The organism is Streptomyces sp. NBC_01515, from assembly GCF_045040345.1.
Lineage (GTDB): Bacteria > Actinomycetota > Actinomycetes > Streptomycetales > Streptomycetaceae > Streptomyces.
Genome location: NZ_CP109416.1, coordinates 917618 through 1029660 on the forward strand (window position 1 = coordinate 917618; position 112043 = coordinate 1029660).

Here is a 112043-nt window from a genome sequence, read left to right on the forward strand (position 1 = left end):
TAGTAGGTGGCGCCGCCTCCGACGGTGAGTCCGTCGCGGGCCATCAACTCCAGGGCGAGGCCCGGGTCCCAGGTGTCGGCGAGGTTCACCGGGCTGCCGTCGAGGACGGGGATCAGGAAGGCGTTCACCATGCCGATGAAGTGGCCGACGGGTGCGGAGGTGAGCTGGTCGCCGCGGTCGGGCGGGTAGCGGCCGGCGAGTTGGCGGGTCTCGAAGCCCAGGGTGCGGTGGCTGTGCACAACTCCCTTGGGGTCACGGGTCGTTCCGGAGGTGAAGGCGATCAGCGCGGGTCCGGACGGGTCCGTCGGCACGACGCCGACGAGCGGTTCGTCGGCGAGCAGCTCGTCGAAGTCCCGCCCTACGACGCCGACCACGGGGATCTTCGCGCTCAGCTCGGGGTCGTGGCGCAGGTGCCCGAACCGTTCGGCGGTGACGAAGACCTTGGGCTCGACGGTCTCCAGGATGTAGCCGACTTCCTTGCGTCCGTAGAAGTGGACGATCGGCACCACGACCGCGCCGAGGAAGGCAGAGGCCCAGAAGACCGCCGCCGCCTCCATCCAGTTGGGCAGTTGGAGGGCCACGACGTCACCGGGGCCGACACCGCGTTCACGCAGTCCGGCGGCCAGTCGGCGGGCCGTCGACTCGACCTCGGCGAAGGTCCCCTCCCAGGGGCGTACCGCCGAGTGCACGCGGAACACGGCTCCCGGGGCGGCCGTCAGTCCCCGCGCCAGCAGGTCACCGATCGTCTCACTGGTCCACCAGCCCTCCGCCTCATACCGGTTGACGAGTTCAGCGGGGATCGTTCGCACGACAGGAACTTCCTCTCGCCATTGAGAATTGCACTCTCTCAGAGCGAGAAGGTAAATTCCATACATGGGACGAGACCACGGGTTCCACCCGGTGCGGATCACACGGATCATCCAGGAGACGCCCGACACACGGACGTACGTACTCGACGCGCCCTTCCCGTACCGGGCGGGCCAGTTCGTGACGATCAAGGCCTGTGGCACGCTGCGCAGTTACTCCATGTCCAGTTCGCCGGAGACGGACGCCGAGTTGATGACGACGGTGAAGCGGGTTCCGGGGGGTCTGGTGTCCAACTGGATGCACGACCATCTCGCTCCCGGCGACGTCGTCGAAACCACGCTCCCCGCAGGGGTGTTCTGTCTACGGGAGGGCGAAGGGGCGGGCGGGGAACGGGAGTTGGCCGCTCCGGTGGTGGCGTTCTGCGGGGGCAGCGGAATCACGCCGATCCTGTCGCTCGCCAAGTCTGCGCTGGTCGGCACCGGGCGCCCGGTGCGGGTCCTGGCCGCCGACCGGGACGCTGATTCCGTCATCTTCGCCGCCGCGCTGGGCGAGTTGGCCGAGCGGTACCCGGACCGGTTCGAGGTCCGGCACCACCTCGACGACCGGCAGGGGTTCGTCACCGCGGACCAGGTCCGGGAGTTCGCGGGCGGCGCCCCGGACGCGGATTTCTACCTCTGCGGGCCCGCGCCCTTCATGGACCTGGTGGAGAACGCGCTTCTCGCCCACGGAGTCGCCCCCGAGCGGATCTTCGTCGAGCGGTTCGCGCAGGCCGCCGCCGATCGCCCGCTCCACGAGAACCCCGCGCAGGAATCCGAGGAGCCCACCGAACGGGACAGCACTCTCACGCTCGTGCTCTCCGGCAAGCGGCACACGCTCGCGCAGCGCGCCGGCGAGACGTTTCTGGAGAGCGCGCGTCGGGCCGGTCTGGCCCCGCCGTTCTCCTGCGAGGCGGGCAACTGCGCCACCTGTATCGCCCACGTCACCGAGGGCGAGGCCAAGATGCGCGTCAACAACGCGCTCGACGACGACGAGATCGCCGAGGGCTGGGTCCTGACCTGCCAGGGCGAGCCGACCACACCGCACGTCACTGTCGAATACGAGGACTGAGGCCATGGACGTAGATCTCGAACTCGACGAGGGCCTGGCGGTCGTCACCATCGACCGGCCGCGCGCCCGCAACGCCATCGCCCCGACCACGATGGACGAACTGGACAAGGCGCTCGACGCGGCCGCGGGCGCCAGGGCCCTGGTCGTCACGGGCGCCGGCGACCGGGCGTTCGTCTCCGGCGGGGACCTGAAACAGCTGAGTGCGATCCGTACCGAGGAGGACGCGATGGCCATGGCCCTGCGGATGAGGAGGATCTGCGATCGCATAGCGGCCTTCCCCGGACCGGTGATCGCCGCGTTGAACGGCCACGCGTTCGGCGGCGGCGCCGAGGTAGCAGTGGCTGCGGACATCCGGGTCGCCGCCGACGACATCAGGATCGGCTTCAACCAGGTTGCCCTGGCCATCATGCCCGCGTGGGGCGGCGCCGAGCGCCTGGCCCAACTGGTCGGCAAGGGAAGGGCGTTGATGCTGGCCGGTGCCGGGACGGTGCTCGACGCGGCCGAGGCCCAGCGCGTCGGACTCCTCGAACTGGTGCTGCCGCGCGCCGAGTTCGCCGAGGGCTGGCGCACGCTGGCCAGATCCCTCGCGACCAATCCGGCACGGGAGATCAAACGCGTGATGAGCGGAGCCGTCCCGGAGGAGGAGGCGGCCCGCGCCTTCGCCCGCCTCTGGGTGTCCGACGAGCACTGGCAGGCAGCGGAGAGGGTGATGTCCCGTGGGTGACACACGAGTTGGGGCGACCGGAGCGAGCGCCGACCTGAGCGGCACCGACCTGACCGACGTACGGGCGAACACGGACCGTGCGGCGGCCGGTGACGGGCGGGTGCGGGTCGAGTCGAGCCCGGTGGGGCCGATCGTACGGCCGCCGGACGCGAGCGATCTCGTCGTCCTGTATCTGCACGGGGACCGGCAGTTGTCGGGTTCGCCGGAGTCGGCGGTGGACCTGGCCGAGCGACTCGCCTTGCGGACAGGGGCAGTTGTGGTGTGCCCGCGCTATCGGTCGTCGTTCCCGGGGGCGTTGGACGACGTGCACGCCGTATACAGCTCGTGTCAGGCGCGTGGTCCGGTCGCGTTGGCCGGTGAGCGGTTGGGGGCCGGGCTCGCGGCCTCGCTGCTGGTGCGGCTGCGGGACATGGGGGCGCCGGAGCCGGACTGCGCGGTGCTGATCTCGGCGCTGCTCGATCTGACGCTGGACGCACCGAGTCTGCTGTTCAACGCGGCAGCCGATCCGGGCTTCGACATCGACGAACTCCGGTTGCACGCGGCCCGGTTCGCGGGCGGCGCCGACCGGACCAACCCGCTGCTGAGCCCGCTGCACGCCAATCTGCACGGGCTGCCGCCGATCCAACTCCTGGTCGCCGGTACCGATCCGCTGCTGGACGACTCCCTGTCGTTCGCCGCCCGCGCGGCGCACTCCGGTGTCACGGTGGATCTCCGGGTACGGCCGGACGCGGTGAGTCTGCACCCGGAGAGCGTCACGGCGATGGCCGATTTCATACAGGCGTGGGCCCGAGCAGCACGCCCATGACATCGCGGATGATCTCGGGGTAGTCGGTCCGCTCCTCGTCGAGCATCCACTGCTGCTGGACCCCTTCGAGCATCGCCACCACGGCGGTGGCGGCGGCTCGGGGGGTCAGGCCGCTGGGTACGCGGTCGCCGTAGAGCGCGGTGAGGTGCTCGACGGTGTGGTCCTGGATCGCCCGGTAGTAGTCGTGGCAGAACCGCTGTGCCTCGTCGCTGCCGCTGACGCCCTCGGCCACGAGAACGCTGTGTATCTGGGCGAGACCGGGATTCTTGTGGTCGTAGGTGATGACCTCGGCGAGCAGCCCGGGCAGGTCCTTGCCGGCGTCCGCGTGGAGCGCGGCCAGGTGTTCGCGGGCGAGGTCCTCGCGGAGCTGGACGAGGGCGAGGAGAAGCCGCTTCTTGCTGGGGAAGTAGTGCAGTACGCCCTGCCGGGTCAGGCCTGCGCGCTCGGCCACGGCGTCGATGGATGCCTTCTTGTAGCCCCGCTCGGCGAACACCCCCAGCGCGGCGGCAAGAATCTCCTCGTGTCGGGCCGTCGTCATTGAGCACCCCTTCCACCCCGGCAACACCCATGTGACATTACGGTTGCCGTCGCGATCGGGCGACCCTTCCGGCCAGTGTTCGGGTACCGCGTGGTGGGCGGTGTGCGGCGCGCGGGCCGGGCCGCCGTTCAGGAGCCGAGGCTCTGCGGCAGCCCGGCGGGCAGCTCGGTCTCACGCGCCTCTGGACGGTGGCTCGAAGCCGGAGACGATCACGACGTTCGTGTCGGCCGCGGCCTGCCGCAAGGGCTTCGCCCGCTCGTACGCCTCCGACTCGTACCACGCACGCGCGGCTTCGGCGCTCTCAAATTCGAGAACGACGGTCCGGTCGCCGTGCCACTCGCCTTCGAGGAGTTGCGGCCGGCCGTCGACCGCGAGGACGGTCGCGCCTCCCTCGGCCATCGACGGACCGGCCGCCCGGCTGTAGGCGTCCATCCCGGTCGGGTCCTTGATGGACTCGGTCAGGATGACGTACCCCTTGGGCATCCGGTTCTCCTCAGCTCACTGGCTCACTGTGATCGCGCGCTCGGGGCAGCTCCCCAGCGCCGTGCGGACCTGTTCCTCGTACTCTGCGGGGACCTCGGGGGTCAGCACCTCGGCGTAACCGTCGTCGGTCAGGTTGAACACCTCGGGGCAGATCGACCAGCAGATTCCATGACCGCGGCAACGGTCCGCGTCGACGACGGCCTTCATCGGGCGGCCCCCTCAGAGCCCTCGGCCGTCTCGGACTCCTCGGCGAGCGTGAACTCCAGGTTCAGATGGGTGAGTCCGCGCAGGATGTACGTCGGCAGGTAACGGAAGTTCCGTGCGTCGGCAGGGCCGTGCGCACTTTCCGAGATCCTGATGTCCGTCGTGCGGTCGAGCATGCGCTCGATGCCCACCCGGCCCTCGGCGCGGGCCAACGGGGCGCCGGGGCAGGTGTGGGGACCGCGGCCGAAGGCGAGGTGGTGGCGGGCGTTGGCGCGGGCCGGGTCGAAGACCTCCGGGTCCTCGAAGTGGCGCGGGTCGCGGTTCGCGGCGCCGTTGAGGACCATGACGGTGGTGCCGGCCGGGAGGTCGACGCCGCCGACCGTGGAGGGGACGCGGGACAGCCGGAAGTCGCCCTTGATCGGGCTCTCCGTGCGCAGCACCTCTTCGACGAAGTTCGGGATGCGGTCGCGCTCGGTGCGCAACAGGTGCTGCAGATCGGGGTCTTCGGCGATCATCTTGAGCGCGTTGCTCAGCAGCCGGACGGTGGTCTCCTGGCCGGCCGCGAAGAGGTTGGTGGCGACGCGGGCCACGTCGGCGACGTCGGGGGTCGAGCCGTCGGGGAACTTCGCGGTGGCGAGACCCGTGATCACGTCCTCGCGGGGTTCGCGGCGGCGATCCTCGACGTAGGCCGAGAACTGCCCGTACAGGTACTCCAGCGGCGAGTGCGCCACCTCGCCGTCCGTGCTCCCGATGCCGCCCCGCGGCTGGTGCTCCAGGCCCTCCACGAACGTGTTGCGGTCCTCGTCGGGCACGCCGAGCAGATCGGCGATGACCCGCAGGGTGAAGGGACCGGCGAACCCGCTGATGAAGTCGCCCTCGCCGGCGGCGAGATACGCGTCGAGCTGGGTGTCGGCGAGGTGCCACATCGACGCCTCGTTCTCCTTGAGGCGGCGCGGGGTGATCAGCCGCATCAGCAGTCCGCGGTGGTCCGTGTGCATGGGGGCGTCGAGCGTCGGCAACTGGTCGCTCATCGGGAGCTGGTCGCGGTACTGCTCGATCAGCGCGCTCACGTCGTCGCCGACGAGCGGGACCGGGAACCCGGGGAAGGGGCCGGTCACCGAGATGCAGGACGAGAAGGTGTCGGAGTCGTTGAGGACCTGGATCGCCTCGTCGTACCCGGTCACCATCGTCACGTCGTGGTGGCTCTCGCGTTGCACCGGGCACTTCCCGCGCAGGGCCGCCAAGTAGGGATAGGGGTCCGCGACGACTTCGTCGTCCTGGAAGAAGTCGATCGCCTCGAAGTCCTTCACGGTGTGCACGGTTCCCTTCCGTCACCAGTCTGACGACGAGCGACGATATCAATGTTCTCTAATTGCGAGAAGCTCGCTTTCACTTTTGTGGAGCGGGAGTTGCGGGTGTCGTCAGGCGCCCTTGGCCCATGTGGTCGAGGGCCGCGTCGGCCGCCGTCAGCACGGTTCCCGTCGGGGCGCCGGCCGAGTCGGCGAGGTCGGCCAACAGCCGCACGTCCTTGCACAGCAGCGGTCCGGCGCGCTCGGCGAGACGGTCCAGCGTGCCGCCCGCGGCCTTCACCCGGTCGAGCGCGAAACTCGATCCACTGCCGTGCAGGACGACTTCGGCGAGGGCACCACGGTCGATCCCGAACCCCGGCGCCAGAGCGAGCGTGTCAGCCGCGGTCGCCAAGTTGGCGGTGAACAACAGGTTGTTGAGGAGCTTGGCGATCTGTCCCGAGCCGAGCGACCCCATGTGGACGACCGGATCGCCGAACGTCTCGAACACCTTGCGGCAGTAAGCGAAGGTGCCGGACTCGCCGCCCGCCATCACCAGCAACCGGCCCTCGGCCGCCGCCTTTCCGCCGCCGCTGACGGGTGCGTCGACCACGGAGACGCCGTGCACCTTGGCGCGCTCGGCGAGCCGCCGGCAGGTGTCGGGGTGAACAGTGCTGTGCACGGCGATCACCCCGCCCCGGCGCAGACCTCTCAGCACGCCCTGCTCGCCCGTGACGACCTGTTCGACATCGGCGTCGTCGACGACACAGACGCACACCAGGTCGCTGGCGGCGGCCAGTTCGACGGGGGACGTGGCCCGCTGCGCGGCCGTGTCCGCGAACGCGGCGAGCGTGGCCGGGCGGCGCGCCCAGAGCGTCGTGACGAAACCCGCCTCGACGATCCGCCGCGCCATGGGAGCGCCCTGGCTGCCCAGCCCGATGAATCCGACACGCATCAGCGGGCCTCCTGCTCGACCGACTCGGGGGTGTTCTCGGACTCCGGCGGGGACGGCATCACGTCGGAGTCCGGCTCGGCCACGCTCGGAGGCTCGGCGTCAGCCTTGGGCTCCGCGTCAGCCTTGGGCTCGGCGTCAGCCTTGGGCTCGGCGTCAGCCTTGGGCTCGGCGCACGACTTGGTCTCGGCGTCGCCCTCAGGCTCGGCTCCCACCTCCGCGCCCGTCTCGGACTCGGCGTCCCCCTTCGGCTCCGGTCGCCAGAACGTGCCGAGCAGTCCCCCGGTCGCCGCCACGGCCGCGCCCAGCGCGATGCCGCCGCCGGTCCAGCCGGTGAGGTCGATGCCGGCCGCGTGGTCGAGGGACCAGCGGCCGGGGCCCAGCACCGCGAGGGCCAGGGCGACGACGGCGAGCGTGAGGACGTACTCGTAGCCGTCCTTGAAGACGAAGAAGCCGTTGGGCCGGTGGGCGAGCAGCCCCGCGACCAGCATCACGGAGATCACGGCCGCGCAGGCCAGCGGGGTGAGCAGGCCCAGGACGAGGAGAACGCCCGCGCCGACCTCGGTGAGCACGCTCGCCCAGGCCTGCAACTCGCCCTGTCTCAGGCCGAGTCCGGTGAACCAGCGGGCGGTGCCCTCGATACGGCCGCCGCCGCGCCAGTGGTTCAGCCCGTGCATGATCATGATCAGCCCTACGGCCACGCGTACGAGCAGCAGCACCGCGACGTCGGCGTCACTCATCCGGCCCTCCTCGGCAGACGGTCGATCCCGTCGTTCTCGTATCCGCCGTTCTCGGATGCGAGAACGCACTCCTCGACGAACGAGAGGATCTTCAGGTGGTATCCGGTCGCGGTGTGCCCGATGCTCAAGTTGTGGCCGCTGTCGGCCTGTTCGTCGGCGACGACCCGCGGGGAGTCGGTGAACAGGCTCGCGATGTCGGCCATGGCCTCGGGCCCGGAGCTCCACACGCGTTCGTGGTCACCGAGCGTGTAGTGGACGGGAATCCGTACGCGGGCGGCGGCTTCGGCGAACTCCCGTGGCCAGCGGCGGGCGACGGTGGACTCGTACGGCGGACCCGGTGACTGGATGCGGGGCGCGCCGATGACCTCGTCCGGGTACAGGCACGACGGTTCCCACAGCAGGTCGCGCAGCCCGGGTCCGGATCGTCGTGGCACGGCCGGGTCACGCCGTCGGAAGTCGAGGATCTCGACGGCGCCGGGGGCGTGGTGGCGTCCGGTACCGGCGATCTCCAGGCCGAGAAGGTCGTTCCGGCGTTCGTCGCCGGCCATGTGCACACCCAGGGCGCAGCCGATCGAGTGCGCCCAGAGGAACAGTCCCGCTCCGCGTGGACGCGAGGCGAGCAGCCGGTCCACCGCCGCGTAGGCGAGGTCGACGCGCCACGCGGGAGACGCCATGGTCTCGCTGTGCGGAGCCGAACTGCCGTATCCGGGACGGTCGATGGCGACGACCGTGAAGCCCAGTGCCGCCGCGGTGCGCAGGAGGGACATGCGGGGCTGGTCCGGGTAGTCGAAGTAGCCCGACGTCACCGCTCCCCCGTGCAGGGCGACGACGACCGCACGCGGCACGCGGACCTCGCACAGCAGACCCGACATGGGGATGCCGTCGACGTCGACGACGCGCGAAACGACCTTCGTTGTACGGGAGTTCATCCGTCCGCCCGGAAGAGGATCACGCCGCTCGGGGTGAGTCCGCCGCTGCTCGCCACCGCGACCCGCGCGCCGGGTATCTGGCGTGGCCCGGCCGTGCCGCGCAGTTGGGTGATGGCCTCGTGGACCAGTCCCATGCCGTGGGTGCGGCCGTGGGAGAGCTGTCCGCCGTGGGTGTTCAGGGGCAGTACGCCGTCCCGTGCGATGTTCTTGCCTCCGTCCAGGAAGTCCTTGGCCTCGCCTATGCCGCAGAACCCCAACCCCTCCAGCCAGGAGAGGCAGTTGAAGGTGAAGCCGTCGTACAGCTCGGCCACGTCGACGTCTTCGGGACGCAGCGCGGTGCGGGACCACAAGTGGGCGGACTGGCCAAGGACTTGGGGTTCGTGGGTGAGCGTGCTCTGGTCCCATTCGAGCCGTTCCAGGATCTGGGTCCCAACTGCCTCGACGAAGACGGGCGGTTGGGCGAGGTCCCGGGCCGCGTCCACCGCCGACACGATCACCGCGACCGCCCCGTCACAGGGAACGTCACAGTCGTAGAGGCCGAACGGGGTGGTGATCGGGCGGGCGTTGAGGTAATCGTCCATCGTCATCGGATCGCGGTAGATGGCCGTGGGGTTGAGTGCCGCGTTGGCCCGCTGGTTGAGGGCGATCCAACCGAGGGTCTCGCGGGTGGTGCCGTAGCGGTGGAAGTGGCGTTGGGCGTTCTGGGCGAGGGTGTGGGCGGCCGAGATCGCTCCGAACGGCTTCATCCAGCCGTCCAGTTGGCGCGGTGCGTTCTGCGCGATCCGGCCGCGGCGCACGAGTTCGCCGTACGACGCCTCCCAGACCGTACGGAAACACAGCACATGGCGGGCCAGGCCGCCCGCGACGGCGAGCATCGCTGAGATGAGCGAGCCGCAGGGGCCGAAGGTCTCGCTGCCGCCGTTGTACCAGCTGGGTTCCAGGCCGAGGGCGGACTCCAGGGCGGTCACTCCGCCTTCGCCGAAACCTCCGTAGGCTGCGCCGGCGCCCGGGTAGGTGGCCAGGCCGTCGATGTCGTCGACGGTCAACCCGGCGTCGGCGATGGCACGTTGGCAGGCCTGGACGGTCAGGGACACCGGTGGGACCAGGAGGCGGCGGCCTATCTCCGACATGCCGATGCCGGTGATCGCGACCTTGTCCTCGAACTTCTCCGTGGTCGCCATCGGCCGTACGCGACGGGCGAGTTGACGGGTGTCGACCTCGGCGAGCGGCAGGGGATCCGTCGCCGGGTGTTCGCGGGCCGGGCGGAACAGGGGCAGCCAGGCGTCCTCGACCTGTTCGAAGACGACCTCCATCCGCATGCCCAACTCCAGGTCGTCCGGGGCGCATTGGACGGCGTTGGTCGTGAGCCGGACCCGGGGGTCCTCCTCGATGGCGACCTGGGCCACGACGTAGGGGGCGGGCAGGCCGGGCAGGGCGAACCGGTGGTTGACAGTGAAGCCGATCAGCGTCGCCCGGCCGGAGACGGCCCGGACGCCGATGTCGTGCCCGTGGCAGTACCGGCAGACCGGCTGCGGCGGATGGATGAGGGCCGCGCACGACCCGCACTCCGCCAGCCGCAGCCGGCCGTCGGCGCCGGAGGCCCAGAAGAACGCGTTCTCCTCTGTGACCAACGGCCCCGGGCGGGTTGGGGAGTTCATGTGCCGATCCGTGCCTTCGCCGTGCGGACGGTGACCGGTTCGGCGAGGCGCTGTTCGTCGCAGACCTTCTGGAGTCCGGCGAGGGTCTCGTCGAGTCCGGCGCCGAGCCGCTTGCCCGGGGTGAAGGTCGCGGGGAGGTGGCGCATGCCCTGGATGACACCGATGGTCTCGTAGTGCACGGCACCTTCGGGGTCGCACGCGAAGTCGGGCATCCGGTCGAGGACGGCCGTCATCATCCGCTTGAACACCGTGCGGGCCACGTTGGAGCCGATGCAGCGGTGGATGCCGAGGCCGAAGCTGCTGTGCCGGTTGCCCTTGCGTTCCATGTCGATCGTGTCCGGCTCGGGGAAGACCGAGGGGTCTCGGTTGGCCATCGCCCAGGAGAGCCAGAGGCGTTCGCCCTCCTTGAACTCGGTGCCGGCGATCTCGCAGTCGGCGGAGAAGGTACGTCCGTCGCCGGGGGCCGGGGTGTAGAAGCGCAGGAACTCCTCGGTCGCGGAGTCCAGCAGGGCCTTCCGGTCGCGGCTGAGCCGGTCGCGTTCCCCGGGGTTCTGCGAGAGCCATTCGAGGGCGTGGGCGGTGAGGGCGGTGGTGGTGTCGAAGCCGCCGCCGATCAACAGGGCGAGTACGCCCAGGAGTTCGCCGTCGTCCGGGGTACGGCCGTTCAGGTCGGCGCGGACCAGGGCGTCCACCAGACCCGGGCGGGGCGCCTTGCGGATCTCCATGAGCTGGCCCATGAGGTCCATACCCATCTTACGGCTGAGGTCCAACACCCGTTCCCGGTCAGGCGAGTTGGGAGGTGTGTAGACGGAGGCGTGGGCCGGTTCGTTGTAGATGGTCCAGCGCTCGATCGGGATGCCCATCATCGCCAGGGTGAGTACGGCCGGGACGATGTTGGCGAGGTCGTCGACGAAGTCGATCTGCCCGGACTCGATCTTCTCGTCGATGCTCGCGCGCACGACCTCGTCGACGAACGGGATCCAGCGCTGGATGGCCGCCGGCGACAGATACGGGTTGAGGGTCTGCCGGTAGTAGCGCTGGTCCGGCGGGTCCATCTCCAGGAAGCCGCCCTGGGCCTCCCTGGCGCGCGGCGGCGGGGGGATGGAGATGCCCTTGTAGCCGCGCCGTTCCCCTTTCACGTCATGGTCGTTGGAGAGGAACTCGGCGGACCGAGCGAGTTCGAAGACCTCACGGTTGCCGCTGGCGACCCAGTGGCCGCCGTGGGTCTCCGTCCAGGCGATCGGGCACTGTCCGTGCAGCTCGTGGGTGATGTCCTCGAACCGATCGCGGTAGTCGGGTGTGTGCCGGTCGAAGTGCACCTGCGGGTGCTTGCGGCCGGCGTCGTCGTCGACGGCCGCGTCTTCCGTGGTCATGCGGAGTCCTCTCCTGCTCGGTGGATGAGGTGGGGGTCAGGAGATGAGGGAGATCGCCCGTTCCGGACAGGACAGGACCGCCTCGCGAACGGCCTCCTCCTGGTCGGCGGGGACTTCTTCCTGGACGACCGAGGAGTGCCCGTCGATCTCGCTGAGTTCGAAGGTGTCCGGAGCGCGCATCGCGCAGAGCGTGTGGCCCTGGCAGCGCTCCGGGTCGACTCGTACCTTCACGGTCCTTCCTTCCTGCCGCGGTGAATGCCGTGGTGCCCGCCGTGGTGAACGGGTGGCGTGGCGTGGCTACTTGAGGTCGGCGAGCGACTTGCCGACGTCGGCGAGCGTCGGCGGCTTGCCGTAGTCGCCCTTGTACTTGTAGACGGGCGCGTCGCAGCGGTAGGCGCCGTCGGTGGGCTTGAAGTCGGCGGGGACCCAGCCGCTGGTAGTGGCCTTCTCGACGTTGAAGCACTTCACGGGCTCGTCGGGCTTGGTCAGGATCACCGGGGCCTGGAGCCCTCCCCCGGTCCACTCGGTCTGCTTCTTGGCGTTGGCGAGGACACAACTGCGGGTCAGTTCCGCGCAGTCACGGGCCGAGGTGGCGAACAGCAGCCAGGTGGAGAAGGCGTGCACGGCGGGCAGGGTGATCTGCGCGTCGGGCGCGTACTTCTTGAACAGGGCGACCATCTCCTTGGTCGCCGGGTTGCCGTCCGCCTTCTCCAGCGGGTAAGTCCCGTCGATGCTCGCGAAGTTGGTCTGGGAGCTCAGCGCGGTGTCGGCCAGTTTGAGGAACGCGGGGCCGTAGGCGTTGTTGTTGGCGTCGATCCAGTCGAGCTTGTAGTCGATGTTGGTGAGCGCCTGCTCCAGCTTCGCCAGCTGGGTGAAGTCCCCCAGGAAGACAAGGCCCTTGACCTTCTTCGTCTTGATGGACTGGGCGTACGGCGTCCAGTCGGAGACGCCCTGCGCGGGGTAGAGGTCGGAGTAGGTGACCTTGCCGCCCATCGCGGTGAGGACTTCCTTGTCCTGCGCGGCGATGACCTTGGTGACGGGTATGTCTCCGGTGATGATGCCGACGCCGCTCGCCGACGACGGGTACGCCTCCTTCAACAGCCAGGAGAAATAGCCCGCGTAGGGCGCGTACCCGGACGAGGCGCCTTGGGTCATCACCTGGAGATCGGCCCCGACCTCGGAGGTGACCTGTGCCGGGAACTCGGGGAGCAGGCACTTCAGGCGGGTCTTGACGCCCAGGCCGTCGAGGGCGGCACCGCCGCCCACCTCGAAGAAGTCGGTGCGGCAGGCCTCGATCATCTGCTGGTTGACCTGCATGAGCGCGGAGTCGTGCGTCGCGGGCGTGATCTTGCGTCCGTTGATGCCGCCGGCGGCGTTGCACCAGGAGGTGAAGACCTTCGCCGCGTTCTCGAACTCCGGGTTCTTGGTGAACCCGACGTCGGTGAAGACGCCGACCTTGATGTCGGAGCTGGTGACGCCCTGACTGGTGACGGACTTGGCCGTCCCCTTCCCGCACACGGACTTCAGCGTGCCGAAGTCCGCGGTGGCGGTGTCGGCGGCTCCGGTGGTGGAAGGGCTGCTGGTGTCCGCGGACTTGGTGCGGCCGGAACATCCGGCCGCGGCCGCGAGGGCCAGGACGAGCGCGGGGATGAGCAAGCGTCTCATCGGTTCTCCTCGTTGAGAATGTGAGTCCCGCTGTCGGGTGATCAGGTGACGGCGCCCGCCGCCTTGAGCGCGATGATGCGGTCCCAGTCCAGGCCCAGTTCGAGGAGGATCTCCTCGGTCTGGGCGGCGAACTCGGGTGCGGGCCTGAGGTGTGGGGCGTGCACGTCGAACTGCACGGGGCTGGCGACCAGTTCGAGCTCTCCCGCGCGCAGGAGGTACTCGTTCGCTCTGATCTGCGGGTCGTCGCCCACTTGCAGGGAGTCCTGCACCGGGGCCCACGGCCCGGCCAGTGTGGTGAAGCGCCTGCTCCACTCCGCGAGGGTGCGAGTGGCGATGACCTCGCGCAGGATCTTGACGGCCTCGGCCGTGTGGGAAACAAGGTTCTCGGCCGTGTCGAAGCGGGGGTCGTCGGCTAGTTCGGGGCGGTCGATGTGCCGGCACACATCAGCCCAGAACTTGCCGGGCTGCATCATGACGAACGCCAGATGGTGGCCGTCGGACGTCTCGTACAGCCCGGACAGGGGGTTGGTGACGGAGCCGTGGGTACCGACGGGCGGCGGGATCCAGGGCTTGCCGAGGTGCAGGGAGAGCGCGGTGGCGTGGCCCATCGCCCACAGTCCGCTGCCGAGCAGGGAGACGTCCACGACCGACGGTTCACCGGTGCGTTCGCGTTTCAGGAGTGCTGCCGCGATGCCGCCGGCGAGGTTGGTGCCGGAGATGGTGTCGCCGTAGGCGGGTGCGGGCGGGTTGATGATGCCGTCGGTGCCTTCGGGGGTGATGCTCGCGGCGGTGCCGGCGCGGGCCCAGAACGCCGTCATGTCGTAGCCACCCTTCCCCGCTTCCGCTCCACGCGGGCCGAAGGCGCTGCCCCGGGCGTAGATGATGCGGGGATTGACGCTACGGATGTCGTCGACGTCGATGCCGAACCGCTCCCGGTGACCGGGAAGGAAACTGGTCAGGAACACGTCCGAGCGCCGGGCGAGGTCGTAGAGAACGTCCTTTCCCTCGGGGCGGGAGATGTCGAGGCCGAGGCTGCGCTTGCCGCGGTTGGCGTGCTCGACGTTGGGGTTGGGGTCGCCCTCGACGCGCATCGTGCCGGTCTGGCGGAGACCGCGTTGCGGGTCGCCGGTAACGGCGTGCTCGACCTTGATGACGTCCGCTCCCCAGTCGGAGAGGACAGCTCCCGCCGAGGGCACGAAGCCGTACATGGCGACTTCGAGGACGCGGATGCCTTCGAGCGGCATCATGACCGGACCACGACCGCGAACGCCTTGTACTCCAGGAACTCCTCAAGACCGGCCACACCGCTCTCGCGGCCGATGCCCGACTGCTTGTAGCCGCCGAACGGCACGTCCGCGGCGAAGTAGTTGCCGCCGTTGATGCTGAAGGTGCCGGTGCGGATCCGGCGGGCCAGCGCGATGGCCCGCTCGTCGTCGGCGCTCTGGATGCCGCCGGAGAGGCCGAAGATGGAGTTGTTGGCGATGCGGACCGCGTCGTCATCGTCGTCGTACGGAATCACCACGAGGACCGGGCCGAAGACCTCGTCCTGGGCGATCTCGCTGTCCGGGTCGACGTTGCTGAGGAGGGTCGGCCTGTAGAAGAAGCCGGGATCGATCTTCTCGCCTCCGGTAACGAGGTTCGCACCTGCGGCTACGGCCCTCTCGACCATGCCGTCGACCTTCTCGCGCTGGCGCTCGCTGATGAGCGGGCCCGCGAAGGTCTTGGGGTCGGCGGGGTCGCCGAGCGGGATGCGGCCGAGGCCCGCCGCCACCATGGCGACGATCTCGTCGTGGTGTTCCCTGGGTACGAGCAGTCGTGAGGTGAGCGCGCAACCCTGCCCGGAGTGGGAGCAGATGGTGCCGGCCGCGAACATGGCGGCGGTGGCGAAGTCGGCGTCGTCGAGGATGATCATGGCGGACTTGCCGCCGAGTTCCAGGAAGACCTTCTTCACCGTACGGCTCGCGGCCTCCATGATGCGGCGGCCGGTCGCGGTGGAACCGGTGAACGTGACCATGTCGACGTCGGGGTGCGTGGTGAGCGTCTCGCCGACGTCGGCAGCGGAGGACGTGAGGACGTTGACCACGCCGGGCGGTATGTCCGTGTGCTCGGCGATGAGTTGGCCGAGGAACAGGGTGGTCAGCGGGGCGTCCGGGGCGCCCTTGAGGACGACCGTGCAGCCGGCCGCGAGCGCGGGGGCGAGCTTGGCCAGGGCGAGTTGGTTCGGGTAGTTGTAGGCGATGATCGCCGCTACGACCCCCGCGGCCTCCTTCTCCACCCAGCGCCGGTGACGCCGGCCGCGGCTCTCGGACTCGCCGAGTTCCTCGGTCAGCGGGTACTTGCGCAGCAGGTCCGCGTAGTAGCGCACCAGCTTGACGGGGTCGTCGAGTTGGGGGCCGTAGGTGAGCATGCGGGGCGCGCCGACCTCGGCGATCGTCAGCTCGCGCAGCTCCTCGACGTGGTCGGTGAGCGCCTGGTGCAGCTGGTCCAGACAGCGGATACGCAGCTGGACGTCGGTGGACCAGGCGGTGGTGTCGAAGGCGGTGCGCGCGGCGGCTACGGCGGCCTCGGCCTGGGCGGTGGTGGCGTCGGGCGCGTGGCCGTACACCTCGCCGGTGGCGGGGTTGAGGGAGGGGAACGTCCGCTCCCCGTCGACGAGTTGGCCGTCGATGAGCAGGCGGGTCACAGCCGCACCACCTGTCCGCCGTCGACGCTGATGGTCTGGCCGGTGAGCCAGCCCGCGTCGTCGGAGAGCAGGAACAGCACGGTGGGGGTCAGGTCGCCGGGCGTACCCATCCGTTTGAGGGCCAGGGCCTGGGTCATCCGCTCCTGGAACTCGACCGGTACGACGGTGGCCGTGGCCTCGGTGTCGGTGGGGCCGGGGGCGATGCCGTTGACGCGGATGCCCCGCCCGCCGAGTTCGGCGGCGAGCGACGCGGTGAGGTGGTTGATCCCGATCTTGGCCAGGCCGTAGTAGCCGCTGGCCATGTAGGCGGCGGCGGACGACTGGTTGACGATCGCGGCGCCCTCGGTCAGGTGCGGGACGACGGCCCGCGTGACGTAGAGGGCGCCCATCAGGTTCACCTGGATGAAGCGGTTGAGGTAGTCGAGGTCGACGGTGGTGAGGCCCTCGCGCCGCATGCTGTGGTAGATCGCGGCGTTGTTGATCAGGTAGTCGATGCGGCCGAACTCGGCGACGGTGGCTGCGGCCAGCGCGTCGGCCGAGGCGGGGTCTCCGACGTCGACCTTGACGAAGAGCGCGGAGTCCAGTTCCTTGGCGACCCGCCGTCCCTGCTCCTCGTTGATGTCGGCGACCACGACCCGTGCTCCCTCGGCGGCCAGCGCCCGGGCGTAGTCCTCGCCGATTCCCTGTCCCGCTCCGGTGACGATCGCCACCTTGTCCTGGAACCGCATCCTGTTCTCCTCGCATGGATGGGCGGCTTGCTCCAATGAAGCGGAAACTACATTCTCCTTATACGCGAATCAACCACCCGGCAGCGAGAATGTCATCCTGACGCCTTGCTGACAGACCTGCAGAGCTCGGCGAACAGCCCCCGCCTGCGCGGGACTTCCGGAAGCACCAGGGACGAGAATACGCTTCTCAGATCTGGAAGGGAGATTTTCATGATCGAGACGAAGGGGGTTCCGGCATGAGGACAGCCCTCGTCACAGGCGGCGGCTCCGGCATCGGACAAGCCATCGCACAGCGCCTGGAGGCAGACGGTCTCCAGGTCGCCACCCTCGACCTCAACCCGTCCGACAGGGGCTTCTCCCGGAAGGCCGACGTCTCCGACCGGGCCCAGGTGGACGAGGCGCTGACCGAGATCCGGGAGCAGCTCGGCCCGGTCACCGTGCTGGTCAACGCGGCCGGGACGGAGGGCTACAAGCGCTTCGCCAACCTCACCTTCGAGGCCTGGCAGCGGGTCATCGACGTCAATCTCCACGGCGTCTTCCACTGCGTCCAGGCGGTGTTGCCGGACATGGTGGAGGCCGGCTGGGGCCGGATCGTCAACATCTCCTCGTCCAGCGCGCAGTCCGGCCAACCCTTCATGACGCACTACGTGGCCGCGAAGTCGGCGGTCAACGGGCTGACCAAGGCACTGGCCCTGGAGCTGGGTCCGCAGGGCATCACCGTCAACGCGGTGCCGCCCGGCTTCATCGACACGCCGATGCTGCGCCGCTCGGAGGAGCGCCAACTGCTCGGCGGGACAGTCGAGGAGCACATCCAGCGCACTCCGGTACGGCGGGTCGGACGCCCGGAGGACATCGCCGCGGCCTGCGCCTTCCTCACCTCCGAGGAGGCCGGCTACATCACCGGCCAGATCCTGGGCGTGAACGGCGGGCGGAACACGTGAGCGGGCAGAGCGAACACGACGGATCCGGCGAGACGGGCACCGAGCACAGCGGGCACGGCGGGCACGGCTTGCATCACGACGCCGCCGCCGAGAACACCGTTCGCATCTCCCCCATACCGTACGACGACTGGGACCACGAGCTGTTCTCGGTGATCAACCATCCCCGGAAGCTGCCGCAGGCCAACGTCCTGGGGATCTTCCAGCGACATCCGGCCCTGGCCCGGGCGTTCCTGACGTTCAACATGCACCTCAACACCACGACCCTGCCGGTGCGCGTCCGCGAGCTGGCCGTCCTGCGCGTGGCCTGGCGGCGGGGCAGCAGGTACGAGTGGGCGAGCCATGTCCTGATCGCCCGGAAGGCCGGGGTGACCGAGGCCGAGATCGACGAAGTCCGCACGGGCGCCGACACGTTGCTCAACCGGGCGGTGGACGAACTGGACACCGACTCGGGCCTGTCGGACGCGACCTACGCCACCCTCGCCTCCGACCTGGACGAACACCAGCTCATGGACCTGGTGTTCACGATCGGCGCCTACACGATGCTCACGATGGCCCTCAACACCTTCGGCGTGGAACTCGACCCCGCGATCTCGGAAGAGAACTTCAGTTTCCCAAAACGAGAATGGTATTCTCACAAGCGAGAGGGGTGATCCCATGCCGCACTTCACCAAGCCCGAGGCCGGGAGCTGGACCGAGAACTACCCCGAGCTGGGCACCAGCCCGGTGAACTACGAGGACTCCATCGACCCCGCGTACTACGCGGCCGAGAAGGAAGCGATCTTCAAGAAGACCTGGCTGAACGTCGGCCGGGTCGAGCAACTGCCCAAGGTCGGCAGCTACTTCACGAAGGAGCTGGCGGTCGCCGACACCTCACTGGTGATCGTGCGGGGCAAGGACAAGGAGATCCGCGCCTTCCACAACGTCTGCCGCCACCGCGGCAACAAGCTCGTGTGGAACGACTTCCCGGGCGAGGAGGTCAAGGGCACCTGCCGCCAGTTCACCTGCAAGTACCACGCCTGGCGCTACAGCCTCGAAGGCGATCTGACCTTCGTCCAGCAGGAGAAGGAGTTCTTCGACCTGGACAAGGCGGACTACGGCCTCAAGCTGGTCCGCTGCGAGGTCTGGGAGGGGTTCGTCTTCGTCAACCTCGACCCCGACGCGCAGCCGCTCAAGGAGTACCTGGGCGAGTTCGCGAAGGGCCTGGAGGGCTACCCCTTCCACGAGATGACCGAGGTCTTCACCTACAAGGCCGAGATCGGCAGCAACTGGAAGCTGTTCATCGACGCGTTCGCGGAGTTCTACCACGCGCCCGTCCTGCACATGAAGCAGGCCGTCAAGGACGAGGCCGACAAGCTCTTCAACGTCGGGTACGAGGCGCTGCACTACGAGATCCACCCCCCGCACTCGATGATCTCGTCCTGGGGAGGCATGTCCCCGCCCAAGGACCTGACCATCGTCAAGCCGATCGAACGCGTCCTGCGCAGCGGTCTGTTCGGGCCGTGGGAGGCGCCCGACATCGAGGGCCTGGACAATCTGCCGACGGGCCTCAACCCGGGCCGGCACCGCGCGTGGGGCAACGACTCCTTCGAGTTCTTCCCCAACATGACCCTGCTGATCTGGAAGCCCGGCTGGTACCTGACGTACCACTACTGGCCGACGGCGGTGGACAAGCACCTCTTCGAGGCCAACCTGTACTTCGTGCCCGCCAAGACGGCGCGCGAGCGGCTGAAGCAGGAGCTGGCGGCGGTGACGTTCAAGGAGTACGCGCTCCAGGACGGCAACACCCTCGAAGCCACCCAGACGATGCTCAAGAGCCGGGTCGTCACCGAATTCCCGCTCTGCGACCAGGAGTTGCTGCTCCGCCATCTGCACAAGACGGTCGCCGACCACGTCAAGGAGCACACCGATGCTGCCCAGTGAGTTCGCGGCACTAGAGCCGTTCGACGCGTGGGTCCTGGAGTCCGAGCGCGACCGCTACAGCAAGCGCCTGGCCAGCTCCATGGAGGAGATGCAGGCCTTCTACGACGCCGCGTTCCCGCTGCTGGAACAGGCCTCCGACCACCTCGACAAGTTCCCGCTCTCCGAACTCCCGGAACAGGAGCGCAACTTGCTGCTCCTGATGTTCTCCCTGGTGAACGTGTCGTTCCCGGTCGAGGTCTGGAAGCAGGCCCGGGTGCCGGACAGCGGGGCCGCCTACATGGACCTCGTCGTCGAGCCGAAGGTCTGACCGGTCGTGCTCACGCTCAGAGCGGCGCGTGTACTGCACGTGGAGACGGGCGAGTTCGAGTCGCCGGGCCTGATCACGGTCGAGGGCGACCGCATCACGCACACCGGCGTCGGCACCGGCGAGGGTGGGGATGCCGGTGAGAACGAGGTTCTCGACCTCGGCGACGTGACTCTCCTGCCCGGCCTCATGGACATGGAGGTCAACCTCCTCATGGGCGGCCGGGGAGAGACGCTCGCGTTCTCCCCCGTCCAGGACGATCCCCCGCTGCGGATGCTCCGCGCGGTGGGCAACGCCCGGCGGACCCTGCGCGCGGGGTTCACCACGGTCCGCAACCTCGGCCTGTTCGTGAAGACGGGCGGCTATCTGCTGGACGTCGCGCTGGCCAAGGCCATCGACGCCGGCTGGATCGACGGCCCGCGCATCGTGCCCGCCGGACACGCCATCACACCCACCGGCGGCCATCTCGACCCCACGATGTTCGCCGCGTACGCCCCCGGAATCATGCCTCTCTCCCTGGAGGAGGGCATTGCCAACGGTGTCGACGAGGTGCGCAAGGCCGTCCGCTACCAGATCAAGCACGGGGCACGGCTCATCAAGGTCTGCGCGTCCGGGGGCGTCATGTCCCACACCGGCACCCCCGGCGCCCAGCACTACTCCGACGAGGAACTGCGCGCCATCGTCGACGAGGCCCATCGTCGCGGACTGAAGGTGGCGGCCCACACCCATGGGGCCGATGCCGTCCGGTCCGCGGTGGAGGCGGGCATCGACTGCATCGAGCACGGCTTCCTGCTCGACGACGACACCATCGCGCTGATGGCGGAGAGGGGCACTTTCCTGGTGCCGACCACCGCTCTCATCGACGGGATGGACATGTCCCATGCCGCGCCGGAACTGAAGGAGAAGGCCGCCGAGATCTTCCCCCGGGCGAAGACGGTGGTGGCCAGGGCCGGCAAGGCGGGTGTCCGGATGGCGCTGGGCACGGACGCACCGGCGATCCCGCACGGCCGCGGCGCCCAGGAGCTGATCGCCCTGGTCGACCGCGGGATGACTCCCCTGGAGGCGCTCCGGGCGGCGACCGTCAACGCGGCGGAGCTGATCGACGCCGACGACCGGGGCCGTATCGCGGAAGGACTGCTCGCCGATCTGATCGCGGTGCCGGGCAATCCGCTGGAGGACGTCTCCGTGATGGCGGACGTCCGGTTCGTGATGAAGGGCGGGAAGGTGTTCCGCGACGAACGCCGCTGACGCCAACGCCCAGGCCAGCAGCGGGAGTTGATCACACCGGCCCGTCAAGGGGTCGTAGCATCCGCAGGATCATGTCGACCGTGCGCTCGACGGGGCGGTTGCGGGCCGTGACCGTGGACAGGAGGGTGCGGGTCAGGACGGCGCCGAGGAGCATGTCGAAGACGTCGTCCGGGTCCACGGCGGGGTCGACGGTCCCGGTCGGCGCGGCGCGCAGGATGTCCTGGAACTGCGGTCGCGCCGACACGCGCAGCAGCATCTCCGGCGGCCGGGGCGTGTCCGACGTCCGGGAGTGCGCGAAGAGACCGGCCGCGGCGGCACGGGCCGCGGGCGCGCCGAAGGCCGCCAAGTAGGCGCGGACGAACCGGCGGAGGTCGCGTCGCAGGTCCCCCGTCGGTTGGACGCTCAACGGGCTGAGTCCGGGGAACGTGGCCTCCTCGATCAGCTCGATCCGGGACGGCCAGCGGCGGTAGATGGCGGAGGCGTGCACGCCGGAGTGCTCCGCCACCGCCTGGATCGTCGTCGCGTCGAAGCCGCGCTGGACGAGGAGTTCGCGCGTCGCCGCGAGGGCCCGTTCGTTGATGCTCGTGTCCCGTGGACGGCCCGGGGCGCGGCGCGGTTCTGCCATGCCGTGATTGTAGTGACCGGGCGGTGCTCCGCGTTCTTCGATTATAGGAGACTGTCTTCTGTAATTGCCTCTGTGTGGCTACAGTCCGAAGGGGACGGACTTCGGAGTGCGGAGGAGAGTCTGATGCGTGCTGCTGTGCTGCGGGGCGGGAGTGTCGAGGCGCGGACCGTCGACGATCCGGTCCCCGGACCGGGCCAACTCCTCGTCCGCTCGCTGGCGTGCGGGATCTGTGCGTCGGATCTGCACTTCATGGACCATCCGGAGGCGGGCGCCGACGACGACAGCGGGATGTCGACGTACGACCAGGACGTCGACATCGTGATGGGTCACGAGTACTGCGCCGAGGTCGTGGACTACGGCCCCGGTACCGAGCGCCGGATCCCGGTCGGGACACGGGTGAGTTCGCTGCCCGTGCTGGCCACTCCGGGCGGCCGCCGGATCATCGGCCAGAACCCCGAATCACCCGGCGGATTCGGGGAGTTGTTCCTGCTGACCGAGGCCATCACCCGGGTCGTGGTGTCGGACCTGCCGAGCGAGATCGTGTGTCGCCGACGCGATCTCGGTGGGCTGGTCGACCGCGTCCCGCGCCCAACTCTCCGCGAGTGAGGCACCGTTGGTCATCGGCTGCGGGGCCATCGCCCTCTCGGCGATCGGCCGGCTCAAGAACCTCGGCGTCGGCCCGATCGTGGCGGCCGATCTCGTGGCGTCGCGTCGCGTGACCGCGCTGGCCATGGGCGCCGACGTAGTCGTCGACCCTGCTGTGGTCTCGCCGTACGAGGCGTGGCGCAACGCGGCCGGGAGCCGGTCGAGTTGCGTGGTGTTCGAGTGCGTCGGCGTCCCCGGCGTTCTCGACTCGATCATCAAGGGCTGCGAGCGCGGTACCCGGATCTTCTCCGTCGGCGGCCCGCCGGAGGGCGACCATCTGCACACCCTGACCGCGAAACGGAAGGGCATCAACATCCAGTTCGGGGGCGGCCCGTCGATGGACCACTGGGACGAGGCGTTCCGGGCGGTCTGCTCCGGCAGCCTCGATGTCGGGCCGATGCTCGGCCACACCGTCGGGCTCGACGAGGTGCCGGCCGCGCTCGACGCCGCACGGGCCGCCGACGGGCCGGCCCGCGTCATCGTCGTACCAGGAAGCTGAACACTCATGAGCGAGACCGACGAACTTGCCCAACTCCGCGCCACCGTCGAAGCGTTGACGGCGAAGGTGCGTGTCCTGGAGGACCAGGTCGAGATCACGCAGCTCGTCGCGCAGTACGGGCCCGCTGTCGACAGCGGCTCGGGAGAGGCCGCGGCGGCGCTCTGGACCGAGGACGGTGTCTTCGACGCGATCCCCCATCTGCGGGAAGAAGGTTCTCCGTTCGTCCCGGACGATCTGACTGATCTGACTGATCTTGATTGAGGAGTACGAAGTGACCGAAAACCTCACTACCAAGTACGGGCCGTGGGGTGTCATCGCCGGCGGGTCGGACGGGGTGGGTGCCGCGTTCGCCCACCGGCTGGCGGCCCAGGGGATGAATGTCGTACTCGTGGCCCGGCGCCTGTCCGTGCTGGAGGCGTCCGCCGACGAGATCCGCGCGCGCTACGGCGTCGAGGTCCGCTCCGTCGCGCTCGACCTCAGCTCCTCAAGTGCCCTGGCGGAGTTGGAGGAGACGACCGCCGGTCTGGAGGTCGGTCTGTTCGTGTACAACGCGGGGAGCGACGACCGCAGCGTGCCGTTCCTCGACAAGGACCTCGACATCCATCTCGGGCTGGTGCGGCGCAACTGCACCGCCGTACTCGAAGCGGCCTACCGTTTCGGCGGCCCGATGGTGGCGCGCAAGCGGGGAGCCGTGGTCCTGGTGACCTCGGGCGCGGCCTGGGCGGGTGGCGCCACGCTCGCCGCCTACGGCGCGTCGAAGGCGTTCGACCTCATCCTCGCGGAGAGCCTGTGGGCGGAGTGGCAGGGCAGCGGGGTGGACGTTCTGGGGCTGGTCCTCGGCAGGACCGACACCCCGTCCCTGCGCCGGACCGAAGGCGTCCAAGGGGTTTCCTACGGTGGCGACTTGGCCGATCCGGACGACGTGGCCGCCGAGGCACTCGACCATCTCTCCGACGGTCCGACCTGGATCTGCGGCAGCCCCACCCCGACCGGCGGTTCACCGTTCGGGGCGTTGAGCCGCCGTGACGCGGTCCTGGCGATGAGCCGGGGCGCGACCGCGCACAAGGAGCGGTGACGGTCGCGGTCCGGCCCATCGGCCCGGCGGACTACTGGCCTTTAATGCGTTCCTTCATGGCGTCGAGCTGCGTGAGAATGGGATATCCGCTCACGCTCAGCGCGTTCCCGTGTCCTGTCTCGTGGATGTCGAACACAGACTGGATGGCGGCGTAGAAGCCCTGGACGTCGAGGCTCTGGTTGACGGCCCGCTTCGCCTGACGGAGGCCGAAGGACGGCATCCGGGCGATCCGGTGGGCCAGCTCCAAGGCCTCGGTGACCAGTTGGTCGAGCGGGACGACCTTGCTCACCATGCCGACCTTCTCCGCCTCCTCGGCGGTGACGGCCCGTCCGGTGAAGAGGATCTCCTTCGCCTTGCGCGGGCCCAACTCCCAGGTGTGGCCGTGGTATTCGACTCCCCCGATGCCCATGTGCACGACGGGGTCGGAGAACTCGGCGTTCTCGGCGGCCACGATCAGGTCGCAGGGCCAGCAGAGCATCAGCCCGCCCGCGATGCACTTGCCCTGCACGGCGGCGATCGTCGGCTTGGGCACGTTGCGCCAGCGCAGGGTGTACTCCAGGTACCGGCGGGTCTCGGCGCTGTAGATCCACTCCAGGGTGATCTCCTTCGGCGCCGGCCAGCGGTCCTTCAGGTCGTGTCCCGACGAGAAGTGCTTGCCGTTGGCCTTCAGGAGAATGACCTTCACGTCCTCGTCGGCCGCGGCCCGGCTCCAGGCCGCGTCCAGGGCGTCGAGGAGCGCGCTGTTCTGCGCGTTGGCGACCTCGGGCCGGTTGAGGGTGATGATCCCCACCCTGCCGTCGACCTCGTACAGGATCTCGTCCATGCGTCTTGTCCTCTGTCGGCTCTGGGATGTCGGCCCTCTGGACCGACGGCTCTAGCGGGGCAGGCCGAGGATGCGCTCGGCGATGATGTTGCGCTGGATCTCGGAGGTGCCGCCGGCGATGGTCCCGCCGAAGCTGCGCGCGTACCGCTCGAACCAACTGGCGTTGAACGTATCCAAGTTCATATGGGTGTACGGCCCCGTCCGCACCGGATGCAGCAGCGACTCGGTCCCGTGCTGTTCGAGGGCGTGCAGTTCGGCGCTCTGCGCGGCTTCGGAGCCGAGCAGTTTGAGCACCGAGATCTCGACCGGGTTCCGGTCGGGTCCGAGGAGCCGGTAGCCGAGCAACCGCAGTGCCTGGACGTCCATTTGGAGGGTGGCGTACCACTCCTCGTCGCAGGCCGCGTCCTGGATCAGGGCGTCCATGCGCTCGGCGTAGTGCACCCACAGCAGGGTCCGTTCGTGGCCGAGCGAGCCGTTGGCCACGCGCCAGCCCTCGTTGAGGAGGCCGACGAGGTTCTCCTCGGGGACGTGGACGTCGGTGAAGAACACCTCGTTGAAGTCGAGGTCGTCGGGTGCGGCGATCGACCCGAACGGCCGCCTGACCAGGCCCTCGGAGTCGGTGGGGATGAGCAGGACGCTGATCCCCTTGTGCTTGGGGGCCTCGGGGTCGGTGCGGACGAAGGTGAGCAGGACGTCGGCGTCGTGCGCGCCCGAGGTCCACACCTTCTGCCCGTTGACCACGAAGTGGTCGCCCTCAAGGGCCGCGCGAGTGCGCAGCCCGGCCAGGTCGGAGCCGGCGCCTGGCTCGCTCATCCCGAGCGAGGCGGTGATCTCGGCCCGCAGCAGGGGGACGGCCCAGTCGCGTTTCTGTTGCTCGGTGCCGAAGGTCAGCAGTGAGGCCGCGATGATGTTGAGGCCCTGCGGGTTGAAGCTGTGGTAGATCCGGCGCCGGGACAACTCCTCAAGGTGGGCAACGACTTGGGGCAGCGTGGCATTGCGGCCGCCGTACTCGGGCGGCTGGGCGGGCAGCAGCCAGCCCGCGTCGAAGAGCTTGCGCTGCCAGCGCCGGGCCCAATCCGGTATGTCCGCACTGGACTTGGAGCGAACCGTGGCCTCGTCTGGGGTGGGCAGGTGGGTATCGAGGAAGTCGCTGAAATCGGCGCGGAACTTCTCGACCTCGGGGTCGGGGGCCAGCCTCATACCAGCAGCGCCTTCCTGTGCTCGGACGCCGTACCGAGGAGCAGGTCCCCGGCCTTGGCCCGCTTGAGATGGATCTGCAGCTCGTTCTCCCACGTGTAGCCCATGGCTCCGAACAGCTGGAACCCGTTCTGGAAACACACCCGTTGGCAGTCCCCGGCGGCGGCTTTCGCCATCGCGGCAGCCCGGCCGCGGCGCGGGTCGTCCTCGGCGATGGTGAGCGCGGAGAAGTACACGAGCACTTTGGCGCGTTCGATGGCGACGTACATGTCGGCGGCCTTGTGCTTGACGGCCTGGAACGAGCCGATGGGGACGCCGAATTGGTGCCGTTGCTTCACATGGGCGACGACCAGGTCGAGGATGCGCCGGCAACTGCCGACCGTGCTGACCGCCAGGCCCATCAGAGCCAGGTCCGGTACGCCGGAGACCAGGTTCGGCACGTCCACTCGGGCGATGTGCAGGGTCGGGTCGAACACGGACAGCCGCTCGGCCGCCAGGTCCTTTCCGTCCCGTACGACCACGCCCTCGGCGGTGAGAATCGCGATCTCGTCCGCGCGGTCGGCGTCGAGGACGAACTTCCCCTCCCCGTCGAAGACACCGGTGCCCGAGCCGTTGGGCAGCCGTCCGGCCAGCGGCGCGAACCAGGTGGCCGTGGCGAGGAAGGGCGTCGGATCGGCGACGTACCCCAACTCCTCCAGGACGATGGCCAGTTCCACCGGCGGGGCTTCGAGCCAGCCCAACTCCAGGTAGGTGTCCCAGAGTTGTTTCTCGGGCAGGGACCGTGACTTGGTGACCGTTTCGCGGACCACTCGCTGGAGCAGCCGCTGTTCGTCGTCGAACTCAAACTCCATGCGCGACCTCCAGAAGGACCTTGCCGATGGCGCGGCGCCCCAGACCGAGGGCCTCGGCGACGTCGGCGAGCGGATACACGGCGTGGACGCGGGGCCGGATCTTCCCGGCGGCGAACAGTCCGTGGAGTTCGGTGCGGGCGGCGACCAGATCGTCCCGCCGGTGCCGCGCCCAGCCGCCGAGGTCGAAACCGTGCAGGCTGACGCCTTTGAGCATCGGCAGGTTGAGCGGGATACGCGGGATCTCCCCGCTGGCGAACCCCACGCTCACGAACCGCCCGCCCCAGCGCATGGCCCGCAACGCCTCTTCCGCGTACCGCCCGCCGACCGGGTCGATCACGACATCGGCGCCGCCCGCGTCCCGCAGGCTCCGCTTCAGATCGTCGTACGGCAGGGTCAGCAGCGCGCCCTGCTCGGCGCACACCGCCCGCTTCTCCTCCGTCGAGGCGACGGCGACGACCTCCGCGCCGAGCAGCGCGGCGAGTTCGACGGTCGCGAGGCCGACCCCGCCGGCCGCGCCGAGGACGGCGACCCGCTCCCCCGGCTGTACGTCGGCGACCAGGCGGAGGGCGTCGAAGGCGGTGGCGTGGCTGACGCCGAAGGCCGCCGCGCGCTCGGTGGGAATTCCGTCGGGGATACGGCTCAGGCCGGCCGAGCGGACGGTGACGCGTTCGGCGAAGGCGCCGACGAACATCGAGCCGAAGACCCGCTCGCCCTTCTCGAAGCCGTTCGCGGACGCGGCGACCACGCCGGCGAACTCACTGCCGGGGGTGAAGGGCGGTTCCGCCTTCACCTGGTAGGCGCCGTCGATGACGAGGACATCGGCGAAGTTGACGGCGGCGTAGTGCACGTCGACCGGGATGCCGCCCTCGTTCTCGGTGAACACAGGCCCTGGGAAAGGCGGTTCGGGGATGTCCTCGACGACCACCGGGCCGCCGACGGTGTTGCAGCGGGCGGCTCTCATAGCCGGGTCGTCGCGGCGAGTTCGGCCGCCTGGGTGGCCATCTGCAGGACGACGTCGCCGTAGTGGGCCATCTTCGGGTTGCCGCCCTCGCCCCTGACGTGACGGGCGTAGCCGCCTTCGAGGACGACGGCCATCTTGAACCGGGCGAGGATCACGTAGTAGTCGATCTCGCTGACGTCCCGGCCGCTGACCTTGGCGTAGTGCTCCAGCAGATCGGCGCGGTCGGGCATGCCGGTGTAGTCGACGTAGCCCTTCTGGGTGCGGTCCTCGTCGGCGTCCGGCCAGCCCATGACGACCCAGCCGAGGTCGAGCAACGGGTCGCCCACGGTGGCCATTTCGAAGTCGACCAGGGCCGCGAGCCTGGCGGGCGCGCCGTGCTGGAACATGACGTTGGCGAACTGGTAGTCGCCGTGGATGATGCCGGGTTCCCAGTGGGCGGGACGGTGTTCCCGCAGCCAGGCAGCGGCGTTCTCCAGGCCGGGTATCTCGCGGAACCGGAACTTGGCGAGGTGGGCGAGCCAGCGGTCGACCTGCCGGTCGTGGAAGCCGTCGGGGCGGCCGAAGCCTTCCAGGCCCTGGGCGCGCCAGTCCACGTTGCCCAACTTGGCGATGCCCTCGACGAGTTGGTAGGCGAGGCCGGGCCGCAGCGACAGGTCGCCGAGGAACGGTTCGGGCCAGCCGTCCGAGTTCATCGGGGACCAGCCGTCGACATGTGCCATGAGGTAGAAGCAGGAGCCGAGGACGCTCGTGTCGTCGCACACGGCGATCGCCTCGGGGTGCGGGACGTCCGTGCCGTTGAGCGCGTTGAGAACGCGGTATTCGCGGAGCATGGTCTCGTTGCGCCCCGGCGGAACCTTCTCCGGCGGTTTGCGCAGCACCATGCTCCGGTCGCCGCGCCGGATGCCGTAGATGTCGTTGGAGGTGCCGCCGGAGATGTACGACGTCTCGACGGGTTCGCCGGGGGCGATGCCCTGGTCGTCCAGCCAGCGGGCGAGCGATTCCGTGTTCGCGAGCGTCACTGCAAGTCCTCCAACTGCTTCCGGGCCCATTCGCGGCGGGTGGGCAGATGCTGGGTGGGCCAGAGGCCGGGGGCCGCTTCGTAGCCGCGCAGGACGTCACGGGCGACCGTGATCTTGTGGACCTCGGTGGGGCCGTCGACAACCGCCATGACGGCAGCGCCGTTCCACATGTCCGAGAACGGCATTTCGTTCGACACACCGAGCGCTCCGTGCAGATGCATCGAGCGGTACACGACGTCGTGCAGCACCTTCGGGGTGAGGAACTTGATGGCGGCGATGTCCTTACGGACCCGCTTGTAGTCCTGGTACTTGTCGATCTGCCAGGCGGTGTAGAGCACGAACAGCCGGAACTGGGCGAGTTGGGCGTAGGAGTCGGCGAGGTCGGCGCGCACGAGCTGCTTGTCCGCGAGCCGTTCGCCCTGGGTCTCGCGGGACAGGGCGCGCTCGGCCATCATGTCGAGCGCCTTCTGGCTCTGGCCGACGACGCGCATCGCGTGGTGGACACGGCCACCGCCGAGCCGGGTCTGGGCGATCGCGAAGGCCTGGCCCTCACCGCCGAGCAGGGCGTCGGCGGGGACGCGGACGCCGTCGTAGGCGATGAGTGCGTGCATGCCCTCGTCGGTGGCCTCGCCCATGATGCCGAGGTGGCGTTCGATGCGGACGCCGGGGGTGTCGCTGGGCACGAGGAACATCGACATGCCCTTGTAGGGGCTGACGTCGGGGTTCGTCACGGCCATCACGATGACGAACTTCGAGGTGCGGGCGTTGGAGGAGAAGAACTTGCGGCCGGTGATGACCCAGTCGTCGCCGTCGCGTTCGGCGCGGGTGGTAAACATCGTGGGGTCGGCGCCGGCCTGCGGCTCGGTCATGGAGAAGCAGGAGAAGCACTCTCCTTCCAGCAGTGGCTGGAGGTAGCGCTCCTTCTGTTCGTCGGTGCCGTAGCGGGCGATGATCTCGGCGTTGCCGGTGTCGGGTGCGGCCGTGCCGAAGATGACGGGGGCCCAACTCGACTGGCCCAGGATCTCGTTGATGAGCGCGAGCTTGACCTGGCCGAAGCCGCGCCCGCCGAGTTCGGGTCCGAGGTGCGGTGCCCACAGCCCCTCGTCGCGGACCTGTTGCTTCAACGCCCGGACCATGGGGCCGAGTTCGTCGTCGAGCGGGTGGTATGCCCGGTCCGGATGGAGCAGGTCCAGCGGCTCCACGCGCTCGGAGCGGAATCGCCGGATCCACTCCAGTTTCTCCTCGAACTCCGGCTCGGTGGAAAAGTCCCATGCCATGTCAGACGAACCTCCTGCCAACCCGGACGGATGGTGATGAGAATATCATTCTCATCTCACGCAAGTAAGGGTCTCGAAACTTGCAGTGCGCCCTTCGGTAGGGGAAGCCGGAGTGTTACCGCTGAAGTGGAGTATCGTTCTTCATGTGACAGCTGTCCCCGAAGAACAACCAGCCTGGCGCCAGCGCGCCGTTGAGCGTTCCACCCGTGCCGCAAAGCTCCGCGCCGAACAACGTGTGCAGCGCTTCCTGGACGCGGCGCAGGAACTCATCGCGGAGAAGCGGACGACGGACTTCACGGTCCAGGAGGTCGTGGACCGCTCCAAACAGTCACTGCGCAGCTTTTACCAGCACTTCGACGGCAAACACGAGCTGCTGCTCGCCCTGTTCGAGGACGCGTTGTCCAAGTCGGCGGCGGAGATCCGCGAATCGGCCGGCTCCCTGTCGGATCCGCTCCAGGCTCTACAGCTCGGGGTGACGATGCTGTTCGAGCAGTCGCTGTCCAACCCCGGTGTGGAGCGCCCCCTGTTCAGCGACTTCGCACTCCAACTCCTCGTGAAGCATCCCGCACAGGTGGCGACCGCTCATCTCCCCCTGCACCAGGTCTTCACGGAGTTGGTCGAGCAGGCCGAGGACGCCGGTGTCATCCCCGCCGGGAAGCCCCGCCGTCAGGCCTCGATCCTGATGCAGACGGTCATGTTCGTCGCGCAGGGCAACGGAGTTCCGGCCGGCAGCCATGCGGCTCCGGTCACGGCCGAGGAGGTCTGGCAGTTCTGCCTCGGCGGCCTCTCGGGCGTCCCGGTGCACAACTGACGGACAACTGACGGGTAGCCGACGGGTAGTCGACGGCGTAATTGACGCTCTCCATCGGGGAGAGTACGGTTCTCGCCCACCGGAACGAGGGGTGGGCGATGACCGAGCCGCTACGGCGTGAAATGCAGCGCTACCGGGTCGTGCAGTGGGCCACCGGGAACATCGGCGCCCGCACCATGCGCGCCGTACTGGAGCATCCGAACCTGACCCTGGCCGGGGTGTATGTCCATACCCCGGCCAAAGCAGGCCTGGACGCAGGCGAGTTGAGCGGGGACGGGCTCGGCACCACCGGGGTCCTCGCGACGCACGACATCGACGAGATCCTGGCGCTCGGCGCCGACTGCGTCCTCTACACCCCGCGCACCTGCGACTTCGACGAGGTGTGCGCGCTGCTCTCGTCAGGCGTGAACGTCGTGTCCACGCGGGGCGAGTTCCATCACCCGCCCAGCCTGGACCCGGCCACACGGAAGCGGATCGAGGACGCGTGCGAGCGGGGCGGGACCTCGGTGCACAGCACGGGCAGCAGCCCCGGATTCATCACGGAGGCGCTGCCGCTCGCGCTCACCTCTATCCAGCGGCGGCTCGACGCGCTGACGATCGAGGAGTTCGCGGACCTCTCCCAACGAAACTCCCCCGGGCTGCTGTTCGAGGTGATGGGCTTCGGCCGGCCCCCTGCCGAGTTCGGCGAACAGCGTCTGGCCGGACTGCGCGACAGCTTCGGCCCGTCATTGCGGCTGCTCGCGGAAGCGCTCTCGACTCCGCTCGACTCGGTGGAGGCGGTCGGCGAGGTCGCAACTGCCCGACGCAGCACCCGAATTGCGGCAGGAACGCTACCCGTAGGCACAGTGGCCGCGCAGCGCATCACCGTGTCCGGTCTGCGGAAGGGGCAACCCCTGCTGCGGTTCCGGGCCAACTGGTACTGCACCACCGACCTCGACCCCGCCTGGGATCTCCGCGCGACCGGCTGGCATGTCGCGGTCGAGGGGGACGCGCCGCTCGACGTCGACCTGCGGTTCCCGGTGCCGCTCGACCGGATGGCGGCGATGTCCCCGTCCTACACCGCGAACCGTGCGGTGAACGCCGTGCCGTTCGTCTGCGCCGCAGCCCCCGGAATCCGCACCACGGCCGACCTCCCGCAGATCGTCGCCGACCTGGGGTGACGTCGGCGCGATCCGGGCCCGAAAACCGGACGGCCCTCAAGCGGCACCGAGTCGACCCCGACCCGTGCCTTGAACTCAGACCGTGCCGACCGGTGCCGCGACCTCGGTCTCGCCGTCCTCGTCGATCGAGTGCTTCAGGAAATCGTCGACCATGCGGTGGAACAGCGTTGCCAGTTGCTGCAGTTCGTCCGTCGACCACTCCGAGAGTGCCATTTGCATGCCGCGCGCACCGGCGTCCCGGACACTGCTGACGGCCTTCCGGCCTGCCTCGGTCAGTTCGATCCGCTGGGCGCGGCGGTCGTCGGGGTCGGGCACGCGGGTGACGTAGCCGGACTTCTGGAGTTGCTGCACCGTCCGCGTCACATGGGATGCCTCGACCCCGAGGCGGTGGGCCAGCTCCCCCGGGCGCAGCGGGTCGGAGTCGGCGACCTGCCGCAGCAACGCCACCGCCGCACGGTCCAGAGGCACACCGGCGAGGGCCATCAGCCGGTCGTGCTGGCGGGCACGCGTGCTCAGGTAGGTAATCCGAGTGAGGGCTCGCTCGATCTCGGTCACCTCCGGGGAGGCGGGGGCTTCGGGGACCGGTGGTGTGGACATGGGACCCACTTTACCATATTGTTGCGTAACTCAAGTAATTTACTGCGTTCGTTTGGCGCGTGTACTGCCGAGAGAGTACTTGCCGGGTGTTCCGCCGCTCCGCCACCCCCGCACCCCATCCCGTTCCCGCCTCGCCGAAGCCTCACCAGGGGTTCTGGCTCGCGAAGAAACGCTCGAAGAAGTCCACCTTGGCCGCGTCGGCGAGGGGCCAACTGGCCGAACCGGTCGCCGCGACGCGCACGCCGGTCCAGGATGTCGCCCGCTGCGGCGGACGCCAGCGGTTGGCGCCCGCGGTGGTCGCCGCGTACGACAGGCCCTTGAAGGCGGTGACGCCGGAGATGAGGGAGGCCACGCCGGACACGCGGCCGGTGTCGATGCGGAGCGGGCCGGTGAGGAAGGTCCGACGGTTCATGGCGTTCGAAAGCATGGGGGGCTCTCTGGTCTAGGTACTTGCGAACGTAAATTCCGCCGACCGGGAGTGCCAACATTATTGTCAACTTCAGAGCGGATCCACAGCATGCTCCCGCAGCGGGCCCACGGACAGGCCCCGCAGCGCGCAGGTGTCGAGGATGCGCGGCACGGCGCCGAGGGTGGCGCGCCAACTGCCGGGTGCCGAGGTGCAGTCGGAGTCGTGCAGCAGGACGGTCCCGCCGCCGCGGAGGTCCTCGGTGACCGTCCGGTGCACCGACTCGGGTGTGGCGCGCGCCTTCCAGTCCTCGCCCCAGGCCGTCCACAGCACCGGCGTGAGGTCCAGGCGGCGGGCCGCGAGATGGGCGCCGGTCGACATCACGCCGTAGGGCGGGCGGAAGAGCCGTGGCGCGCGCCCGGTGAGGTCGCCGACCGTGTCGCGGGCGCGGGCGAGGTCGTCGTGGGTGGCGCGGGGGCCGCGCAGCAGCAGCGGGCGGTGCAGCCAGCCGTGAACGGCGATCTCGTGTCCGGCGGCGGCGATCTCGCGGACCAGACCGGGGGCGCGTACGGCTTGGTTGCCGAGGAGGAAGAACGTCGCGTGGACCCGGCGCTCGTCAAGCAGCCGTAGGAACAACGGAGTTGACAGCGGGTCCGGCCCGTCGTCGAAGGTGAGTGCCACGTGGTCCGGCCGGCCGCGGCCGGAGAGGCGGGGCATGACGCGGTTGCGCAGCGGGCCGTAGGTGGAGAGGACGGGGGCGGCGTACGCGGCGGCGAGGATTGGCAGTGCGGGGAGCGCGACGCGGGGGGTCGTGCGGAGGAGACGGATGGCTGTCATGGGAGGCGGCCGTTCGCATGGCCCGCGAGGGGCGCGGTGCGTGCGGCGTCGGGAGTGCGCGGCTCGGCACAGGCGGTCGTAGGGAGAATGCCTGCTGGGGTCATGCGTGGCATCCCTTCACGTAACCCTCGACGGAAGTGGCGCACGGGGACGGGAAGTTACGCGACGTGGCGCAGGCGGTCGTAAGAAGAAGGCGTACGACAGTCATGCACGGCACCCCTTCGTGCGGCGCGCGACGGACGCGGCGCGCGCTGGGTCGAGGATGCGCGGCGCGGCACACGCGGTCATGAGGAGAGGGTCCACGGTCGTCATGCGTGGCGCCCTTTCGCGTAACCCCCGTGGGACACGTGATCCGGGTGGTGTGTGTGACCCAGGTCGTCGAGGTCGAGGCCGTGTCCTATGGCGTGCATGAGGCGCGGGCCGCCCTCGGTCGTGGCGACCGCCGTGCCGACCGCGCCCGCCCATACCGCGCACGCCAGGACGGTGGTGGTCGCGAGCCGCACGGCGGCCGGTCGGCGGCGGACCCGCCGGGCGATGGGCGGCACGGTGAGTGGCACAGCGGGCAGGGTGGCGGGCCGAGGGGTGGGTGAGACGGCGGGCCGTGCGGTGAGTGGCGTGGGAGGCCGAGTGATAGTTGGGGCGGCGGACTCGACGGCCGTCCTGCAGATCCTGGCCGTCTCGGCGGCCGGGCCCTGGTCCGGGCCGGACGGCGCGTCCGCGAACAGGGCGAGGCCCGCCTCCCGTTGCAGCAGTCCGCGTGGGCCGTCGATCAACTCGCTCAGTACATGCTTGAGTTGGACCGGGTCCCGGATCCACGCGGCGACGCCCGCCTCGTCCAGGGCGGCCGCGTTGGTCAGTCCGTGGCCGGGTATGCAGCCATAGCTGGCGACGGGCAGGCCGGTGGCGAAAGCCTCCAGGGAGGTCAGGCCGCCGGCGTTCTGGACCAGGACGTCGGCTGCGTGCATCAGGCCGGGCATGTCGTCGACCCAGCCATGGACGTGTTCGATGCCGTCCGCGCGGAGCTGGTCGGCCAGCGTCTCGTTACGGCCGCAGACCACGAGCGGTACGGCCGCGCCGCAGTCGCGCAGGTCCCGGGCGACCTCCCGGACCGGGCCCACGCCCCAGGAACCGGCAACCAGCAAGGCCAGTGGGGCAGTTGGCGGCAGACCGAAGCGGGCGCGGGCCGCGGCGCGTTCCTGCGCGTCCACGGGGTGGAAGCGCGGGTCGGCGACCGGGCCGCACACGCGGACGTCGCGTGCGCCGGCGGCCCGGGCCTGCGCGGCGGGCACGGCGTGCAGCGCGAGGTGGACGTCGACGCCGTCGGCCACCCACAGCGGGTGCACCGAGAAGTCGGTGAGGTAGGTGAGGACGGGGACGGTCAGCCGGCCGTCGAGCCGGAGGCTGCCCAGGACCCGGCTCGCGCCCGGGTAGGTCGACACGACGGCACCCGTGTCGGCGGGCAGTGCGCGCAGCAGCCGTTGCTCGGCGGAGCGGAGCAGCGCCCTCGCGACGGCGCCGCCGCCCCCTGCGCGCTCGGTGCTGCTGTAGATCCGCTGGTAGGCCCACGGCGCCCGGACGAGCATCCGGTGGTAGCCGTCCCGCACGAGCCGGCCGAGCCGCGCGGGCAGCACGTCCAGCAGGTCGAGCCGGTCGACCGTGAGACCGGCCGCCACCAGCCGCCGCTCCAGTTCGGCGGCGGCGCCGTCGTGACCGGCTCCGACGCTCGCCGAGACGATCACGACACGCTCGGCCGACGACGGGCGGCGCACCGTGTTTCCGAGGTGGGGCATGGGCTTCTTCCTCCGCAGGTGGAGTGGAGCGGCGAAACTCTACAACATGTAGTAGGTAAGCTCGTACATCATGTAGTAGATCCCGTTCGCAAAGCCCTCGATCGACCCGGCGACCGACTGCTCGGCCGATCTCTACGGCCCCTCGGCCCCTCCCTTCGAACCCTTGGCGCACTTCCTACAGGCCGTAGTAGGTGCGCGGGTAGGCTGTGACGCCGAGCGGTGAAAGGCGGTGGGGTGAACAGTGCACGACCGGAAGAACGACGAGCCCGGCGCGACGTCCGGCAGGCGGGCGCGCGGTGAGCTGGAGAACGGGGTTCTCGCCGCCCTCTACGGGGCCGACGAGCCACAGACCGCGCGCCAGGTCAAGGACCGGCTGCCCGGGGACCTCGCGTACACGACCGTGCTGACGATCCTGTCGCGCCTGCACGACAAGGGGATGCTCGTCCGGCAGCGCGCGGGCCGCGGGTACGCGTACGCGCCGGCCCGGGACGAGGCGACCCACACCGCGGAGCGGATGCGCTCGCTGCTGGAGCACGGCACCGACCGCGAGGCGGTACTCACCCGCTTCGTCTCCGAACTCTCCGCGCAGGACGAGCAGTTGCTGCAGCGACTGCTCTCCGGGCACGACGGGCCGCACCCCACCGGCCGCGTCGACGAAGGACCGTGAGCCGGTGCTGATCAGCGTGTACGTCCCCCTTCTGATCACCATGGTCCTCGCGGTGTTCGCACCCCGCGCCGCCCGCCGACTCGCCCCGCGCCCGGCCGCCTGGTCCCTGGCCTCCGCAGCGCTGGTGGCGTCGCTCGGCTGGCTGGGCTCGTTGGCGTTGCTGGCGTTCGCCGGGCTGGTGCAGATCCCGGAGGTCGCCGAGGAGGGCCGGTGGTCGGTCGCGGCGGTGCGCGCCTCCGACCCGGTCTATCTGACGGTCGCCGGGGTCGCCGCCCTCGCCCTTCTCGCGTCCGTCACGGGTCTCACCGTCGCCGCCGCACGTCAGCTACGGCATCTGCGCTGGGCCCGCCGCGAGTGCCGACTCCTGCCCGGCGACACGGAGTTGGCCGTCCTGGACATCGAGTCACCGGAGGCGTTCGCGCTGCCCGGGACACCAGGGCGGATCGTCGTGTCCAGCGGGATGCTGCGCTGCCTCGGCGACCGCGAACGCGAGGCACTTCTCGCCCACGAACGGGCACATCTGCGCGGCCGCCACCATCTCTTCCAGACCCTCTGGCGCCTCTCCGCCGCCGTGAATCCGCTCCTACGACCGCTGTCCAACGCGGGCAGTTTCGTCCTGGAGCGCTGGGCCGACGAGGAGGCCGCCGTGCGCGTCGGCGATCGCACGGTCGTCGCCCATGCCGTGGGCCGGGCCGCGCTCGCCACCTCGGCGAACCGTTCGCGCCCGGCACTCGCCGCGACCGGCGGAGCGGTGCCGCAGCGGGTCCGGGCACTGCTCGCCCCTCCTCCCCCGCGCCGGGCCCTGCCGTTCGTCGCGGGCGCCGCACTGCTCGTGGTGTGCTGCGTGAGCCTCGCCGACGCGGCGACCGACAGCGAGGAGATGATCGAGACGGCGCAGCGGGCGGCGTGCGTGACGACGGAGGCACGGGCCGTTTCGGCGCCGTCGGGCCCGCAGCACGAGGTGCGCTGTGAACACGGACAGCCGGACGGACCTGTCCAACGCCGCTGATCCGCCGGACGGTTCTCCCGCCCCCGGAGGGGGTGTCCCGTGGAAGTGTGACACTTACTCGTGTCAGTGTCACACTTCCACGGGACACCCCAGCCCCCGAGGCCCGCCGCCCCTGAACAGCGTCGATCCCACCATCCACCCGAAATACACCCGTGTTATCGTCGCCCTACTCATTGCCAGGAAACCTGTCGATCGACTCCCGTCGATCGGACTGAGATCCCCCGTCGCGCTCACTCCACGAATGGAGCGGCATGTCTGTTCTGGCCCGGCCGGCGGTGGCCGCCTTCGCCGCCAAGTCCCTGCAGCGTCTTTCCGTGATGGCCGACCGGCGCCCCAGCGGACGTGGTTCCGCCGCCTCCTCGCATCAGCGGCTCCCTGAATTTCCGCGCCTGACAAGGGAGTTGACGATCCCGACGAGCGTCGCCCCGGCGCGGGCCACGGTGTACCTGCCGGCCGGCGAAGGGCCGCCTCCGCCGGTGCACGTGAACTTCCACGGCGGCGGCTACGTCGTCCCGCTGACCGAACTCGACGACCCGCTGTGCCGTTTCCTCGCGGCGCAGGCAGGTGCCGTCGTGGTCAACGTCGACTACGTGGTCGCGCCGCAGCACCCGTTCCCCGCGCCACCCCGGCAGGCGTTCGAGGTGGTCCGGTGGATCGCGGAGCACGGCGGTGAGCAGGGCTGGGACGGGGAGCGGCTCACCGTGGGCGGGCAGAGTGCCGGGGGCGGACTCGCGGCGGCGGTGGCGCGGCAGGCGCTGGAGGAGGGCGGGCCCGCGATCGCGCTCCAGGTGCTGCACTATCCGCCGTTGGACCTGGCGACCAGCGCCAAGGACAAGCGTTCCGCCATCACGAAGCCTGTGTTGAAGCCCTGGATGGCCGAGGTCTTCGACGCGTCGTACGTCCCGGATCCGAAGGTGCGTACCGACCGGCTGGTGTCGCCCGCCCATCCATCGGACACCGCGGACCTGAAGGGCATCGCCCCGGCGCTGGTCATCACGGCGGAGTACGACCTGCTCAAGGCGGAGGGTGTGCGTTACGCCGACCGGCTTCGTACGGCGGGGGCACTGGTCGAGCACGTCGACGTCGCCGGCGCCGACCACGGCTACGACGGCACGGACGACGAACGGGCCCTGCAGACCTATGCCCTGATCGCGCGTCAGGTACAGGAAGCCGTGGGTACCGTCTGAACTCCCCTCCCGGACAACGCACTTCGCCGACCATCCCCCTCGGACGGTCGGCGCAGTGCCGCTGGGTCACGCCGACGGCACCGGCTCCGGCAGTGTGAGGCCGAACTTGCCTGCCGCCTCGGTCAGCTCACGCCAGACCTTGGGCGCGACGGGAATGCCCTTCGCACCGCGCCCCTCGGCGACCGTCGCGCTGCGCTCGCCGGGGTAGAAGACGCCCTCGGCGCCGTCCGCCGGCGGCAACTGCTTGAGGGTGGCCAGCGTTGCGTCGACCGCCTCGGTGAAGGCGGCCGGGTCACCGAAGGCCGCCGGGTCGAGGGCGATGAGGAGGGCGTTCTGGCGGTGCTTGCGACCCTGGGGGTCGTCCGAGTGGAACGCGGCGAAGATCGGCGCACCGACGAGCACGCTGGTGAGCAGCTCGAACGCCAGGGACATGCCTGAGCCCTTGGCGCCGCCCAACGGCAGTGGCATGACGGCCAGTTCGGGATCGGAGGTCGGGGTGCCGTCCGCCGTGGCCGCCGCACCCTCGGGCAGCGGGGTGCCGCTCGCCTTCGCCTGGCGGATCTTGCCGAGGGCGATGGTCGCGGTGGCCATGTCGAGGAGCAGCGGGGCATGCGACTCGGCCGGCACGGCGATGGCGAGCGGGCTGGTCGCCACGGCGGCACCCTTGACGCCGGTGTAGCCCATGTTGGGCATCCCGGCGACGTAGCCGATGCCGACGAGTCCCTGCTCGGCGATCTTCGACACGTAGTAGCCGATGGCGCCGGTGTGGACGGTGCGGCGGACCCCGACGGCAGCGACTCCGCTGATCCTGGCCCGAGTGACCGCCTCGTCGGCGGCGGCGCTGAGGGCCACCGGGCCGGGAGCGCGATCGGCGTCAAGGACGGCCGCACCCGCGGCAGTTGACTCGACCCTGATGTCGGCATCGGCGTTGGCCACGCCCTTGGCCAGCAGCTCCAGGTAGGCGGGGACGCGGGCGATGCCGTGCGAGTCGACACCGCGCAGCGCGGCCCACACGAACACGTCGGCGGTGGTGCGCGCCTGCTCGGCGTTCAGGCCGCCCTTCTCCAGGAGTGCGGCGGAGAAGGTGCGCAGGTCGTCGGCGGCGACAAGTACCTTGCCCGGCTTGGGCGTTGCGGTGTCGGACATGGTGGCGGGTGCCTTCCTGGTTCAGCGGGTGACGAGGACGTCGACGACGGCGGTGGTGCCCTCCGCCACGGCCTTGAGCGCACGCTCCAGCGCGGGCGCGAGGCCCTCGGCTGCGTCGACGGTCTCGGTGTGCATCCCGAACGGCGCGGCGAACGCGGCGAGTCGGGGCAGCCGGTGCAGATCGGTGCCGAGCCACTCACCGGTGTCGGCGGCGGCGCCCTCGGGGTAGAACCTCCGGTGGTTGAGGTTCATCGATTTGTAGACGCGGTTGTTGAACACCACGATCAGCAGCGGGAGTTCGTAAGCGTTGGAGGCGTCGTACGACGGGATCACCGGGTTGTACGTGAACGCGCCGTCGCCGATGGTGAGCACCACCGGGCGTTCCTGGGCGGCGAGTTTGACGCCGAGCGCGACCGCGATGCCCTGGCCGAGGCCGCCCTGGACGTAGAAGTACGAGTCGGGGTCGGCGGTCTGGACATGTCGCTTGACGACACGGCTGTGCGTGATGGTCTCGTCGACCACGATCCCGCCCTGGCCGTCCAGCAACTTGCGCAGATTCGCGGCGACGAGGACCGGGTCAATACCCTCCGCCTGCGCCGCCTTTGCCTCGGCCGCGGCAATGGAGGCCTGCTCGTCGGCGTGCCGCTGCTCCTGTGCCGCACGGCGTACGGCTGCAGCCTCCGCGTCAACATCCTTTGCCCGCTTGGCCAGTTGGCGCAGGGTGTTGGTGATACTCCCTTCCAAGTACGTGTCGGCGAACAGGACTTGGTAGACGACGTGCGGGCGCTGCGGTACCTCGTCAATGACGACGATCGTCGCCTTGGAGGGCCGGCGCGACGGCGGGTAGAAGGGAGCACGGCAGTTGACCAGAAGAATCAGGTCCGCCTCGTCCATCCACGGGCCGATGTCGCTGCCGGCGTGCAGCGGGTGGGTGCGCGGGAAGTTGCCGCAGACCGCCGAGTCGGGCTCGACGACCGGGATGTTCCACGCCTCGGCGAAGGCGACAAGCGCCTCGAAACCGCCCGCCTCACGGCCGGCCGTCTCCGTGACGATGACCGGATTCTCGGCCTCGCGGATCAACTGCGCGACAGGATCGACCTCTTCGGGCGAGCTGTGCGTCGAGCCGGGCGGAACGATCGGCTTGGCCTCGCGCCCGTCCCACCCCTCCAGCAGGATCTCCAGCGGGACGTTGAGGTACGCCGGTCCCGCCGGGGCCCGCCAGGCCAGTTCCGCCGCCCGCGTCACCATCGTAGGAAGGGTGTGGACGCTGGCGGCCTCGTTGGACCACTTGGTGAAGGGCTGCGCGATCTGGTGCGGGCCGCCCACGACGGACAGGTTGCGGTACCACTGGCCGCCGGGGTCCTGGCCGGGGCCGTCGCCGTAGGTGGTCGACTCCGAGGAGCTGACCACCATCGGGACGCCCGCGAGCAGCGCCCCGTGCACGGCCATCGAGCCCTGGAGCAGACCCGGGGCCGCGTGCAGCAGCACACCCTGCGGCCGGCGCTTGATGAGGCCGTAGCCGGTCGCCATGCCGACGGCGACGGTCTCGTGGGTCAGGTCCAGGTACTGCGGGCAGGGCAGTCCGTCGCGGTGGCGGCGGGCGAGGGACTCCCAGACGGGGGCCCACTCGGAGCCCGACGAGCAGAAGATGTAGTCGGCGCCGACGGCGTTGAAGGCGGTGACGAGAGCGTCGCCGCCGTCGGCGCCGGGGGTGTTGGTGGTGTCGGTCATCTCTCGTGGTTCCTCAGCCCTCGATCGGCCAGTTCAGGACCTCGGAGATACCGCGGCCCATGATCCATTCAAGCTCCTCGGGCGTGAACTCCCAGTGCTTGGTGAACTGCTCGATCGTGTCGGTGTAGGCGATGCCGTGCCCGAGCAGCCGGGTGATGTCGGTGCCGTAGAAGCAGCGCTGCGGGCCCAACTTGTCGACCATCTCGCGGACGTACTTCTGGATGTTGTTGTTCGGGAAGGGCTGCGTGGAGTAACCCGGGAGCGCCGAGAGCTTCACATAGATGTTCGGGTGGGCGGCGAGGTCGGCGGTCTCCGAGACCCAGTAGCCGATCGCGTCGTCGACGCAGCGGGCCATGATGCCCATGTGGTCGATGATGATCTTCAGCTCGGGGTGCTTGGCGGCGATCTCGCCCAACTCCCGCTTCCAGATGGGCGCGTGGACCATCGTCGGGACGCGCAGTTCCTCGGCGATCGGCCAGTACCAGTCGTTGGTGCCGTCGATCATCCAGTTGCGGTCCTGCGGCCGGTGGAAGGTGAGGCGCGTGCCCTTCACATGCGGGTTCTGCGCGAAGTCCGCCAGCATCGCCTTGCCCTCTTCGGGCTTGTTCTGCGGGATGCGCGCCATGATGCCGAAGCGGTCCGGGTGCGCCTCGCATGCCTCCAGGGCGTAGTCGATCCGGTCGCCCTCCCAGGACGGCGGCAGGATCAGGGCCCGGTTCACGCCGGCCTCGTCCATCAGCTCCAGGGCCTCCTCGTACGAGAAGGGGTCCTCACGGTGTCCGTTGAGGCGGATGCGCTCCCGCGCGCCCGGGACCCAGGGGCGCTCCGGGGTCTCTTCCTTCCAGATGTGGATCTGCGTGTCGACAACGAACATGTCGTGAGCTCTTTCTCTCGAAGGTCGTACGAAAGGTCATACGAAGGTCTTGCGAAGGGGCTGGTGAGGTGGTGTTGCGGAAGGAACGCTAGGCGGGTCGCGAGGCCTTGCCGAGCCCTGGGAGCGCAAGCAGTAGTTGCGCGAAACACCGCTGTACGCAGGGCATTCTCAGTGTGCGGACGGGTTGTCGAACACGGCGCCGACGATGTGCTCGGCGATCGCCATGGACGCTGTCGCGGCGGGCGAGGGCGCGTTGCGCACGGCGGTGATCCGCCCCACCTGGTGGATGCGGAAGTCGTCCACGAGCGTGCCGTCGGGGTCCAGTGCCTGGGCGCGGACGCCCGCCCCGCCGCGTACGACGTCGGACACGCCGACGCCGGGGACGTACAGCTTGGCGTCCTTCATGAAGGCCTTCGCGGACAGCGAGCCGCGGTACTCCTTGATGCCGGTCCGCCAGTGCTGGGCGGCCATCTTCCAGGAGCCGGGGTACGCCACGAGTCCGGCGAGGTCCCTCACCGAGAAGTGGCCGAGCCTGTAGCCCTCCCTGGCCAGGGCGAGGACGGCGTTCGGGCCGACCTCGACGGTGCCGTCGACCCGCGGGGTGAAGTGCACGCCGAGGAAGGGGTAACGGGGGTCGGGCACCGGGTAGATGAGCCCGCGCACCAGGTGTGTGCGGTCCGGCTTGAGGAGCATGTACTCGCCCCGGAACGGGACGATCCTCGGTTCCCTCTTGTCCTGCGCCAACTTCGCCACGGCGTCCGAGTGGAGGCCCGCGCAGAGGATCAACCGGTCGACGCGGACACGTCGTTGGCCCGAGGCGACGTCGATGCCGCCGGGCACGTTGGTGATGGACGTGACCGGGAAACCGAGCCGCACCTCGCCCCCGGAGGCCTCGATGTCCTTGGCGAACTCCCGGGCGATCGCCGGGTAGTCGGTGATCGCGGTGCGCGGGGAGTGCAGGGCCGCGATGCCGCCGGCGTGCGGCTCCAGCTCCTTGATCTCCTCCCGGGAGATCCTGCGGAGTTCGGGCACGTGGTTGTTCCTGGCCCGCTCGTAGAGGTTCTCCATCCGGCCCAACTCGTCCTGGCTTACGGCCACTACGAGCTTGCCGATCTCGTCGTACGGCAGCCCGCGGTCCTGGCAGTACTCGCGCAGGATCGCTACGCCTCGGACGCACAGGTCGGCCTTGAGGCTGCCCGGCGCGTAGTAGATGCCGGCGTGTACGACCCCGGAGTTGTGGCCGGTCTGGTGGACGGCGACCTCGTGTTCCTTCTCCAGGACCACGACCCGGGTGCCGGGGCGGCGCAGGGCGATCTCGCGGGCGGTGGCCAGGCCCACGATGCCGGCGCCGACGATGCCGATCGTCTCGTCAGTCATCGGCATCCTCCTCTCTGTCGTACCGAATCTCTGTCGTACCGACTTACTCAGGCGCCGAAGTGGATGGCAACGGTCTTGACCCGGGTGGAGAAGCGCAGGACCTCGTCGCCCTGCTCCTTGTAGCCGGTGCCGGAGTCGTGGAATCCGCCGAAGGGCAGGTGCACGTCCCAGCCGGGGGTGGTCGCGTTGACCGCGATCTGCCCGCACTCGGCCTCATCCGCGAAGCGGTAGGCCGAGGCGAGGTCCCGGGTGAACACCGCTGCCGCGAGGCCGAACTCGGAGTCGTTCACGGCGTCGACGGCCTGCGTGAAGTCGTCTACGGCACGCACGGCCAGGACCGGTCCAAAGACCTCCTCCCGCCAGATCGCCGTCTCGGCGGTGACGTCGGCGAGCACCGTCGGCTGGACGAAACAGCCGTGCGCGTGGTCGCCGTCGGTGTCCGCGTGACCGCCGGTGAGAACGGTCGCGCCTTGTTCTACGGCCCCTGCGAGGTGGGCGAGGACGCTGTCGCGCTGCTTCGGGCTGGAGAGCGGGCACAGAGTGGTCGCCGGGTCGTTGCCCGGGCCGAGCTTGAGAGCCTCGGCCTCCGCGACCAGGAGGCGGGTGAACTCGTCGTACACCGGCCGTTCTACGACGACCCGGCTGGTGGCGGTGCAGCGCTGCCCTGCCTGCCCGAACGAAGCCGCTACGACCGTCCTCGCGGCGAACGACAGGTCGGCGTCCTTGAGGACCACGGAGGCGTTCTTGCCGCCGAGTTCGCCCTGGAAGCGGACGTTGCGGTCGGCGAGGCGACGACGGATGCGGCCTCCGACCTCGTTGGAGCCGGTGAAGGTGATGGCGACGATGCGCGGATCGTCGAGAAGCGCCTCCTCTATCTCGGCTGTGCGGCCGGTGACGACGTTCAGGACACCGGCCGGCAGGCCCGCGTCGTGCAGGGCGCGGGCGAGGTGCAGGCCCGACAACGGTGTCTCGGTGGCCGGCTTGAACACGGCCGCGTTGCCGGTGGCGAGCAGCGGGGCCAACTTGCGGGCCGGGGTGATCAGCGGGTCGTTCCAAGGGCTGATCACGAGGATCACGCCGATCGGCTCGCGCTGGGTGTGCACCCGGGTGTTCGGGCGGGCGTCGTGCAGGAGGGTGCCGTAGCCCTGGCGGGCCAGGCCCGCGTAGTAGTCGAGGAAGTCGGCGGCCTTGAGGGTCTCGCCGCGGGCCTCGGCGGCGGTCTTGCCGTTCTCGGCGGTGACGTCGGCGGCGATCTCGTCGACGCGGTCGCGGATCAGCCTGGCGGCCTCGGTGAAGACGCGGGCCCGCTCGAAGGGGCTGGTGCGCTTCCATACGGCGAAGCCGCGCTCGGCGTGGTCGTAGGCGCGGGTGACGTCCTTGGCGGCGAGAGCGGGGATGCGCGCGAGGGGGGTGCGGACGTCGGCGGGGTTCTGTACCTCGATCCACTCGCCGGTCGTCACCCACTCTCCACCGGAGAGGGTTTCCAGGCTTCGCATGAAGATCACTTCCTTCGTCCGCCGCGGTGCCGGTCCGCGGTCTGCACAGTCGGCGGCCACAGTGGGCCGGATGCGACAACACACCATGTGGGGGCGGTGCCACCAGCCCCGCGGAGGCAGGCATTGCTTGCGCGGGGCGCAGGTCGGCGCAGGGTTGTTCCGTGCTGGAATCGACGAGCCGGACGGCAACCGCCGACCTGCCGCCGGGAGCCGCGGATCCACTGAGGATTCGAGGATCCGCCGAGGATTTCGACGAGGAGAGACACGACATGGCCTACGCCGTCATCGCCCACTACTTCTGCGAGCCCGCCGACGAGGCCACGGTGCGTGCCGCCTTGCTGAAGGTGCGCGAGCACACCCGTGCAGAGCCTGCGAACCTGGCGTACGAGGTGCACGCCGAGGCGGACGTGCCGGGGAGTTTCGTGCTGTACGAGCAGTACGCCGACCGGGCCGGTTTCGACGCGCACAAGGCGGCCGAGCACTTCAACGAGCTGATCGTGGAGACCATTTGGCCGCTGCTGACCGACCGCAGGGTGACGTTCGCCGAGGTGCTCTGAGGTTTCGTGAGACCCCGCCGGGAAGCGCGTCTCCCGCGCTTCCCGGTCCGTACGTCAGAACTCGTTGCCCCAGACGTACCGTGCCACCGTCTCCACCAACTCGATCTTCCGGCGCTGCTGTTCGCTGCTCAGCAACGGCCGGCTCGCCACGTCGGCGAAGCCCCGGGACGGCGCTACGGCCCCGTCCTCCGGGTCCTTGAACTCCCCCACGGCGTCGAGCCTGGCCATCACCGTGTCGATGTCCTCCAGCGCGGGCACGGTCGCGTCGACGACACCCAGGCAGAAGTCGCGGCCCTCCGGCAGGGCCTTGACCAGGGCGAGTTCGGCCGGGGTGCCCTGGTCGAACGGCAGGATCCAGCGGTCGGCGCCGATCTCGCCGTAGAGCCGCTCGGCACGGGCCCAGTCGACCGCGGCGGGGGCGACCGGGCCGGGGGCCACCGCGATCCGTACGCCCTCGGGCCGCTCGTCCAGGCGTACCGCGAGCGCGTCGACGGCGAGGGCGTCCTCGAAGGAGAGCGCGCCTGGGTCGGCCGGGGCGGTGGCCAACTGGCCCAGCAGGAGAGGGTTGTTGAGCTGGATCAGACGTACGCCCTTGGCGACCAGCAGCTCTATCTCGGCGAGGACGATCTCCGCGAGTGCCTCCCCCAACTCCCTTGCGGAGGACGGGCCGTGGCCGGGCTGGTAGGTGGTGGCGGCGAGGTACGCGGGCGAGGGCAGCGAGGCCTTCGGGGCGATCACCGTGAGCTCGGTGAGGCGTGCCGCCCAGTCCGCGAGTAGCGGGCCGTTGGCCTTCGGCAGTGACTCCGCGACCCAGCGCACCAGGCCGTCCGCGTCGGTCTCGTCCGTACGTCGGAAACCTGATACTCCGTCAAGGACCGCGCTGCGGAAGTCTTCCCGGGGGAAGTCGCCGTCGGTGACGACGGTGGAGCGCAGCTTGCGCTGGAAGACGATCGCGTCCTTGACCGCCTGGAGTTCCGCCTCCTTCAGCGCCTCGGGGTCTCCGGCGGCGCGGGCGGCGGTCAGTTCGGCGGGGCGGACCAGGCTGCCCTGGTGGTCGATGCGGTAGTTGAACGTGTCCGCCATGAGTTATGCGTCCTTTCCGGACGAGGCCGGCTTGCCCGCGACACCCCAGGCGGCGAACTCCAGTTCATAGCCGAGGGAGGAGAGCACCTCCTCGGCGATCTGCTGGTCCTCGTCGGCGGTACCGCCCGCGATGCCGAGGCCGCCGATGATCTCGCCGTCCTTCTTGATGGTGAGGCTGCCCTCGGTGGCCATGATCGGCATGGCGGCGCCGGGGAGTTGGGAGAGCTGGGCGAAGAAGACGGGCTGGCTCTCCTGCCACTTCTTCAGCATCTTGCCGGGGCGCTGCATGATGGCGGCCGTGTACGCCTTCGCGCGGGCGATGTCCGGGGTGAGCGGGCGGGCGCCGTCCGGGCGGCGGATGGCGATGGGGAAACCGCCCGCGTCCACGACGGCGACACTGACCGCCTTCCCGATCGACTGGGCGCGCTTGTGGGCGGCGTCGATGATCTCCTCGGCGGCGTCCAGGGTGAGGCTGCTCATGCTGCTTCCTTCGGTGCGGTGAGGGTGCGGCGCAGGTGGGCGACGGCGGCGTTGTACTCGGCGGGCGTCTCCCAGTACATGGAGTGCGGGGCGTCCGGGACGATCTCCAGGTGCGAGCCGGGCAGCAGTTCGTGGGCGCGGGTCACCGTCTTCACGCTGAGCACCGCGTCCTTCTCACCGGCGAGGAAGGCGACCTTGACGCCCGAGGCCCGAATGTCGTCCAGGGACGGCCCGTTGGTGTCGAGGTTGCGCAGGTCCTGCATCCTGGCGACGTTGAACGCGCCCATCTGCTGGAAGAGGAAGGTGAGGTCGGCCCGCTCCTGCTGGAACCGCTTCGTCAACAGGCGGTCGATGACCGGCAGTTTGACGGCCTCGGCGCGGTCGGCGGCGGCGAGTTCCTTCAGCTCGGGGTGGCTGATGCCGCCCAGCGAGTGGCCGAGCACGACGGAGCCCACGCGCTCGGGGCGGAGCAGTCCGGCGCGGAGCGCGGCGACGGAGCCGATGGACTGGCCGACCAACATGGCGTCGGTCAGGTCCTCCTGGTCCAGTACGGCGACCACGTCACCGGGGAAGTCCTGCCCGTCGAACTCGGGCCTCGACGAGTTCGGAGGGGTGGGTGCGTCGGACTTGCCGAAGCCGCGCAGGTCCACGGTGATGACCGTGAACTCCTCGCGCAGCGCGGCCACTTGCTGCCACCAGGCGGCGTGGTGGCCGCCGCTGCCGTGCACGAACAGGATCGCCGGACCGCTGCCGTGGCGCTCGTAGTAGATGGAGGTGCCGTCGGAGTCGGCGATGGGCATGGAGGTGAACTCCTGTACGCGCGTGGTTAGTTGGGGCGGCGACCGTGGAAGACGAGCTCGATCATGGTGTGGTCGGGGTCGTGGATGTAGCAGAACTTCGACTGGTTCTCGGGCCGTTCGATCGGCCGGGTGTGGCGGATGCCCAGGTCCGTGATGTGGGCGAGGAACTCGTCCCAGTCGTCGACCTCGACGGCGAAGTGATAGGGCGCCATGCGCTCCATCTCCTCGACCGGCGTGAAGTGGAGGTCGAAGTTGCCGCGGGTCATCAGCACCACACGGGAGTTGGACTTGGGCATGATGCGCTTCATCCCGAAGACCTTCGTGTACCACTCGGCGGTCCGGTCGGGGTCGGTGGTGGGGAAGTTGACGTGGTGGATGTAGCGGGGTGCGCTGCTCATGACGGATTCCCTTCGCTGTGTACGGGGTTGGACAGGACGCCGATGCCGCTGATCTCGATGTCCACGGTGTCGCCGGGTTCGAGTTGGCAGGTGGACTCGGCGCCCATCCACAGCACGTCCCCCGGGTGCATGGTGATGTGCTTGGTGAGTTCGACGATGTGGTCGAAGGGGTCGAAGACCATGTCGCCGGTGGCGAACGAGGCACGGACCTCCCCGTTCACACAGAGTGTCGTGGTCTGCGCCAGGGCATCGACGTCGGTCTCCATCCAGGGGCCCATGGGCTTGAACGTGTCACTGTTCTTGCTGCGCCAGAACGAGCGGTCCTGGTGCTGCCAGGTGCGGGCGCTCACGTCGTTGCCGATCGTCCACCCGAAGACCGACTTGCGGGCCTCGTCGTAGGAGGCGTGCTTCACCGTTCGGCCGATCACGGCGACGAGTTCGGGCTCGGCCTCGAAGCGGCCCTCGACCCCGGCCGGCTTGACGATGGGTGAACGGTGACCGGTGAGCGCGTTGTTGGCCCGGTAGCCGACCTCGGGGCGGGTGGGCGTCTGGGCACGGGCGTGCGCGATGTGGCGCGGGTAGTTCATGCCGACGGCGTAGAACACGGGCGGGACGACGACGGGCAGCCAGTGCGCGGTGGCGACCGGCACGCCGCCGATCACGGTCGGGTCCCCTTCGATCGGGGACTCGGACAGCAGCTCGATGTCCTCCTCCCCCACGCGACCCCACACCGCCCGGCCGCCGACCGCAACTCGCGTGTACCGCATGGCAGTTCAGCCCGCCAGCAGGTGCGAGACGCGCTTGGTGACCAGGTACGCGTCGAGGGCTTCGGGGCCGCCCTCCCTGCCGTAGCCGCTCTCCTTTACCCCGCCGGAGGGGGCCTCGGCGACGGAGCCGCCGCAGTGGTTGATGGAGAGGATGCCGGCCTCCAGCGCGTCGATGAGCTTCTCGGCGGTGGCGGCGGACTCGGTGAAGCCGTAGGCGGCGAGGCCGTAGGGAAGGGAGTTGGCGAGGGCGAGGGTCTCGTCCAGGTCGGTGAACGGCACGATCGGGGCGAGCGGGCCGAAGGGTTCCTCGTGCATCAGCTTCGCGTCCGCCGGTACGTCGGTGAGGACGGTCGGGGCGTAGAAGTAGCCGTCGCGGTCGAGGCGTTGGCCGCCGGTGAGCACCTTGGCGCCACGTTCGACGGCGTCGGCGACGAGAGTCTCCATGGCTTGCAACCGGCGCTCGTTGGCGAGCGGACCCATGGTGGTGTCGGCGTCGAGGCCGTCTCCTACGGTGACTTCCTGGGCGGCCTTCACGAACTCGGCGGTGAACGCCTCGACGATGCTTTCGTGGACGAGGAAGCGGCTCGGGGAGGTGCACACCTGGCCGGCGTTGAAGAACTTCGCCTGGGCCGCCTTGCGGGCGGACTTCACCGGGTCGGCGTCCGCGCAGACGATGACCGGAGCGTGGCCGCCGAGTTCCATCAGGGTGGGCTTCATGACCTCGCCGGCCCGGGCGGCGAGGAGCTTGCCGACCGGGACCGAGCCGGTGAAGGCGACCAGGCGGATCCGCGGCGAGGGGATCAAGTGGGCCGAGACCTCGGCCGGTTCACCGAAGACGAGGTTGAGGACACCGGCCGGGAGTCCGGCGTCCGCGTAGCAGGCCACCAGCGCGGCTGCGGTTCCGGGTGTCTCCTCGGACGCCTTGATGACGATCGAGCAGCCGGCGGACAGGGCGGAGGAGAGCTTGCGGTTGGGGCCGCCGACGGGGAAGTTCCACGGCACGAACGCGGCGACGGGGCCGACCGGTTCGCGGCGGACCGTGAGCAGGGTGCCGGGCGCGGACGGAATGATCCGGCCGTAGGCGCGGCGGGCGTCCTCGATGTGCCAGCGCAGGGTGTCGGCGGTGCGCAGGGCCTCGGTGGTGCCCTCGCGGAGGGGCTTGCCCTGTTCCTGGGCCATGATCCGGCCGATGTCGGGGGCGCGTCCGGTGATCAGGTCGGCGGCGGCGTGCAGGATCGCGGAACGCTTGGCGATCGGGGTGTTGCGCCAGACGCGGAAGCCCTCGGTGGCCGCGTCGAGGGCGCGGTCGAGGTCGGCGGTGGTGGCGAGGGGTACGTCGCCGATCACCTTCGCGGTGGCCGGGTTCACGATCGGGGCGGTCCGTCCGGTGCCGCCCTGGCACCACTCGCCCGCGATGTACATGCGGACGGCGGGGTAGCCGTGGTCGGAGGTCATGAGTGGGTGCCCTCTCAGGCTGGGGAGGAGAGTCAGGTGGCGGGGGCGTCCTGCTGGTCGCGGTTGGAGCGCAGCGCCCAGATGTGGTGCGGCGGGGTGGTCTCGTGGACGCGGGTCTCGTAGGTGTCGTCGACGCGGTCCATGTCCGCCGCGTACTCGACGCGGCCGCCGCACGGAGCGTGCAGGAAGCGGAAGACGTTCGAGCCGACGGTGTGGCGGCCGAGCTTGCGGGCCTCCCGCCAGCCGCGCTCGATCATGTGGTTGCCGCCCTCGATGACGCCGTCGAAGCCGGGGACCTCGTAGGCGATGTGGTTGACGCCGGCGCGGTCGGGGCGGTGGCACAGCAGCATGGTGTGCTGGTCGTCGTCGCCCGGTGCCTGCATGAACACGCCCATCGGTTCGACGATGTCGGTGGGCCGGAAGCCGAGCCGTTCGGTGTAGAACGCGACGGCTTCCTCGCGGCCCGCCTTGACGATGTTCAGCGCGACATGGCACATGCGGAGCGGAAAGGCCCGGGTGAGCGGTTCCAGCGCGGTGTTCCAGCGGTCGACGCTGCCCGAGACGTTGGCAGGCCGCGGGGTGACGTCCGCGTTCTTCGGGCGGGCCAGGGTGAGTCCGACACCGAAGCCGCTCTCGTCCACGGTGTGGTGGACGCCGTCGGCGCTCTCGTGGATCTTGCGGTCGCGGCCCGACTCGGCGACCAGCCGGGCGAGTTCCTCCGGGGTGTCGACGCCCCAGACCACCTCGCGGATGGTCGGGCCTGCCTCCACCGGTGGGGGCAGCAGGGGGCCGGGCACGGTGTCCAGGTGGAGGGTCTGCCCGGTGAGGGTCTCGAAGACCGCGTGCTCCTCGGTCCGCTCCAGCAGGAACAGCCCGAAGTCGCCGAAGAAACGGACACATTCGTCTACGTCGTCGATCCCGTAGGTGACGGATTCGATTCTCTGGATTCCCATGGATGCCTCGTTTCGCGGGTCGCCCGGCGAGCCTAGATTTCGGGGCGTGAAGGCCTCAATGGTCCGGGCTCGTCTGAATTCGCAATCGTTTCTTGCGGCTACGACCCGATGGCCGGAATGGGGTTCTGTGAGAACCATGCGGCGAGGAAGTCCAGGAACACGCTGACCTTGCGCGGGGTGGCCTGACCGGGGCCGTAGATCGCGAACAGGGGGCGGTCGGGGACCGTCAGTTCGGGGAGCAGGACCTGGAGGGCGCCGGTCATCAGTTCGTCGTAGGCCGGGCGCTGGGGCAGCAGGGCGATGCCGCGGCCGTGGACAGCGGCCTTCTGGAGGGCGATGTACGAGTTGGACGAGAAGGCGATGTTGCGGATCTTGTGCAGGGTGGAGGCGTGGCCGTGGCCGATGCGCCAGACCGGGTCGTTGACGTGGACGAGGCAGTCGTGGAGGGCGAGGCCGTTGGGCTCGGTGAGCGGGCCGCCGCGCTCCAGGTACTTCTCGGAGGCGCAGAGCACGAAGGGCAGCGAGGCGATCTTCTTGAGGCGGACGCTGGAGTCGCGCAGGTCGCGGGTGTGGAAGGCGACGTCGAAGCCGCTGTCCAGGAAGTCGTACGTCCGGTCGGACATGCCGCCGAGTTCGAAGCGGACGTGGATCTTGGGATGGGCGGCGGAGAAGGCGGCGATCGCGTCCCCGAGGTCCAGGCTGCCTATCCACTTCGGGCAGATGATGCTCAGGGTGCCCTCGGCGCGGTCGTGGAGGTGCGAGATGACGGCGTCCTCGGCCTCGATCTCGTCGAGGATGCGGGCCGCGAACTCGGCGTACTTCAGCCCCGGTTCGGTGAGGCTGACCGAGCGGGCGGTGCGGTTGACCAGGCGGACGCCCACCTGCCGCTCCAGCTCGGCGACGTGACGCGACACGAGCGAGCCCGACGAGCCCAGCTTCTTCGCCGCGCCGCTGAAGCTGCCGGCCTGCGCGACGGTGACGAAGCTGTGCATGAGGAGCAGTCGATCCATGATTCCTCCGGAGGCCCACGTCTGCCAGGGGTGGGCCCCGGCGGCGGTGCCGGTCGTACTGACGGGTCCGACCCCTGCCGGGATGTCCTGGTGGCGGCTCCACTTGGACATTCCGGCGATGTGCCGGACAGGCGGCTCGGACAACGATGAGACAGGTGTCGCTCCCGGCACCGGACTCCGCTGCTTCAGGCGGTACTCGTCACGTCAGGCGGTACTCGTCACTTCGGGCAGTACTGGGGGGCCTTGCTCAGGTTGTCCTTGGTCACCAACAAAAGAGGAATGTTGGCAATTTTGTCAACCTTTTTCTTGGCCAACAGACCGACCGCGTTCTTCACCGCGGTCTGTCCTATCGCCATGGCCGAGTTGGCCACCGTGGCGGAGAGCCGTCCGTCCTTGACGGCGGCCAGGCCCTCGTCCGTGCCGTTGACGGTGACGATCTTCACGTCCTTCTTGCCGGCCGCGTCGAACGCCTTGCGGGCGGCCAGCGCCATGTCCTCGGAGGCGACGAACGCGTACTGCAGGTCCGGGTGGGCCTGGATCATGTTCTCGGCGACGTCCTGTGCCTTCACGGGGTTGAACATGCCCGGCTGGTTCGCGACCACCTTCGCGGTGCTCGGCAGCGCCTTGGTGAAGCCGCCCACGAGGAGGTCGGAGGCGGCACCGGGCGCACCCGCGATCACGCCGACCTCGACGCTCTTGCCGCCCGCGTCCGTCGCGACCCAGCCCGCGTCCAGGGCGCCGACCTTCGTGAGGTCCACGACGGCCGCGCCGAGGATGTCGTTCACGTCGCTGGTGGCCACGGAGGTCAGATAGATCGGGATGTTCGCGGCCCTCGCCTTGGCGATGTCGCCCTTCAGCGCGTCCACGTTGACCGTCTGCACGATCAGCACGCTCACGCTGCGCGAGGTCATGTCCTCGATGTTGGACAGCTCGGTGGTGGAATTCTGGTGCGAGTTGGCGGTGAAGACCTTGGCGTTCTGTGTCTTCGCCTCCTGCTCGACCGCTTTCTGGAGACAGCTGTGGAACTCGGTGTCACCACCGTTGACGAACCCGAGGGTGACATCGCCGGAACTCCCGCTGTCGTCGCTCGTACCGCAACCACTCAGCACCAGGGTGGTGCCGGCGAACGCGGCGAGCATGGATCGGCGGGAACGGAGCGAGATTCTCATGGTGAACCGCCTTTTCTGAATGCAGTCCTTGTGGATGCGGAAGTGAGTAGGGCCGTTCAATGCCGTGCGGAACGTGCCTTGTGCATCTCGTTGGCGACGGCCGCGATGAGCAGCACCGCGCCGACGGAGACCGACTGGTAGTTGCTGGAGACCTGGAGCAGGTTCAGGGCGTTGGCGACCACACCGAGGAGGACCACGCCGAGCGCGGTGCCCACGACCGTGCCGTAGCCGCCGGCCAGGGCGGTGCCGCCGATGACGACCGCGGCGACGGCCTGGAGCTGGAGCGGGAGTCCGCCGGTGCCGGGGCTGCTGCCGCTGAGCCGGGACAGCAGCATCAGGCCGGCCAGCCCGGACAGGGCGCCGGTGAGGGAGTAGAGCGAGAGCTTGCGGGCGGTGACATTGATACCGCTGAGCCGGGCGACGTGCTCGTTGCCGCCGATGGCGAAGGCGTCGCGGCCGAACACGGTGAACCGCATGACCAGGGCGGTCGCCACCAGCACGAGGATCGCGACGACCAGCAGATACGGCACCCCGAGGATCTTGTTGTTGCCGAGGGCGAACATCCTGGTGCCGATGGAGACGCTGACGCTGTCGAGCACGAGCAGGGCGACGCCGTCCAGCAGCGTGGCCGTCGCCAGCGTCGCGACGAACGGGGCCACGTTCGTAAACGTCACGACCACCCCGTTGACCAGGCCGATCAGGGTGGCCAGCACCAGTGAGACCACGACGGTGAACGCGGTGGAGTGGCCGTGGGCCAGCAACTGCGCCCCGACCGCGGTCGTCACGGCGACGTTGCTGCCCATCGAGAAGTCCATGCCGCCCGCGGTCATCAGCAGCGTGAGGCCGGCCGCGATCACGGCGACGACGCTGACCTGACGCAGGATGTTGATCACGTTCGTGTCGGTCGCGAACGAGTCGGTGCGCATCGAGGTCGCCACGATCACGACGATCAGGACGGCGATCAGCCCGGTGTGCGGGGCACCGCGCAATGCCGCCCACGAGAAGCGGGAACGGGCTTTCCCGGGTGGGTCGTCGACGCCGGGGGCGTCGGGAAGTGTCTTGACGCTCACTGCGGTTGACCTCCGAGGGCGGTGGCGACGAGTTCGTCGTGGGTGATGGCGTCGATGTCGTGCTCGGCGACCGTCCGGCCGGCGCTGACGACCACGACCCGGTCGGCGAGGCGCTTGACCTCCTCGGCGGACGAGGAGGCGAGGAGTACGGCGACACCGCGTGAGGCGAGGTCGTCGACGAGGGCGTGGATGTCGGCCATGGCCGCGATGTCGACCCCGTTGGTGGGGTCCTCCAGGAAGCAGGCGACCGGCTCGGTCTGGAGCCACTTGGCGAGCAGCACCTTCTGCTGATTGCCCCCGGACAGCGCGCCCGCCGGCGGGTTCCCGGCGAGTGCGACCACGCCGTAGCTGCGGCGCAACGGGGCGGCCCGGCGCGCGAGTTGGGCGCGTCGGTGTGTCCGGCGGCGGGCGAAGCGGTCGCCGGCCAGCATCAGGTTCTCGTCCAGGGACAACTCCGGGACCAGGCCGAGGGCGCGACGGTCGCCGGTGACGCACCGCAGGCCGCTGGCGAGCGAGGCGGGAACTCGGCCGAACGGCACCGGAGTTCCGTCCACGGCGAGTTGGCCGGTCTCGGGGCGGCGGCGCCCGGAGAGCAGGTCGAAGAGGCGCGACTGCGCGTCCCCGGCCGGTCCGAGCACGGCGACGATCTCGCCCTTGCGCACCTCGACGGTGAAGTCCCGTACCGCCCGGCCGTCGGTGAGGCCGCGCACCGTGAGCCCGATCTCGTCCTTGGGGGCGGGCCGTTGGGTCCGCCGCGAGACGACGTCCCGGCCGACCATGCTGCGTACGAGACCGGCGGCGTCGAACTCGGCGGCCGGAGCGCTGCGGACGACCGCTCCGTCCCGGAGCACCGTAACCCGGTCGGCGACGGCCAGCACCTCGTCGATGTAGTGCGAGATGTAGACGACGGCGACACCCTCGTCGCGCAGGGTGCGGACCAACTCCCTTATCTGCTGCGCCGCTTCGGCGCTCAGACAGGCGGTCGGTTCGTCGAGGATCAGGATGCGGCCGCCGCGGCGGACCTCGCGGGCCACCTCGACCATGGTCTGTTCGGCGACGGTGAGCGAACCCGCGGTCCGCGTCACGTCGATGTCGATGCCGAGGGCCTCAAGTGCTCTCCTGGCCTCGGAGTTGACCGCTTTCCAGCGTACGGCCCCGGCGCGCGTCGGCAGGTCGCCCAGCATCACGTTCTCGGCGACGGTGAGCCCCATCGCCAGCTCTCGGCGCTGGGGCACCGACGCGATGCCGAGCCGGCGTGCCTTGCGGACCGTAAGTCCGTGCTGCGCCTGCCCGTTGACCTCGACGGTGCCGGCGTCGGACTGGTGGACACCCGAAAGGACTTGTACCAGCGTCGACTTGCCGGCCCCGTTCATGCCCATCAGCGCGTGGACCTCGCCCGGGTGCAGATCGAGGTCCACGCCCTTGAGCGCAGCCGCGCCGCCGAAGCTCTTGATGACCCCCCGGACGCGAAGTACCGCGTCTCCCACCGGAGTTGTCACGGCTGTGACTCGGTGCCGTCGGCGCCGTCGGAGCTGTCCGGGGCGATACGGCCGTAGCCGCGGATATCCGGAAACGGGGGTTCCTTGTCGGCCTGGAGGTCCACCTGAAAGGTGTTCAGGCACATGCCGAGCATGGTGAAGTTGCCGAGCGCGCCGATGGTGTCGACCAGGCCCTTGGAGCCGAAGTGCTCCAGTGCGGCGGCGAAGGTCTCGTCGGTGACGAAGTGGTCGTCGAGGATCTCGCGGCAGAACCGGTAGAAGACCTGGTCCGCCTCGTTGTCGAAGACGGCCTCGCGCTTCTCGGCGATCGCCTTGACGGCGGCCTCCGGGATGCCGGCCTCGATCGCCTGGTGCACATGGGCGTTCCAGGAGTACTGGGCGTCCCAGTTGCGGGCGGCCATCAGCAGCGTGAGTTCGCTCAGGTGCTTGGGGAGGCTGGAGTCGAAGCGGGCGAAGGCGCCGAGGGATTCGGCCCGTTCGCACATCTCCGGGCTGTGCAGCCAGACCCGGAAGGGTCCGCGGACGGCACCGCGCCGGCCGGCGATGCGGGCGGCCAGTTCCTGCTGGCGCGGGTCCATTTCCTCTTCGGTGAGAACGGGGAGCCTCATGGGGCCTTTACCTGCCTTTTCTTTCCGGCGCGTTACGTGCACGGTTCGTGAATCCGTGCGATGCGTGCCGACGGTACAGGCGGGTCCGGGAAGCTCACCCCCCTGGAAATGCAAGGTAAAGCTGCACGCCAGAGGGCACCCATTCCCGCGCGCGGGGCCTAATGTCATGCGACGCAGAAGCGTGTAAGCGGAAAGGAAATCCGGATGACCACGATCATCAAGGTCGCGTCCGTGCCTGTGCTCGACCGGGGCGGTGCCGTCGTCACGACACCTCTCGTCACGACGCCGTCGGCGAGCGGGGAGAACCGGATCACCAGTGGGATGAGCGTGTATCCGGTCGGCTCCGGGGCGCCGTTGCACTCGCACAACTGCGACGAGCACGTGACCATCCTGGAGGGCCGCGCGGAGGTCGTCGTCGACGGCGAGGTGACGAAGCTGGAGCAGTACGACACCACGTACGTCCCCTCGCCGATCCCCCACCTGTTCCGGAACATCGGCGACACCCCGCTGCGCATCCTGTGGGTGTACTCGTCGGGGTACGTCACGCGGACGTTCACCGAGACGGGGAAGACGGTGGAACACCTGTCGGCGGAGGACCAGATGGGCTCGGACGACTAGGTTCCGTCCGGCCGATCATGTGACGGAGGCGGATGGAGACGGCGGTCCTGCCCATGTGCCGGGTTACAGAGGCGCCAACTCCACCCTGCCGTTGAATCGGCCACCCACTTGATCGGCGAGCCAATGGGCGCGGGTGAGCTGGAAGCCGTTCCGGTTCCGGACGTGCACGTGGACCGTGTGGTCCTGCGACGGCTCGTCCTGGTAGAGGTCCCGGGAATTCACTGTCAGCGTGAGGTACGCGTACTTCTGCGAGATCGCCTCCAGTCCCGCTTCGGGAACCGCGGGCCATGCGTCCAGATCCCAGCGGACAGCCGCGGGATCCGGTCCCAGAGCAGCGATGAAGGGCTCGGCGCGGTCCAGCGGACGGCCCCAGTCGAACACTTGGACAGGCAGGCAGTCCGCAGGGTTGTCGCCGGTCTCCGCCGAACCGTGCTCCTTGCCGGCCGACGCCCACCATTCGAGGTCGGGCAGTACGTGACGTACGCGCGCCAGGACATCCGGCGACCTGATCACGCCTTCGAAGTCGACCTCTCCCTGGCCGATGTCCGCCAGGTCCAGCAAGGTACGCACGGCGCGTATCGCTTCGGACAGGTCGGCGGTCGTGAGGACGGCAGCCGCAGCGGAGTTGCTCATCCCGGAACCATAGGACGGCACTGACAGACCGGCCCGAGCGGGTACTGACCCGCCTAGCATCTGTCACACCCGGTGCATCGCACAGACCGACGCCGGCCCCCGCATCCCCCGCGGTGGCCGGCGTCCGGTCCTGACTGGGTGCGCCCTTCCTGTCAGTGCGTGCCGACCAGTTCCTGCGGGGCGCCGACCCGTTCACCCTGCTTCGAGCTGCGGAGCGCCGCGATGCCGATGAACACCATCGACGACAGACCGGCGATGGCGAAGGACGTGAAGCCCCACTCGCCGTTGCCCGAGGCGAGGAGCTGGCCGCCGAGCCACGGGCCGAAGACGGCGCCGAAGCGGCCCATGCCGGAGGTCCAACCGACCGCGGTGGCACGGTTGTCCGGGGTCGAGCGGATGGAGACGGTCGCGTAGATCATCGTCTGGGCGCTGTTGAGGAAGACGCCGGTGAGGAAGACGACCAGCATCGTCACGGCCTGGTTCATGTGGACACCGAGCAGGAAGACACCCACGGCGGTGAGCGCGAACCAGATCGCCGAGATGCGCGGGGCGCCGAAGCGGTCGGCGGCGCGGCCGGCGACGAGCATGCCCACGATGCCGCCGAGGTTGAACACCACGACAAACGTGAGGGCGTTGGCCAGCTCGTAGCCCTCGGCGCGCATCAGGGTGGGCAGCCAGGTGGCGACGCCGTAGACGAGGAGCAGGCCGCCGAAGGAGGCGAGCCAGTAGAGCAGGGTCTGGAGCCATTCGCCGCCGCGGAAGAGGGTGAGCAGGGCGTCCCAGCGGTCGGCCGCGGTCTTCTTGCCTGTCGCGGCGGGTAGTTGGACCTCGAAGCGTTCGGCGAGGGCGTGGGCCTCGTCGGTGCGGCCCTTGGCGACGAGGAAGCTCAGCGACTCGGGCAAGGACTTCAGCAGCACCGGGACGAAGAGCAGCGGGAGGACGCAGACCCAGAACGCGGCGCGCCAACCGACCGGCTCCACCAGCCACTTGGCCACATAGGCGGAGAGGATGCCGCCCGCGTGGTGGGCGGTCATCAGCATGCCGATGGTGAGGGCGGTACGGCCGCGCGGGGCGTAGTCGGAGACCACGCTGATCGCGGTGGGCAGCAGACCGCCGAGGCCGACACCGGCGAGGGTGCGGCCGAGGCCGAAGACCTCGACGCTGCCCGAGACCGCGCAGATGCCGGAGGCGAGCGAGAAGAGCGTCACACAGCCGATCATCAGCTGCTTGCGGCCGATCCGGTCCGCGACCGTGCCCGCCGTGAGGGCGCCGACGAGCATGCCGAAGGTGGCGTAGCTGCCGAGGTCACCGGCCTGGTCGGCGGTGAGACCGAAGGTCTTCGTCTCCAGCAGGTGCGGCAGCACCGAGCCGTAGATGAACATGTCGAGGCCGTCGAAGAGGACGGCCAGCCAGCACAGTCCGACGACCAGGAGGGCCAGCCTGCTGGCGCGCGCGGACAGGGCGGGCGCGGGGGACGGCGAGGGGGAGGAAGACATCGTTGGTTACCTCTCGTACTTGGTGCGCTAGACGCTAAAGAGCCACCCGCTCGATAGTCAACGTTTTTGTCAACAATCTCATCGACAATCGCTCGGAATGGCTCTCGCGTACCGCTCAGCGGCTTCCGCGCACCGCTCAGCCGACCGGCGGCGTCCCGTGCGTGTGGAAGGACTCGATGGTCTTCAGGCCCCAGGCCTGCCCCTTCTTCCGCTCTTCCTCGGTCCAGGTGATCAACGGCCAGTCGGGCGCCAGGACGAGTCGGGTGAGCGGGTTGCACAGCTCGATACGGTTGCCGCCGGGCTCGTAGACGTAGAGGAAGAACGTCTGCTGGATGGCGTGCTTGTGCGGGCCCGTCTCGATGAACACGCCGGTGTCGATGGCGAGATCGGCCCCGCGCAGGATGTCCTCGCGGGTGTCGGTCGCGAAGGCGATGTGGTGCAGCCGCCCGGTCGAACCGGTCCAGTCCTCGGTGTAGACGACGTCGTACGACTTGTTCGTGTACGTCAGCCAACGCGCCGCGATCCGCCCGCTGTTGAGCCGGATCTGCTCCGTCGGCCGTGCGCCCAGCACCTGTTGCTGGAACTCGGCGCTGGACAGCACGTCCGCGGCGAGGAAGTTGACGTGGTCCAACCGCCGTACGCCGACGCCCCTGTTGGGCTTGGCCTGCGGCTGGTTCTTCAGGGCCGGCTTCAGCTCGTCGGGGGCCTGGTAGTACTCGCTCTCCCAGTACAGGGCGTGCTCGTGGCCGTCCGGGTCCGTGGTGACGTAGAGCTTGCCGAGGCCGGGTTCGTCCTCGACCCACCTGCCGGTGCCGCCCGCCTCCTCGATCGCCTTGATACGACGCTGGAGCGCCTCCTCGCTGGAGGTGCGCAGGGCGAGCCGGCCGAGGCCGGGCTGTCCGCGGGCGGTGAGGACCAGGCTGTGGTGCTCGTAGTCGTCGTAGGTCCGGAGGTAGACGGTGTCGCCGTCCCGGCCGTTGACGGTGAGGCCCAGGTAGTCGGTGAAGAAGGCGACACTGGCGTCCAGGTCCGGGGTGAAGAGCTGGGCGTGGCCGATATGGGCGATGTCACCGAGCGGCGGAGCCATCGTTGCCTCCAAGGGGGCGTACGGGTACGGGAGTTGGGGCGGCGTCGGTCGGTGCGATGTCGGCGGGCCGGGGGAAGACCGTGCCGTCGAAGATCTTGCGCGCGGTGCGTACGACCGCGGTCCTGCGGACCACGGGAGCCGAGCCCGCGGATCCAATGTCCACGCTGGTTTCGATGTCCAGGAATCCGCTGGGATGCTCGATGCGAATTCGGTCACTTTGTAGGGCTATTTCCACGATGCCCTCCCCCACCCCGCCGGAGACGAGGAGCCCCGCCGCCACGCTCGCCGCGCCCAGGACGCCGATGGAGGTGTGGCAGCGCACCGGGATGAACGTGCGGGTCATCACCGCGCCGCCGTCCCTGGACGGTGCCAGCAGGCTGAGCTTGGGGATCGTGGTGTGCTCGACGTCACCGAGGCCCATCAGCTTTCCGGCCGCCAGGCGGATCTCCCGCAGGCGGGCGGCGAGAGTGGCGTTCTCCTCAAGGTCAGCGGGCGTCTCGTACCCGGTGACTTCCAGTGCGGCGGCCGGGATCAGGACGACCGGCATGCCGTTGTCGACGCACGTCACCTCGGTGCCGGCGATCACGTCGCGGACGCGGCCGGTCGGCAGCAACGGGTTCGCGCCCTGCGGGAATTCGATCACCACGGGTGCAGCCGTGCCGGGCACACCGGATATCTCGGCGGTGCCGGTGTAGTCGACCCGCCCGCCCGGCGTGGGGAAGCTCGCGATCGCCAGTTCCCCGGTGTTGAGCATCCGGATGCGGACGGACGTCTCGCCGTCACCGGGGGCCACGAGCCCCCGCTCCACGGCGAACGGGCCGATTCCGGCGAGGATGTTCCCGCAGTTCTGACGGTCCGTCACCTCAAGTCGGTCGACGGCGACTTGCAGGAACAGGTAGTCGACATCGGCCTCGGGGTCGGTCGAGGCGGAGACGACGGCGACCTTGCTGGTGAGCGGGTGGGCGCCGCCCAGACCGTCGATCTGGCGCGGGTCGGGGCTGCCCATGACGCGCAGCAGCAGGTCGTCGCGTTCGGCCGGGTCGGCGGGGAGGTCCTCGGCAAGGAAGTAGGCGCCCTTGGAGGTGCCGCCGCGCATCAGCATGCAGCGGACCTCCGCGGGCCCGGTCACGACCCGGCTCCGGTGTACTCCTCGTACGACCGGTACTCGACGCCGAGCCGCTTGAGGGTGTCGCGCAACCCGTAGCGGTCCAGGCCGAGTTGGCCCTCCAGGAAGGCGGCGCGGGTGGCGGCCTCCTTGGCCTCGCGGGCCTCGGACCTCTCGGCGGTCTCGCGGGCCTTCTCGCGCGGGACGACCACCACGCCGTCGTCGTCGGCGACGATCACGTCACCGGGGCGGACGACCTGGCCGTCGACGGCAATCGGCACGTTGACCGAGCCGCCGGTGGCCTTGACGGTGCCCTGGGAGGAGACGGCGCGGGACCAGGCGGCGAAGCCCATGTCGCGGAGTTCCTGGGTGTCGCGGATGCCGGTGTTGAGGACGACTCCGCGCACCCCGCGCTGCCGCAGCGCGGTGGCGAACAGCTCGCCGAACAGACCGTCCGTGCACGGGGAGGTGGTGGTGACGACCAGGATATCGCCCGCGCCGCACTGCTCCACGGCCGCGTGGATCATGAGGTTGTCGCCGGGCCAGCCGATCACGGTCACGGCGGTGCCGGCGACCCGAACTCCCTGCTGCACAGGACGAATCGAAGGACCGAGCAGACCGGTGCGGCCCATGGCCTCGCTGACGGTGGCCACACCGAAGGCGGCCAGCGCCTCGACGTCCTTCGCGTCCGCCTTCGGGGGGTTGGTGACGATCACGCCGCCCATGGTTATGCCAGCTCCTTCGCGATCTGCGGGTACGGGCGCATGTACGCCTCGGCCATCGTCTTGTGGGCCAGGCCCAGATTCGGGCCGGCGTTGCGCTTGAGCTGGACGCCCCGGCGTACGGCCAGGTCGGTGTAGTAGTCCCACAGGTGCTGCTGGGCGCCGAGGCACTCCATCGCCTTGCGCTTGGTGTCCCAGACCTCGGTGATGTCGAGGAGGACCTCGGGCTTGAACCCGCTCATCTCGGGCTGGTGCGGCTCGAAATAGAAGACCGGCGGGGCGCCGATGATCTCGCCCTCGCCGGGGTAGCCGACGGCCTGCCCGAGGACGCGGGCCTCCAGCGCCATCCGGTTGGCGGCCGGGTGGTCGCCGTTGTACGGGTCCTCGGTGGGGTGGGTGAGCACGACGTCGGGCTGCGTGGCGCGGTACACCTCGACGAGCTTGTCGGTCAGCTCGGCGGTGGCGACCAGGGGATAGTCGCCCGCGTCGAAGAAGCGGACCTCGGCGCCGAGGGTGGCCGCGGCACGCTCGGCCTCGTCCCGACGCAGCGCCTTGATCTCGTCCAGCTTCTTGCCCTCGCGCCAGGCCTTCGCGGACTCGCCGCGCTCACCGAAGGTCAGACAGGCGATGGTGACCTTCTCGCCGCGGGCGGCGGCCAGGGCGATGGCACCGCCCGCCCGCCAGACGAAGTCCCCGGCGTGCGCCGTGACGACGAGTGTCGATCGTGGGCTGGCGGGCGCGTTGCCGTGCGTCATGACTCGAATCTCCTTGATGGACAGGTGTGCGCCCGCCCCAGGCGTGCCGCTGCGCCGCGCGTCAGTCGCGCAACGCCCCGATCACACTGGTGAGATGGGCGCGGACGGCCGCCTCGGCCGCCTGCGGGTCCCTGGCCGTGATCGCCTCGATCATCGCCAGATGCTCGCTCAGGGACTGCTGCGGACGCCCCGGCCGCAGCGCCAACTGGAAGCGGTGACGCACCAGTTGGGCATTGAGCCGCTCCAGCAGGGCCACAGCCGTCTGCTGGCCGGAGAACTCCCGTACCTTGTCGTGGAGTTCGTGGTTCAGCTCGGAGTAGGTGACCGGCTCGCCGTCGGCCACCGCCTTGGTCATGGCCCGGCCCAGGTCCACCAGTTCGGCCAGCTGCTCGTCGCCGGCCGCGACGGCCGCCTTGGCCGCGCACAGTCCCTCCAGGACCATGCGGCACTCCGTGATGGCGACCGCTTCCTCCACGGTCACCACCCGCACCCGGGAACCCCGGTTGCGGATCCGCTCCACCAGCCCCTCGGCAGCCAGATCGATCAGCGCCGCCCGGATGCTGGCCCGCGTCACATCGAACTGCTCGGCGAGTTCGTTCTCCACCAACCGCTGTGCCGGTGCCATGTCGCCCTGCAGGATCGCCTGCCGCAGCTGCGTGAGCGCATGCTGCTTGGCCTGCTCCCCGGTGCTCGGACGGGCTTCATTCGGCATCGTTGCCCTCCCTGAGTGAGTGCCTGTCGAACCTAAATCTAGCCAAACAAGATTGTCAACAATTTTGTCCGCCGTATTGCACGCACGCTTCCGCCCATACTTACCGCAGACGTGCCACCGCCCGCCCATGGACCGGCCATGGACGGGCAGCGGACAGCGAATTTCTACGACCTTCTCATGCTTGGCTACGGCTCATGACGGCTGCAACTCGTCGGGCAGCTTGTCGGGCGTGTAGGCGCGGTAGTTGGCCGCGTCCTTCTTGTCGCCCGAGCCGTCGTAGGCGACGAGTTACGGGTACGGGTACGGGTACGGGTAGACGGGCCGGGCGTACTCGACGGTGGGCGCGGTGCTGCTGGCACTCGCAGAAGCCTTGGTGTCCTTGGTGCTCTTGGTGCTCTTGGTGCTCTTGGTGCCGCCGCAGTGGTTGACGCCCGGGAACAGATACAGGCGGTAGAAGTCGTCGGCCTTGTGCCGCCTCATGGAACTTGGCGAGGTCGGGGTCGGTGGCGTCGTAGATCCCGGAGACCTCCCGCTGGTAGGCCTTGAAGGTGTCCACGGTGAACAGGGACGCGTCGAGCTTCAGCGTGGGATCGGCCTCCCACTTCCCTATCCAGCGCAGGAACCCGAGCCCGAGCCCGAGCCCGTACACCTGCACCGAACTCTGCCCCTGCCCCGCCTTCGGGATGAACAGCCCTTCCCAGGCCGTCTCGGAACCGTAGGGCACCCGCGTACGCCTTCCGTACGACGTCGACCTGCTCGGAGGTGAGACAACTCGAACTGTCCTTGTTGTCGGCGCACTTGAGGCTCGCCGGGTCGCAGGCGCAGGTCGCCGGGTCCTGGATGAGGTCGTTGTTCAGCTTGGGGTCGGCGCACTTCGCGATGACGGCCTTGTGCAGCGTGCCGAGCTTCGAGGCGGGCAGGATCGTCGAGCCGTCCGCGCGGAAGTCGATTGTCGAGAGGTACGCCTCCTGCGTCGCGTTGAGCGCCCTGGTCGTCCTGGCCGAGGGCGAAGGAGCCGTCGGTGACGGGGGCGCAGCCGGTCGCGGCGGCGCGCTGGGCGCTGACGCCGACCATGCCGCAGTAGCCGCCGCAGCCCTCCTGGAGGTAGCGCTGCCGGTACGTCTTCATCGGCAGCCGCAGGTCGAACTGGATCTGCGGGCCGACGGTGCCCTTGACGTCGCAGTACTCGTACTCGTAGGCGTTCGCGTCGCCCTTGGCCACCACGCTCGCCGAGGCCACGGACGTCGCTGCGTCGTCGAGCGCGGCGAAGTCCTTCCGCAGCAGGCCGGTGCAGGAGATCTTCGGCTTGGTGACCGGCAGGTTCTTGCCCACGTCACCGCTGGCGGTGGGACGGGTGGACACCTTGGTGACACTCGCGCTCGCGTCGGCGTCCGCCGAGAACGTGTCGGGCAGCAGCGCGAGGCCGGTGACGAGGGCCGCGACGACGACGGCCACCAGGATGACGATCCTCGTCCGCTTCGACGAGTGGGCCTGACCAGGGCTCGTGCTGTCAGCGTCGAGTCGGCCCCCGGCGGAGGCCACCGCCGTGAGCCGCAGGGGTGGCTCAGGCCTCGCGGTAGAGCGCGGTGAGCAGTTCCAGTACGGCCTGGGTGGCGGGGTGCGGATCGTCCTTCCACCAGGCGAGCCGTACGGCGATGGGCTCGCCGTCGCGCACCGGGCGGTAGACGACTCCGGGTCTCGGGTACTGGTTGGCGGTCGACTCCGCGGTCATGCCGACGCTGCGGCCGGTGGCGATCACGGTGAGCCAGTCGTCCACGTCGTGCGTGTCCTCGGTAGCCGGGCGGGAGTCGGGCGGCCACAGGTCGGCGGTCGTGGTGCCGGTACGACGGTCGACGAGGAGGGTGCGCCCCGCGAGGTCGGCCAGCCGGACCGAGCGGCGCCGGGCGAGGGGGTCGTCGGAGGCCATCGCGCACAGCCGCCGCTCCAGCCCGACGATGGCCGACTCGAACCGCCGGTCGTCCAACGGCCTGCGTACCACCGCGAGTTCGCAGGCACCTTCCCCGAGGCCGGCCGTGGCCGAGTTGACGCGGACCAGGTGCAGGTCGGTCTCCGGATGCGTCCTGCTCCAGCGGCGCTGGAACGGGAGCGTATGCCGGCCGAGCGCCGACCATGCGTAGCCGATGCGCAGATGGGCGTGGCCCGAGGTGACCTCACGGACCAGGTCGTCGACCTCGGCGAGCACCCGCCGGGCGTGTGCGACCACCCGCAGCCCGGTGCTCGTCGGGGTCACCGATCGGGAGGTGCGCCTCAACAGCCGTACGCCCAGGGCGCGTTCGAGCGAGGCGAGGGTGCGGGAGACGGCGGCCTGGGAGACGCCGAGCGTGGCGGCGGCGTCGGTGAAGGTGCCCTCGTCGACGATCGCGACGAGACACCGCAGCTGCCTCAGCTCCATATCCATGACTCAAGCGTATAGATCGTCCCGCTGTTGCATTTTGCGCAAGTGCCAAACGGGCGCACGATCGGAGCATGCCTGAAGTCGCCCCCGCACGCGCCGCCGCCTCAACTCCCCTGCCCACCACGGAACTTGTCACCCCGCAGCCGTCCCGGGTGGGCCTTCTCGGGGTCGCCACCATGGCCGGCAGCGGGCTGTCCAACCAGCTCGGCGCGGCGATCGGCTCCCTCGCCTTCCCGGTCATCGGGCCCGTGGGGGTCGTCGCGGTGCGCCAGTACGTCGCCGCCGCCGTCCTGTTCGCCGTGGGCAGGCCCCGGTTGCGGGAGTTCACGTGGCGGCAGTGGTGGCCGGTGCTGCTGCTGGCCGTGGTGTTCGGGACGATGAACCTGTCCCTGTACACCGCCATCGACCGTGTCGGCCTCGGTCTTGCGGTGACGTTGGAGTTCCTGGGGCCGCTGTCGATCGCGCTGGCCGCGACCCGCCGTCGGGTGGACGCCTGTTGTGCGCTGATCGCGGTGGCGGGCGTGGTGACGCTGATGCGTCCGCGCCCCTCGGCCGACTATCTGGGCATGGGGCTCGGGCTGCTGGCCGCCGCGTGCTGGGCGTCGTACATCCTGCTCAACCGGACCGTCGGGCGGCGCATCCCCGGGGCGCAGGGTCCGGCGGCCGCGGCCGGGGTGTCCGCGCTGATGTTCCTGCCGGTCGGGATCGTCGTCGCGCTGCGGCATCCGCCGACCCTCACGGCAGCCGCGTGTGCGGTGGCGGCCGGGGTGCTGTCGTCGACGGTGCCGTATCTGGTCGATCTGTTCACGCTGCGCCGGGTGCCGGCTCCGGCCTTCGGGCTGTTCATGAGCGTCAATCCCGTGCTCGCCGCCGTGGTCGGCTGGATCGGTCTTGGGCAGCGGCTGGGCTGGGCGGAGTGGGCGGGCATCAGTGCCGTCGTGACCGCGAACGCGCTGAGCATTCTCACCACGCGGGACTGAGAATCCCGCCCCTCCGACGTAACGTCACGTCACTCGGCGAGGATGTCGTCCAGGGTCTGGAAGCAGGCGTCGCGGTAGAGGTCGAAGTGGCGGCCGATGGCGCGCGCGTGCTGACGGATCTCCTCCCCCGGCGCGTACTTCCACCCGGGGACCTGGCCGACCTCCTCCAGCAGCAGCGGCATGCAGATGTACGACTCGATGTCGCAGTGGATGCCGGGGTAGCGGCTCCAGTACCAAGTGCCCCCGAAATCACCGCCCTTCTCGATCACCCGGATGTCCTGGACACCGGCCTGGCGCAGCCGTGCGGCGGCGAGCAGACCGCCGCCGACGACCGCGACCTCGACCCGGTCGTCGAGGGGTTCACGGGTGACGTCGGTGTCGGCGCAGGGGTCGTCGTCGTAGTAGTAGCCGAACTCGCCGGTGGCGCCCCGGTATTGGGCGCTGCCTTCCGGCCGGAGACGCCGGTCGCGCTCGGCCCGGCACTTGGCGCGCAGCGCCTCCGGATCGAAGCCGAGGTCGGTGTGTGTGGGGGGTGACGGACATGCTGGTCCTCTCAGCCGCCGAGGGATGCGATGCGATACGACAGGGCCGGACGCCGGTGTCCGTGGGGTGACCGGTGTCCGGGGCGGGGCCGTCAGCGCCGCATGTGCCGGCGGACCCAGCGGCTTGCCCGCCGTCGACGAGCAGGTCGGTGCCGGTGATGAACTGGGTCTGGGGCCCGGTGAGGAAGGCCACCGCGTCGGCGATCTCGCCGGGTGTGCCGGTGCGTCCCGAGCCGTAGTCGTCGAGCATCTTGAGCATGTGCCCACCGTGCGGCAACTCGGCCTCGGCCTTCGACATGGCGGTCGAAATGACGCCGGGGCTCACGGTGTTGATGCGGGCACCGCGCAGGTTCCAGGCCAGCGCGGCGGCCTCGACCCGTACGTGGTTGGCGCTCTTGGCGACCATGTAGGCGCGCAGCGAGTCGTCGCCCACGGCGGTGACGACGGGCAGGAAGAGCAGTTCCTCCGCCGGGACCGTGGCCAGGGCGGTGCCACGGCCCGCAACCGTCTCGAAGGCGTCGATCACATGGACCGTGCCCAGCGGGTCGACCTCCAGGACCGTCCGCGCCGAGGCGATCTAGGCGGAGACCCCCGGCCGTGTGCGCCACGGGCATTCGGGGACCGCCGCCGCCGTGTCGGTCAGGGTGTCGGCTATGCCACTGGGATCGAGGCCTCGATAAGCACACGCAAACAGGGTGGACTGACGCCTTCCGGTCAGTTCCTGACAAAAACCTGACGTGACCCAGCGCTCAGGACGACACTGCTGCCATGAACCGGGCAGAGATCTCACGGAGAGTCAACTCAGTTGAATTACCGGCAAGTTGCCCCACAGGGACGTGACGCCATCAACTCGCGAACGCAACGAGAAAAAGGCGGCACCACGTCACCGTGACACCGCCCGCACACCCCGCTTCACAGGGTGCCTATATTTGCCCAGCAAACCCCCTGCAACTCCCCGGCGGGGCACTCACGCACTCACACCTCGCCGACCGCCCGTCCGAGCCAGTAGCCGAAGCCCCGGCGGGTATGGACGAGTGCCGCGTCTTCCTGGTCCACCTTGCGGCGGAGGCGGGAGACGAGCTGCTCCATCGCGTTGTCGCCGCGGAAGTCGCCCCAGACGTACCGGCTGATCTGCTCCTTGGACAGCACCTTGTGCGCGTTGACGAGGAGGTGACGCAGCAGCCGGTACTCCGCGGGCGTGAGGTCGAGGGTGCGCCGACCGCGCCGCGCCTGGCAGGTGGTGTCGTCCAGCACGAGGTCGGCGTAGTGCAGCGCGCCGTCGCGTCCGCCGCCCCGGCCGCGCAGTAACACCTGGATGCGGGCGAGCACTTCGGCGATCCGGAAGGGCTTGGTGACATAGTCCCGCTCCCCCTCACCCAGTTCGGGCAGCAGCTCGTCGAGGGCGTCCCAGTCAGCGAGCAGGAGGACGGGCGGACGGTGCGTGACGAGTCGGCGGCCCTGTACGAGGGCGTCCATCTCGGGCAACTCCGCGTCGATGACGACCAGTTCGAACCGCTGCTCCGCGAGCCGGGACATCACCTCGGTGCCGTTGCCGGCCGTCCTGATGTGGTAGCCCGCCAACTCCAGTGTCGCAGAGAGGAGTTCGACGTTGTCCGGCTCGTCCACGGCGACGAGCAGATGCCGCCCGCCACCGCGGGCGAGTGATCGCGTCTCGCTGATGCTGTCGTACGTGGACATGAGCGTCACCCTACCGTCCTGCTTGCCTGACTCAAGCAATATACATTCGATTGCTTGACTCAAGTAAGTCAGATACGCTTGCCTAACTCAAGGAAGCCCGCCCCAAGGACGGGCCGACAGGAGTCAGGAGCACAGCTGAGCCCTCGCTCACCAGAGCCGGGGCCGCCTTGAGCGGAAGGCAGCCCCCGCGCCGAACCCGTGGGGACGGGGGTCGGCGCCGTCCCGGACCCGGTCGCCGGCCACTCCCCCGGATCGGCGCCGGGTCCGCGGACGAACCCTCTCCCCCACCTCGGGACGACCGCGGCCGACCCGCGCAGAACCAAGGAGTACGCCATGCTCGGCAGCGGTCTTCAAGGGCGCAGCGTCGTCGTCACCGGGGCGGGGTCCGGGATGGGGCGGGCCATCGCGTTGCAGTTCGCGCTCGCGGGTGATGGCCCGGACCAGGTCGGCCTTGGTGCCGAAGCGGTAGCGGACGGCCGCGTTGTTGCCCTGGCCGGCCGCTTCGCCGACCCGGCGGTTGGACACGGCATGGACACCGAGCTAGGCGAACAGCCGCTCCGCCGTGGTCAGGGTCAACTCCCGGGTGCTGCCCATCCGTTCAGGCTGTGCTGTCGTCCTGCCCGCCATCGCCGCCATCATCGCCACCGCCACCGCCGTTCTCCCGGGCCCAGGCTTCAGGCGAGCGGAATCTCTTATTCAGGCATAACCGTTGACTTAGACATCGTCGGCTTCCGGCCACTCACCGCCCCGCCGGGCAGGCGGCCGTCGGGCCGCCCGCCCGCGGGTCCGGTACAGGCTGACGCCCGCCCCCAGCGCGACGGCACCCATACCCACGACGGTCAGCACGGCCTGCGCGCCGTCGGCGGCGAAGGGCGCGACCGCGGCGACGAGCAGGTTGAACAGGAACAGGAACCACAGCACGGGTCTCGACGCGAGAAGCGGCCTCATCGGTGGTTTCCTCCGGATCGAGAAGACTTGGATCTTGACTGACGTGTTGCCTCAACGATTCCGTCGTCCGCCCGACGCCACGAGGGAGCGCTCTCCCGAACCCGCGGTGGAGCGGGCTACACCCGTGTCGGGTCGTCCGGTCCCGCGTGCCCGGGCCGATGCGCCTAACCTGATCTCCATGCGCGCTACCGTGCGGCAGGCCGCCCGAGCCACCCTCCAGTTGGTCGTCTCGGCCGCGATGGCCTTCGGGTCGTACATCTTCATCACCGTGCTTCTGATCACCGCGATCGCCACGGCCGCGGTGGTCGGCGCGTTCATGCTGCCGGAGACGGTGCTGTTGATACGGCGGATCGCCGGGGCCAAGCGGCAGCAGGCGGGCGCGTGGACCGGCCGGAAGATCCCCGAGGCGTACCAGCCGCTCAACGGCACCGTGCGGGACCGGGTGCGCACGGCGGTCCGCGACCCGAGCACGCTCACCGACTTCCGCTGGCTGGTCGCCTACTACGCCTACGGCGCGCTGCCCGTGCTGATGCTGCCGTTGTGGCCGCTGGGTCTGGTCGTCGACGGCGTGTGGTGCGGGCTGCTGCGCCGCCGGGCCGTCGTCCTGCCGTTGATCAGCAGGCTCGCGGATCTCGACGCGCACTGGTCCACCGTCCTGTTGAAGCCCTCGCCGAAGGCCCAACTGGCCGTACGGGTCGAGGAGTTGGTGCAGACCCGGGCGGGCGCGATCGCCGCGCACGGCGCCGAACTGCGCCGGATCGAACGCGACCTGCACGACGGCACCCAGGCGAGGCTGGTCTCACTCTCCATGCGGATCGGCCTCGCCAAGCGGGCCTACGACCAGGACCCGGAGGCTGCGCGCAGGATGCTCGACGACGCGCAGACGCTGGCCGAGGAGGCGCTCACGGACCTACGGCATGTCGTACGCGCCATCCATCCGCCGATCCTCACCGACCGCGGCCTGGTCGGCGCGGTGCGCGCGCTCGCCGCCAGCAGTGCGCTCGCCGTCACCGTGACCGTGGACGGGCTGACCGACGGACACGACGGGCCGCGCGCGCCCGCGGCGGTGGAGGCGGCCGCGTACTTCGTGATCGCCGAGTCGCTGACCAACGCGGCCAAGTACAGCGGCGCCGACCGCGCCGACGTCCATCTCGCCCGCGCCCGCACCGGACTGCGCGTGCGGGTGCGTGACGAGGGCCGCGGCGGAGCCGACGAGGCAGGGGGTTCGGGGTTGCTGGGCATGCAGCGTCGGGTCGCCGCACTCGACGGCAGTGTGACTGTGACCAGCCCCGTGGGGGGACCTACCGTGATCGAAGTGGAGTTGCCGTGCGTCTGGTAAGCGTAGTTGAGGCGGAACTGTCGTGAGAGTGGTGCTCGCCGAGGACAACGCCCTGCTCAGGGAGGGCCTGGTCCTGCTCCTGACATCGGCAGGACACGAGGTGGTGGCCGTCGCGGGCAGCGGGCCCGAGGTACTGCCCGCGCTGCTCGAACACCGGCCGGACGTGGCCGTGCTGGATGTTCGGATGCCGCCCGGTTTCCGCGACGAGGGGCTGCGGGCCGCGTTGGAGGCACGGGAGAAGATCCCGGGGCTGCCGGTGCTGGTGCTGTCGCAGTACGTCGAGGAGTCGTACGCCGCCGAGTTGTTGGGGGTCGGGGCGAGCGGGGTCGGCTATCTCCTCAAGGACCGGATCGGCCGCGTGGACGAGTTCCTCGACGCGCTGGACCGGGTGGCGGCCGGCGGTACGGCGCTCGACCCCGAGGTGGTGACCGAGTTGCTGACCCGGCGCCGCAATTCCCCGCTGGACTCGCTGACCCCGCGTGAGCGCGAGGTGCTGAAGCTGATGGCGGAGGGGCACGACAACACGACGATCGCCAAGACCCTGGTCGTCACGGAACGCGCGGTCAGCAAGCACATCGGCAACGTGTTCCTGAAGCTGAGCCTGCCACCGAGCGACAGCGGGCACCGCCGGGTGCTGGCAGTGCTGGCGTATCTGCAGAACGTGTGACGCGCGCGCCGCCGCTCTCGTCCCCGGGGATGACACGGGCGGCGGCGCGTACCGCGTTCTCAGTAGTCGCGATTGTCGGCAGCCGCAGGACGACGGGACGGGGGTCCGCCCGGGAGTCTGGGGCGATCCCCGAGCAGCAGATGGGGAGTACTCCGTCCCGTGGCTGCTTTCCTCGATTGACCGGGCCTCATCCGACCGGGCCTCACCGGAGACACCCATGAACGACAGCCTGCAGCGCTACGCGGACGAGCACATCCGCACCGTCGACACCATGTCGGCCGTTCTGCTGTTCGCCATGTTCCTCTTCGGCAGCGAGCTGAGCGCCCCCGGCGGTCCCCGGCCGGACGCGGTGGGCCCCACGATCACGCTCGCCGCGGCCTCCTGCGCGGCCCTGCTCTGGCAGCGGAGCCGTCCTCGGACGGTCGTCGCGGTCACGGCGGTGGCGGCTGCCGGGGCGAGTGCGCTGGGCCACTTGCTCACCCCGTTGATACTGGGCCCGCTGATGCTGGCGCTGTACCGGCTGGCCGTTCTCACCGGCCGCGGCACGGCCCGCCGTTCCTTCCTCGCCTCGGTCGCGCTGGTGGTCACCACGGCCACGGTGGTGGACCCGGTGCATCACCCCTGGCCGTTCAGGACCGTCGGCCCGGCCGCCTGGCTGCTGTTGCCGGTCGTCGCCGGGAACGCGCTCCGGCTGCGGGACGCGTATCTGGAGGCGGTGGGGGCGCGGGCCGAGTACGCGGAGCGCAGCCGGGAGAAGGAGGCCCGGCACCGGGTGGCCGAGGAACGGATGCGTATCGCCCGGGAGTTGCACGACGTCGTCGCCCATCATCTGGCACTGGCCCACGCGCAGGCCGGTACCGCGGCCCACCTCGCGCGCACGCACCCCGACCATGCGCAGAAGATCCTCACGGAACTCGCCGGTACGACGTCCTCCGCGCTGCGCGAGATGAAGGGCACGGTCGCTCTGCTGCGCCAGCCCGACGACCCCGGCACGCCCCTGGCCCCGAGCCCTGGCCTGGCCCAACTCACCGAACTGACCCGCACGTTCGCGTCCGCCGGGCTCATGGTCACGGTGACCACAGAGGGCGAGGAGTGCCCGCTGTCACCGGGGGTGGACCTGACGGCGTACCGGATCGTGCAGGAGGCCCTCACCAACGTCAGCAAGCACGCCTCGACCCGGTCGGCGCGGGTGCGGTTGGGGTACTCCTACGACCGGTTGACCGTCACGGTGACCGATGACGGGGTGGGCACTGCCGGGCCCCCTCCCGGCCAGGGTTTCGGACCGATCGGGACGCGCGAACTCGTCCGGTCGGTCGGTGGCGTCCTCCGAGCAGGGCACCGCGCCGGAGGCGACGACGGGGCGAACGCGGTGACGGCCGCCGCACCGGCCCCCGCCCACGCCTCCGCACTCGACGGGAGACGCAGGCGCGCCCGGTCCGCCGGCAACGCCCTCCAGGCCGGGCACCCTGCCGCGGGCGGCGACGGAGCCGACGCGGTGCCGTTCGCCGCCCGCGGCTTCGGACTGATCGGCATGCGCGAGCGCGCCCGGTCCGTCGGCGGCGCGCTCCAGGCCGGCCACCGTGTCGACGGCGGTTTCGAAGTCACCACCGAACTGCCGCTGTACCCCAGGGCCCCGGAACCGGAAGAAAGAACCCCATGACCATCCGCGTGCTGCTCGCCGACGACCAGGCCCTGCTGCGGGCCACCTTCCGGATCCTGATCGACACCTGCGAGGACATGGAGGTGGTCGCCGAGGCGGCCGACGGCGCCGAGGCGGTCCTGCTGGCCGGTGAACACCGCCCCGACCTCGTCCTGATGGACATCCGCATGCCCGGCACCGACGGTCTGACCGCCACGACCGCGATCTGCGCCGACCCGGCGCTGTCCGACACCCGCGTCCTCATCCTCACCACCTTCGAGGTCGACGAGTACGTGGCCCAGGCCCTCCGGGCAGGCGCGAGCGGTTTCCTCGGCAAGGACGTCACCGCCGACGCGCTGCTGTCGGGCATCCGTACGGTCGCGTCCGGCGAGTCGCTCCTCTCCCCGCTCGCCACCCGTACCCTGATCGCCCGCTTCCTGGCCACTCCCGCGCAGGGCGCCCGACTGGCCACGCCGGGCCGGCTCGACGCCCTCACCGCCCGCGAGCGCGAGATCATGGCCATGGCCGCCGAAGGCCGCTCCAACGACGAGATCGCCGAGAAGCTGTACGTCAGCCCGCTGACCGTACGCACGCATGTGCACCGTGCCATGGCCAAGCTCGACGCCCGCGACCGCGCCCAACTCGTCGTGATGGCCTACCAGTCGGGGCTGGTGCAGGCGCCACCTCCACCGGTTCCGGAGTTCTGACGCGGCGGCCGTCCGGAGGGGACCGGCAGGTGTCCGGGGGACTCCCGTGTCGTGCGGGGAAACGGGCGCCTCCCGACGAACCAGCGGCCGTTCACGCGATCCCGCAGACACTCCCCCGCGATCCGACGGCGTATACGCGGAACCCATCGACCGTTCCGTGGAACCGTCGACGCGTGTGCGAACCCGCCCACCTTTCCGCGGAACCGGTTGCCTGTCCGCGAGCCCCACGACCGTCCCGCAGAACCAGCGGTACGTGCCCGCACACACAGCGCCCTGTCAGCCCTACCTCCACCCGGGCACGCGGACGCGCCGACGCACCCGCCGAACCGACCGGCCCGTCCGCCGACCCTGCGCCCGTACACGCGACCCCTCAGACTCATCCGCCAGACCCACGAACCGTCCTGCGAACCGATGGCGATACGCCCGAACCCGCGGCGCTCTCAGCGAACCGACGCCGGTACACCCGCAAACCCGGGCTCCTCCCCACCGAACCGAACCGAACCGATCCCGAAGGCTCAGCCCCTTCCCTCACACCCCGAACCGCCCCCGTTCAGGCGAACCCGCCCCGAAACACGCGTGCCACCGCCCACTCCCGTCGACACCTCTGCCGTGACCCCGCCGCCGACGCCCCTCCCCCGCATCCCACCCATGCTCGCCACCCCCGGCCCCCTTCCGCCCACCGCCCAGGACTCCCAGTGGGCCTACGAAACCAAGCAGGACGGCCAGCGCGTACTCGTCTATCTCCCCGGCGACGGCAGCGTCCTCCTGCGCGCCCGCTCCGGGGAGGACATCACCGCCGCCTACCCGGAACTGCGCGCCCTGGGCGGCGAGTTGGGAACCACCCCGGCGATCCTCGACGGCGAGGTGCTCGCCCTGGACGAACAGGGCCGCGCCGACTTCCAGTTGCTGCAGGGCCGGATGGGTCTCGCCGGATCACCGGCGCAGGCGGCGCGCCGAGCCGCCGAAACACCCGTCCATCTCGTGCTGTTCGACATCCCCCACCTCGGACAACCGCTCCTCACCCTCCCCTACGCCCATCGACGAGCCACGCTGGAGCGGCTCGACCTCGACGGCCCGTACTGGTCAACTCCCGCCGCCCTCACCGGACATGGCACAGAAGCCCTGCGGGCCACCCATGAGCACGGGCTCGAAGGCCTCGTCTGCAAGCGGCTGGACTCGGTGTACGAACCCGGGGTCCGTTCCCGCGCCTGGATCAAGATCCGCAACCTGCGCAGCGAGGACGTGCTGGTCGGCGGCTGGGTGCCCGGCAAGGGGCGCCTGACGGGTCTGCCCGGCGCGGTGCTGGTGGGGCAGCGGGCGGGCGGCCGGCTGCGGTACGTCGGCAATGTCGGCACCGGCTGGAGCGAGGCCGAGCGGACCGAACTGGCCGTACTGCTGCGGGCGGCCGGGACCGGCACGTGCCCCTTCGACCCCGTACCGCCGGTGGCCGACGCGCGCTGGGTGGTGCCCCGGCTGGTCGGCGAGGTCCGCTACAGCACCCGTACGCGGGCCGGGATGCTGCGCCAGCCGTCCTGGCTGCGGCTGCGCCCGGACCTCGCGCCGGAGGAGTCGGCGGCGGATCTGCCCGAGGGTTAAGGAAGTTGCGTAGATCAAGTATTGGGGTGCCCGTTACCGAAGTGACATCCCACCCCCTTGGCGCGTACATGGAAAGTCGGCACCATGAAAGCCCTTTCCCCCAGAGCCGTTGGGCTGCACCCAAGAGGAGGACGCAGTGTCGTCCCAGAAGTCCCGAATCCGCCGCGGAAGGTGGCTCGCCGGCCTCGGCGGTGCCGCCGCCCTGGTCATCGCCTTCCCCAGCGTCGCCTTCGCCGCGCCGCCCACGGCACTGCCCGCGAACGCCGAAGCCGCCGAGCAGACGTATCTGCCCGCCTTCGACTACGACACGGACGGCTGCTACCCGACGCCCGCGATCGGCCCCGACGGGACGATCAACGGCGGCCTGAACCCGACGGGTTCGCTCAGCGGCGAGTGCCACGACGCCTCGGACCTCGACAACACCAACAGCTACTCGCGCTACAAGTGCAACAACGGCTGGTGCGCGTACATGTACGGCCTGTACTTCGAGAAGGACCAGGCCGTCGCCAACTCCAGCATCGGCGGGCACCGCAACGACTGGGAACACGTCGTGGTGTGGGTGCAGAACGGCACGATCCAGTACGTCTCGACGTCCAACCACGGTTCGTTCACCGTGCACGCCGCGTCCGACGTCCGCTTCGACGGCACGCACGCCAAGATCGTCTACCACAAGGACGGCATCGGCACGCACGACTTCCGGCTGGGGAACGCGAACGACGAGCCGCCGGAGAACGCCAAGCACACCTGGCAGTACCCGCCGCTCGTCGGCTGGAACGGCTACCCGGCGGGCCTGCGCGACAAGTTGAGCGCGTACGACTTCGGCAGCGCCAACCTCGGGCTCAAGGACGCGAACTTCGTGGCCCACCTCACGTCGGCCAAGCCGTCCGGAATCACGTTCGACCCGGTCGCCTGACCGAACCGTCCAGGGGGCACCATCGTTCTCAGGGCTCCCGGAGTCATCTCGACCCCGGGAGCCCGAGAGGACGGAACGTGGCAGCTGAACGCGGGATCTCGCGGCGGGCTCTCCTGATCGCGCTGGGCATCGCCGGGGCGACGGCGGTGCCGGCGGGTGCGCAGGGCCCGGCTCCCGGGAACGGATACACCATGCCCACCCTCGCCTTCGACGACCAGGCCGTCCAGCGCCGCCTCGGCACCGTCTACGCGTCCGCGCTCAGATCCGTGTCCGGCGCCAACACCATCGGCGCCGACCGCTCGGTGTACGACAAGGCGGGCCTGCTCAGCTATCCGCCCGGCACCGTCGTCCGGGCGGGCGGCGGCTATCCCGCGCCGCAGCGCTGGACGCGGGACGCGGCCGTCAACGCGTGGAGCGGGGTGAGCCTGCTGGCGCCGGACGTCGGCCGCAACACGCTGTGGTCCGTGGTCGACCGCAGGCGGGACGGGTTCGTCGTCCAGCAGGACAACCAGTGGTGGGACCAGATCGTGTGGGTCCTGGCCGCGCACCACCACTACCTCGTCACCGGCGACCGGGACTTCCTCACCCGGGCCTACGACACGTCCGCGCACACCCTCGCGGCCCGCCGCGCCCAGCACTTCAACCCGTCGTTCGGCCTCTTCGAGGGCCCCGGCTTCATGAACGACGGCATCTCCGGCTACCCCAGCCCGCCCGCCTCGACGTCCGTCCACTCGTCCTTCGTCCTCGACCACCCGCACGCCGACAAACTGATGTGCCTGTCGACCAACTCCCTCTACTACGGCGCCCAACTCGCCCTCGCCGCCATGTCCGAGGCTCTCGGCCACCCGGTACAGGCCGCGTCGTTCCGCTCGGACGCGGAGCACCTGCGCACGGCGATCGACAAGCACCTGTGGCGCGCGGACGCCGGCACCTACGCCTATCTCGTGCACGGCGAGGACACCCATGCCGGGCACGTCGACACGTCGCAGGAGGGCGCGGGCCTGGCCCTCGCGATCCTCCTCGGCGTCGCCGACCCCCAACGCGCCGTCCGGATCCTCGACTCCACGCACTGGCAGCCGTACGGCATCGTCAACGTCTGGCCGCACTTCCCGCGCTTCGACGACCGGCATCCGGGACGGCACAACGTGATGGTCTGGCCGATGGTCCACGGGCTGTACGGCCAGGCCGCCGCCGACGCGGGCCGCGCCGAGCCGTTCGCCCTCGCCGTCGACACCCTCGCCGACCTGGTCACCGCGAGCGGCGGGTTCTACGAGCTGTACAACTCCGTTTCCGGCGCCGTGGACGGCGGCTGGCAGGGCGGGGCGAGCGGGCACGCCGACCACTTCGTGTCCCAGCCCGACCAGACCTGGTCGGCGACGGCGTATCTCCGCCTGATCCACGACGGCCTGTTCGGCCTGACGTTCACGGACGACTCGCTACGGCTGCGCCCGTGTCTGCCGGCGAACTGGGGGGCGGTGAGTCTGCGGGGGCTGCCGTATCGGGGGATGACGCTGGATGTCTCGCTGAGCGGAGGTGGGAGCCGGGTTCAGTCCTGCACGGTGGACGGGGCGTCGGGTTCACCGGTCGTGGCTGCTGGTGGGCGGGGGCGTCGGGTGATCTCAATCGTGCTGGCGGAGTGAGCGATCCGCTGGTTGGAGGGGGTGATGTGCGGCTCCGCCGCGGGGCCTTGATGGGTCGTCGTTCGGGTGCGGCACCGTTGTGGCTGGTCGCGCCCACGCGGCGGAGCCGCACATCGACACAGCCCCGCGCCCGTTGTAGGCCAGGGTGTTGCCGAGGCTCGGCCGGCTTCACTCAGGCCGCCTCGGTCCGCGAGCGGCTGCCGCGCCGTCGTGGCTGGTCGCGCAGTTCCCCGCGCCCCTTGTAGGCCAGGGGGGTTGCAGAAGCGCGGCCGACTTCGCCCAGGCCGCCTGCATAGCTGGTCGCGCCCGCGCGGCGGAGCCGCACATCGACACAGCCCCGCGCCCGATCCGCCTCGGTCCTCGGGACTAGGACCGGAGGTGGGTGGCTCTTCCGCCTTCGGGCCGTTCTGCGGATGCAGGCCCGCGCCTAGCGTGCTGGGTATGGATACGAGCGGAACGCTGGAAGAAGCATTCGGGCGGCTGCACTCCACCGGGCCCGAGCGGGAGGGGTGGCTCAGTAATCACGCCCCGATGGTTGCCGAGGCGCTTGCCGCGCATGGGCAGGCGGGGGCCGTTCATCGCTGGCTCGATCTCTATCGGGACAAGCTGGAGGAGTTTCCCGAACCGGTGGCCGCTGTCACGGACGCCAACTGGGCTGCCGCGCTGGGTGATTCGCGTCGGGTCGCCGACTGGATCGGCTACTTCTCCCGGACTCTCGGCGAGCGGCCCTGGCGGGACGTGCTCGCCGTGTGGTGGCCGCGGCTGCTGCCCGGGATCGCCGCGGGCGCCACCCATCCGGTCATCCGTGTCGGGCATGCCGTACGGGCCCTCGGTGTGGAGGAGAACGAGCCTCGGCTCACCGAACTCGCCCACGGGTTGGGATATTGGGCGGCGCGGCATCAACCCGTGTCCGGCATCGCGGAGTTGGCCGCCGGTCACAGCGCAGCCAGTGCCCTTGACTCCGTGCCGCCGATCGTGGGAGGCGTGGTCGGGTTCCGGGCGCGGCTGGCCGCTGTGCGGCAACTGCCCGGCTGGGCGGGCGAGGTGAGCGATCCGGACGTGGCTCGGGAGCGACTCGGTGAGCTGGTGCGGGCGGCCACGCATCGTTACGCCACCCACGGGCACGGTGAGCCGACCATGCTGGTCCATGCGGCTACGGCGCCCAACGCCGTGCTGCGCGCCCTGGACGCGCTGCCGCGCGAGCTGTGGGCGCCGAGTCTGCACGCCGCGTGGACGGCGTCCGCTTCCGTCACCGCGATGTACGCCCCGGAGAAGGGGATCGACTTCGTTCCGCACGTGCGGCTTACGGCCGAAGAGGTGATGGTGCGGGCCCTGGAGCATGGGGACGAGCACGTGATCAAGTTGACGGACACGGCCCTGGATGTCGGGGACGAGCGGGCTCTCGCCGCCGCGCTGCGGGCCGTGGAGATCAGTGAGCCCCTTGTGCGGGGGCGGGCCTGATCCTGTTGCCAGGTGCGCCCATCGGTCAACGGCGGCATGCCGGACGGTCTATCGTGTCCGCATGTCCGTGCCCGAACTGATCCGTATCGTCTCCCGCGACTCGCCCATGGCGCTGGCCCAAGTGGAGCGTGTGCGCGCCGAGTTGGCCGTCATTCATCCGCAGGTGCGCACCGAGGTCGTGCCGGTCAAGACGACCGGTGACAAGTGGATGGGCGATCTGGCCCTGGTCGAGGGCAAGGGGGCGTTCACCAAGGAGGTGGACGCCGCGCTGCTCGCCGGGGTGGCGGATCTCGCGGTGCACTGCGTGAAGGACGTGCCCGCCGACCGTCCGCTGCCGGCCGGTACGACGTTCGCCGCGTTCCTGAAGCGGGACGACATCCGTGACGCCCTGGTCCACCCGGGCGGGCTGACCCTCGACGAGTTGCCGGCCGGGACCCGGATCGGCACCTCGTCGGTCCGGCGGGTCGCGCAACTCGCCGCCACACACCCGGAGTTGGAATGCGTGCCGTTCCGCGGCAACGTCAACCGGCGGCTGGAGAAGCTCGCGGCGGGTGAGGCCGACGCGCTGCTGGTCGCGATGTCCGGCCTGCACCGCATCGACCGGCTCGACGTGATCAGCGAGGTGCTGTCCCCCGAGGCGATGATGCCGCCGATCGGCGCGGGCATCCTCGCCCTGCAGTGCCGCGAGGGCGACACCGACGTCATCGACACGGTCAGCGGGCTCGGTCACCCGGAGACGCATCGGGAGGCGACCGCGGAGCGCATGTTCCTGCACGTCCTCCAGGGGCACTGCAACAGCCCGATCTCCGGGTACGCGCAGGTCGACCGGAGCGGTGAACTGTCGCTGCGCGCCTGTGTGTTCACCCCGGACGGCAAGACCCGGCTCAACGCGCACGAGTGGGCGGGCCGACTGGACCCGGCGACGCTCGGCACGTCGGTGGCCGTGGCGCTGCTGCGGCAGGGTGCCCGGGAGATCATCGACGGCATCCCGCACTGACGCGGGAGGCTCTGGGGGGGCGGACCACGCCTGGTCCCGGAGGCTCAGGGGGTGCCGGGTTCCGCCTGGTCCCGGAGGAACTTGCTCACCTGGTGCGCCAGGCCGTCCCGTCCCACACCGGCGGCGACGGCCGCCTCGCACAGACCGATGCCGCCCGCCCACAGGCGCCGCTCGGTCCACTCCTCCTCCACCCGCAGCTGGACCTGTACGTCCACCTGCTTCAGCGAGGCCTCGGCACCGGCCGCGTAGACGACGGCGGTGGCGCGGCGCAGCGGATAGACGTCGAAGCCCTCGATGAACTGCGAGCTGCGCCAGTCGATGAAGGCGCTCTCGCCGTCGGGGCCGACCCTGACGTCGATCTGGCCGTCCTCCAGGTGGATGCCGTAGTGCCGCGCGCCGCGGTTCTCGACGGTGACACGGAGCGTGAAGTAGGTCAGCCCTTCGGCCGCGTCGTCACGTCCGCGTGGCGGCTCGGCGGCGGCCAGGCTGTGGACGCGGACACGCAGACCTGCGTGTTCGTCGTACTCCTGCCAGTCCCCGACCACGTTCGGCTCGTACACAGTGCACCCTCTCGACTTCAGAGAGCTGCTTCCTATCTGTGTGCTCAGCGCACTGTCAAATGAGCGGAATGCGCTGTGGCCAGCGTTTTCGACCGCTTGATCACTGATCAAGCCGTGCGCAGGAAGAATCCGCTTTCCGGCCGTCGAATCCCGGTCGGGGGCGTGCCGCACATCACGTCCGGTCCAAGATCAGCGGGCGAGCCGTCCGAGCAGGGAGGAGGCGGCCGCGATGCCCAGTGCGGCGGCCACCAGCAACACGGCGAAGTCGGTGCCCACATGGGACGGGGTGCCGAGCAGCAGCCCGCGCAGCGCGTCCACTTCGTAGCTCAGCGGGTTCACCTTGCTCACCGCCTGCAGCCAGCCGGGCATGATCGCCACCGGGTAGAGGGCGTTGGACCCGAAGAACAGCGGCATGGTGATCGCCTGTCCGAAACCCATCAGCCGGTCCCTGCTGAGCACGATGCCGGCGATGGTCATCGACAGACAGGAGAAGAAGGCCGAGCCGAGGATCACGATCGCCCCGACGCCGATCAGCTTCAGCGGGTTCCAGGTCAGCGCGACTCCGAGGAGCGCGGCGATGACGACCACGACGACGGCCTGGATCAGGGACTTCACGCCGGCCGCGAAGGCCTTGCCGGTGATCAGCGCCGAGCGCGGGGTGGGGGTGACGAGCAGCTTGTTGAGGATGCCCGCGTCCCGCTCCCAGATGATCTGGATGCCGTAGAAGATGGCGATGAACATCGCGGACTGGGCGATGATGCCCGGGGCGAGGTAGTCGATGTAGGGGATGCCGCCGGTGGGGATCGCCTTGATGCGGGTGAAGGTCTGGCCGAAGATCAGCAGCCACAGGGCGGGTTGGACGGCGCGGGTGTACAACTCGGTGCGGTCGTGGCGGAGTTTCTGGAGTTCGACCGCGCACATCGCGATGACGCGGGCGGGCAACAGCCGCCATCCGGCGCGGGGTTGGGGCGGGGTCAGGAGAAGGTTCAGGTCGTTCTCAAGGGCTGGGTCAGCCGACGCGGTTCGCGGTGCGGCGGGTGCTTCGGACATCGCGGAAACCTCCTGACTGGTCTTCGAGACCGCTGCCGGCGATGTCCCGGAAGACGTCCTCAAGGGTGGGCAGCGGATCGGTGGCGGGCGCTCCGTCGGCGCGCCGGCGTTCGCCGAGGCCCTCGCGAAGCTGGTCCGGGGTGCCCAGGGCGCGGATGCGGCCGCGGTGCATGAGGCCGACGCGGTCGCAGTACTGGTCGGCCTCGTCCATGTAGTGGGTGGTGACCAGGACGGTCATGCCGGTGGCCTCGCGCACGGCGTTGATGTGTTCCCACACGCTGGTGCGGGCGATCGGGTCGAGGCCGATCGTGGGTTCGTCGAGGATGAGCAGGCGGGGCGCGCTGACCAGGGCCTGGGCGAGTTCGAGGCGGCGGACCATGCCGCCGGAGTAGGTGTTGGCGAGCCGGTCGGCGGCGTCGGTGAGGTCGACCGCGCGCAGCGCCTGGGCGACGCGGGCGGCGCGTTCCTTGCGCGGCACGTCGAAGACGCGGGCGAAGAGAGCGACGTTCTCGCGGCCGGTGAGCCCGCTGTCGGCGGACAGCTGCTGCGGGACGTAGCCGAGCATCCGCCGTACGGACATCTGTTCCTTGGCCGTGTCGTGGCCGAAGACGTGGACCATGCCCGCCGGGACCGGCAGGAGGGTGGTGATACAGCGGATGGCGGTGGTTTTTCCGGCGCCGTTGGGGCCGAGCAGGCCGAAGACCTCGCCCTCCCCCACGGACAGGTCGAGCCCGTCGACCGCGGTCGTCTCGCCGAAGGAATAGGCGAGCCGGGTGCAGCTGACGGCCGCGGGCGGCCCGGTGGCGATGTCAGCGGCGGTGTCGGTGTCGGTGTCGGTGTCAGCGTCGATGGACGGCGTCATGACTCCTCGGCCTCCTCGTGCAGATTGACGGCCAGTTGGCGCAGGGCCGGGATCGCCGCGCGCAGCGCGTCCCGGTCCGCCTGGTCGAGACGGTCCACCTGGCCCCGGACGAGCGCCGCGCGCCGCGCGTGCCAGTCGCTGAGGCGCGTCTTGGCCGCCTCGGTGAGCTGGAGGCGGGCGGCCCGCCGGTCGGCGGGGTCCGTCCCACGGATCATGAAGCCGTCCCGGACGAGCTGGTTGACGAGCGTCGACACCGAGTTGCTCGCGAGGAACAGCTCCTTCGCCGCGTCCGAGATGCCGATACCGGGCCGGACCTCGACCAGGCGCAGCAGCTCCACCTCGGCGCCGCGCAGCCGCGGCACGGCCATCTCGCTGCGCAGCCGCCTGCGGATCAGCCGCTGGACACCGACGAGCGCGTCGGCCAGCTCTTCCGGGAAGTTCTCCGTCTCCACACTCGGAGATTACCTCTTTAGCAGAGGTAACTAACCCAAAAGGATGGTCAAGACACCTGCTCGGGAGGCAGCGGGACCGCTTCCGGTTGGACACTGGTGGAGACCGGTGGCCGCCGGTCCACAAGATCGGAACGCGACTGCCATGAACCACGACAGGAAATCGTCCCTCGGAGAACCGGACTCCGTCTCCACCCGTTCGGTGTTCGGCGCCCCCTGCTGGGTGAGTCTCACGAGCCGCGACGTGGAGAGCACGGAGGCCTTCTACGAGGCCGTCTTCGGCTGGAAGTGGCGCTCCGCCAGCCTCGGCGAGCGCTTCCGGATCGCCACGGCGAACGACATCCCGGTGGCCGGTCTGGCCGCGGTGGCCTCCATGTGGCAGGTCGCGGTGGCGTGGACGCCGTACTTCGCCGTGCCCGACGCGGACGTGGCCGCGGCCCGGGTCCGGGAGCGCGGCGGCACGGTCGCCGTGGGACCGCTCTCCTTCCCGCCCGGCCGGGCGGCCCTGCTCGGCGACCGGGACGGCGCCACCTTCGGCATCTGGGAGGGCGACCTCGTCCGCGGCTGGGAGACATGGCGCCGCTCGGCCCCCGCCTTCGTCCGGCTGCGCACCCGCGACGCCTTCGACGCGGCGATCTTCTACGGCGAGGTCCTCGACTGGGCCTCGGCGGACCCGCAGAGCTGTGACGTGCGGTACGAGGGCGGCGAGGTCGTCCTGCGCAGCGGCGGCAACGTCGTGGCCCGCATCGAGTCGGGCGCCCTGGAGGCGGCCCCCGACCCGACCGTCCGCCCCAACTGGCAGGTCCACTTCTCGGTCTCGGACATCAGGTCCTGCGCCCGGGTCACGGAGGCGTACGGCGGCAGCGTCCTGCGCGAGAACACCACCGAGGCCGTCCTGCGCGACCCCGACGGCGCCCGCTTCACGGTCACCTCCCGCGACGCCCCCTGACCCTGCCCGCCTCCCGCGCGGGCCGCGACAACAGCACAAGACTGCGCGCCCCTACGGCCATCTCGGTGCCGGCCTTGTGTTCCGTCTCGTCCGGGGCACCCTGCGGCTCGGCGGTGTCGATCAGGGTCGTCCAGCGCTCGCCGTAGGCGATGTCGGGCAGACGGAAGTCGACGGGCTCCCAGTAGCTGTTCAGCAGGAGCAGGAACGAGTCGTCGACGACGGGCCCGCCGTGCGGGTCGCGTTCGGCGATGGCGTCACCGTTGAGGAACACGCCCACGCAGTGCGCGTCGGAGCGCTGCCAGTCCAGGTCGGCCATCTCGCGGGCGTCGGGCAGCAGCCACACCAGGTCGGGCAGCGGCTGACCCGCGTGCACGGCGGTCTCACCGCGGAAGAACCTACGACGCCTCAGCACCGGATGCGCGGCGCGCAGCCCGATCACATACCGCGTGAAGTCGGCGAGTTCACGCTGCTCGTCGCTCAACTCCCAGTCGATCCAGGAGACTTCGTTGTCCTGGCAGTAGGCGTTGTTGTTGCCGCGCTGGCTCCGGCCCAGTTCGTCGCCGTGGCCCAGCATCGGGATGCCCTGCGAAAGGAGCAGCGTGGCAAGGAAGTTGCGCTGCTGACGCGCGCGCAGCTCCAGCACGGCGGGGTCGTCGGTCTCGCCCTCGGCCCCGCAGTTCCAGGACCGGTTGGTGCTCTCACCGTCCCGATTCCCTTCCCCGTTGGCCTCGTTGCGCTTGTCGTTGTACGAGACCAGGTCGCGCAGGGTGAACCCGTCGTGCGCGGTGACGAAGTTGACGCTGGCGCGCGGTCGGCGCCGGCTGTGCTGGTACAGGTCGGAGGAGCCGGTGAGCCGGGACGCGAACTCGCCGAGCGTGTGCTCGCCGCCCCGCCAGAAGTCCCTTACGGCGTCCCGGTACTTGCCGTTCCACTCCGACCACAGCGGCGGGAAGTTGCCCACCTGGTAGCCGCCCTCGCCCACGTCCCACGGCTCGGCGATGAGCTTGACGCGGCTGATCACCGGGTCCTGCTGGATCAGGTCGAAGAACGCCGACAGCCGGTCCACCTCGTGGAACTGCCGGGCCAGCGTGGCCGCGAGGTCGAAGCGGAAGCCGTCGACATGCATCTCGGTGACCCAGTAGCGCAGCGAGTCCATGATCAGCTGGAGGACGTACGGGTGCCGCATCAGCAGGCTGTTCCCGGTACCCGTCGTGTCGTAGTAGTGGCCCCAGTCGCCGTCCACCAGACGGTAGTAGGAGGCGTTGTCGATCCCCCGGAAGGAGAGGGTGGGGCCCTTCTCGTTGCCCTCGGCGGTGTGGTTGTAGACCACGTCGAGGATGACTTCTAGCCCTGCCGCATGCAGCGCCTTCACCATGGACTTGAACTCGGTGACCTGGCGCCCGCGTTCGCGGTGCGCGGCGTAGGCGTTGTGGGGCGCGAAGAAGCCGATGGTGTTGTAGCCCCAGTAGTTGGACAGACCCCGGTCCTGGAGCACCCCGTCCTGCACGAACTGGTGCACCGGCATCAACTCGACGGCGGTCACCCCGAGTTGGACGAGATGCTCGACGACCGCCGGGTGCGCGAGTCCCGCGTACGTCCCCCGGAGTTCCTCGGGGACCTCCGGGTGGGTGCGGGTCAGCCCCTTCACATGGGCCTCGTAGATCACGGTGTCGGCGTACGAGCGCCGGGGCGGCCGGTCGTCGCCCCAGTCGAAGGCCGGGTCGGTGACCACGCCGAGCATGCCGTGCCCGGCGCTGTCGCCCGGGGCGGGTCCGGCCGAACGCTCGTACAACGAGGGGTCGTTGTCGATCTGGCCGTCCACCGCCCTGGCGTACGGATCGAGGAGCAGTTTCGCCGGATTGCAGCGGTGTCCGACGGACGGCGCCCACGGACCGTGCACCCGGTAGCCGTAGCGCTGCCCCGGCCCGACGCCCGGCAGATAGCAGTGCCACACGAAGCCGTCGGCTTCGGTGAGCCGAATGTCGCGGTGCCTGCCGTCGTCGTCGACGAGGACGAGGTCGACGCGTTCGGCGACCTCGCTGAACAGAGCGAAGTTGGTGCCCGTCCCGTCGTAGGCGGCCCCCAGGGGAAAGGGGTGACCGTTCCAGACGGACACCCCTTTCCCGGACGGGCGCGCGGTCACTTGGCGTCCTCCAGGACGCCGCGTGTCGGGCGGGCCGGCAGGGCGGCCGGTACCTCGCGCGGGAGTTGGAGCGTCTCCCGCAGGCGCGGCGCGGGCGTCCTGGGGACCCGGGGAACGCGTTCGCCGCTGCGGGCGCGCTGCGAGAACCAGATGACCTTGCTTCCGGTGTCGGTGGCGCAGCAGCCCCAGCCGTCGCTCATCGCGGCGATCCGGGCGAGGCAGGCGCGCAGGTCCTGGTCCGGGCGCAGATCGCGGTCGTTGTCGCCGATGGCGGTGATCAGGTGCTGGCCGTTCCACCACAGCTCTATCGACGTGTGCTTGTCCGTGGCGTGCTCGTCGATGGCCCGCAGCAGCAGCTCGGCGCCGCGGCAGACGGGCTCCACGAGGATCTCCAGGTCCCAGAGTCGGAGGTGGGCGGCCAGGATGCGCCTGACCTGCCCGACCCGTTCCTGGCTGACGTCCACATCGAGGTGGTAGTAGCAGGGCACTGCGGTCTTCATCGTCGTTGGCTCCCTACCGGCGAAGCTCACGCTTCCCCTCGCCCTGCGGGGCCGGGGCCCCGAACACGAAGCGTGAGCAATGATCGCTTCTGAGTCACCTCCAGAGTGCGAGCGCTAGGCCATTCGTGCAACACGAGCGACGGATGAGGTAGTTGAAGAACCAACAAGACGCTGGGTCATCACGTGTGCACCATGAGTGAAAGCCTCGACTGCCGTGACGGAGCCATGCCGCTCCGGGCACGGCCGCCACCCGACGGTCGGGAACCGCGGTCCGCCGAGGCGAAAGGTGAACAGCGCCATGCTGCTACCCGCCAAAGCCGAAGTCGCCCGCCAACTGCGGCGCTACCGGGCGTGGGAACGCGTGATGCTCGCATCGCCGGGCGACCGGACGGTACGGGCCACCTTCGAGGACTCGGGCTACACCTTGTGCGTGCTGATGGGGAAACGCTGCGCGCGCGAGGCCGCGGAAGCCGCGGAACGCTTTCTGCGCGGCAGCCAGGGCACGTACCAGCAGGAGCAGAACGCCCGCCCCCGTACGGCGGCCGTCGTGCACCGCGGTCCGCCCGTCGCGGTCGATCAGCGTTCCCCGGCGGGAAGGTAGTCCCCCTTCCGGCGCAGCTTGGACCCCGGCCGGGTGAACAGCCCGGCCTCGAACGAGCATGACGGAGGTGAGACCCATGAACGCGACCCCGGCAGCCATCGGCCGCATTCCAGTACGTGACGTACGCCCGTCCGTGGACAGCGGCGCCCGCCCGGCGAAGGCGGTGGTCGGCGAGACGTTCCAGGTCACCGCCACCGTCTTCCGCGAGGGCCACGACACGATCGGCGCCAACGTCGTGCTCTACGACCCGGACGGCCGCCCGGGCCCATGGACCCCGATGCGCGAACTCGCCCCCGGCAGCGACCGCTGGGGCGCCGAGATCACGCCGACCGCGACAGGCCGTTGGTCCTACGTCGTGGAGGCCTGGGGCGACCCCGTCGCGACCTGGCGCCGGGCCGCCCGCATCAAGATCCCGGCCGGCATCGACATCGGCCTGATGCTGGAGGAGGGCGCGGAGCTGTACGCCCGAGCCGCCACCGGGGTGCCCGAGGGCCCGGCCCGCGCCACGATGCTGGCCGCCGCTGAGACGCTGCGCGACGACACGCTGCCGGTGGGGACGCGGTTCGTGGCCGCGTTGACTCCGAGTGTGGACGGGGTGCTGGAGCGGTATCCGCTGCGGGAGTTGGTGACGGTCTCCGAACCCCGGTCCCTGGTGGTCGAGCGGGAGCGGGCCCTCTACGGCGCCTGGTACGAGTTCTTCCCGCGCTCCGAGGGCACCCCGGCCCAGCCCCACGGCACCTTCCGCACGGCGGCGAAACGCCTGGACGGCATCGCCGCGATGGGCTTCGACGTCGTCTACCTGCCGCCGATCCACCCCATCGGGAGCACCTTCCGCAAGGGCCCGAACAACACCCTGTCGGCAGGGCGGGAGGACGTCGGCGTCCCGTGGGCGATCGGCTCACCGGAGGGCGGGCACGACGCGATCCACCCGCAGCTGGGCACGCTGGAGGACTTCGACGCGTTCGTCGCGCGGGCCGCCGAGCTGGGCATGGAGATCGCGCTCGACTTCGCCCTCCAGTGCTCACCGGACCACCCCTGGGTGGAGAAGCACCCGGAGTGGTTCCACCACCGCCCCGACGGGACGATCGCGTACGCGGAGAACCCGCCGAAGAAGTACCAGGACATCTACCCGATCGCCTTCGACCGGGACCTGGACGGCCTCATCGCGGAGACCGTCCGCGTGCTGCGGCACTGGATGGACCACGGGGTACGGATCTTCCGCGTGGACAACCCGCACACCAAGCCGGTCGTGTTCTGGGAACGGGTGATCGCCGAGATCAACGGCACCGACCCGGACATCATCTTCCTGGCCGAGGCATTCACACGCCCCGCGATGATGGCCACCCTCGCGCAGGTCGGGTTCCAGCAGTCGTACACCTACTTCACCTGGCGCAACACGAAGCAGGAACTCACCGAGTATCTGGGCGAGTTGTCGGGCGAGGCGGCGGCCTACATGCGGCCGAACTTTTTCGTCAACACCCCGGACATCCTGCACGAGTTCCTCCAGGAGGGGGGCCGCCCCGCCTTCGAACTACGCGCGGTACTGGCCGCCACCCTGTCCCCGACATGGGGTGTCTACAGCGGCTACGAACTAGGTGAGAACGCCGCTCTCCGGCCGGGGAGCGAGGAGTATCTCGACTCGGAGAAGTACCAACTCCGCCCGCGCGACTGGGAGTCGGCCGAGCGGGAAGGACGTAGCATCGCGCCATTGCTGGGCAAGCTCAACGATATCCGGCGCCGTCATCCGTCGCTGCACCAGCTCAGGAATCTCCGCTTCCACCGGACGGACAACGACGCGCTGATCGCGTACAGCAAGACCACGGGTGTGGACACGGTTCTGGTGGTCGTCAACCTGGATCCGCACCACACCCAGGAGGCCACGGTCTCGTTGGACATGCCGCAACTCGGCCTGGAATCAAACGAATCCATGTCGGTGTACGACGAACTGACGGGTGAGTCCTATCAGTGGGGCAGGACCAACTATGTGCGTCTCGAACCCGGCCGGGCTCCCGCGCACGTGTTGCACGTCCGGCGGTCCACACAGAGCGGAGGGTCAAGAGCTTCATGACTGTCAACGAACCGGTCCACGACACCTTCGAGGACACTCCCGCCAAGGACCGGGACCCCGAGTGGTTCAAACGCGCCGTCTTCTACGAGGTCCTGGTCCGCTCCTTCCAGGACAGCAACGGCGACGGCGTCGGTGACCTCAAGGGCATCACCGCCAAACTCGACTACCTCCAGTGGCTCGGCGTCGACTGCCTCTGGCTACCGCCCTTCTTCAAATCCCCCCTGCGGGACGGCGGTTACGACGTCTCGGACTACACCGCCGTACTCCCCGAATTCGGCGACCTCGCCGACTTCGTCGAGTTCGTCGACTCCGCCCACCAACGCGGCATGCGCGTCATCATCGACTTCGTCATGAACCACACCAGCGACCAGCACCCGTGGTTCCAGGAGTCGAGGAAAGACCCCGACGGCCCGTACGGCGACTACTACATGTGGGCCGACGACGACAAGCAGTACCCCGACGCCCGCATCATCTTCGTCGACACCGAAGCCTCCAACTGGACCTTCGACCCGGTCCGCAAGCAGTACTTCTGGCACCGCTTCTTCTCCCACCAGCCGGACCTCAACTACGAGAACCCGGCCGTACAGGAAGAGATCCTGGCCGCCCTCCGCTTCTGGCTGGACCTCGGCATCGACGGCTTCCGCCTCGATGCCGTCCCCTATCTCTATGCGGCCGAAGGCACCAACTGCGAGAACCTGCCCGCCAGTCACGACTTCCTGAAGCGCGTCCGCCGGGAGATCGACGCGATGTATCCGGACACCGTGCTGCTGGCGGAGGCGAACCAGTGGCCCGAGGACGTCGTCGACTACTTCGGCGACTACCAGGGCGGCGGGGACGAGTGCCACATGGCATTTCATTTCCCGGTCATGCCACGGATCTTCATGGCGGTCCGCCGGGAATCCCGCTACCCCGTGTCGGAAATTCTCGCCAAGACCCCTGCGATTCCCTCGGGTTGCCAGTGGGGCATCTTCCTGCGCAACCACGACGAGCTGACCCTGGAGATGGTCACCGACGAGGAACGCGACTACATGTGGGCCGAGTACGCCAAGGACCCCCGCATGCGCGCCAACATCGGCATCCGGCGCCGCCTCGCAACCCTGCTGGACAACGACCGCAACCAGATCGAACTGTTCACGGCCCTGCTCCTCTCGCTCCCCGGCTCGCCGATCCTCTACTACGGCGACGAGATCGGCATGGGCGACAACATCTGGCTCGGCGACCGCGACGCCGTCCGCACCCCCATGCAGTGGACCCCCGACCGGAACGCGGGCTTCTCCTCCTGCGACCCCGGTCGCCTCTTCCTGCCGGCCATCATGGACCCGGTCTACGGCTATCAAGTCACCAACGTCGAGGCGTCGATGTCGTCGCCCTCCTCGCTGCTGCACTGGACCCGCCGCATGATCGAGATCCGCAAGCAGAACCCGGCGTTCGGGCTCGGCTCGTACACGGAGCTCCAGTCGTCGAACCCGGCGGTGATCGCGTTCCTGCGCGAGTACGAGGACGACCTCGTCCTGTGTGTGCACAACTTCTCCCGGTTCGCGCAGCCCACCATGCTCGATCTGCGGGAGTTCGACGGCCGGCATCCCGTGGAGCTGATCGGCGGGGTGCGGTTCCCGGCCATCGGTGAACTGCCGTATCTGCTGACGCTCGCGGGGCACGGCTTCTACTGGTTCCGGCTCCCGCGAGCCGCTCCCCGCATCGGCCGACGACTTTGAGGATGTGCCGGCGAAAGGACGCGTCACCATGCCGAAGACCGCACCGCTTCGACTGAGCAGCCCCGGTGTCGACCGGCCTCCGGCCACGCTCGCCGGGCTGCTGCGCGAATGGCTGCCCGGGCAGCGCTGGTTCGCCGGCAAGGACCGGCCGGTGGCCGACCTCGACGTGCTGTCCACGACCGAACTCTTCCCGGGCTGCCTGCACTTGCTGGTCCACGCCTCGCATACGCCGGTGCCCTCACCGGGCGGCGCTCCCCCGCCCGGCGACTGCTATCAACTCCTGCTGGGCGTAAGGGAACACGTCTCGCCGCGCCTCGCCCGGGCCTACATCGGCCGCGTGCAGGAAGGACCGTTGGCCGGTCTCGCGGTCTACGACGCGCTACAGGATCCGCGGTCGGCGGAGCTGCTGCTGGAGCGGCTGCGGCACCCCGGTGCGACAGGCCCCCTGCACTTCGAGGCGGACCCGTCGGTGTCCGTGCCCGCCGGACTCACGCCTCGGCTGCTGGGTGCCGAGCAGTCCAACTCCTCGCTGGTGTACGGCGATCGGTTCATCCTGAAGGTGTTCCGGCGTATCCAGCCCGGCGTCAATCCGGACCTGGAGCTGCCGGGGGCGCTGGCCGCGCAGGGCTGCAAGCGGGTCCCGGCGCCGGTGGCGTGGTTCAGGACGGCGGAGCCGCGGGCCGCCACGCTGGGTGTGCTCCAGCCGTTCCTTCCGGACGCCTCCGACGGTTGGGCGCTCGCGCTGCGCGCACTCGCCGCCGGTGACGAATTCACCACCGAGGCCCACGAGTTGGGGCAGGCCACCGCGGATGTCCACCTCGCGCTGGCCGCGGCCTTTCCGTCCGCCAGTCGCCCCCTCGCCGAGAACGACCGTACGGCGGCGGCGATGACCGAGCATCTGGAGGCGGCCGCGCACTCGGTGCCCGCGCTGCGGCCGTTCGTGCCGGGGCTGCGGACCGCGTTCGGGGCGCTCGTCGGCCGGGATGCAGGTCCGCCCGCCCAGCGCATCCACGGCGATCTGCATCTCGGGCAGGTGCTGCGGGCCGGCCGCGACTGGTTCGTCATCGACTTCGAGGGTGAGCCGTCCAAGCCGCTGGCGGAACGGCGTAGTGCGCAGTCACCGGTGCGGGACATCGCGGGCATGCTGCGCTCCTTCGACTACGCGGCCCGACAGCGCCGGCCCTGGCGCCCGGAGTGGGCGCGCCGCTGCCGGGAGGCCTTCTGCGCGGGCTACGCGGCCCGGGCCGGCTGGGACCCCCGCACCAAGCACGCCCTGCTGCGCGCGTACGAGACGGACCGCGCCGTGTATGAAGTGCTGTACGAGGCCAGACACCGTCCGGACTGGCTTCCCGTACCCATGGCGGCGATCGAGCGTCTCGCCGTCCGAGGAGGCTGAACTCCGTGGCCCTGCGTGACACTTCACCTCAGGAGACGGGCGGTCCGTCCACGCCCGCCGACCCGGAGACGGGCGAACCGACCGGGTCCGCCGCACCGGACGCCCGCGGCCCGGCCACGCCCGGCCTGCCGGAGACCGCCGACCGGACCGCGACCGAAGCTCCAGAGACGAACAACTCGCCCACAACAGCCGGCCCTGAAACGGGAGAACCGAGCCGACGCGCCGCACCAATGGCCTCCAGCCCGGCCGTACTCGGCCCACCGGAGACCGCCGACCGAACCGCGACCGAGGCACCGGAGACGAACGGCTCGCCCACAACAGCCGGCCGAGCGCACGAGGGCCTGTCCGGCGCCGTCTCCCGGCCCGCGGTCGCCTCGCCCAAGACCGCTCCGGTTCCCCTGGGCGCGGGCGGTCCCCTGGCATCCGCTCCCCTGGACCCGACCGACCGCGACCGCCTCCTCGCCGGCGCCCACCACGACCCGCACGCACTCCTCGGCGCGCATCCGGTGCCGGGCGGGATCGCCTTCCGGGCACTGCGTCCGTACGCCCGTGCCGTGAGCGTCCTGATCGACGGGACGCGCAGCCCGCTCGTCTCGGAGGGCGGCGGTCTCTTCTCCGGCATGCTCCCGCTCGACCAACTCCCCCCGGCGTACACGCTGTTGGTGTCGTACGCGGAGGGCGACGAGCACGAGGTCCACGACCCGTACGCCTTCCTGCCCGCCCTCGGTGAACTCGACCTGCACCTCATCAAGGAGGGGCGGCACGAGGAGCTGTGGAAGGCGCTCGGCGCGGAGCCGATGACGCACGGCGGGGTGGCCGGCACCCGCTTCACCGTGTGGGCGCCGAACGCCCAAGGGGTGCGTGTCGCCGGGGAGTTCAGCTCCTGGGACGGTACGGCCTTCCCGATGCGGTCGCTCGGTTCGTCGGGCGTGTGGGAGTTGTTCCTGCCGGGTGTGGGCGAGGACGCCCGCTACAAGTTTGAGATCACCGCCCGGAGTGGCGAGCGCTTCCTCAAGGCCGACCCGATGGCCCGCCGTACGGAGGTGCCGCCCGCCACGGCGTCCATCGTGACGGCCTCGCACTACGAGTGGGGCGACGAGGACTGGCTCGCGCGGCGGACGGAAACCCCGGTCCACGAGGCGCCCTTCTCGGTCTACGAGGTCCATCTCGCCTCCTGGCGACAGGGCTTGACGTATCGTCAGCTGGCCGTCGAACTCCCCGTCTACGTGAACGAACTGGGCTTCACCCACGTCGAGTTCATGCCGGTGGCCGAGCACCCCTTCGGCGGTTCCTGGGGCTACCAGGTCACCGGCTTCTACGCGCCGACCTCCCGCATGGGCACCCCGGACGACTTCAAGTTCCTCGTCGACGCGTGCCACCGGGCCGGTGTCGGCGTGATCATGGACTGGGTTCCGGCGCACTTCCCCAAGGACGACTGGGCGTTGGCCCGGTTCGACGGGGAGCCGCTGTACGAACCCGGGGACGCGCGGCGGGCCGAGCATCCGGACTGGGGGACGTACGAGTTCGACCTCGGGCGGACCGAGGTGCGCAACTTCCTTGTGGCGAACGCCGTTTACTGGTGCCAGGAGTTCCACATCGACGGCCTGCGCGTGGACGCGGTCGCCTCGATGCTCTACCTCGACTACTCACGCGACTCGGGTCAGTGGACCCCGAACGTCCATGGCGGGCGCGAGGATCTGGACGCGATGGCCTTCCTCCAGGAGATGAACGCGACCGTGTACCGCAGGGTGCCCGGTGTCGTGACGATCGCCGAGGAGTCGACCGCCTGGGACGGGGTGACCCGGCCGACCGACACCGGCGGTCTTGGCTTCGGGTTCAAGTGGAACATGGGCTGGATGCACGACTCGCTCGACTACATGTCGCACGAGCCTGTGCACCGCAAGTTCCACCACCACGAGATGACCTTCTCCATGGTGTACGCGTACAGCGAGAACTACGTCCTCCCGATCTCCCACGACGAAGTCGTCCACGGGAAGCGGTCGTTGGTGTCGAAGATGCCGGGCGACTGGTGGCAGCAGCGCGCCGACCACCGCGCGTATCTGGGATTCATGTGGGCCCACCCCGGCAAGCAACTCCTCTTCATGGGCCAGGAGTTCGCCCAGGGCGCGGAGTGGTCCGAGTCCCACGGCCCCGACTGGGGGCTCCTCGACCCCGCTTACGAGGCCGCGCCCGATCACCGGGGCGTCCAGGACCTCGTCCGCGACCTCAACACCGCCTACCGTGCGACCCCCGCCCTCTGGCAGCGCGACACCGACCCCGGCGGCTTCCGATGGGTGATGGGCGACGCGGCCGAGGACAACGTCTTCGCGTTCCTGAGGTTCGACGCGGAGGGCTCGCCGCTTCTCGCCGTCAGCAACTTCTCCCCCGTCGTACGCCACGACTACCGTCTCGGTGTCCCCGACGAGATCCCGGCCTGGCAGGAGACCCTCAACACGGACGCCGCGCTCTACGGCGGCAGCGATGTCGGGAACCCCGACCCGATCAAACCGGAGGACGGCCACATCCGGCTCACCCTCCCGCCTCTCGCGACGGTGTGGCTGACACCGGGGTGACATCCTGCTCCCATGCCGACGCCGATCCACTCTGACGCCACCCGATTAACCGGCCTGCGCCTGGAGTTGCGGGACATCACGCAGGAAGTGCGGGGCGCCGGGCGGGTGTTGGACGACGTGTCGTTCGAGGTCGAGGCCGGGCGGCTGGTGGTCATCGCGGGGAGCAGCGACACGGGCAAGACGGTGCTGCTGCAGACCCTCGCGGGACTCCAGGCCCCGACCTCGGGGGACGTACTGCACGACGGTGCCCAACCGGGGCCGCCCGGACCGGAGTTCGGGTACGTGCCGCAGGAGGACGTGATCCTCCGTGAGCTGCCGTTGCGGCGCACGCTGCAGTACGCGGGGCGGTTGCGGATGCCGGGCGGGACGGTGTCGGCGCGGGTGACGGAGGTGCTCGACGTCCTCGGTCTCACACAGCGTGCCGACACTCCGGTGCGGGCGCTGAGCGGCGGGGAGCGTAAACGGGCGTGTCTCGCGGCCGAGTTGCTGATCCGGCCCAGGGTGCTGTTCCTCGACGAGCCCACGTCCGGGCTCGATCCGGTGACGGGCGCCGCGCTGCCGGCGACCCTGCGCGGTCTGGCCGAGTCCGGGACCACGGCCGTACTGACGACACATGTGCTGGCCGATCTGCCGCGCCGCGATCAGATCGTGTTCCTCTCGCCGGGTGGGGCGGTCGCGTTCGTGGGGGCGCCGGACGCGTTGCTCGGAGCGTTCGGGGCGGAGACGGCGGAGGACGTGTACGCGGGGGTGGCGGAAGGGAAGCGTGCGGAGGGGCCTGCCCCGGTGCGGCATACGGAGCGGGTCTCTACATCCCTCGCGCACGGTCCGGCGCGCGTCGGTGCCGTACGCCAGCGGGCGCTGCTGACCCGCCGTACGACGGCGCTACTGGTTCACAACCGGCTGTCCGTCGCCGTGTTCGTGGGTTCGCCGGTGATGATCGTGGCGATGTTCGCGGTGCTGTTCCGGGCGGGGGCGTTCGATCCGGCGGCGCCCGATCCGGGGTCCACGGCGATGATCATGTTCTGGATCGCGTTCGGGGCGTTCTTCTTCGGGCTGACGTACGGACTGATGCGCTCGGCGCCGGCCCGGACCAGGGAGGTCGGGGCGAGTCCGGCGCCCGTGCAGTCGAGACAGGTGTGCCCTTCGGCGTCCAGGTAACCGAAGTCCCGCGCCCTCAACTCGCCGAGATCCACCGCGTTCATGTCCTCGTACCCCCCGCTTTGTCAGGTCGGTCCCACCGAACCATCAAACTCCGCAGGGGCACTTCACGGTTCCCCTCACCAAACGCTCACACCTGGGCTACATTCGAGCACCGTCGATAACAGCAATGATCGGCAGAGTCACGCCCCGTACAACCCAGGAGCAGCGCATGCGCGACTTCGCCGTCGCTCCACCCCCCACCTCCACCCTCAACGGCGGCCTCGCCGACAGCATCTTCGAGACCGCGGTCCTCCATCCCACCCTCCCTCTGATCGCACGCAAGCAGGACCCGTCCTCCACCGAATGGGAGGAGGTGACGGCCGTGGAGCTGCGGGACGAAGTCGTCGATCTGGCCAAGGGGTTGATCGCCTCCGGGATATCGCCGGGCAGCCGGGTCGCGATCATGGCCCGTACCCGTTACGAGTGGACCGTGCTCAGCCACGCCCTGTGGGCGGTCGGCGCCGAGGTCGTGCCGGTGCACCCGACCTCCTCGCGCGAGCAGGTCGAGTGGATACTGCGCGACGCCAACTGCGTGGCCGTGGTCGTGGAGGACGAGCAGGGCATCATGACCGTCGGCACGGTGTGTGCCGCGCTTCCGCTGCTGCGCCACGTCTGGCAGCTGGACTCCGGGGCGCTGGCCCAGATCATGGAGCGGGGCACGTACATCCCGCAGACCACGGTGGACTCGCTGCGCCGGATCGTGATGCCGGACTCGACCGCGGTCATCGCCTACACCTCGGGCACCTCGGGCCGCCCCATGGGCTGCGCGCTGAGCCACCGCAGTCTGGCCAGCCCCTGCGACACGCTGCTCGCGGGCTGGTCGCACACGGCGGCGCCGCCCGGTGAACAGCCGGCCGTGCTGGCCTTCCTGCCCTTCTCGCACGTGTACGGGCTGATGATCCAGGGGCTGTGCATGCGCGGCGGCTGGCTGATGGCGCACGAGCCGGAGATGACGGAGGCGGCGCTGGTGTCGGCGCTGCGTACGTTCCGGCCGACCTACCTGTACGCGGTGCCGTCGATCTTCGAGAAGATCTACAAGAACTTTCTCCGTACGGCCCAACAGACGGGCCGCGGCGCCCTGTTCGAGCGTGCCGCCTCGACCGCGCGGGACTTCGCGGCGGCCGAGGAGCGGCACAGACTCGGCCGGGGTTCGGGCCCCGGTTTCGATCTCCGGCTCCAACACGCCGTGTTCGAGCGGACGGTGTACCGCAAGCTGCGGTCGGCGCTGGGCGGCCGGGTGGTCCGCGCGACGTCGGGCGGTTCTCCCCTGAACCGTGAACTGTCCTTGTTCTACTCGGGTATCGGCATCCTCGTGCACGACGGCTACGGGCTGACGGAGACCGCCGGCGGGATCACGATGCAGCCGCTGGGCCGGGAGAAGATCGGCACGGTGGGGCAGGCGCTGCCGGGCACGGAGATCCGGGTCGCGGAGGACGGGGAGATCCTGGTGCACGGGCCCTCGGTGTTCCAGGGCTACATCAACGACGAGCGGGCGACCCGGGCCGTGATGCACTCGGGCTGGCTGGCCACCGGGGACATCGGGCGGCTGGACACCGAGGGCTATCTGACGATCACCGGCCGCAAGAAGGACATCATCATCACCAGCAGCGGCAAGAGCGTCGCGCCGGCCGCGCTGGAGAACCGGCTGCGGATGCATCCGCTGATCCATCAGGCGGTGGTCGTGGGCGACGACCGTCCCTGTGTGGGGGCGCTGCTGACCCTGGACCCGGAGTTCGTGGCGCACTGGCGGGCCGGTCTCGCGCTGCAGAGCGACGCGCGGGGCCGGGAGGCGCGGGAGGAGAACGCGCTGCGGGAGGAGATCACGCGGGCCGTGGCGGCCGCCAACAGCCCTGTGGGGCGCGCCGAGTCGATCCGGGTGTTCCGGGTGCTCCCGCATCCGTTCGACGTCGCGGGCGGGCTCCTGACGCCGTCGATGAAGCTGCGCAGGGACGCGATCGTGCGGCACTACGCGTTCGAGATCGACGCGATGTACCAGGCACGCGCGCGTGCCCCGCAGCAGTCGGCGGAGGAACAGCTCGCGGGCTGGGACGACGCGGACAACGTGTTCCGCTAGGTCACCGGACGGGGGTCATCCCGGGGAGGGGTCACCCCCACCGACGGTCATTCCGGGCGGTGGGCGACGACCGCGAACATCGTGACGGACATGTGCAGCGCGCCGCGCTCCGCGGCCTCGGTGAGGTCGGCGTAGGCGCGGTCGCGCTGGGTCTCGGTCAGGGCGCCGCGGCGGACCGCGGACTCGCCGAGCATGCGGATCAGCGGCCAGGCCACCGACCGGTGGTCCTGGAGCAGCGCCTGCGAGCCGCGGTCGTCGACGACGAGTCCGGCCGCGCTGAGCTGGCCGACGAGCCGGCGTCCCGAGTAGGGGTTGGCCGCCCCGGTGAGGGCGCCGGTGGTGAACGCGGCCGTGACCTCGGGGTCGCCCGGGTGCAGGATCGTGGTCGCCCAGTCGGTGTCGAGCAGGGCCACGCGCCCGCCGGGGCGCAGCACGCGGGCCATCTCGGCGACGGCCTTGTCCGGTTCCGCGAGGTGCTGGAGCACCCGTTCGCACCAGACGACGTCCACGGAGGCGTCGGGCACCGGCAGGGACAGCGCGTCGCCGTCCGTGAAGCGGGCCGTGTTCCCGTCCGACGCGGCGCGTTCCTCGGCGACCGCGCGCAGCCCGGGGTTGGGCTCGACGCCGAGCGCCGACCCGTCCGGGCCGACGGCCGCGGCCAGTTCACGGGTGGTCGAGCCGGTGCCGGCCCCGACGTCGAGAACGCGTTCCCCGCTGCCCGGGGCAAGGGCCTCCTGGGCCCATGCGCGCAGTCGTCGTACGCCTGGATTGGCTTCCTGGATGTCGAGCGCGGCCACCAGCCGCGTCACGTTGCCGGCATCGATGTTCTGGGTGCGGAAGCCTGACCCCGGATCGGGCTGAGTGTGCGACATGGCGTGCACTCTACGGTCCGAAGTGATCGTCCACAGGCGGGTCAAAGGTCATTCGGGTACGGCATTTGTTCATGTGTCCGCGGCGTACGGCGGGCCTCGGCGGGGCATGCTGGTGCCCACGCGTTCGTCTGCCTGCCGCGCTCAGCTGGCGGAACGGCTCCCGGCACGGTGGGATCGATGTGGTGCGAGGCAGCGATCCAGGGGCAGGCGTACGGCGTCGAGGCAGACCGCCTGGAGCCGCAGAAGGGATGAACACCGTGACACGACCGAGGATCCTGGTGGTTGGCGCAGGCTTCGCAGGAGTGGAGTGCGTTCGCCGCCTGGAGAGGAAACTGACCCCGGAGGAAGCCGACGTCACGCTGGTGACGCCGTTCTCCTACCAGCTCTATCTGCCCCTGCTGCCCCAGGTCGCCTCCGGCGTCCTGACCCCGCAGTCGATCGCCGTCTCGCTGCGCCGCAGCAAGAAGTACCGGACGCGGATCATCCCGGGCGGCGCGATCGGTGTGGACATCAAGGCCAAGGTCTGTGTGATCCGCACGATCAACGACGAGATCGTGAACGAGCCCTACGACTACATCGTGCTCTCCCCCGGCAGCATCACCCGTACCTTCGACATCCCCGGGCTGACGGATCACGCCTTCGGGATGAAGACCCTCGCGGAGGCCGCCTACATCCGCGACCACGTCATCACCCAGCTGGACCTCGCGGACGCGAGCGACGACCCGGCGGAGAAGGCGTCGCGGCTCCAGTTCGTGGTCGTCGGCGGTGGTTACGCCGGTACGGAGACGGCCGCCTGTCTGCAGAAGCTGACGCACGCCGCGGTGAAGCGCTACCCCCGGATCGACCCGGGTCTGATCAAGTGGCACCTCATCGACATCGCGCCGAAGCTCATGCCCGAGCTGGGCGACAAGCTGGGCAAGAGCGCGCAGGAGATCCTGACCAAGCGCGGTATCGACATCTCCCTGGGTGTCTCGATCGCCAAGGCGGGGCCGGAGGAGGTCACCTTCACCGACGGCCGGGTGGTGCCGACCCGCACGCTGATCTGGACGGCCGGTGTGGTCGCCAGCCCGCTCATCGCGACGCTGGGCGCGGAGACGGTGCGGGGTCGGCTCGCGGTCACCGCCGACATGAACCTGCCCGGACACGACGGGGTGTTCGCGCTCGGTGACGCCGGTGCGGTGCCGGACGAGGCCAAGGGCGGGGACGGCGCGATCTGCCCGCCGACCGCGCAGCACGCCATGCGGCAGGGCAAGGTGGTCGCCGAGAACGTGATCGCGACGCTCCGCAACCAGCCCCTGAAGCAGTACGTCCACAAGGACCTCGGGCTGGTCGTGGACCTCGGCGGCAAGGACGCGGTGTCCAAGCCGCTCGGCATCGAACTGCGCGGTTTTCCCGCCCAGGTCGTGGCCCGCGGCTATCACTGGTCGGCGCTGCGCACGAACGTCGCCAAGGTCCGCGTCGCGACGAACTGGACGCTCAACGCGCTGGCCGGCGACGACTTCGTGCGCACCGGCTTCCAGGCCCGCAAGCCGGCCACGCTGAAGGACTTCGAGTACACCGACTCGTATCTGTCGCCGGAGCAGGTACGGGACCGCATCGAGGGGGCCGGGACCCAGGAGCCGTAGCATCGGTGGCACGGATCTTGATGTGAACCTGGGGAGAGTACGGCGGCGTGAGGGCAGTGGGACGGGCGGCGTGGGCACGGGTGCGGTATCGCGTCGCGGCGTCCGATCCCGGACTGCTGCGGCTGACGGCCGGACTGCGGACGGTGGCCTCGATCGCCCTCACGCTGACCGTGCTCTCCCTGGTGCGGGCCTCGGTACCGCATCTGGTCGCCGGGGCGATGGCGGCGATGGTCTCCACGTTCGCCATCCGCGAGAAGCAGCGCACCCAGCAGGCGGTGACGCTCGCGCTGGGACTGCCGGTGGCGCTCGCCTCGGTGTCACTGAGCGCGCTGCTGAACTCGCGGGTCGTCGCCGGTGACGTCTTCTTCGTCCTGCTGATCTTCGGCGCCGTCTACAGCCGCCGGTTCGGCGACCGCGGCACGGCCCTCGGTCTGATCGGCTTCCAGATCTACTTCCTGTCCCTGTTCGTCGGCGCGACCGTCTCCGCACTGCCACGGCTCTACGGCGTGCTCGGCGTCGCCTTCGCGTGCAGCGCGCTGGTGCGGTTCGCGCTGGTGCCGGAGACGCCCACCGGGACGCTGGACCGGCTGCGGCGGGCGTTCCGGGCGCGGTTCGCCCAACTCGTCACCGCGCAGCTCGCGTTGCTCGACGCCGGCCCCGACGACATGGAGAAGGCCCTCGTCGACGTACGCGAGGGCACCGCGCGCCTGCACGAGACGGCTCTGCTGATCCAGGGCCGGCTGGAGGACGGCACCTCCGACGAGACGGTGGCACGGCTCGTGCAGCGCCGTATCGCCGACGCCGAGGTGGCCGCCGAACGGCTCGGGCTCCTGCTGCTCACCGCCCGCAGCGCCGAGCGCGGCCACACCCTCACCCTGCATCTGCCGGGCGCACCGGTCCCCGTGGCCGACCGGCTGCCGGTGCGGGACGAGGCGACCGACACGCTGCGCCGCGACCTGGAGGCGCTGCGCCTGCTCGTCCTGCGGCCGGCGGGGACGGACTCGGGCACCGGGCTGGCGCATGTGCGCAACCGGCTGCTGGGCTACCGCGAGGAGGAGAACCTGCCGCCCGCCTCGGACGCCGTGCAGGACGTGTTCCGGGGCATCGGTGAAGCCGGGCGTGCGGTGCTGGGGCTGCGGATCGCCGTGGACGGGCCGCAGGACGAGTCGGAGGACACGCCCGCGACGACCCGCTCCCGCGAGGAGCTGGACGCGGAGGACGTCTCCATCGCGGGCAGCGAGGAGGCCGAACAGGAGGACGCGGAGCGCACGGGGCTACGGCGGCCGACGACGCGGGCGGCCGTGCAGGTCGCCGTCGGGTCCTCGCTGGCCATCATCGGCGGCGAGTTCCTGTCCAGTCAGCGCTGGTACTGGGCGGTGCTGACCTGCTGGATCGTGTTCCTCAACACCTCGTCCACGGGCGAGATCCTCGTCAAGGGCTACCGGCGGCTGCTGGGCACGGTCCTGGGGGTCGTGGCCGGTATCGGTCTCGCGGGCCTGGTCGGGCATCACACCTGGACGGCGTTCGCGCTGGTGCTGCTGTTCATCTTCGCGATGTTCTACACGGCACCGCTGTCGTACACCCTGATGTCCTTCTTCGTCACCGCGATGCTGGGCCTGCTCTACACGCTGCTGCACACCTACAGCGCGTCGGTGCTGCTGCTGCGGATCGAGGAGACGGCGCTCGGCGCGGCCTGCGGGGTGGTCGCGGCGGCGCTGGTGCTGCCGGTGCACACGGACCGCCGTACGAACGAGCTGCTCGGCACCGTGCTGGCGCGGCTCACGGACGTCACCGAGGCCGCCGTCGACCAGCTCAGCGGTGGGGCCCCGGCCGAGCTGCTCGACAAGGCACGGGACTTGGACCAGGCGCTGGCCGATCTGAGCGCGTCCACGCAGCCGTTGACACACCCGATCACGCCGTTGCGGGCGCGGCGGGACACCGCGCGGTACGTCGTCGCGCTCCTGGAGACCTGCGCGTACCACGCGCGGTATCTGGCGGCGACCGCCGAGCTGCTGCCCACGCATCCGTCGATAGCGGCCGATCCCCGGCTGCGTGAGGCGGGGCGCCGGATCGTGCACAACATCGGAGTGATCAGCGCCCATGTCTCCGACGGGGACGCCGTCGGCGAGATCGAGACCGGGCCGAGCATCGCGTCCCTGCTGCGGCCCGGGACGCCGGGGACCCCGCGCTACGGGCGGGTCACGGACCGTGTGCTGCGGCATCTGCAACGCCTCGACGAGGCCGTGACCGGCCTGGCACGGCCGCTCGACGTACCGATCGCGGCGCCGGTGAAGTGAACCGCGCGCGCCTGGGTAGGCGACGGCCATGACTGATGTCGTGGACTCGGACGAACTGTTGCGGCGCATCCGGCGGGCCCGGGCCTTCGCCGCCCAGGAGGTGCAGACGTGGTCCCAACAGGGCGACGCCGTAAGGGAAGTGGCCTACGAGGTCGTGCTGCGGGTGCTGGACGAGATCGTGACCCCTGGTCAGCATGCGACGAAGTGAAACCGGTCACGCGACCGGTTGAAGTGGGTACGAAATGCCCGTGGATGGTTTACGGTTCACTCATACGTGGTCTCGGAGTCGACCGTATCGTCCTCCGGCGCCACCGCTTAACGGCCCTGGCTGGTCTCCCCCGTCCAGCCAGGGCTTTTTCATGCCCGATTCCGTCCCCCGAGGTGCCCGGGACGTCGACAGAGGCTGAAATGGGCGTAGGGAGAATTCCGGATCCGCTGCCGGCGAGGAGCCCTGTGCCATGACCAAAGCGATAAAACTGCTGACCGCCCTGCCCCAGGCCCAGCGCGAACGGCTGATGGAAGTCGCGCAGGAGGTCTCGTTCGCCGAGGACTCCAGGATCTTCGAGGCGGGCGGCACGGCCGACCGCTTCTGGGTCGTCCGCTCCGGTGCCGTCTCGCTCGACCAGCGGGTCACCGCGCAGCAGCGGGTCACCGTGGCCACGCTCGGCGCGGGCGACCTGCTCGGCTGGTCGTGGCTGTTCCCGCCGTACGAGTGGGACTTCGGCGCGGAGGCGTTCAGCGCCGTGCGGGCCTACGAGTTCGACGCGGCGGCCGTCCTCGCCCTGAGCGTGGAGGACCCGCTGCTCGGGCTGTCCCTGGTCCGGATCGTCGCGGAGATCCTCGCGCACCGGCTGGCGATGACCCGGAGCAAGCTGATGGAGCACTACGCGATCCATCGGCCGGTCTGAGGTCAGATGCGGTAGCGGCGCAGCGCCGGGACCGCGGCGGCCAGGGCCAGCATGATGACGATGACCAGGATGCCGCCGCCGGCGACCGCCGTACGCGGGCCGAGGGCCGAACCGGCCGTGCCGTGCAGCACGTCGGCGAGGCGCGGGCCGCCGGCCACCACGACGGTGAACACGCCTTGCATACGGCCGCGCATCTCGTCGGTGGCGGCGGACAGCAGGATCGCCCCGCGGAACACCATGGAGACCATGTCGGCGACACCGGCGGCGGCCAGGAACACCACGCCGATCCACAGGTTGCTGCTCAGCCCGAACCCGGTGATGGCCGCGCCCCAGGCGACGACCGCGCCGATCACCATCCAGCCGTGCCGTCGCGCCCGCGAGAACGTGCCGGAGAACAGCCCGCCGACCACCGCCCCGATGGGGATCGCCGCGAACAGCAAGCCGAGGGCGAGACCCTCGCCGTAGGGCGCGTACGTCTGGGCGGCGAGCTGCGGGAACAGGGCGCGGGGCATGCCGAAGACCATCGCGATGATGTCGGCGAGGAAGGACAGCAGCAGCACCTTGTGCAGCGAGATGTAGCGGAAGCCCGCGACGATCTCCCGCCAGCCCGCGCGGCGCCGTGTGGCGGACTCCAGGGGCGGCAGCGAGGGCAGCCGGACGACCGCCCAGAGCGTGACGCACAGCGCCAGCGCGTCGATGAGATACAGCTCGGGCAGGCCGATGACCGGGATGAGGGCGCCCGCGAGGAGCGGTCCGAGGACCTGCCCGGTCTGCATGACGGTCGAGCCGAGGGCGTTGGCGGCGGGCAGCTGCTCGGCGGGGACGAGGCGGGCGATGGAGGCGTTGCGGGCGGGCGCGTTGAGGCCCCAGAAGGCCTGCTGCATGGCGAGCAGCAGCATCAGCGCGGTCACCGAGTTGAGCCCGATGGCGGCCTGGACCCAGAACAGCACCGACGTCACGGCTATGCCGCTGTTGGTGATCAGCAGCAGTTTGCGGCGGTCCATGCTGTCGGCGAGCGAGCCGCCCCAGAGCGCGAACACGATGAGCGGCACCAGGCCGGCCATGCTGGCGGCGCCGACCCAGGCGGAGGAGCCGGTGATGTCGTAGATCTGCTTGGGTACGGCGACGGCGGTGAGCTGGCTGCCGACGGCCGTGACGATGGTCGAGGACCACAGGCGGCGGTAGGCGGGGATCTGCAGGGGGCGGGTGTCCATCGCCCAGCGGCGCCAGCCGCGCCGGGGGCCGGTCGCCGGTTCCCGGTCCTTCTGCGACTCTTTCCGCGACTCGGGTTCCGTGCCGCTGTCGGTGCTCTCGCTCGTGTCCACTGGCTTCCTGGTTGCTCGCTACATCTAATCGGCCGGGGTTCACTATCTCAGCACCGGCTGCGGCAGCCGAATCCGCCGTCTCACGCCCCGGCGACGATCGGCTGCGGCAGCCGAATCCGCCGTCTCACGCCCCGGCGACGAGCATCGCGCCGAGACCGATCATCGTCGCGGCGACCAGGCCGTCCAGCACCCGCCAGGCCGAGGGCTTGGCGAGGAAGCGGCCGAGCAGGCGGGCGCCGAAGCCGAGCGCGGTGAACCAGCACAGGCTGGCGCAGACCGCGCCGAGTCCGAAGGTCCAGCGCAGCGGGCCGCGGGCGGCTGCGATGGAGCCGAGCAGGAACACGGTGTCCAGGTAGACGTGCGGGTTGAGCCAGGTCATCGCCAGACAGGTGAGGACGGCCCGGCGGCGCGAGCCGGTCGACTCGCCCTCGGCCTGGAGGGCGGCGGGGCGGAACACCCGGCGGGCGGCGAGGACGCCGTAGCAGAGCAGAAAGGCGCCGCCGATGAGGCCGACCGCCGTCAGCGCGCCCGGCCAGGCGACCACGATCGCGCCGACGCCGCCGACACCGAGTGCGATGAGGAGGGCGTCCGAGAGGGCGCAGATGCCGACCACTGCGAGGACGGCATCACGGCGGATGCCCTGGCGCAGGACGAAGGCGTTCTGGGCGCCGATGGCGACGATGAGCGAGAGGCCGGTGCCGAATCCGGCGGCCGCCGCGGAGAGAGCGTTGGTCACGCCCTCGACGCTAGGGATACCAGTGGCTGGAGTACAGCTAAAGATTCTTACGTAACATTAGCGCTCGTGATGGTTTCGGAGCTTCCCCTCGATCAGGTGCGGACGCTGCTCGCGGTGGTGGACGAGGGCACGTTCGACGCGGCGGCCTCCGCACTGCATGTGACGCCCTCGGCGGTCAGCCAGCGAGTGAAGGCCCTGGAACAGCGCACGGGCAGGGTCCTGCTCCTGCGCACCAAGCCGGTCCGGACGACCGAGTCCGGCGAGGTGGTCGTGCGCTTCGCCCGTCAACTGGCCCGCCTGGAACGGGACGCGCGCGCCGAACTGGGCATGAGCGACGCCGGCGAGCCGACCCGGGTCTCGGTCGCCGTGAACGCCGACTCCCTGGCCACCTGGTTCCTGCCCGCCCTCACCCGCGTCCCGCGCGAACTCCGCGTCTGCTTCGAACTCCGCCGCGAGGACGAGGACCATACGGCGGCCCTGCTCCGCGAGGGCTTGGTCATGGCGGCGGTGACGTCGTCACCGGACGCGGTGCCGGGGTGCTCGGTGCGGGCGCTGGGACGAATGCGCTATCTCCCGGTGGCGAGCCCGGAGTTCAGGGAGACGTATCTGAGTGGCGGCCTGTTGCGGGATTCGCTGGCCGAAGCACCGGTGATCACCTTCGACCGGCGGGACGACTTCCAGGACTCCTTCGTACGGCGGCTGCGGCGGGGGCAGGGCGGTGCGAGTGCGGTACGGCATCTCGTGCCGACCTCGGAGGGGTTCGTCGAGGCCGTCGCGGCGGGGCTGGGGTGGGGGATGGTGCCGGAGATGCAGGCCGCTCCGCTGCTGGGTGCCGGGCGGCTGGTGAACTTCGCGCCGTCGCGGTCGGTCGACGTTCCGCTGTACTGGCAGCAGTGGAAGTTGGACTCGCCTGCGTTGGCGGGGGTGGCCGAGGCGGTCGTGGGGGCGGCGGAGGGGGCGTTGCGGGGATGAGCGGGCCATCGGCCGTGTCGATGTGCGGCTCCGCCGCGGGCGCTGTGTGCCGGTTTTACGCTGCGGGGCCGTCGTGGCTGGTCGCGCCCGCGCGGCAGAGCCGCATATCGACACAGCCCCGCGCCCCTTTAGGGCGCTGTCGCATCGCGGTGGATCTCGTGCGGGTTGCTCAGGGGACGCACGGTCCGGTGCGGCGCCGTCGTGGCTGGTCGTGCTCGCGCGGCGGAGCCGCACATCGGCACAGCCCCGCGCCCCTTTAGGGCGCTGTCGCATCGCGGTGGACCTCACGCGGGCTGCTCAGGGACGCGCGGACTTCAGCTGGGCGGCTGCGCTGTCCAGCAGCATCTCCAAGGCCGTCGGATACGCGCTGTCGACCATGCGGGCTGCCAGGAGTGGGGCCGCCTCGGCGATGCGGGGGTGGGTGGTGCGGGGCAGGCGGGCGTAGGTCGAGCGCCATATGGCCTCGTCGGCGCGGAGTGCCGCGCTCGGGAGGGCCAGGGACGCGGCGTCCAGCGCGGCGAAGGCCAGGGTCTGGTCGATGAACGCGTGGTAGATCCGTACGGTGTCCGGCAGGGGGAAGCCGGCCGTGCGCAGGACGTCCAACACGGCCTCGTCGGCGGCCAGTTCGTTGGGGCGGCCGGTGACACGGCTCGCCGTCAGTTGGGCGGCCTGTGGGTGGGCGACGTACGCGGCGTGGATGCGCAGGCCGATCGCGCGCAGGTCGGCCCGCCACTCCCCCGTCGGCTCCCAGCCGCGCAGCGCCTGCCCGACGAGGGCGTCGCCGATGGCCAGGGTCAGTTCGTCCATGCCGCGGAAGTACCGGTAGAGCGTGCTCGGGTCGGCGTCCAGGGCGAGGCCCAGGCGGCGGGCGGTCAGGCCCGCGCTGCCGTGTTCGCGCAGCATGCGCAGGGCCGTGTCGACGATCAGCCGCTCGGAGAGGACGGTGCCGCTCTTGGTGGGCCGGCGCCGTCGCCGCTTCTCCTCCGACACCACCGGTTTCGGCATCGCGGCCTCCCTGTGCTCCCTTGTGCTCCTTATGCCAACGCCATTGACCTTATCCGCACCCCCGGCGTTGTATCTCCGGCAGGGGCCCGCTGACTTTCGTGATTCGGCTGGGACATCGGCAGTGAGGGAGTTCTTGTCATGCGTGTACTGCTCGTGGGAGCCGGTGGTGTGGGGACCGCGGTCACCCGGATCGCGGCCCGGCGTCCGTTCTTCGACGCGATGGTGGTCGCCGACTACGACCTGTCCCGGGCGGAGGCGGCGGTCGCGGCGCTGGGGGCGGACGGCGCCCGGTTCCGCGCCGAGCGGCTGGACGCGAGCGACGTTGAGGCCGTCGTGGCGGCGCTGCGTGCGCACGAGTGCGACGTGCTGCTGAACGCGACCGACCCGCGCTTCGTCCTGCCCCTGTTCCGTGCGGCGCGTGCCGCCGGGGCCAACTACCTTGATATGGCCATGTCGTTGTCCCGGCCGCACCCGGAGCGACCGTACGAGGAGTGCGGGGTCAAGCTCGGGGACGCGCAGTTCGCCGACGCGGGCGACTGGGAGAAGGCGGGTGCGCTGGCGCTCGTCGGGATGGGTGTGGAGCCGGGGCTCTCCGACGTGTTCGCGCGGTACGCGGCCGATGAACTCTTCGACGAGATCGAGGAGATCGGCATCCGCGACGGGGCGAACCTCACCGTCGACGGCTACGACTTCGCGCCCTCCTTCAGTATCTGGACGACGATCGAGGAGTGTCTGAACCCGCCGGTGGTCTACGAGGCCGACCGGGGCTGGTTCACCACCGAACCGTTCAGCGAGCCCGAGGTGTTCGACTTCCCTGAGGGCATCGGGCCGGTGGAGTGCGTGAACGTGGAGCACGAGGAGGTGTTGCTGGTCCCGCGCTGGGTCGATGCGAAGCGGGTCACCTTCAAGTACGGGCTCGGCAATGAGTTCATCGAGACCCTGAAGACCCTGCACCTGCTCGGCCTGGACCGCACCGAACCAGTCACCGTACCGAGCGCGTCGGGCCCAACTACCGTATCGCCGAGGGATGTTGTCGCCGCCTGCCTGCCCGACCCGGCGACGCTTGGCGACCGTATGCACGGCAAGACATGTGCGGGTACCTGGGTGCGCGGCACGAAGGACGGGGCGCCGCGCGAGGTGTACCTCTACCACGTGGTCGACAACCAGTGGTCGATGGCGGAGTACGGCTCCCAGGCGGTGGTCTGGCAGACGGCGATCAACCCGGTGATCGCACTGGAGTTGCTGGCCACGGGGGCGTGGAGCGGCTCGGGTGTGCTGGGTCCGGAGGCGTTTCCGGCCGGTCCGTTCCTGGAGCTGCTGACGGCGTACGGGTCGCCGTGGGGGCTGCGGGAGCAGTGACGGACGTCAACTCACGGCCGATGAAAGTGAGTTGATCTGGCGTCAATCCCCCTCTGGCGCGGTGGAGTTGGGCAGGCGCAGGGTGAACACGGATCCCGCGCCGGGTTCGCTCGTCGCCTCGACCGTGCCGTCGTGGGCGGCTACCAGGTCGCGGACGATGGACAGGCCCAGGCCGCTGCCTCCGGTGCGGCGGCTGCGGGACTGGTCGGCGCGCCAGAAGCGTTCGAAGACGTGCGGGATGTTCTCGGGCGCGATGCCGATGCCGGTGTCGGTGACCGTCAGGACGATGTCGTCGCCGTCGCGCCACGCGGTCACGGTGACGGTGCCGTCGACCGGGGTGTGGCGCAGCGCGTTGGACACGAGGTTGCCGAGGGCCTGGCGCATGCGGACCGGATCCGCCTCCAGCCAGAGGGAGCTGTCCGACTTGCCGGTGAGGGTGACCCCGGCCGTGTCGGCGGTGACGCGGTAGGCGGCGACGACCTGGTCGACGAGGTCCTCGACGCGCACGGGTTCGCGGTGCAGGCGCAGGGTGCCGGCGTCGGCGGCGGCGAGGTCCTGGAGGTCGTCGATGACCCGCTGGAGGACCATCGCCTCCTCGTGCAGGGAGCCGAGCAGGGCCGGGTCGGGTTCGACGAAGCCGTCGCGGGTGACCTCCAGCCAGCCGCGGATGTTGGTGAGGGGGCTGCGCAGTTCATGGGCGATGTCGCTGACCATGGCCTTGCGCTGGGCCTCCATGCGTTCCCGGCGTTCGGTGAGGTCGTTGAACGCCTCGGCCAGGATGCCGGTCTCGTCCCTCGTCCGCACCGGCACCCGGACGTGCAACTCCGGTGGCTGCTGGGCCGCTTCGGTCAGCGCGCGCAGGGGTCGTACGAGTCGCGTGGCGACGACAGCCGTCACCAGGACCGTGAGCGCCAGGACGGCCGCCGCCGCGCCGACGACCTTGGCCTTGTTCGCCGGGGAGACGGCGAAGCGAGGGGCGGTGGTGTCCCCGCCGCCCAGGAAGAGTTCGGCCACCGGCGCCACGTAGGGGTCGAGTTGGGCGCGGCGCGCGCTGTCGGTGCAGGCCTGAGCCTTGCGTGTGTCGGCCGCGTCGCCCAGCTTCTTGTACGCGCCCGTGGTGTACCGGGAG

Annotated in this window: 109 protein-coding genes and 4 pseudogenes (2 of these 113 running past the window's edge); 43 read left to right on the plus strand and 70 right to left on the minus strand. The window is 70.0% G+C overall.

Translation table 11 applies throughout. The features are described 5' to 3' along the window. Window positions 1–809, minus strand: the 5' portion of a protein-coding gene (locus OG407_RS03690) for an AMP-binding protein (protein WP_405854940.1). It extends 730 nt beyond the left edge of the window; 809 of the gene's 1539 nt are visible here — the first part of the coding sequence; the start codon lies at window positions 807–809; its stop codon lies beyond the left edge, outside the window. A gap of 64 nt (window positions 810–873) precedes the next feature. Between OG407_RS03690 and OG407_RS03695 the strand changes: the two genes are divergently transcribed. The 3 genes from OG407_RS03695 to OG407_RS03705 are packed head-to-tail and all read left to right on the plus strand — an operon-like array spanning window position 874 to window position 3443. After that, window positions 874–1914, plus strand: coding sequence for a 2Fe-2S iron-sulfur cluster-binding protein (locus OG407_RS03695; RefSeq protein ID WP_405854942.1), 1041 nt, complete (start codon window positions 874–876; stop codon window positions 1912–1914). A gap of 4 nt (window positions 1915–1918) precedes the next feature. Continuing rightward, window positions 1919–2638: an enoyl-CoA hydratase/isomerase family protein gene (locus OG407_RS03700; protein WP_405854944.1), complete on the plus strand. Its 720-nt coding sequence runs from the start codon at window positions 1919–1921 to the stop codon at window positions 2636–2638. Continuing rightward, entirely contained in the window at window positions 2631–3443 is an 813-nt protein-coding gene (locus tag OG407_RS03705; RefSeq protein ID WP_405854946.1) for an alpha/beta hydrolase fold domain-containing protein, read from the plus strand. The genes OG407_RS03700 and OG407_RS03705 overlap by 8 nt, the downstream gene beginning before the upstream one ends. Here the strand turns inward: OG407_RS03705 and OG407_RS03710 are convergent. From OG407_RS03710 to OG407_RS03775, 14 genes are all read right to left on the minus strand, one after another. Further along, window positions 3409–3981 carry a TetR/AcrR family transcriptional regulator gene (locus OG407_RS03710; RefSeq protein WP_405854948.1) on the minus strand — a complete coding sequence of 191 codons (573 nt, stop codon included), beginning with the start codon at window positions 3979–3981 and terminating at the stop codon, window positions 3409–3411. The two genes, OG407_RS03705 and OG407_RS03710, sit on opposite strands and share 35 nt — an antisense overlap. Before the next feature lie 171 nt (window positions 3982–4152). Beyond that, window positions 4153–4464 (minus strand): DUF1330 domain-containing protein, encoded by a 312-nt coding sequence (locus OG407_RS03715; RefSeq protein ID WP_405854950.1) that lies wholly within the window; start codon window positions 4462–4464, stop codon window positions 4153–4155. Window positions 4465–4479: 15 nt separating this feature from the next. Beyond that, a complete protein-coding gene (locus OG407_RS03720) occupies window positions 4480–4671 on the minus strand; it encodes a ferredoxin (RefSeq protein WP_405854952.1) in 192 nt (63 codons plus the stop codon). Next, entirely contained in the window at window positions 4668–5987 is a 1320-nt protein-coding gene (locus OG407_RS03725; protein ID WP_405854954.1) for a cytochrome P450, read from the minus strand. The genes OG407_RS03720 and OG407_RS03725 overlap by 4 nt, the downstream gene beginning before the upstream one ends. A 70-nt stretch (window positions 5988–6057) precedes the next feature. Continuing rightward, a complete protein-coding gene (locus tag OG407_RS03730) occupies window positions 6058–6909 on the minus strand; it encodes an NAD(P)-dependent oxidoreductase (protein WP_405854956.1) in 852 nt (283 codons plus the stop codon). Next, complete coding sequence (locus OG407_RS03735) at window positions 6909–7646, minus strand: DoxX family membrane protein (RefSeq protein WP_405854958.1); 738 nt, start codon at window positions 7644–7646, stop codon at window positions 6909–6911. The genes OG407_RS03730 and OG407_RS03735 overlap by 1 nt, the downstream gene beginning before the upstream one ends. Beyond that, window positions 7643–8575, minus strand: a complete 933-nt coding sequence (locus OG407_RS03740; protein ID WP_405854960.1) for an alpha/beta hydrolase — start codon at window positions 8573–8575, stop codon at window positions 7643–7645. The genes OG407_RS03735 and OG407_RS03740 overlap by 4 nt, the downstream gene beginning before the upstream one ends. Beyond that, complete coding sequence (locus OG407_RS03745; protein ID WP_405854962.1) at window positions 8572–10233, minus strand: thiolase C-terminal domain-containing protein; 1662 nt, start codon at window positions 10231–10233, stop codon at window positions 8572–8574. Before OG407_RS03745 ends, OG407_RS03740 begins: the two co-directional genes overlap by 4 nt. Further along, window positions 10230–11606, minus strand: a complete 1377-nt coding sequence (locus OG407_RS03750) for a cytochrome P450 (protein WP_405854964.1) — start codon at window positions 11604–11606, stop codon at window positions 10230–10232. The genes OG407_RS03745 and OG407_RS03750 overlap by 4 nt, the downstream gene beginning before the upstream one ends. A gap of 36 nt (window positions 11607–11642) precedes the next feature. Beyond that, entirely contained in the window at window positions 11643–11837 is a 195-nt protein-coding gene (locus OG407_RS03755) for a ferredoxin (RefSeq protein ID WP_405854966.1), read from the minus strand. Window positions 11838–11903: 66 nt separating this feature from the next. Further along, window positions 11904–13271 (minus strand): ABC transporter substrate-binding protein, encoded by a 1368-nt coding sequence (locus OG407_RS03760; RefSeq protein WP_405854967.1) that lies wholly within the window; start codon window positions 13269–13271, stop codon window positions 11904–11906. Window positions 13272–13312: 41 nt separating this feature from the next. Further along, window positions 13313–14518 (minus strand): CaiB/BaiF CoA transferase family protein, encoded by a 1206-nt coding sequence (locus tag OG407_RS03765; RefSeq protein WP_405854969.1) that lies wholly within the window; start codon window positions 14516–14518, stop codon window positions 13313–13315. Next, window positions 14515–15954, minus strand: coding sequence for an aldehyde dehydrogenase family protein (locus OG407_RS03770; RefSeq protein WP_405854971.1), 1440 nt, complete (start codon window positions 15952–15954; stop codon window positions 14515–14517). The genes OG407_RS03765 and OG407_RS03770 overlap by 4 nt, the downstream gene beginning before the upstream one ends. Continuing rightward, complete coding sequence (locus tag OG407_RS03775; protein ID WP_405854973.1) at window positions 15951–16682, minus strand: SDR family oxidoreductase; 732 nt, start codon at window positions 16680–16682, stop codon at window positions 15951–15953. Before OG407_RS03775 ends, OG407_RS03770 begins: the two co-directional genes overlap by 4 nt. A gap of 236 nt (window positions 16683–16918) precedes the next feature. Here OG407_RS03775 and OG407_RS03780 point away from each other — a divergent pair, with 236 nt between their 5' ends. Genes OG407_RS03780 through OG407_RS03800 form a run of 5 tightly spaced genes read left to right on the plus strand, consistent with a single transcriptional unit; the run spans window position 16919 to window position 21095 of the window. Continuing rightward, on the plus strand, window positions 16919–17623 hold the full coding sequence (locus OG407_RS03780; RefSeq protein ID WP_405854975.1) for an SDR family NAD(P)-dependent oxidoreductase: 705 nt from the start codon (window positions 16919–16921) through the stop codon (window positions 17621–17623). Further along, window positions 17620–18273, plus strand: a complete 654-nt coding sequence (locus tag OG407_RS03785) for a carboxymuconolactone decarboxylase family protein (protein ID WP_405854977.1) — start codon at window positions 17620–17622, stop codon at window positions 18271–18273. Before OG407_RS03780 ends, OG407_RS03785 begins: the two co-directional genes overlap by 4 nt. 4 nt (window positions 18274–18277) lie before the next feature. Beyond that, window positions 18278–19543 (plus strand): aromatic ring-hydroxylating dioxygenase subunit alpha, encoded by a 1266-nt coding sequence (locus tag OG407_RS03790; protein ID WP_405854979.1) that lies wholly within the window; start codon window positions 18278–18280, stop codon window positions 19541–19543. Further along, window positions 19530–19850 (plus strand): hypothetical protein, encoded by a 321-nt coding sequence (locus tag OG407_RS03795; protein ID WP_403592498.1) that lies wholly within the window; start codon window positions 19530–19532, stop codon window positions 19848–19850. Before OG407_RS03790 ends, OG407_RS03795 begins: the two co-directional genes overlap by 14 nt. A gap of 6 nt (window positions 19851–19856) precedes the next feature. Further along, window positions 19857–21095, plus strand: a complete 1239-nt coding sequence (locus tag OG407_RS03800) for an amidohydrolase family protein (RefSeq protein WP_405854981.1) — start codon at window positions 19857–19859, stop codon at window positions 21093–21095. Window positions 21096–21126: 31 nt separating this feature from the next. Here the strand turns inward: OG407_RS03800 and OG407_RS03805 are convergent, their stop codons facing one another. Beyond that, a complete protein-coding gene (locus OG407_RS03805; RefSeq protein WP_405854983.1) occupies window positions 21127–21720 on the minus strand; it encodes a TetR/AcrR family transcriptional regulator in 594 nt (197 codons plus the stop codon). Window positions 21721–21843: 123 nt separating this feature from the next. Here OG407_RS03805 and OG407_RS03810 point away from each other — a divergent pair, with 123 nt between their 5' ends. Genes OG407_RS03810 through OG407_RS03825 form a run of 4 tightly spaced genes read left to right on the plus strand, consistent with a single transcriptional unit; the run spans window position 21844 to window position 23939 of the window. Next, window positions 21844–22326 (plus strand): alcohol dehydrogenase catalytic domain-containing protein, encoded by a 483-nt coding sequence (locus OG407_RS03810; protein WP_405854985.1) that lies wholly within the window; start codon window positions 21844–21846, stop codon window positions 22324–22326. Beyond that, entirely contained in the window at window positions 22283–22864 is a 582-nt protein-coding gene (locus OG407_RS03815) for a zinc-binding dehydrogenase (RefSeq protein WP_405854987.1), read from the plus strand. Before OG407_RS03810 ends, OG407_RS03815 begins: the two co-directional genes overlap by 44 nt. A gap of 6 nt (window positions 22865–22870) precedes the next feature. Beyond that, on the plus strand, window positions 22871–23125 hold the full coding sequence (locus OG407_RS03820; RefSeq protein WP_405854989.1) for a nuclear transport factor 2 family protein: 255 nt from the start codon (window positions 22871–22873) through the stop codon (window positions 23123–23125). A gap of 10 nt (window positions 23126–23135) precedes the next feature. Further along, window positions 23136–23939: an SDR family NAD(P)-dependent oxidoreductase gene (locus OG407_RS03825; protein WP_405854991.1), complete on the plus strand. Its 804-nt coding sequence runs from the start codon at window positions 23136–23138 to the stop codon at window positions 23937–23939. A 31-nt stretch (window positions 23940–23970) separates the two neighbouring features. Here OG407_RS03825 and OG407_RS03830 read toward each other — a convergent pair whose 3' ends face one another. Genes OG407_RS03830 through OG407_RS03855 form a run of 6 tightly spaced genes read right to left on the minus strand, consistent with a single transcriptional unit; the run spans window position 23971 to window position 30067 of the window. After that, window positions 23971–24762 carry an enoyl-CoA hydratase gene (locus OG407_RS03830; RefSeq protein WP_405854993.1) on the minus strand — a complete coding sequence of 264 codons (792 nt, stop codon included), beginning with the start codon at window positions 24760–24762 and terminating at the stop codon, window positions 23971–23973. Window positions 24763–24813: 51 nt separating this feature from the next. Further along, a complete protein-coding gene (locus OG407_RS03835) occupies window positions 24814–25962 on the minus strand; it encodes an acyl-CoA dehydrogenase family protein (RefSeq protein WP_405854994.1) in 1149 nt (382 codons plus the stop codon). Beyond that, window positions 25959–26810: an acyl-CoA dehydrogenase family protein gene (locus tag OG407_RS03840; protein ID WP_405854996.1), complete on the minus strand. Its 852-nt coding sequence runs from the start codon at window positions 26808–26810 to the stop codon at window positions 25959–25961. The genes OG407_RS03835 and OG407_RS03840 overlap by 4 nt, the downstream gene beginning before the upstream one ends. Continuing rightward, window positions 26800–27771 carry an NADPH:quinone oxidoreductase family protein gene (locus OG407_RS03845; RefSeq protein ID WP_405854998.1) on the minus strand — a complete coding sequence of 324 codons (972 nt, stop codon included), beginning with the start codon at window positions 27769–27771 and terminating at the stop codon, window positions 26800–26802. Before OG407_RS03845 ends, OG407_RS03840 begins: the two co-directional genes overlap by 11 nt. Further along, window positions 27768–28790, minus strand: coding sequence for a phosphotransferase family protein (locus tag OG407_RS03850; protein WP_405855000.1), 1023 nt, complete (start codon window positions 28788–28790; stop codon window positions 27768–27770). Before OG407_RS03850 ends, OG407_RS03845 begins: the two co-directional genes overlap by 4 nt. Then, a complete protein-coding gene (locus OG407_RS03855) occupies window positions 28787–30067 on the minus strand; it encodes an acyl-CoA dehydrogenase family protein (RefSeq protein ID WP_405855002.1) in 1281 nt (426 codons plus the stop codon). The genes OG407_RS03850 and OG407_RS03855 overlap by 4 nt, the downstream gene beginning before the upstream one ends. Window positions 30068–30212: 145 nt before the next feature. Here OG407_RS03855 and OG407_RS03860 point away from each other — a divergent pair, with 145 nt between their 5' ends. Next, window positions 30213–30878, plus strand: a complete 666-nt coding sequence (locus tag OG407_RS03860; protein ID WP_403592469.1) for a TetR/AcrR family transcriptional regulator — start codon at window positions 30213–30215, stop codon at window positions 30876–30878. 98 nt (window positions 30879–30976) lie between these two features. After that, a complete protein-coding gene (locus OG407_RS03865) occupies window positions 30977–32038 on the plus strand; it encodes a dihydrodipicolinate reductase (RefSeq protein ID WP_405855004.1) in 1062 nt (353 codons plus the stop codon). A 75-nt stretch (window positions 32039–32113) separates the two neighbouring features. On the opposite strand, the gene OG407_RS03870 is transcribed toward OG407_RS03865, so the two are convergent. From OG407_RS03870 to OG407_RS03885, 4 genes are all read right to left on the minus strand, one after another. Next, window positions 32114–32635: a MarR family winged helix-turn-helix transcriptional regulator gene (locus OG407_RS03870; RefSeq protein WP_405855006.1), complete on the minus strand. Its 522-nt coding sequence runs from the start codon at window positions 32633–32635 to the stop codon at window positions 32114–32116. Between the two features lie 142 nt (window positions 32636–32777). Further along, entirely contained in the window at window positions 32778–33047 is a 270-nt protein-coding gene (locus OG407_RS03875) for a carboxylesterase family protein (protein WP_405855008.1), read from the minus strand. A gap of 87 nt (window positions 33048–33134) precedes the next feature. Beyond that, window positions 33135–33878, minus strand: a complete 744-nt coding sequence (locus tag OG407_RS03880) for a polysaccharide deacetylase family protein (RefSeq protein ID WP_405855010.1) — start codon at window positions 33876–33878, stop codon at window positions 33135–33137. Between the two features lie 308 nt (window positions 33879–34186). Further along, window positions 34187–35668 carry a glycosyltransferase gene (locus tag OG407_RS03885; protein ID WP_405855012.1) on the minus strand — a complete coding sequence of 494 codons (1482 nt, stop codon included), beginning with the start codon at window positions 35666–35668 and terminating at the stop codon, window positions 34187–34189. 241 nt (window positions 35669–35909) lie between these two features. On the opposite strand from OG407_RS03885, the gene OG407_RS03890 reads away from it, so the two are divergent. The 3 genes from OG407_RS03890 (at window position 35910) to OG407_RS03900 (ending at window position 38531) form a co-directional block, all read left to right on the plus strand. Then, entirely contained in the window at window positions 35910–36335 is a 426-nt protein-coding gene (locus OG407_RS03890) for a BlaI/MecI/CopY family transcriptional regulator (protein ID WP_405855014.1), read from the plus strand. A gap of 4 nt (window positions 36336–36339) precedes the next feature. Further along, window positions 36340–37344 (plus strand): M56 family metallopeptidase, encoded by a 1005-nt coding sequence (locus OG407_RS03895; RefSeq protein ID WP_405855016.1) that lies wholly within the window; start codon window positions 36340–36342, stop codon window positions 37342–37344. Window positions 37345–37595: 251 nt separating this feature from the next. Further along, window positions 37596–38531 carry an alpha/beta hydrolase fold domain-containing protein gene (locus tag OG407_RS03900; RefSeq protein ID WP_405855018.1) on the plus strand — a complete coding sequence of 312 codons (936 nt, stop codon included), beginning with the start codon at window positions 37596–37598 and terminating at the stop codon, window positions 38529–38531. A 66-nt stretch (window positions 38532–38597) separates the two neighbouring features. Here OG407_RS03900 and OG407_RS03905 read toward each other — a convergent pair whose 3' ends face one another. From OG407_RS03905 to OG407_RS03925, 5 genes are all read right to left on the minus strand, one after another. Then, window positions 38598–39677 carry an Ldh family oxidoreductase gene (locus OG407_RS03905; protein WP_405855020.1) on the minus strand — a complete coding sequence of 360 codons (1080 nt, stop codon included), beginning with the start codon at window positions 39675–39677 and terminating at the stop codon, window positions 38598–38600. 21 nt (window positions 39678–39698) lie between these two features. Beyond that, window positions 39699–41408 (minus strand): thiamine pyrophosphate-dependent enzyme, encoded by a 1710-nt coding sequence (locus OG407_RS03910; RefSeq protein WP_405855022.1) that lies wholly within the window; start codon window positions 41406–41408, stop codon window positions 39699–39701. Window positions 41409–41421: 13 nt separating this feature from the next. Beyond that, window positions 41422–42282, minus strand: coding sequence for an amidohydrolase family protein (locus tag OG407_RS03915; RefSeq protein WP_405855024.1), 861 nt, complete (start codon window positions 42280–42282; stop codon window positions 41422–41424). 168 nt (window positions 42283–42450) lie between these two features. Further along, a complete protein-coding gene (lhgO, locus tag OG407_RS03920) occupies window positions 42451–43659 on the minus strand; it encodes an L-2-hydroxyglutarate oxidase (protein WP_405855026.1) in 1209 nt (402 codons plus the stop codon). 47 nt (window positions 43660–43706) lie between these two features. Next, window positions 43707–45155 carry an aldehyde dehydrogenase family protein gene (locus OG407_RS03925; RefSeq protein ID WP_405855028.1) on the minus strand — a complete coding sequence of 483 codons (1449 nt, stop codon included), beginning with the start codon at window positions 45153–45155 and terminating at the stop codon, window positions 43707–43709. A 269-nt stretch (window positions 45156–45424) separates the two neighbouring features. Here OG407_RS03925 and OG407_RS03930 point away from each other — a divergent pair, with 269 nt between their 5' ends. Beyond that, window positions 45425–45712: a putative quinol monooxygenase gene (locus OG407_RS03930; protein ID WP_405855030.1), complete on the plus strand. Its 288-nt coding sequence runs from the start codon at window positions 45425–45427 to the stop codon at window positions 45710–45712. Window positions 45713–45766: 54 nt separating this feature from the next. On the opposite strand, the gene OG407_RS03935 is transcribed toward OG407_RS03930, so the two are convergent. The 12 genes from OG407_RS03935 to OG407_RS03990 all read right to left on the minus strand — a co-directional run bounded on the left by OG407_RS03935 (window position 45767) and on the right by OG407_RS03990 (window position 56974). Then, window positions 45767–46795, minus strand: a complete 1029-nt coding sequence (locus tag OG407_RS03935; RefSeq protein ID WP_405855032.1) for a methionine synthase II (cobalamin-independent)-like protein — start codon at window positions 46793–46795, stop codon at window positions 45767–45769. 3 nt (window positions 46796–46798) lie between these two features. Further along, window positions 46799–47275 carry a heme-binding protein gene (locus OG407_RS03940; protein WP_405855034.1) on the minus strand — a complete coding sequence of 159 codons (477 nt, stop codon included), beginning with the start codon at window positions 47273–47275 and terminating at the stop codon, window positions 46799–46801. Continuing rightward, window positions 47272–48075: an alpha/beta fold hydrolase gene (locus OG407_RS03945; RefSeq protein WP_405855036.1), complete on the minus strand. Its 804-nt coding sequence runs from the start codon at window positions 48073–48075 to the stop codon at window positions 47272–47274. Before OG407_RS03945 ends, OG407_RS03940 begins: the two co-directional genes overlap by 4 nt. A gap of 26 nt (window positions 48076–48101) precedes the next feature. Continuing rightward, complete coding sequence (locus tag OG407_RS03950) at window positions 48102–48473, minus strand: VOC family protein (protein WP_043663869.1); 372 nt, start codon at window positions 48471–48473, stop codon at window positions 48102–48104. Further along, the gene (locus OG407_RS03955; RefSeq protein WP_405855038.1) at window positions 48470–49240 is read right to left on the minus strand and encodes a fumarylacetoacetate hydrolase family protein; all 771 of its coding nucleotides are present in this window, start codon (window positions 49238–49240) and stop codon (window positions 48470–48472) included. The genes OG407_RS03950 and OG407_RS03955 overlap by 4 nt, the downstream gene beginning before the upstream one ends. 6 nt (window positions 49241–49246) lie before the next feature. Next, entirely contained in the window at window positions 49247–50695 is a 1449-nt protein-coding gene (locus tag OG407_RS03960; protein WP_405855040.1) for an NAD-dependent succinate-semialdehyde dehydrogenase, read from the minus strand. 32 nt (window positions 50696–50727) lie between these two features. Further along, complete coding sequence (locus tag OG407_RS03965) at window positions 50728–51648, minus strand: VOC family protein (RefSeq protein ID WP_405855042.1); 921 nt, start codon at window positions 51646–51648, stop codon at window positions 50728–50730. A 98-nt stretch (window positions 51649–51746) separates the two neighbouring features. After that, on the minus strand, window positions 51747–52658 hold the full coding sequence (locus OG407_RS03970; protein WP_405868263.1) for a LysR family transcriptional regulator: 912 nt from the start codon (window positions 52656–52658) through the stop codon (window positions 51747–51749). A 218-nt stretch (window positions 52659–52876) separates the two neighbouring features. Next, window positions 52877–53827, minus strand: coding sequence for a sugar ABC transporter substrate-binding protein (locus OG407_RS03975; RefSeq protein WP_405855044.1), 951 nt, complete (start codon window positions 53825–53827; stop codon window positions 52877–52879). A 56-nt stretch (window positions 53828–53883) separates the two neighbouring features. Then, window positions 53884–54897 (minus strand): ABC transporter permease, encoded by a 1014-nt coding sequence (locus OG407_RS03980; protein WP_405855046.1) that lies wholly within the window; start codon window positions 54895–54897, stop codon window positions 53884–53886. Then, the gene (locus OG407_RS03985; protein ID WP_405855048.1) at window positions 54894–56396 is read right to left on the minus strand and encodes a sugar ABC transporter ATP-binding protein; all 1503 of its coding nucleotides are present in this window, start codon (window positions 56394–56396) and stop codon (window positions 54894–54896) included. Before OG407_RS03985 ends, OG407_RS03980 begins: the two co-directional genes overlap by 4 nt. Then, window positions 56393–56974: a carboxymuconolactone decarboxylase family protein gene (locus OG407_RS03990; protein ID WP_405868265.1), complete on the minus strand. Its 582-nt coding sequence runs from the start codon at window positions 56972–56974 to the stop codon at window positions 56393–56395. Before OG407_RS03990 ends, OG407_RS03985 begins: the two co-directional genes overlap by 4 nt. Before the next feature lie 234 nt (window positions 56975–57208). On the opposite strand from OG407_RS03990, the gene OG407_RS03995 reads away from it, so the two are divergent. After that, a complete protein-coding gene (locus OG407_RS03995; protein WP_405855050.1) occupies window positions 57209–57622 on the plus strand; it encodes a cupin domain-containing protein in 414 nt (137 codons plus the stop codon). Window positions 57623–57685: 63 nt separating this feature from the next. Here the strand turns inward: OG407_RS03995 and OG407_RS04000 are convergent, their stop codons facing one another. The 11 genes and pseudogenes from OG407_RS04000 to OG407_RS04050 form a co-directional block, all read right to left on the minus strand. Beyond that, window positions 57686–58255, minus strand: coding sequence for a hypothetical protein (locus OG407_RS04000; RefSeq protein ID WP_405855052.1), 570 nt, complete (start codon window positions 58253–58255; stop codon window positions 57686–57688). A gap of 152 nt (window positions 58256–58407) precedes the next feature. After that, window positions 58408–59751 (minus strand): MFS transporter, encoded by a 1344-nt coding sequence (locus tag OG407_RS04005; RefSeq protein ID WP_405855054.1) that lies wholly within the window; start codon window positions 59749–59751, stop codon window positions 58408–58410. Between the two features lie 136 nt (window positions 59752–59887). After that, window positions 59888–60838 carry a catechol 2,3-dioxygenase gene (locus tag OG407_RS04010; RefSeq protein ID WP_405855056.1) on the minus strand — a complete coding sequence of 317 codons (951 nt, stop codon included), beginning with the start codon at window positions 60836–60838 and terminating at the stop codon, window positions 59888–59890. Then, on the minus strand, window positions 60819–61967 hold the full coding sequence (locus tag OG407_RS04015) for a 4-oxalomesaconate tautomerase (RefSeq protein ID WP_405855058.1): 1149 nt from the start codon (window positions 61965–61967) through the stop codon (window positions 60819–60821). Before OG407_RS04015 ends, OG407_RS04010 begins: the two co-directional genes overlap by 20 nt. Beyond that, window positions 61964–62668, minus strand: coding sequence for a 4-carboxy-4-hydroxy-2-oxoadipate aldolase/oxaloacetate decarboxylase (locus OG407_RS04020; protein ID WP_405855060.1), 705 nt, complete (start codon window positions 62666–62668; stop codon window positions 61964–61966). The genes OG407_RS04015 and OG407_RS04020 overlap by 4 nt, the downstream gene beginning before the upstream one ends. A gap of 2 nt (window positions 62669–62670) precedes the next feature. Beyond that, on the minus strand, window positions 62671–63420 hold the full coding sequence (locus OG407_RS04025) for a PIG-L deacetylase family protein (RefSeq protein WP_405855062.1): 750 nt from the start codon (window positions 63418–63420) through the stop codon (window positions 62671–62673). 61 nt (window positions 63421–63481) lie between these two features. Beyond that, entirely contained in the window at window positions 63482–64132 is a 651-nt protein-coding gene (locus OG407_RS04030) for a GntR family transcriptional regulator (protein WP_405855064.1), read from the minus strand. 288 nt (window positions 64133–64420) lie between these two features. Further along, complete coding sequence (locus OG407_RS04035; protein WP_405855066.1) at window positions 64421–64612, minus strand: hypothetical protein; 192 nt, start codon at window positions 64610–64612, stop codon at window positions 64421–64423. After that, entirely contained in the window at window positions 64609–65082 is a 474-nt protein-coding gene (locus OG407_RS04040; RefSeq protein WP_405868267.1) for a tannase/feruloyl esterase family alpha/beta hydrolase, read from the minus strand. The genes OG407_RS04035 and OG407_RS04040 overlap by 4 nt, the downstream gene beginning before the upstream one ends. Before the next feature lie 34 nt (window positions 65083–65116). Then, window positions 65117–65674 (minus strand): annotated as a pseudogene (locus OG407_RS04045) (tannase/feruloyl esterase family alpha/beta hydrolase); the annotation flags it as partial. Between the two features lie 22 nt (window positions 65675–65696). Continuing rightward, window positions 65697–66551 (minus strand): LysR family transcriptional regulator, encoded by an 855-nt coding sequence (locus OG407_RS04050; RefSeq protein WP_405855067.1) that lies wholly within the window; start codon window positions 66549–66551, stop codon window positions 65697–65699. 68 nt (window positions 66552–66619) lie between these two features. On the opposite strand from OG407_RS04050, the gene OG407_RS04055 reads away from it, so the two are divergent. Continuing rightward, complete coding sequence (locus tag OG407_RS04055; protein ID WP_405855069.1) at window positions 66620–67528, plus strand: EamA family transporter; 909 nt, start codon at window positions 66620–66622, stop codon at window positions 67526–67528. A 53-nt stretch (window positions 67529–67581) separates the two neighbouring features. Here OG407_RS04055 and OG407_RS04060 read toward each other — a convergent pair. From OG407_RS04060 to OG407_RS04080, 5 genes and pseudogenes are all read right to left on the minus strand, one after another. Then, window positions 67582–68085, minus strand: a pseudogene (locus tag OG407_RS04060) (NAD(P)-binding protein); the annotation flags it as partial. A gap of 172 nt (window positions 68086–68257) precedes the next feature. After that, a pseudogene (locus tag OG407_RS04065) lies at window positions 68258–68476 on the minus strand (SDR family oxidoreductase); the annotation flags it as partial. 569 nt (window positions 68477–69045) lie between these two features. After that, window positions 69046–69768: a response regulator transcription factor gene (locus OG407_RS04070; RefSeq protein WP_405855071.1), complete on the minus strand. Its 723-nt coding sequence runs from the start codon at window positions 69766–69768 to the stop codon at window positions 69046–69048. A gap of 420 nt (window positions 69769–70188) precedes the next feature. Continuing rightward, window positions 70189–70395, minus strand: a pseudogene (locus tag OG407_RS04075) (TetR family transcriptional regulator); the annotation flags it as partial. 87 nt (window positions 70396–70482) lie between these two features. Next, entirely contained in the window at window positions 70483–70716 is a 234-nt protein-coding gene (locus OG407_RS04080; protein WP_405855073.1) for a hypothetical protein, read from the minus strand. A 178-nt stretch (window positions 70717–70894) separates the two neighbouring features. Between OG407_RS04080 and OG407_RS04085 the strand changes: the two genes are divergently transcribed. From OG407_RS04085 to hemC, 9 genes are all read left to right on the plus strand, one after another. Further along, window positions 70895–72055, plus strand: coding sequence for a histidine kinase (locus OG407_RS04085; protein WP_405855075.1), 1161 nt, complete (start codon window positions 70895–70897; stop codon window positions 72053–72055). 22 nt (window positions 72056–72077) lie between these two features. Next, complete coding sequence (locus OG407_RS04090) at window positions 72078–72722, plus strand: response regulator transcription factor (protein WP_365305030.1); 645 nt, start codon at window positions 72078–72080, stop codon at window positions 72720–72722. 217 nt (window positions 72723–72939) lie between these two features. After that, window positions 72940–74382 (plus strand): sensor histidine kinase, encoded by a 1443-nt coding sequence (locus OG407_RS04095; protein ID WP_405855078.1) that lies wholly within the window; start codon window positions 72940–72942, stop codon window positions 74380–74382. Beyond that, entirely contained in the window at window positions 74379–75068 is a 690-nt protein-coding gene (locus tag OG407_RS04100; RefSeq protein WP_405855080.1) for a response regulator, read from the plus strand. Before OG407_RS04095 ends, OG407_RS04100 begins: the two co-directional genes overlap by 4 nt. A gap of 648 nt (window positions 75069–75716) precedes the next feature. Continuing rightward, window positions 75717–76664 carry an ATP-dependent DNA ligase gene (locus OG407_RS04105; RefSeq protein WP_405855082.1) on the plus strand — a complete coding sequence of 316 codons (948 nt, stop codon included), beginning with the start codon at window positions 75717–75719 and terminating at the stop codon, window positions 76662–76664. A 136-nt stretch (window positions 76665–76800) separates the two neighbouring features. Further along, entirely contained in the window at window positions 76801–77577 is a 777-nt protein-coding gene (locus tag OG407_RS04110) for an NPP1 family protein (protein WP_405855084.1), read from the plus strand. Between the two features lie 77 nt (window positions 77578–77654). Continuing rightward, window positions 77655–79217, plus strand: coding sequence for an MGH1-like glycoside hydrolase domain-containing protein (locus OG407_RS04115; protein ID WP_405855086.1), 1563 nt, complete (start codon window positions 77655–77657; stop codon window positions 79215–79217). A gap of 441 nt (window positions 79218–79658) precedes the next feature. After that, window positions 79659–80678: a questin oxidase family protein gene (locus OG407_RS04120; protein ID WP_405855088.1), complete on the plus strand. Its 1020-nt coding sequence runs from the start codon at window positions 79659–79661 to the stop codon at window positions 80676–80678. Window positions 80679–80739: 61 nt separating this feature from the next. Then, window positions 80740–81675 (plus strand): hydroxymethylbilane synthase, encoded by a 936-nt coding sequence (hemC, locus tag OG407_RS04125; protein ID WP_405855090.1) that lies wholly within the window; start codon window positions 80740–80742, stop codon window positions 81673–81675. A gap of 44 nt (window positions 81676–81719) precedes the next feature. On the opposite strand, the gene OG407_RS04130 is transcribed toward hemC, so the two are convergent. From OG407_RS04130 to OG407_RS04145, 4 genes are all read right to left on the minus strand, one after another. Then, window positions 81720–82235 (minus strand): hypothetical protein, encoded by a 516-nt coding sequence (locus tag OG407_RS04130; protein WP_403592334.1) that lies wholly within the window; start codon window positions 82233–82235, stop codon window positions 81720–81722. A 189-nt stretch (window positions 82236–82424) separates the two neighbouring features. Beyond that, a complete protein-coding gene (locus OG407_RS04135) occupies window positions 82425–83285 on the minus strand; it encodes an ABC transporter permease (protein WP_328685527.1) in 861 nt (286 codons plus the stop codon). Beyond that, window positions 83245–84147 (minus strand): ABC transporter ATP-binding protein, encoded by a 903-nt coding sequence (locus tag OG407_RS04140; protein WP_405855092.1) that lies wholly within the window; start codon window positions 84145–84147, stop codon window positions 83245–83247. The genes OG407_RS04135 and OG407_RS04140 overlap by 41 nt, the downstream gene beginning before the upstream one ends. Beyond that, window positions 84144–84599 (minus strand): MarR family winged helix-turn-helix transcriptional regulator, encoded by a 456-nt coding sequence (locus tag OG407_RS04145; protein ID WP_405855094.1) that lies wholly within the window; start codon window positions 84597–84599, stop codon window positions 84144–84146. The genes OG407_RS04140 and OG407_RS04145 overlap by 4 nt, the downstream gene beginning before the upstream one ends. A 142-nt stretch (window positions 84600–84741) precedes the next feature. On the opposite strand from OG407_RS04145, the gene OG407_RS04150 reads away from it, so the two are divergent. Beyond that, window positions 84742–85545, plus strand: a complete 804-nt coding sequence (locus OG407_RS04150; RefSeq protein ID WP_405855096.1) for a VOC family protein — start codon at window positions 84742–84744, stop codon at window positions 85543–85545. Here OG407_RS04150 and glgX read toward each other — a convergent pair. Together glgX and OG407_RS04160 are read right to left on the minus strand one after the other, a co-directional pair. Continuing rightward, window positions 85523–87688: a glycogen debranching protein GlgX gene (gene glgX, locus OG407_RS04155; protein ID WP_405855098.1), complete on the minus strand. Its 2166-nt coding sequence runs from the start codon at window positions 87686–87688 to the stop codon at window positions 85523–85525. The genes OG407_RS04150 and glgX overlap by 23 nt on opposite strands. Further along, the gene (locus tag OG407_RS04160; protein ID WP_405855100.1) at window positions 87685–88188 is read right to left on the minus strand and encodes a pep a2; all 504 of its coding nucleotides are present in this window, start codon (window positions 88186–88188) and stop codon (window positions 87685–87687) included. The genes glgX and OG407_RS04160 overlap by 4 nt, the downstream gene beginning before the upstream one ends. Before the next feature lie 298 nt (window positions 88189–88486). On the opposite strand from OG407_RS04160, the gene OG407_RS04165 reads away from it, so the two are divergent. The 7 genes from OG407_RS04165 (at window position 88487) to OG407_RS04195 (ending at window position 99815) form a co-directional block, all read left to right on the plus strand. Next, window positions 88487–88789, plus strand: coding sequence for a DUF5133 domain-containing protein (locus OG407_RS04165; RefSeq protein ID WP_366492442.1), 303 nt, complete (start codon window positions 88487–88489; stop codon window positions 88787–88789). Window positions 88790–88865: 76 nt separating this feature from the next. After that, window positions 88866–90857 (plus strand): alpha-1,4-glucan--maltose-1-phosphate maltosyltransferase, encoded by a 1992-nt coding sequence (locus OG407_RS04170; RefSeq protein ID WP_405855102.1) that lies wholly within the window; start codon window positions 88866–88868, stop codon window positions 90855–90857. Continuing rightward, window positions 90854–92572, plus strand: a complete 1719-nt coding sequence (treS, locus tag OG407_RS04175) for a maltose alpha-D-glucosyltransferase (RefSeq protein ID WP_365308498.1) — start codon at window positions 90854–90856, stop codon at window positions 92570–92572. Before OG407_RS04170 ends, treS begins: the two co-directional genes overlap by 4 nt. Window positions 92573–92600: 28 nt before the next feature. Beyond that, entirely contained in the window at window positions 92601–93968 is a 1368-nt protein-coding gene (locus OG407_RS04180; RefSeq protein ID WP_405855105.1) for a maltokinase N-terminal cap-like domain-containing protein, read from the plus strand. Between the two features lie 230 nt (window positions 93969–94198). Next, on the plus strand, window positions 94199–96541 hold the full coding sequence (gene glgB, locus OG407_RS04185) for a 1,4-alpha-glucan branching enzyme (protein ID WP_405868269.1): 2343 nt from the start codon (window positions 94199–94201) through the stop codon (window positions 96539–96541). 12 nt (window positions 96542–96553) lie between these two features. Continuing rightward, the gene (locus OG407_RS04190; RefSeq protein WP_405855107.1) at window positions 96554–97699 is read left to right on the plus strand and encodes an ABC transporter ATP-binding protein; all 1146 of its coding nucleotides are present in this window, start codon (window positions 96554–96556) and stop codon (window positions 97697–97699) included. Window positions 97700–97910: 211 nt separating this feature from the next. Then, a complete protein-coding gene (locus tag OG407_RS04195) occupies window positions 97911–99815 on the plus strand; it encodes an AMP-dependent synthetase/ligase (protein ID WP_405855109.1) in 1905 nt (634 codons plus the stop codon). 47 nt (window positions 99816–99862) lie between these two features. On the opposite strand, the gene OG407_RS04200 is transcribed toward OG407_RS04195, so the two are convergent. Continuing rightward, window positions 99863–100687 (minus strand): methyltransferase domain-containing protein, encoded by an 825-nt coding sequence (locus tag OG407_RS04200; protein ID WP_405855111.1) that lies wholly within the window; start codon window positions 100685–100687, stop codon window positions 99863–99865. Window positions 100688–100935: 248 nt separating this feature from the next. Here OG407_RS04200 and OG407_RS04205 point away from each other — a divergent pair, with 248 nt between their 5' ends. The 4 genes from OG407_RS04205 to OG407_RS04220 all read left to right on the plus strand — a co-directional run bounded on the left by OG407_RS04205 (window position 100936) and on the right by OG407_RS04220 (window position 105517). Then, window positions 100936–102312: an NAD(P)/FAD-dependent oxidoreductase gene (locus tag OG407_RS04205; RefSeq protein WP_405855113.1), complete on the plus strand. Its 1377-nt coding sequence runs from the start codon at window positions 100936–100938 to the stop codon at window positions 102310–102312. A gap of 47 nt (window positions 102313–102359) precedes the next feature. Continuing rightward, window positions 102360–104609 carry an FUSC family protein gene (locus tag OG407_RS04210; protein WP_405855114.1) on the plus strand — a complete coding sequence of 750 codons (2250 nt, stop codon included), beginning with the start codon at window positions 102360–102362 and terminating at the stop codon, window positions 104607–104609. Window positions 104610–104637: 28 nt separating this feature from the next. Next, window positions 104638–104817: a hypothetical protein gene (locus OG407_RS04215; RefSeq protein WP_405855116.1), complete on the plus strand. Its 180-nt coding sequence runs from the start codon at window positions 104638–104640 to the stop codon at window positions 104815–104817. A gap of 250 nt (window positions 104818–105067) precedes the next feature. After that, window positions 105068–105517 (plus strand): cyclic nucleotide-binding domain-containing protein, encoded by a 450-nt coding sequence (locus tag OG407_RS04220; protein WP_327406446.1) that lies wholly within the window; start codon window positions 105068–105070, stop codon window positions 105515–105517. A 2-nt stretch (window positions 105518–105519) separates the two neighbouring features. Here OG407_RS04220 and OG407_RS04225 read toward each other — a convergent pair whose 3' ends face one another. Next, the gene (locus OG407_RS04225) at window positions 105520–106842 is read right to left on the minus strand and encodes an MFS transporter (RefSeq protein ID WP_405855118.1); all 1323 of its coding nucleotides are present in this window, start codon (window positions 106840–106842) and stop codon (window positions 105520–105522) included. Window positions 106843–106966: 124 nt separating this feature from the next. Then, window positions 106967–107578, minus strand: coding sequence for a LysE/ArgO family amino acid transporter (locus tag OG407_RS04230; RefSeq protein ID WP_405855120.1), 612 nt, complete (start codon window positions 107576–107578; stop codon window positions 106967–106969). Between the two features lie 69 nt (window positions 107579–107647). On the opposite strand from OG407_RS04230, the gene OG407_RS04235 reads away from it, so the two are divergent. Further along, window positions 107648–108550, plus strand: coding sequence for a LysR family transcriptional regulator ArgP (locus OG407_RS04235; RefSeq protein WP_405868271.1), 903 nt, complete (start codon window positions 107648–107650; stop codon window positions 108548–108550). Window positions 108551–108847: 297 nt separating this feature from the next. Here OG407_RS04235 and OG407_RS04240 read toward each other — a convergent pair whose 3' ends face one another. Beyond that, on the minus strand, window positions 108848–109555 hold the full coding sequence (locus OG407_RS04240; RefSeq protein WP_405855122.1) for a TetR/AcrR family transcriptional regulator: 708 nt from the start codon (window positions 109553–109555) through the stop codon (window positions 108848–108850). Between the two features lie 138 nt (window positions 109556–109693). Here OG407_RS04240 and OG407_RS04245 point away from each other — a divergent pair, with 138 nt between their 5' ends. Beyond that, the gene (locus OG407_RS04245; RefSeq protein ID WP_405855124.1) at window positions 109694–110914 is read left to right on the plus strand and encodes a saccharopine dehydrogenase family protein; all 1221 of its coding nucleotides are present in this window, start codon (window positions 109694–109696) and stop codon (window positions 110912–110914) included. Window positions 110915–110956: 42 nt separating this feature from the next. Here the strand turns inward: OG407_RS04245 and OG407_RS04250 are convergent, their stop codons facing one another. Further along, window positions 110957–112043: the 3' portion of a sensor histidine kinase gene (locus tag OG407_RS04250; RefSeq protein ID WP_405855126.1), read on the minus strand. The gene runs 740 nt beyond the window's last position; the window shows 1087 of its 1827 coding nt (coding positions 741–1827); the start codon falls outside the window, past its right edge; it ends in the stop codon at window positions 110957–110959.

Coding starts and splice junctions, on each gene's coding strand:
- OG407_RS03990 (WP_405868265.1), bottom strand. CDS start 56,974: ATGGACCCGCGCCAGCAGGAACTGGCCGCCCGCATCGCCGGCCGGCGC.
- OG407_RS03835 (WP_405854994.1), bottom strand. CDS start 25,962: ATGAGGCTGGCCCCCGACCCCGAGGTCGAGAAGTTCCGCGCCGATTTC.
- OG407_RS03960 (WP_405855040.1), bottom strand. CDS start 50,695: ATGACCTCCGACCACGGCTACCCCGCCGTCCGCATGTACATCGCGGGC.
- OG407_RS04055 (WP_405855069.1), top strand. CDS start 66,620: ATGCCTGAAGTCGCCCCCGCACGCGCCGCCGCCTCAACTCCCCTGCCC.
- OG407_RS04195 (WP_405855109.1), top strand. CDS start 97,911: ATGCGCGACTTCGCCGTCGCTCCACCCCCCACCTCCACCCTCAACGGC.
- OG407_RS04200 (WP_405855111.1), bottom strand. CDS start 100,687: ATGTCGCACACTCAGCCCGATCCGGGGTCAGGCTTCCGCACCCAGAAC.
- OG407_RS04085 (WP_405855075.1), top strand. CDS start 70,895: ATGCGCGCTACCGTGCGGCAGGCCGCCCGAGCCACCCTCCAGTTGGTC.
- OG407_RS03930 (WP_405855030.1), top strand. CDS start 45,425: ATGGCCTACGCCGTCATCGCCCACTACTTCTGCGAGCCCGCCGACGAG.
- OG407_RS04120 (WP_405855088.1), top strand. CDS start 79,659: ATGGATACGAGCGGAACGCTGGAAGAAGCATTCGGGCGGCTGCACTCC.
- OG407_RS03805 (WP_405854983.1), bottom strand. CDS start 21,720: ATGGCAGAACCGCGCCGCGCCCCGGGCCGTCCACGGGACACGAGCATC.
- OG407_RS04170 (WP_405855102.1), top strand. CDS start 88,866: ATGAACGCGACCCCGGCAGCCATCGGCCGCATTCCAGTACGTGACGTA.
- OG407_RS04160 (WP_405855100.1), bottom strand. CDS start 88,188: ATGAAGACCGCAGTGCCCTGCTACTACCACCTCGATGTGGACGTCAGC.
- hemC (WP_405855090.1), top strand. CDS start 80,740: ATGTCCGTGCCCGAACTGATCCGTATCGTCTCCCGCGACTCGCCCATG.
- OG407_RS03810 (WP_405854985.1), top strand. CDS start 21,844: ATGCGTGCTGCTGTGCTGCGGGGCGGGAGTGTCGAGGCGCGGACCGTC.
- OG407_RS04020 (WP_405855060.1), bottom strand. CDS start 62,668: ATGGGCGGCGTGATCGTCACCAACCCCCCGAAGGCGGACGCGAAGGAC.
- OG407_RS04220 (WP_327406446.1), top strand. CDS start 105,068: ATGACCAAAGCGATAAAACTGCTGACCGCCCTGCCCCAGGCCCAGCGC.
- OG407_RS03840 (WP_405854996.1), bottom strand. CDS start 26,810: ATGGAGTTTGAGTTCGACGACGAACAGCGGCTGCTCCAGCGAGTGGTC.
- OG407_RS04025 (WP_405855062.1), bottom strand. CDS start 63,420: ATGACGCACGGCAACGCGCCCGCCAGCCCACGATCGACACTCGTCGTC.
- OG407_RS04165 (WP_366492442.1), top strand. CDS start 88,487: ATGCTGCTACCCGCCAAAGCCGAAGTCGCCCGCCAACTGCGGCGCTAC.
- OG407_RS03855 (WP_405855002.1), bottom strand. CDS start 30,067: ATGGCATGGGACTTTTCCACCGAGCCGGAGTTCGAGGAGAAACTGGAG.
- OG407_RS04215 (WP_405855116.1), top strand. CDS start 104,638: ATGACTGATGTCGTGGACTCGGACGAACTGTTGCGGCGCATCCGGCGG.
- OG407_RS03925 (WP_405855028.1), bottom strand. CDS start 45,155: ATGCGAAGCCTGGAAACCCTCTCCGGTGGAGAGTGGGTGACGACCGGC.
- OG407_RS03900 (WP_405855018.1), top strand. CDS start 37,596: ATGTCTGTTCTGGCCCGGCCGGCGGTGGCCGCCTTCGCCGCCAAGTCC.
- OG407_RS04030 (WP_405855064.1), bottom strand. CDS start 64,132: ATGCCGAATGAAGCCCGTCCGAGCACCGGGGAGCAGGCCAAGCAGCAT.
- OG407_RS04035 (WP_405855066.1), bottom strand. CDS start 64,612: ATGAGGCGGCACAAGGCCGACGACTTCTACCGCCTGTATCTGTTCCCG.
- OG407_RS03730 (WP_405854956.1), bottom strand. CDS start 6,909: ATGCGTGTCGGATTCATCGGGCTGGGCAGCCAGGGCGCTCCCATGGCG.
- OG407_RS04135 (WP_328685527.1), bottom strand. CDS start 83,285: ATGTCCGAAGCACCCGCCGCACCGCGAACCGCGTCGGCTGACCCAGCC.
- OG407_RS04205 (WP_405855113.1), top strand. CDS start 100,936: ATGAACACCGTGACACGACCGAGGATCCTGGTGGTTGGCGCAGGCTTC.
- OG407_RS03965 (WP_405855042.1), bottom strand. CDS start 51,648: ATGGGAATCCAGAGAATCGAATCCGTCACCTACGGGATCGACGACGTA.
- OG407_RS03740 (WP_405854960.1), bottom strand. CDS start 8,575: ATGAACTCCCGTACAACGAAGGTCGTTTCGCGCGTCGTCGACGTCGAC.
- OG407_RS03950 (WP_043663869.1), bottom strand. CDS start 48,473: ATGAGCAGCGCACCCCGCTACATCCACCACGTCAACTTCCCCACCACC.
- OG407_RS03820 (WP_405854989.1), top strand. CDS start 22,871: ATGAGCGAGACCGACGAACTTGCCCAACTCCGCGCCACCGTCGAAGCG.
- OG407_RS03795 (WP_403592498.1), top strand. CDS start 19,530: ATGCTGCCCAGTGAGTTCGCGGCACTAGAGCCGTTCGACGCGTGGGTC.
- OG407_RS04000 (WP_405855052.1), bottom strand. CDS start 58,255: ATGAGCAACTCCGCTGCGGCTGCCGTCCTCACGACCGCCGACCTGTCC.
- OG407_RS03750 (WP_405854964.1), bottom strand. CDS start 11,606: ATGACCACGGAAGACGCGGCCGTCGACGACGACGCCGGCCGCAAGCAC.
- OG407_RS03790 (WP_405854979.1), top strand. CDS start 18,278: ATGCCGCACTTCACCAAGCCCGAGGCCGGGAGCTGGACCGAGAACTAC.
- OG407_RS03865 (WP_405855004.1), top strand. CDS start 30,977: ATGACCGAGCCGCTACGGCGTGAAATGCAGCGCTACCGGGTCGTGCAG.
- OG407_RS03970 (WP_405868263.1), bottom strand. CDS start 52,658: ATGGATCGACTGCTCCTCATGCACAGCTTCGTCACCGTCGCGCAGGCC.
- OG407_RS03975 (WP_405855044.1), bottom strand. CDS start 53,827: ATGAGAATCTCGCTCCGTTCCCGCCGATCCATGCTCGCCGCGTTCGCC.
- OG407_RS04190 (WP_405855107.1), top strand. CDS start 96,554: ATGCCGACGCCGATCCACTCTGACGCCACCCGATTAACCGGCCTGCGC.
- OG407_RS03870 (WP_405855006.1), bottom strand. CDS start 32,635: ATGTCCACACCACCGGTCCCCGAAGCCCCCGCCTCCCCGGAGGTGACC.
- OG407_RS03760 (WP_405854967.1), bottom strand. CDS start 13,271: ATGAGACGCTTGCTCATCCCCGCGCTCGTCCTGGCCCTCGCGGCCGCG.
- OG407_RS03945 (WP_405855036.1), bottom strand. CDS start 48,075: ATGCCCATCGCCGACTCCGACGGCACCTCCATCTACTACGAGCGCCAC.
- OG407_RS04095 (WP_405855078.1), top strand. CDS start 72,940: ATGAACGACAGCCTGCAGCGCTACGCGGACGAGCACATCCGCACCGTC.
- OG407_RS04240 (WP_405855122.1), bottom strand. CDS start 109,555: ATGCCGAAACCGGTGGTGTCGGAGGAGAAGCGGCGACGGCGCCGGCCC.
- OG407_RS03910 (WP_405855022.1), bottom strand. CDS start 41,408: ATGACCGACACCACCAACACCCCCGGCGCCGACGGCGGCGACGCTCTC.
- OG407_RS03845 (WP_405854998.1), bottom strand. CDS start 27,771: ATGAGAGCCGCCCGCTGCAACACCGTCGGCGGCCCGGTGGTCGTCGAG.
- OG407_RS03745 (WP_405854962.1), bottom strand. CDS start 10,233: ATGAACTCCCCAACCCGCCCGGGGCCGTTGGTCACAGAGGAGAACGCG.
- OG407_RS03905 (WP_405855020.1), bottom strand. CDS start 39,677: ATGTCCGACACCGCAACGCCCAAGCCGGGCAAGGTACTTGTCGCCGCC.
- OG407_RS03720 (WP_405854952.1), bottom strand. CDS start 4,671: ATGAAGGCCGTCGTCGACGCGGACCGTTGCCGCGGTCATGGAATCTGC.
- OG407_RS03915 (WP_405855024.1), bottom strand. CDS start 42,282: ATGTTCGTTGTCGACACGCAGATCCACATCTGGAAGGAAGAGACCCCG.
- OG407_RS03735 (WP_405854958.1), bottom strand. CDS start 7,646: ATGAGTGACGCCGACGTCGCGGTGCTGCTGCTCGTACGCGTGGCCGTA.
- OG407_RS03710 (WP_405854948.1), bottom strand. CDS start 3,981: ATGACGACGGCCCGACACGAGGAGATTCTTGCCGCCGCGCTGGGGGTG.
- OG407_RS04010 (WP_405855056.1), bottom strand. CDS start 60,838: ATGGCTCCGCCGCTCGGTGACATCGCCCATATCGGCCACGCCCAGCTC.
- OG407_RS04140 (WP_405855092.1), bottom strand. CDS start 84,147: ATGACGCCGTCCATCGACGCTGACACCGACACCGACACCGACACCGCC.
- OG407_RS04235 (WP_405868271.1), top strand. CDS start 107,648: ATGGTTTCGGAGCTTCCCCTCGATCAGGTGCGGACGCTGCTCGCGGTG.
- OG407_RS03780 (WP_405854975.1), top strand. CDS start 16,919: ATGAGGACAGCCCTCGTCACAGGCGGCGGCTCCGGCATCGGACAAGCC.
- OG407_RS04100 (WP_405855080.1), top strand. CDS start 74,379: ATGACCATCCGCGTGCTGCTCGCCGACGACCAGGCCCTGCTGCGGGCC.
- OG407_RS03695 (WP_405854942.1), top strand. CDS start 874: ATGGGACGAGACCACGGGTTCCACCCGGTGCGGATCACACGGATCATC.
- OG407_RS03700 (WP_405854944.1), top strand. CDS start 1,919: ATGGACGTAGATCTCGAACTCGACGAGGGCCTGGCGGTCGTCACCATC.
- OG407_RS04245 (WP_405855124.1), top strand. CDS start 109,694: ATGCGTGTACTGCTCGTGGGAGCCGGTGGTGTGGGGACCGCGGTCACC.
- OG407_RS03940 (WP_405855034.1), bottom strand. CDS start 47,275: ATGAGCAGCCTCACCCTGGACGCCGCCGAGGAGATCATCGACGCCGCC.
- OG407_RS03830 (WP_405854993.1), bottom strand. CDS start 24,762: ATGGACGAGATCCTGTACGAGGTCGACGGCAGGGTGGGGATCATCACC.
- OG407_RS04005 (WP_405855054.1), bottom strand. CDS start 59,751: ATGTCTTCCTCCCCCTCGCCGTCCCCCGCGCCCGCCCTGTCCGCGCGC.
- OG407_RS04070 (WP_405855071.1), bottom strand. CDS start 69,768: ATGTCCACGTACGACAGCATCAGCGAGACGCGATCACTCGCCCGCGGT.
- treS (WP_365308498.1), top strand. CDS start 90,854: ATGACTGTCAACGAACCGGTCCACGACACCTTCGAGGACACTCCCGCC.
- OG407_RS03995 (WP_405855050.1), top strand. CDS start 57,209: ATGACCACGATCATCAAGGTCGCGTCCGTGCCTGTGCTCGACCGGGGC.
- OG407_RS03935 (WP_405855032.1), bottom strand. CDS start 46,795: ATGGCGGACACGTTCAACTACCGCATCGACCACCAGGGCAGCCTGGTC.
- OG407_RS04150 (WP_405855096.1), top strand. CDS start 84,742: ATGAACCACGACAGGAAATCGTCCCTCGGAGAACCGGACTCCGTCTCC.
- OG407_RS03875 (WP_405855008.1), bottom strand. CDS start 33,047: ATGAACCGTCGGACCTTCCTCACCGGCCCGCTCCGCATCGACACCGGC.
- glgB (WP_405868269.1), top strand. CDS start 94,199: ATGGCCTCCAGCCCGGCCGTACTCGGCCCACCGGAGACCGCCGACCGA.
- OG407_RS03955 (WP_405855038.1), bottom strand. CDS start 49,240: ATGCGGTACACGCGAGTTGCGGTCGGCGGCCGGGCGGTGTGGGGTCGC.
- OG407_RS03885 (WP_405855012.1), bottom strand. CDS start 35,668: ATGCCCCACCTCGGAAACACGGTGCGCCGCCCGTCGTCGGCCGAGCGT.
- OG407_RS04180 (WP_405855105.1), top strand. CDS start 92,601: ATGCCGAAGACCGCACCGCTTCGACTGAGCAGCCCCGGTGTCGACCGG.
- OG407_RS03775 (WP_405854973.1), bottom strand. CDS start 16,682: ATGCGGTTCCAGGACAAGGTGGCGATCGTCACCGGAGCGGGACAGGGA.
- lhgO (WP_405855026.1), bottom strand. CDS start 43,659: ATGACTGACGAGACGATCGGCATCGTCGGCGCCGGCATCGTGGGCCTG.
- OG407_RS04105 (WP_405855082.1), top strand. CDS start 75,717: ATGCTCGCCACCCCCGGCCCCCTTCCGCCCACCGCCCAGGACTCCCAG.
- OG407_RS03715 (WP_405854950.1), bottom strand. CDS start 4,464: ATGCCCAAGGGGTACGTCATCCTGACCGAGTCCATCAAGGACCCGACC.
- OG407_RS03880 (WP_405855010.1), bottom strand. CDS start 33,878: ATGACAGCCATCCGTCTCCTCCGCACGACCCCCCGCGTCGCGCTCCCC.
- OG407_RS04080 (WP_405855073.1), bottom strand. CDS start 70,716: ATGAGGCCGCTTCTCGCGTCGAGACCCGTGCTGTGGTTCCTGTTCCTG.
- OG407_RS04050 (WP_405855067.1), bottom strand. CDS start 66,551: ATGGATATGGAGCTGAGGCAGCTGCGGTGTCTCGTCGCGATCGTCGAC.
- OG407_RS03765 (WP_405854969.1), bottom strand. CDS start 14,518: ATGATGCCGCTCGAAGGCATCCGCGTCCTCGAAGTCGCCATGTACGGC.